This window comes from Nocardia sp. CDC159 (assembly GCF_023740735.1).
In the GTDB taxonomy this organism is placed as follows: Bacteria; Actinomycetota; Actinomycetes; order Mycobacteriales; family Mycobacteriaceae; genus Nocardia; species Nocardia pulmonis.
Map to the genome: position 1 here is coordinate 1 of NZ_JAMRXH010000018.1, position 111,109 is coordinate 111,109.

Annotated in this window: 116 protein-coding genes and 1 pseudogene (1 of these 117 cut by a window edge); 57 read left to right on the forward strand and 60 right to left on the reverse strand. The window is 68.8% G+C overall.

Translation table 11 applies throughout. From position 1 onward, the window contains the following. Positions 1-77: 77 nt before the first annotated feature. Positions 78-674, reverse strand: coding sequence for a hypothetical protein (locus NDR87_RS30025; RefSeq protein ID WP_251917133.1), 597 nt, complete (start codon positions 672-674; stop codon positions 78-80). 110 nt (positions 675-784) lie between these two features. Beyond that, positions 785-1,039, reverse strand: coding sequence for a hypothetical protein (locus NDR87_RS30030; protein ID WP_251917136.1), 255 nt, complete (start codon positions 1,037-1,039; stop codon positions 785-787). 93 nt (positions 1,040-1,132) lie between these two features. Between NDR87_RS30030 and NDR87_RS30035 the strand changes: the two genes are divergently transcribed. Next, the gene (locus NDR87_RS30035) at positions 1,133-1,981 is read left to right on the forward strand and encodes a hypothetical protein (protein ID WP_251917138.1); all 849 of its coding nucleotides are present in this window, start codon (positions 1,133-1,135) and stop codon (positions 1,979-1,981) included. A gap of 51 nt (positions 1,982-2,032) precedes the next feature. Here the strand turns inward: NDR87_RS30035 and NDR87_RS30040 are convergent, their stop codons facing one another. From NDR87_RS30040 to NDR87_RS30125, 19 genes are all read right to left on the reverse strand, one after another. Then, positions 2,033-2,365 carry a hypothetical protein gene (locus NDR87_RS30040; protein ID WP_251917140.1) on the reverse strand — a complete coding sequence of 111 codons (333 nt, stop codon included), beginning with the start codon at positions 2,363-2,365 and terminating at the stop codon, positions 2,033-2,035. After that, complete coding sequence (locus NDR87_RS30045; protein WP_251917141.1) at positions 2,362-2,649, reverse strand: hypothetical protein; 288 nt, start codon at positions 2,647-2,649, stop codon at positions 2,362-2,364. The genes NDR87_RS30040 and NDR87_RS30045 overlap by 4 nt, the downstream gene beginning before the upstream one ends. Positions 2,650-2,780: 131 nt before the next feature. Next, a complete protein-coding gene (locus tag NDR87_RS30050) occupies positions 2,781-3,290 on the reverse strand; it encodes a hypothetical protein (RefSeq protein WP_251917143.1) in 510 nt (169 codons plus the stop codon). After that, positions 3,287-3,640, reverse strand: coding sequence for a hypothetical protein (locus NDR87_RS30055; RefSeq protein ID WP_251917145.1), 354 nt, complete (start codon positions 3,638-3,640; stop codon positions 3,287-3,289). The genes NDR87_RS30050 and NDR87_RS30055 overlap by 4 nt, the downstream gene beginning before the upstream one ends. A 237-nt stretch (positions 3,641-3,877) precedes the next feature. Then, positions 3,878-4,732, reverse strand: coding sequence for a DUF2303 family protein (locus tag NDR87_RS30060; RefSeq protein WP_251917146.1), 855 nt, complete (start codon positions 4,730-4,732; stop codon positions 3,878-3,880). Next, entirely contained in the window at positions 4,729-5,076 is a 348-nt protein-coding gene (locus tag NDR87_RS30065) for a hypothetical protein (RefSeq protein WP_251917148.1), read from the reverse strand. Before NDR87_RS30065 ends, NDR87_RS30060 begins: the two co-directional genes overlap by 4 nt. A gap of 103 nt (positions 5,077-5,179) precedes the next feature. After that, positions 5,180-5,494 (reverse strand): hypothetical protein, encoded by a 315-nt coding sequence (locus NDR87_RS30070; protein WP_251917150.1) that lies wholly within the window; start codon positions 5,492-5,494, stop codon positions 5,180-5,182. Next, the gene (locus tag NDR87_RS30075; RefSeq protein ID WP_251917152.1) at positions 5,487-5,846 is read right to left on the reverse strand and encodes a hypothetical protein; all 360 of its coding nucleotides are present in this window, start codon (positions 5,844-5,846) and stop codon (positions 5,487-5,489) included. Before NDR87_RS30075 ends, NDR87_RS30070 begins: the two co-directional genes overlap by 8 nt. 76 nt (positions 5,847-5,922) lie before the next feature. Further along, positions 5,923-6,126: a hypothetical protein gene (locus tag NDR87_RS30080; RefSeq protein WP_251917153.1), complete on the reverse strand. Its 204-nt coding sequence runs from the start codon at positions 6,124-6,126 to the stop codon at positions 5,923-5,925. Positions 6,127-6,211: 85 nt separating this feature from the next. After that, positions 6,212-6,976 carry a hypothetical protein gene (locus NDR87_RS30085; RefSeq protein ID WP_251917155.1) on the reverse strand — a complete coding sequence of 255 codons (765 nt, stop codon included), beginning with the start codon at positions 6,974-6,976 and terminating at the stop codon, positions 6,212-6,214. After that, the gene (locus tag NDR87_RS30090) at positions 6,976-7,473 is read right to left on the reverse strand and encodes a hypothetical protein (protein ID WP_251917157.1); all 498 of its coding nucleotides are present in this window, start codon (positions 7,471-7,473) and stop codon (positions 6,976-6,978) included. The genes NDR87_RS30085 and NDR87_RS30090 overlap by 1 nt, the downstream gene beginning before the upstream one ends. A 41-nt stretch (positions 7,474-7,514) precedes the next feature. Continuing rightward, positions 7,515-7,829 carry a hypothetical protein gene (locus NDR87_RS30095; protein ID WP_251917158.1) on the reverse strand — a complete coding sequence of 105 codons (315 nt, stop codon included), beginning with the start codon at positions 7,827-7,829 and terminating at the stop codon, positions 7,515-7,517. Then, entirely contained in the window at positions 7,826-8,827 is a 1,002-nt protein-coding gene (locus NDR87_RS30100; RefSeq protein ID WP_251917160.1) for a helix-turn-helix domain-containing protein, read from the reverse strand. The genes NDR87_RS30095 and NDR87_RS30100 overlap by 4 nt, the downstream gene beginning before the upstream one ends. Positions 8,828-8,957: 130 nt before the next feature. Further along, complete coding sequence (locus NDR87_RS30105) at positions 8,958-9,947, reverse strand: AAA family ATPase (protein ID WP_251917162.1); 990 nt, start codon at positions 9,945-9,947, stop codon at positions 8,958-8,960. Then, on the reverse strand, positions 9,947-10,483 hold the full coding sequence (locus NDR87_RS30110; protein WP_251917164.1) for a hypothetical protein: 537 nt from the start codon (positions 10,481-10,483) through the stop codon (positions 9,947-9,949). Before NDR87_RS30110 ends, NDR87_RS30105 begins: the two co-directional genes overlap by 1 nt. After that, positions 10,480-10,689 (reverse strand): hypothetical protein, encoded by a 210-nt coding sequence (locus NDR87_RS30115; RefSeq protein WP_251917166.1) that lies wholly within the window; start codon positions 10,687-10,689, stop codon positions 10,480-10,482. Before NDR87_RS30115 ends, NDR87_RS30110 begins: the two co-directional genes overlap by 4 nt. A 224-nt stretch (positions 10,690-10,913) precedes the next feature. Beyond that, the gene (locus NDR87_RS30120) at positions 10,914-11,165 is read right to left on the reverse strand and encodes a hypothetical protein (RefSeq protein ID WP_251917167.1); all 252 of its coding nucleotides are present in this window, start codon (positions 11,163-11,165) and stop codon (positions 10,914-10,916) included. 9 nt (positions 11,166-11,174) lie between these two features. Continuing rightward, on the reverse strand, positions 11,175-11,381 hold the full coding sequence (locus NDR87_RS37945) for a helix-turn-helix domain-containing protein (protein WP_372494338.1): 207 nt from the start codon (positions 11,379-11,381) through the stop codon (positions 11,175-11,177). Then, the gene (locus tag NDR87_RS30125; RefSeq protein WP_308212171.1) at positions 11,378-11,671 is read right to left on the reverse strand and encodes a helix-turn-helix transcriptional regulator; all 294 of its coding nucleotides are present in this window, start codon (positions 11,669-11,671) and stop codon (positions 11,378-11,380) included. The genes NDR87_RS37945 and NDR87_RS30125 overlap by 4 nt, the downstream gene beginning before the upstream one ends. 187 nt (positions 11,672-11,858) lie before the next feature. On the opposite strand from NDR87_RS30125, the gene NDR87_RS30130 reads away from it, so the two are divergent. Genes NDR87_RS30130 through NDR87_RS30140 form a run of 3 tightly spaced genes read left to right on the forward strand, consistent with a single transcriptional unit; the run spans position 11,859 to position 13,864 of the window. Continuing rightward, entirely contained in the window at positions 11,859-12,209 is a 351-nt protein-coding gene (locus tag NDR87_RS30130) for a hypothetical protein (protein ID WP_251917169.1), read from the forward strand. After that, complete coding sequence (xerC, locus tag NDR87_RS30135; RefSeq protein ID WP_251917171.1) at positions 12,206-13,414, forward strand: tyrosine recombinase XerC; 1,209 nt, start codon at positions 12,206-12,208, stop codon at positions 13,412-13,414. The genes NDR87_RS30130 and xerC overlap by 4 nt, the downstream gene beginning before the upstream one ends. A gap of 54 nt (positions 13,415-13,468) precedes the next feature. Beyond that, complete coding sequence (locus tag NDR87_RS30140) at positions 13,469-13,864, forward strand: cytidine deaminase (RefSeq protein ID WP_251917174.1); 396 nt, start codon at positions 13,469-13,471, stop codon at positions 13,862-13,864. A gap of 136 nt (positions 13,865-14,000) precedes the next feature. Here NDR87_RS30140 and NDR87_RS30145 read toward each other — a convergent pair whose 3' ends face one another. Continuing rightward, positions 14,001-14,225, reverse strand: a complete 225-nt coding sequence (locus tag NDR87_RS30145) for a hypothetical protein (protein WP_251917176.1) — start codon at positions 14,223-14,225, stop codon at positions 14,001-14,003. 209 nt (positions 14,226-14,434) lie between these two features. Between NDR87_RS30145 and NDR87_RS30150 the strand changes: the two genes are divergently transcribed. Together NDR87_RS30150 and NDR87_RS30155 are read left to right on the forward strand one after the other, a co-directional pair. Beyond that, on the forward strand, positions 14,435-15,718 hold the full coding sequence (locus NDR87_RS30150) for a thymidine phosphorylase (RefSeq protein ID WP_251917341.1): 1,284 nt from the start codon (positions 14,435-14,437) through the stop codon (positions 15,716-15,718). A gap of 456 nt (positions 15,719-16,174) precedes the next feature. Beyond that, positions 16,175-17,266 (forward strand): adenosine deaminase, encoded by a 1,092-nt coding sequence (locus NDR87_RS30155; protein WP_251917178.1) that lies wholly within the window; start codon positions 16,175-16,177, stop codon positions 17,264-17,266. A gap of 80 nt (positions 17,267-17,346) precedes the next feature. On the opposite strand, the gene NDR87_RS30160 is transcribed toward NDR87_RS30155, so the two are convergent. The 5 genes from NDR87_RS30160 to NDR87_RS30180 are packed head-to-tail and all read right to left on the reverse strand — an operon-like array spanning position 17,347 to position 20,768. Continuing rightward, on the reverse strand, positions 17,347-18,597 hold the full coding sequence (locus NDR87_RS30160) for a primosomal protein (protein ID WP_251917179.1): 1,251 nt from the start codon (positions 18,595-18,597) through the stop codon (positions 17,347-17,349). A gap of 33 nt (positions 18,598-18,630) precedes the next feature. After that, positions 18,631-18,963: a YbaB/EbfC family nucleoid-associated protein gene (locus NDR87_RS30165; RefSeq protein WP_251917181.1), complete on the reverse strand. Its 333-nt coding sequence runs from the start codon at positions 18,961-18,963 to the stop codon at positions 18,631-18,633. A 4-nt stretch (positions 18,964-18,967) separates the two neighbouring features. Beyond that, positions 18,968-19,312, reverse strand: a complete 345-nt coding sequence (locus tag NDR87_RS30170) for a hypothetical protein (RefSeq protein ID WP_251917182.1) — start codon at positions 19,310-19,312, stop codon at positions 18,968-18,970. Then, positions 19,309-20,451: a C40 family peptidase gene (locus NDR87_RS30175; protein ID WP_372494339.1), complete on the reverse strand. Its 1,143-nt coding sequence runs from the start codon at positions 20,449-20,451 to the stop codon at positions 19,309-19,311. Before NDR87_RS30175 ends, NDR87_RS30170 begins: the two co-directional genes overlap by 4 nt. After that, positions 20,448-20,768, reverse strand: a complete 321-nt coding sequence (locus NDR87_RS30180) for a type VII secretion target (protein WP_251917184.1) — start codon at positions 20,766-20,768, stop codon at positions 20,448-20,450. Before NDR87_RS30180 ends, NDR87_RS30175 begins: the two co-directional genes overlap by 4 nt. Positions 20,769-20,922: 154 nt before the next feature. Here NDR87_RS30180 and upp point away from each other — a divergent pair, with 154 nt between their 5' ends. Further along, positions 20,923-21,546 carry a uracil phosphoribosyltransferase gene (gene upp, locus NDR87_RS30185; protein WP_251917185.1) on the forward strand — a complete coding sequence of 208 codons (624 nt, stop codon included), beginning with the start codon at positions 20,923-20,925 and terminating at the stop codon, positions 21,544-21,546. On the opposite strand, the gene NDR87_RS30190 is transcribed toward upp, so the two are convergent. Both NDR87_RS30190 and NDR87_RS30195 read right to left on the reverse strand, forming a co-directional pair. Next, complete coding sequence (locus tag NDR87_RS30190) at positions 21,543-23,135, reverse strand: phospho-sugar mutase (protein WP_251917343.1); 1,593 nt, start codon at positions 23,133-23,135, stop codon at positions 21,543-21,545. The two genes, upp and NDR87_RS30190, sit on opposite strands and share 4 nt — an antisense overlap. Before the next feature lie 103 nt (positions 23,136-23,238). Continuing rightward, positions 23,239-24,018 carry a purine-nucleoside phosphorylase gene (locus NDR87_RS30195; RefSeq protein WP_251917187.1) on the reverse strand — a complete coding sequence of 260 codons (780 nt, stop codon included), beginning with the start codon at positions 24,016-24,018 and terminating at the stop codon, positions 23,239-23,241. Positions 24,019-24,147: 129 nt separating this feature from the next. Between NDR87_RS30195 and NDR87_RS30200 the strand changes: the two genes are divergently transcribed. The 4 genes from NDR87_RS30200 (at position 24,148) to NDR87_RS30215 (ending at position 28,332) form a co-directional block, all read left to right on the forward strand. Further along, the gene (locus NDR87_RS30200) at positions 24,148-25,056 is read left to right on the forward strand and encodes a ribonuclease Z (protein ID WP_251917189.1); all 909 of its coding nucleotides are present in this window, start codon (positions 24,148-24,150) and stop codon (positions 25,054-25,056) included. A gap of 22 nt (positions 25,057-25,078) precedes the next feature. Beyond that, complete coding sequence (locus NDR87_RS30205) at positions 25,079-25,780, forward strand: enoyl-CoA hydratase-related protein (protein WP_251917191.1); 702 nt, start codon at positions 25,079-25,081, stop codon at positions 25,778-25,780. A 45-nt stretch (positions 25,781-25,825) separates the two neighbouring features. Beyond that, complete coding sequence (locus NDR87_RS30210) at positions 25,826-27,079, forward strand: M20 family metallopeptidase (RefSeq protein WP_286014232.1); 1,254 nt, start codon at positions 25,826-25,828, stop codon at positions 27,077-27,079. Between the two features lie 86 nt (positions 27,080-27,165). Then, entirely contained in the window at positions 27,166-28,332 is a 1,167-nt protein-coding gene (locus NDR87_RS30215; protein WP_251917345.1) for a M20 family metallopeptidase, read from the forward strand. A gap of 38 nt (positions 28,333-28,370) precedes the next feature. Here the strand turns inward: NDR87_RS30215 and NDR87_RS30220 are convergent, their stop codons facing one another. Next, positions 28,371-28,853, reverse strand: coding sequence for a gamma-glutamylcyclotransferase (locus NDR87_RS30220; protein WP_251917194.1), 483 nt, complete (start codon positions 28,851-28,853; stop codon positions 28,371-28,373). Between the two features lie 215 nt (positions 28,854-29,068). Between NDR87_RS30220 and NDR87_RS30225 the strand changes: the two genes are divergently transcribed. The 4 genes from NDR87_RS30225 (at position 29,069) to NDR87_RS30240 (ending at position 34,477) form a co-directional block, all read left to right on the forward strand. Next, the gene (locus tag NDR87_RS30225; protein ID WP_251917196.1) at positions 29,069-30,472 is read left to right on the forward strand and encodes an NAD(P)H-quinone dehydrogenase; all 1,404 of its coding nucleotides are present in this window, start codon (positions 29,069-29,071) and stop codon (positions 30,470-30,472) included. Positions 30,473-30,809: 337 nt separating this feature from the next. After that, the gene (locus NDR87_RS30230) at positions 30,810-31,928 is read left to right on the forward strand and encodes a hypothetical protein (protein ID WP_251917198.1); all 1,119 of its coding nucleotides are present in this window, start codon (positions 30,810-30,812) and stop codon (positions 31,926-31,928) included. 73 nt (positions 31,929-32,001) lie between these two features. Then, complete coding sequence (locus tag NDR87_RS30235) at positions 32,002-33,219, forward strand: hypothetical protein (protein WP_251917200.1); 1,218 nt, start codon at positions 32,002-32,004, stop codon at positions 33,217-33,219. A gap of 85 nt (positions 33,220-33,304) precedes the next feature. After that, a complete protein-coding gene (locus NDR87_RS30240) occupies positions 33,305-34,477 on the forward strand; it encodes a PLP-dependent aminotransferase family protein (RefSeq protein WP_251917202.1) in 1,173 nt (390 codons plus the stop codon). Here NDR87_RS30240 and glpK read toward each other — a convergent pair. Further along, positions 34,474-35,973: a glycerol kinase GlpK gene (gene glpK / locus NDR87_RS30245; RefSeq protein WP_251917204.1), complete on the reverse strand. Its 1,500-nt coding sequence runs from the start codon at positions 35,971-35,973 to the stop codon at positions 34,474-34,476. The two genes, NDR87_RS30240 and glpK, sit on opposite strands and share 4 nt — an antisense overlap. A gap of 168 nt (positions 35,974-36,141) precedes the next feature. Between glpK and glpD the strand changes: the two genes are divergently transcribed. Next, positions 36,142-37,896: a glycerol-3-phosphate dehydrogenase gene (gene glpD / locus NDR87_RS30250; protein WP_251917205.1), complete on the forward strand. Its 1,755-nt coding sequence runs from the start codon at positions 36,142-36,144 to the stop codon at positions 37,894-37,896. Between the two features lie 171 nt (positions 37,897-38,067). On the opposite strand, the gene NDR87_RS30255 is transcribed toward glpD, so the two are convergent. From NDR87_RS30255 to NDR87_RS30280, 6 genes and pseudogenes are all read right to left on the reverse strand, one after another. After that, positions 38,068-38,676 (reverse strand): TetR family transcriptional regulator, encoded by a 609-nt coding sequence (locus NDR87_RS30255; protein WP_286014237.1) that lies wholly within the window; start codon positions 38,674-38,676, stop codon positions 38,068-38,070. A 23-nt stretch (positions 38,677-38,699) separates the two neighbouring features. Continuing rightward, a pseudogene (gene hpnE, locus NDR87_RS30260) lies at positions 38,700-40,091 on the reverse strand (hydroxysqualene dehydroxylase HpnE); the annotation flags it as partial. Between the two features lie 53 nt (positions 40,092-40,144). Next, the gene (locus NDR87_RS30265; RefSeq protein WP_251917212.1) at positions 40,145-40,321 is read right to left on the reverse strand and encodes a hypothetical protein; all 177 of its coding nucleotides are present in this window, start codon (positions 40,319-40,321) and stop codon (positions 40,145-40,147) included. Between the two features lie 125 nt (positions 40,322-40,446). Further along, positions 40,447-41,211, reverse strand: a complete 765-nt coding sequence (locus NDR87_RS30270) for a DNA-formamidopyrimidine glycosylase family protein (protein ID WP_251917214.1) — start codon at positions 41,209-41,211, stop codon at positions 40,447-40,449. Position 41,212: 1 nt separating this feature from the next. After that, positions 41,213-41,620 carry a VOC family protein gene (locus NDR87_RS30275; RefSeq protein WP_251917215.1) on the reverse strand — a complete coding sequence of 136 codons (408 nt, stop codon included), beginning with the start codon at positions 41,618-41,620 and terminating at the stop codon, positions 41,213-41,215. Further along, complete coding sequence (locus NDR87_RS30280; RefSeq protein WP_251917216.1) at positions 41,617-46,488, reverse strand: DEAD/DEAH box helicase; 4,872 nt, start codon at positions 46,486-46,488, stop codon at positions 41,617-41,619. The genes NDR87_RS30275 and NDR87_RS30280 overlap by 4 nt, the downstream gene beginning before the upstream one ends. A gap of 95 nt (positions 46,489-46,583) precedes the next feature. On the opposite strand from NDR87_RS30280, the gene NDR87_RS30285 reads away from it, so the two are divergent. Then, positions 46,584-47,129, forward strand: a complete 546-nt coding sequence (locus NDR87_RS30285) for a histidine phosphatase family protein (protein WP_251917217.1) — start codon at positions 46,584-46,586, stop codon at positions 47,127-47,129. Here the strand turns inward: NDR87_RS30285 and NDR87_RS30290 are convergent. Then, the gene (locus NDR87_RS30290) at positions 47,119-47,715 is read right to left on the reverse strand and encodes a TetR/AcrR family transcriptional regulator (RefSeq protein ID WP_251917218.1); all 597 of its coding nucleotides are present in this window, start codon (positions 47,713-47,715) and stop codon (positions 47,119-47,121) included. The genes NDR87_RS30285 and NDR87_RS30290 overlap by 11 nt on opposite strands. Positions 47,716-47,783: 68 nt before the next feature. Here NDR87_RS30290 and NDR87_RS30295 point away from each other — a divergent pair, with 68 nt between their 5' ends. Next, on the forward strand, positions 47,784-48,746 hold the full coding sequence (locus NDR87_RS30295; protein ID WP_251917220.1) for a patatin-like phospholipase family protein: 963 nt from the start codon (positions 47,784-47,786) through the stop codon (positions 48,744-48,746). Beyond that, the gene (locus NDR87_RS30300; protein ID WP_251917222.1) at positions 48,743-49,588 is read left to right on the forward strand and encodes an SDR family NAD(P)-dependent oxidoreductase; all 846 of its coding nucleotides are present in this window, start codon (positions 48,743-48,745) and stop codon (positions 49,586-49,588) included. Before NDR87_RS30295 ends, NDR87_RS30300 begins: the two co-directional genes overlap by 4 nt. 160 nt (positions 49,589-49,748) lie before the next feature. Here the strand turns inward: NDR87_RS30300 and NDR87_RS30305 are convergent, their stop codons facing one another. Further along, positions 49,749-51,278 carry an aldehyde dehydrogenase family protein gene (locus NDR87_RS30305; RefSeq protein WP_251917224.1) on the reverse strand — a complete coding sequence of 510 codons (1,530 nt, stop codon included), beginning with the start codon at positions 51,276-51,278 and terminating at the stop codon, positions 49,749-49,751. An 87-nt stretch (positions 51,279-51,365) separates the two neighbouring features. On the opposite strand from NDR87_RS30305, the gene NDR87_RS30310 reads away from it, so the two are divergent. The 5 genes from NDR87_RS30310 to NDR87_RS30330 all read left to right on the forward strand — a co-directional run bounded on the left by NDR87_RS30310 (position 51,366) and on the right by NDR87_RS30330 (position 56,648). Further along, positions 51,366-51,818: an Lrp/AsnC family transcriptional regulator gene (locus tag NDR87_RS30310; protein WP_251917226.1), complete on the forward strand. Its 453-nt coding sequence runs from the start codon at positions 51,366-51,368 to the stop codon at positions 51,816-51,818. A 67-nt stretch (positions 51,819-51,885) separates the two neighbouring features. Continuing rightward, positions 51,886-53,223 (forward strand): L-lysine 6-transaminase, encoded by a 1,338-nt coding sequence (gene lat / locus NDR87_RS30315; protein ID WP_251917227.1) that lies wholly within the window; start codon positions 51,886-51,888, stop codon positions 53,221-53,223. 575 nt (positions 53,224-53,798) lie between these two features. Then, positions 53,799-55,439 (forward strand): acyl-CoA carboxylase subunit beta, encoded by a 1,641-nt coding sequence (locus NDR87_RS30320; RefSeq protein ID WP_251917229.1) that lies wholly within the window; start codon positions 53,799-53,801, stop codon positions 55,437-55,439. Positions 55,440-55,660: 221 nt separating this feature from the next. Further along, positions 55,661-55,978 (forward strand): acyl-CoA carboxylase subunit epsilon, encoded by a 318-nt coding sequence (locus NDR87_RS30325; RefSeq protein WP_251917231.1) that lies wholly within the window; start codon positions 55,661-55,663, stop codon positions 55,976-55,978. A gap of 1 nt (position 55,979) precedes the next feature. Beyond that, entirely contained in the window at positions 55,980-56,648 is a 669-nt protein-coding gene (locus NDR87_RS30330) for a Maf family nucleotide pyrophosphatase (protein ID WP_251917233.1), read from the forward strand. Here the strand turns inward: NDR87_RS30330 and NDR87_RS30335 are convergent. After that, positions 56,559-57,356, reverse strand: coding sequence for a metalloregulator ArsR/SmtB family transcription factor (locus NDR87_RS30335; protein ID WP_251917235.1), 798 nt, complete (start codon positions 57,354-57,356; stop codon positions 56,559-56,561). The two genes, NDR87_RS30330 and NDR87_RS30335, sit on opposite strands and share 90 nt — an antisense overlap. A 148-nt stretch (positions 57,357-57,504) precedes the next feature. Here NDR87_RS30335 and NDR87_RS30340 point away from each other — a divergent pair, with 148 nt between their 5' ends. Next, positions 57,505-58,431 (forward strand): sulfurtransferase, encoded by a 927-nt coding sequence (locus NDR87_RS30340; RefSeq protein WP_251917237.1) that lies wholly within the window; start codon positions 57,505-57,507, stop codon positions 58,429-58,431. Between the two features lie 144 nt (positions 58,432-58,575). Then, complete coding sequence (locus tag NDR87_RS30345; RefSeq protein WP_251917239.1) at positions 58,576-60,375, forward strand: acetyl/propionyl/methylcrotonyl-CoA carboxylase subunit alpha; 1,800 nt, start codon at positions 58,576-58,578, stop codon at positions 60,373-60,375. Between the two features lie 52 nt (positions 60,376-60,427). Here the strand turns inward: NDR87_RS30345 and NDR87_RS30350 are convergent, their stop codons facing one another. After that, positions 60,428-61,849 carry a serine/threonine-protein kinase gene (locus NDR87_RS30350; protein ID WP_251917240.1) on the reverse strand — a complete coding sequence of 474 codons (1,422 nt, stop codon included), beginning with the start codon at positions 61,847-61,849 and terminating at the stop codon, positions 60,428-60,430. Positions 61,850-61,909: 60 nt separating this feature from the next. On the opposite strand from NDR87_RS30350, the gene NDR87_RS30355 reads away from it, so the two are divergent. The 3 genes from NDR87_RS30355 to NDR87_RS30365 all read left to right on the forward strand — a co-directional run bounded on the left by NDR87_RS30355 (position 61,910) and on the right by NDR87_RS30365 (position 63,752). Next, positions 61,910-62,317: a DUF1707 domain-containing protein gene (locus NDR87_RS30355; RefSeq protein ID WP_251917241.1), complete on the forward strand. Its 408-nt coding sequence runs from the start codon at positions 61,910-61,912 to the stop codon at positions 62,315-62,317. Next, positions 62,317-62,655 (forward strand): hypothetical protein, encoded by a 339-nt coding sequence (locus NDR87_RS30360; protein WP_251917242.1) that lies wholly within the window; start codon positions 62,317-62,319, stop codon positions 62,653-62,655. The genes NDR87_RS30355 and NDR87_RS30360 overlap by 1 nt, the downstream gene beginning before the upstream one ends. Positions 62,656-62,951: 296 nt before the next feature. Continuing rightward, entirely contained in the window at positions 62,952-63,752 is an 801-nt protein-coding gene (locus NDR87_RS30365) for a biotin--[acetyl-CoA-carboxylase] ligase (protein WP_251917243.1), read from the forward strand. 3 nt (positions 63,753-63,755) lie between these two features. Here NDR87_RS30365 and NDR87_RS30370 read toward each other — a convergent pair whose 3' ends face one another. Beyond that, positions 63,756-64,706, reverse strand: coding sequence for an acyl-ACP desaturase (locus tag NDR87_RS30370; RefSeq protein WP_251917245.1), 951 nt, complete (start codon positions 64,704-64,706; stop codon positions 63,756-63,758). Positions 64,707-64,857: 151 nt separating this feature from the next. Here NDR87_RS30370 and NDR87_RS30375 point away from each other — a divergent pair, with 151 nt between their 5' ends. The 3 genes from NDR87_RS30375 to NDR87_RS30385 are packed head-to-tail and all read left to right on the forward strand — an operon-like array spanning position 64,858 to position 67,451. After that, on the forward strand, positions 64,858-65,394 hold the full coding sequence (locus NDR87_RS30375; protein WP_251917247.1) for a PH domain-containing protein: 537 nt from the start codon (positions 64,858-64,860) through the stop codon (positions 65,392-65,394). A 52-nt stretch (positions 65,395-65,446) separates the two neighbouring features. Beyond that, positions 65,447-66,124 carry a response regulator transcription factor gene (locus NDR87_RS30380; RefSeq protein ID WP_251917248.1) on the forward strand — a complete coding sequence of 226 codons (678 nt, stop codon included), beginning with the start codon at positions 65,447-65,449 and terminating at the stop codon, positions 66,122-66,124. 7 nt (positions 66,125-66,131) lie between these two features. Then, positions 66,132-67,451: a sensor histidine kinase KdpD gene (locus NDR87_RS30385; RefSeq protein ID WP_251917250.1), complete on the forward strand. Its 1,320-nt coding sequence runs from the start codon at positions 66,132-66,134 to the stop codon at positions 67,449-67,451. A gap of 8 nt (positions 67,452-67,459) precedes the next feature. Here NDR87_RS30385 and NDR87_RS30390 read toward each other — a convergent pair whose 3' ends face one another. Further along, on the reverse strand, positions 67,460-68,005 hold the full coding sequence (locus NDR87_RS30390; protein ID WP_251917252.1) for a GtrA family protein: 546 nt from the start codon (positions 68,003-68,005) through the stop codon (positions 67,460-67,462). A gap of 112 nt (positions 68,006-68,117) precedes the next feature. Here NDR87_RS30390 and NDR87_RS30395 point away from each other — a divergent pair, with 112 nt between their 5' ends. The 5 genes from NDR87_RS30395 to NDR87_RS30415 all read left to right on the forward strand — a co-directional run bounded on the left by NDR87_RS30395 (position 68,118) and on the right by NDR87_RS30415 (position 72,278). Then, positions 68,118-69,290 carry a 5-(carboxyamino)imidazole ribonucleotide synthase gene (locus NDR87_RS30395; protein ID WP_251917346.1) on the forward strand — a complete coding sequence of 391 codons (1,173 nt, stop codon included), beginning with the start codon at positions 68,118-68,120 and terminating at the stop codon, positions 69,288-69,290. Continuing rightward, positions 69,283-69,792, forward strand: coding sequence for a 5-(carboxyamino)imidazole ribonucleotide mutase (gene purE, locus NDR87_RS30400; RefSeq protein WP_251917253.1), 510 nt, complete (start codon positions 69,283-69,285; stop codon positions 69,790-69,792). Before NDR87_RS30395 ends, purE begins: the two co-directional genes overlap by 8 nt. 29 nt (positions 69,793-69,821) lie before the next feature. Next, a complete protein-coding gene (locus NDR87_RS30405; RefSeq protein WP_251917254.1) occupies positions 69,822-70,466 on the forward strand; it encodes a TetR family transcriptional regulator in 645 nt (214 codons plus the stop codon). Positions 70,467-70,638: 172 nt separating this feature from the next. After that, positions 70,639-71,796, forward strand: a complete 1,158-nt coding sequence (locus NDR87_RS30410; protein WP_251917256.1) for an acyl-CoA dehydrogenase — start codon at positions 70,639-70,641, stop codon at positions 71,794-71,796. 173 nt (positions 71,797-71,969) lie between these two features. After that, positions 71,970-72,278 carry a hypothetical protein gene (locus NDR87_RS30415; protein WP_251917257.1) on the forward strand — a complete coding sequence of 103 codons (309 nt, stop codon included), beginning with the start codon at positions 71,970-71,972 and terminating at the stop codon, positions 72,276-72,278. Here the strand turns inward: NDR87_RS30415 and NDR87_RS30420 are convergent. Beyond that, on the reverse strand, positions 72,275-72,565 hold the full coding sequence (locus NDR87_RS30420; RefSeq protein WP_251917259.1) for a GNAT family N-acetyltransferase: 291 nt from the start codon (positions 72,563-72,565) through the stop codon (positions 72,275-72,277). The genes NDR87_RS30415 and NDR87_RS30420 overlap by 4 nt on opposite strands. A gap of 38 nt (positions 72,566-72,603) precedes the next feature. Then, a complete protein-coding gene (locus NDR87_RS30425) occupies positions 72,604-73,962 on the reverse strand; it encodes an FAD-binding oxidoreductase (RefSeq protein WP_251917261.1) in 1,359 nt (452 codons plus the stop codon). Between the two features lie 58 nt (positions 73,963-74,020). Here NDR87_RS30425 and NDR87_RS30430 point away from each other — a divergent pair, with 58 nt between their 5' ends. Beyond that, complete coding sequence (locus tag NDR87_RS30430; RefSeq protein ID WP_251917263.1) at positions 74,021-74,341, forward strand: co-chaperone GroES; 321 nt, start codon at positions 74,021-74,023, stop codon at positions 74,339-74,341. A gap of 45 nt (positions 74,342-74,386) precedes the next feature. Here the strand turns inward: NDR87_RS30430 and NDR87_RS30435 are convergent, their stop codons facing one another. The 3 genes from NDR87_RS30435 to NDR87_RS30445 are packed head-to-tail and all read right to left on the reverse strand — an operon-like array spanning position 74,387 to position 76,307. Further along, a complete protein-coding gene (locus NDR87_RS30435; RefSeq protein ID WP_251917265.1) occupies positions 74,387-75,034 on the reverse strand; it encodes a Type 1 glutamine amidotransferase-like domain-containing protein in 648 nt (215 codons plus the stop codon). Positions 75,035-75,039: 5 nt separating this feature from the next. Then, positions 75,040-75,861 carry a maleylpyruvate isomerase family mycothiol-dependent enzyme gene (locus NDR87_RS30440; RefSeq protein WP_251917267.1) on the reverse strand — a complete coding sequence of 274 codons (822 nt, stop codon included), beginning with the start codon at positions 75,859-75,861 and terminating at the stop codon, positions 75,040-75,042. Continuing rightward, positions 75,858-76,307, reverse strand: coding sequence for an HIT domain-containing protein (locus NDR87_RS30445; protein WP_251917269.1), 450 nt, complete (start codon positions 76,305-76,307; stop codon positions 75,858-75,860). Before NDR87_RS30445 ends, NDR87_RS30440 begins: the two co-directional genes overlap by 4 nt. A gap of 145 nt (positions 76,308-76,452) precedes the next feature. Between NDR87_RS30445 and NDR87_RS30450 the strand changes: the two genes are divergently transcribed. From NDR87_RS30450 to NDR87_RS30460, 3 genes are read left to right on the forward strand one after another with little or no spacing between them, the layout of a single operon-like run. Next, the gene (locus NDR87_RS30450; protein WP_251917271.1) at positions 76,453-77,577 is read left to right on the forward strand and encodes a Re/Si-specific NAD(P)(+) transhydrogenase subunit alpha; all 1,125 of its coding nucleotides are present in this window, start codon (positions 76,453-76,455) and stop codon (positions 77,575-77,577) included. Next, the gene (locus tag NDR87_RS30455) at positions 77,577-77,891 is read left to right on the forward strand and encodes an NAD(P) transhydrogenase subunit alpha (RefSeq protein WP_251917272.1); all 315 of its coding nucleotides are present in this window, start codon (positions 77,577-77,579) and stop codon (positions 77,889-77,891) included. The genes NDR87_RS30450 and NDR87_RS30455 overlap by 1 nt, the downstream gene beginning before the upstream one ends. 2 nt (positions 77,892-77,893) lie before the next feature. After that, positions 77,894-79,303, forward strand: a complete 1,410-nt coding sequence (locus NDR87_RS30460) for an NAD(P)(+) transhydrogenase (Re/Si-specific) subunit beta (RefSeq protein WP_251917274.1) — start codon at positions 77,894-77,896, stop codon at positions 79,301-79,303. Between the two features lies 1 nt (position 79,304). Here the strand turns inward: NDR87_RS30460 and NDR87_RS30465 are convergent, their stop codons facing one another. Then, positions 79,305-80,438 (reverse strand): lactonase family protein, encoded by a 1,134-nt coding sequence (locus NDR87_RS30465; RefSeq protein ID WP_251917275.1) that lies wholly within the window; start codon positions 80,436-80,438, stop codon positions 79,305-79,307. A gap of 180 nt (positions 80,439-80,618) precedes the next feature. On the opposite strand from NDR87_RS30465, the gene NDR87_RS30470 reads away from it, so the two are divergent. Then, positions 80,619-80,924, forward strand: a complete 306-nt coding sequence (locus tag NDR87_RS30470; protein ID WP_251917276.1) for a hypothetical protein — start codon at positions 80,619-80,621, stop codon at positions 80,922-80,924. Between the two features lie 3 nt (positions 80,925-80,927). Here the strand turns inward: NDR87_RS30470 and NDR87_RS30475 are convergent, their stop codons facing one another. Together NDR87_RS30475 and NDR87_RS30480 are read right to left on the reverse strand one after the other, a co-directional pair. After that, on the reverse strand, positions 80,928-81,440 hold the full coding sequence (locus tag NDR87_RS30475; protein ID WP_251917277.1) for a MarR family winged helix-turn-helix transcriptional regulator: 513 nt from the start codon (positions 81,438-81,440) through the stop codon (positions 80,928-80,930). Between the two features lie 56 nt (positions 81,441-81,496). Beyond that, positions 81,497-82,990: an MFS transporter gene (locus tag NDR87_RS30480; protein ID WP_251917278.1), complete on the reverse strand. Its 1,494-nt coding sequence runs from the start codon at positions 82,988-82,990 to the stop codon at positions 81,497-81,499. 199 nt (positions 82,991-83,189) lie between these two features. Between NDR87_RS30480 and NDR87_RS30485 the strand changes: the two genes are divergently transcribed. Next, on the forward strand, positions 83,190-84,182 hold the full coding sequence (locus tag NDR87_RS30485; RefSeq protein WP_251917279.1) for an AraC family transcriptional regulator: 993 nt from the start codon (positions 83,190-83,192) through the stop codon (positions 84,180-84,182). A 51-nt stretch (positions 84,183-84,233) separates the two neighbouring features. Further along, a complete protein-coding gene (locus NDR87_RS30490) occupies positions 84,234-84,638 on the forward strand; it encodes a thioesterase family protein (RefSeq protein WP_251917347.1) in 405 nt (134 codons plus the stop codon). Here the strand turns inward: NDR87_RS30490 and NDR87_RS30495 are convergent. From NDR87_RS30495 to pdhA, 3 genes are read right to left on the reverse strand one after another with little or no spacing between them, the layout of a single operon-like run. Then, positions 84,616-85,992 carry a dihydrolipoamide acetyltransferase family protein gene (locus NDR87_RS30495; RefSeq protein WP_251917280.1) on the reverse strand — a complete coding sequence of 459 codons (1,377 nt, stop codon included), beginning with the start codon at positions 85,990-85,992 and terminating at the stop codon, positions 84,616-84,618. The genes NDR87_RS30490 and NDR87_RS30495 overlap by 23 nt on opposite strands. 25 nt (positions 85,993-86,017) lie before the next feature. Then, positions 86,018-86,998, reverse strand: a complete 981-nt coding sequence (locus tag NDR87_RS30500) for an alpha-ketoacid dehydrogenase subunit beta (protein ID WP_251917281.1) — start codon at positions 86,996-86,998, stop codon at positions 86,018-86,020. Continuing rightward, positions 86,998-88,074: a pyruvate dehydrogenase (acetyl-transferring) E1 component subunit alpha gene (gene pdhA, locus NDR87_RS30505; RefSeq protein WP_251917282.1), complete on the reverse strand. Its 1,077-nt coding sequence runs from the start codon at positions 88,072-88,074 to the stop codon at positions 86,998-87,000. The genes NDR87_RS30500 and pdhA overlap by 1 nt, the downstream gene beginning before the upstream one ends. Positions 88,075-88,241: 167 nt before the next feature. On the opposite strand from pdhA, the gene NDR87_RS30510 reads away from it, so the two are divergent. From NDR87_RS30510 to NDR87_RS30520, 3 genes are all read left to right on the forward strand, one after another. Next, positions 88,242-88,796 carry an Lrp/AsnC family transcriptional regulator gene (locus NDR87_RS30510; protein ID WP_251917283.1) on the forward strand — a complete coding sequence of 185 codons (555 nt, stop codon included), beginning with the start codon at positions 88,242-88,244 and terminating at the stop codon, positions 88,794-88,796. A gap of 94 nt (positions 88,797-88,890) precedes the next feature. After that, a complete protein-coding gene (locus tag NDR87_RS30515) occupies positions 88,891-90,093 on the forward strand; it encodes a benzoate/H(+) symporter BenE family transporter (RefSeq protein ID WP_251917348.1) in 1,203 nt (400 codons plus the stop codon). A gap of 80 nt (positions 90,094-90,173) precedes the next feature. Continuing rightward, on the forward strand, positions 90,174-90,983 hold the full coding sequence (locus tag NDR87_RS30520) for a sulfurtransferase (protein ID WP_251917349.1): 810 nt from the start codon (positions 90,174-90,176) through the stop codon (positions 90,981-90,983). 27 nt (positions 90,984-91,010) lie between these two features. Here NDR87_RS30520 and NDR87_RS30525 read toward each other — a convergent pair whose 3' ends face one another. The 3 genes from NDR87_RS30525 to NDR87_RS30535 all read right to left on the reverse strand — a co-directional run bounded on the left by NDR87_RS30525 (position 91,011) and on the right by NDR87_RS30535 (position 93,309). Then, positions 91,011-92,105 (reverse strand): endonuclease/exonuclease/phosphatase family protein, encoded by a 1,095-nt coding sequence (locus NDR87_RS30525; protein ID WP_251917284.1) that lies wholly within the window; start codon positions 92,103-92,105, stop codon positions 91,011-91,013. 112 nt (positions 92,106-92,217) lie between these two features. Next, complete coding sequence (locus tag NDR87_RS30530) at positions 92,218-92,913, reverse strand: HNH endonuclease family protein (RefSeq protein WP_251917285.1); 696 nt, start codon at positions 92,911-92,913, stop codon at positions 92,218-92,220. A gap of 33 nt (positions 92,914-92,946) precedes the next feature. After that, complete coding sequence (locus NDR87_RS30535) at positions 92,947-93,309, reverse strand: hypothetical protein (RefSeq protein WP_251917286.1); 363 nt, start codon at positions 93,307-93,309, stop codon at positions 92,947-92,949. A 104-nt stretch (positions 93,310-93,413) separates the two neighbouring features. Here NDR87_RS30535 and NDR87_RS30540 point away from each other — a divergent pair, with 104 nt between their 5' ends. The 3 genes from NDR87_RS30540 (at position 93,414) to NDR87_RS30550 (ending at position 98,053) form a co-directional block, all read left to right on the forward strand. Further along, positions 93,414-96,224, forward strand: a complete 2,811-nt coding sequence (locus tag NDR87_RS30540; RefSeq protein WP_251917287.1) for a DEAD/DEAH box helicase — start codon at positions 93,414-93,416, stop codon at positions 96,222-96,224. After that, positions 96,221-96,988: an SWIM zinc finger family protein gene (locus tag NDR87_RS30545; RefSeq protein ID WP_251917288.1), complete on the forward strand. Its 768-nt coding sequence runs from the start codon at positions 96,221-96,223 to the stop codon at positions 96,986-96,988. Before NDR87_RS30540 ends, NDR87_RS30545 begins: the two co-directional genes overlap by 4 nt. Before the next feature lie 291 nt (positions 96,989-97,279). Continuing rightward, positions 97,280-98,053: a helical backbone metal receptor gene (locus NDR87_RS30550; RefSeq protein WP_251917289.1), complete on the forward strand. Its 774-nt coding sequence runs from the start codon at positions 97,280-97,282 to the stop codon at positions 98,051-98,053. Here NDR87_RS30550 and NDR87_RS30555 read toward each other — a convergent pair. The 3 genes from NDR87_RS30555 to icmF all read right to left on the reverse strand — a co-directional run bounded on the left by NDR87_RS30555 (position 98,026) and on the right by icmF (position 103,713). Continuing rightward, a complete protein-coding gene (locus NDR87_RS30555; protein ID WP_251917290.1) occupies positions 98,026-99,534 on the reverse strand; it encodes an NAD(P)/FAD-dependent oxidoreductase in 1,509 nt (502 codons plus the stop codon). The two genes, NDR87_RS30550 and NDR87_RS30555, sit on opposite strands and share 28 nt — an antisense overlap. Before the next feature lie 20 nt (positions 99,535-99,554). After that, on the reverse strand, positions 99,555-100,379 hold the full coding sequence (locus NDR87_RS30560) for an SDR family oxidoreductase (RefSeq protein ID WP_251917291.1): 825 nt from the start codon (positions 100,377-100,379) through the stop codon (positions 99,555-99,557). A gap of 115 nt (positions 100,380-100,494) precedes the next feature. Beyond that, complete coding sequence (icmF, locus tag NDR87_RS30565; protein WP_251917292.1) at positions 100,495-103,713, reverse strand: fused isobutyryl-CoA mutase/GTPase IcmF; 3,219 nt, start codon at positions 103,711-103,713, stop codon at positions 100,495-100,497. 305 nt (positions 103,714-104,018) lie between these two features. Between icmF and NDR87_RS30570 the strand changes: the two genes are divergently transcribed. From NDR87_RS30570 to NDR87_RS30600, 7 genes are all read left to right on the forward strand, one after another. Next, positions 104,019-105,071: a hypothetical protein gene (locus NDR87_RS30570; RefSeq protein ID WP_251917293.1), complete on the forward strand. Its 1,053-nt coding sequence runs from the start codon at positions 104,019-104,021 to the stop codon at positions 105,069-105,071. After that, positions 105,071-106,072 carry a hypothetical protein gene (locus tag NDR87_RS30575; protein ID WP_251917294.1) on the forward strand — a complete coding sequence of 334 codons (1,002 nt, stop codon included), beginning with the start codon at positions 105,071-105,073 and terminating at the stop codon, positions 106,070-106,072. Before NDR87_RS30570 ends, NDR87_RS30575 begins: the two co-directional genes overlap by 1 nt. Further along, positions 106,069-106,875, forward strand: coding sequence for a hypothetical protein (locus NDR87_RS30580; RefSeq protein ID WP_251917295.1), 807 nt, complete (start codon positions 106,069-106,071; stop codon positions 106,873-106,875). Before NDR87_RS30575 ends, NDR87_RS30580 begins: the two co-directional genes overlap by 4 nt. A 22-nt stretch (positions 106,876-106,897) precedes the next feature. After that, positions 106,898-107,788: a hypothetical protein gene (locus tag NDR87_RS30585; RefSeq protein WP_251917296.1), complete on the forward strand. Its 891-nt coding sequence runs from the start codon at positions 106,898-106,900 to the stop codon at positions 107,786-107,788. Positions 107,789-107,919: 131 nt separating this feature from the next. Then, positions 107,920-109,419 carry a CoA-acylating methylmalonate-semialdehyde dehydrogenase gene (locus tag NDR87_RS30590; RefSeq protein WP_251917297.1) on the forward strand — a complete coding sequence of 500 codons (1,500 nt, stop codon included), beginning with the start codon at positions 107,920-107,922 and terminating at the stop codon, positions 109,417-109,419. Between the two features lie 3 nt (positions 109,420-109,422). After that, on the forward strand, positions 109,423-110,565 hold the full coding sequence (locus NDR87_RS30595) for an acyl-CoA dehydrogenase family protein (RefSeq protein WP_251917298.1): 1,143 nt from the start codon (positions 109,423-109,425) through the stop codon (positions 110,563-110,565). Continuing rightward, positions 110,562-111,109, forward strand: partial view of an enoyl-CoA hydratase/isomerase family protein gene (locus NDR87_RS30600; protein WP_251917299.1) — the 5' portion only. 529 nt of this gene lie beyond the right edge of the window; 548 of the gene's 1,077 nt are visible here — the first part of the coding sequence; it begins with the start codon at positions 110,562-110,564; its stop codon lies beyond the right edge, outside the window. Before NDR87_RS30595 ends, NDR87_RS30600 begins: the two co-directional genes overlap by 4 nt.

The window sequence follows — 111,109 nt, forward strand, 5'->3', positions numbered from 1 at the left end:
TGTGGACGGCCGCGGCTATCTTCGTACTGGATCGACCGCATCGTTCGAACTCCTCGAATGACTCTGGCCTTGCTCGGTCAGGGCTCGATCTCCTCACCATCGGCCAGCAGTCGCACCGTGAAACCGAGCGCGGCGGCGGTTCCGCCGATGTTGCGAAGGACGTCCAGCAAGGGCGGCAAGTCCTCGGTTTGGTTGGTGGCTGCCGTGATCTCCAAGGTGATGTTTGTGCCGTTCGCGCGGTTGCTCATGGCCGCGCGGGCAGCGTCCTCATCTTCCCAGCGCCGCACCGATTCGGCGGTTGCCCAATACCGCCCGCGTGGGTTGGAACCGAGTACGTTTCGCCACACGTGTCGTGCATGGAATTCGGGGCGGCTGCGGTCGCTGGTCGGCGGGTGCCGGTCCAGCCATTCGCGGCCGGTGCCGACGATGAGGACGCCGGTTTCGGCGAGGCGGTCCAACGAGCGGCGGAGCTGATAGAAGGACACGATACGGCCCCACAGGTCCGTATCGGATTCCTGCACAGGCAGTTTCGGCGGCTGGATGTCGTGTTGTCCGGCGGCACGGATGGCAATTTCCAGAATCGAGCGCGGATGATCGCCAAGTAGCCCCGTGCCCGTGTCCGAGGGGTGCAGTGCCCGGATGATGTCGTCGTCGGACGGGACGAACTTGCTCATGCGCGCTGAATGCATTAGTCCAGTCTCTTTCTCATGCAATGGGTTCGGCGGGAATCTGGCGTCTCCTGGTCCGTGTGACCCCTCCATTATGTCTTACGTGCTGGACTGAATCAAGCGGTTTCAACAGGATTGCGCTCCGAAGTTCGCGACCACCTCCCAGCCCGGATGTCATACAGCCGTGCCCGCGAATAGCCCGTCTTCTCGCTCAGCTCGGCCACAAGCTTCTCGACTGTCCCCCGCTTGGCTGCCTTGAGTTTCCGCTGAATGAAGGCATATACGGCGTTGCGTGCCTCTTCCTCCATGGCCACGGTACCGGCATGGGTACGTAGCAGGAGGATGAGCTGCGCTTCGTCGTCTGGATTCATGCACGAATCATACCCGATAAGTCCAACGCGCTTGACTTTGTCGACCGCGTTGGACATAATAGATACATCAGCAGGACAGGCAAGGAGCCCGAGATGACCGCCACCGCCCCCAGCTTCTCCACCACCAATGAACGTGTCGTTCGGCGCGGAAGCAAGGAGTACGCGCACGTCCGAGCCAACACGATCGCCGCGACGTATTACGCCGACAGGCGCTCCGCGGGTACCTCAGCGAACCTCGCTCATATGTGGGAGAGCTTCGACGAACTCCGATTTGCCGGGTTCAACATGTATTTCAGTTCCGATGGTCGGTATCGACTCGTCGGCCACTCGTCCAGCTTTCTGCTCACCGTCGCCGAGCTTCAGATGTCTACTGCCGCCAAGCCCCGCCGCACCGCAAGGAAATTCGCAATGACCGCCCCGCTGACCCTGGACGATCTGCATGTAGGTGCTGTCATCCGCACCCGTACCGGCAAGTTCGATGGCGTAGTAACCATGCTCTGTCCGGCCAGCCCGCCCGAGGTGCTGGCGGCCTTCGACGCGGGCGAGCACCGCGGCCCGGTCCGTCGTCGCGATTTCGTCGAGTACCGGACGCTGAGAAACGGCAAGCCGTTCGGGCCGATCCGGACCGCCGCGCCAGGCACATTGACCCTGATCCGTTCCGCCGAGTCCGCCGCCGAACACATCCGCGCCGAGCTCGGGGCGGCTACCTCCCAGCGTCCCCCGCTCGACGCCCACACGATTCCCGGCCACTCCGTCTGCGAGGCGCACGCTATGGGCGGGCTGTGCCCGTCCTGCCAAGCACGGTGGGACGCCGAGGAGATGCAAGCCGAATTGGATGCCCTCTCGCCTGCCGAGCGGACCGCTCGCCGCTGGCGGAACGCGCAAATGCGGATAAGCGAGCGCAGGGCAGACGCCAACCCCGCCAACAACCCCCCGTTCTAGTCGTTTGCGTCGCGCCGAGACTCCAACTCGACCCAAGCGTTTGAGCGGGGGTTATTTCCCCTGGTAGTCCGTGCAGGCAGGCCACCAGCTGCGCATGTCCGGCCCCCACGAACCACGCGAGTTCGTTACCCGGGCTTGCTCGCACTTCAGGAACGTCGAATTGCCCGCGCCGGTGCGGTAGAGGTAGCGGCAGTGGCGGCAGCGCAGGCCGGGGCCGTCGCGGTCGCGAGCCGCATCGGGGTGCAGCGGTAGGCGAGTGCCGGGATTGAGCCCCGCGGCGATGAGGTCAGCTTGCCGGAGTGTCTTCTGTGCGTCTTTCCCCAGGCCCTCGAAACGGTTCGGTACCGGTTCGAGGGCGGGAAACAGTCCCGGTTCGTCGGTCATCGGTTCCAGGCCCGGTGCCGGGCTGTCGCCACGTGCGCGGGATCGGTACGGTAGCAGCGCCATTCACGATCCGTCACCACCCACTCATCGTTGACGAGTCGGAACCGTATCGGTTTGGTCGACCCGATGAATCCGCCCTTGTTGTAGTAGGTGTGGGGCCGCCCCGTGATGGTTTCGGCGATGCGGCGGGCGCGTTTCACGGCGCGGCGGTGGCGGCGGCGGCCCGCGCGGTCGTTCATCGCCGGGAAGTTCAGGATGTTCCGGCGGCGCTGGCCGCGGCTCATGGCCACACCTGACAGGACAGGGTGGGGGCGTGGTAGATCGGCAATTCCAGGGTGGCGATCGGGTAGTGCAGCAGTCCCAGCGCCACGAGCAGGGTCCGGATGTCCATGCGGTTCTCCTCGGGGAGGGGGTGTTATTTCTGGCGGTGGACCATGAGGCTGTGCCCTGGCCCGGTGGTGAATTCGATGGTGGATGTGGCTGGCCAGTCCCAGGTGCGTGCCACCAAGCCGCGCAGCTGCTCCAGGTGCAGTGGGCCGGGGATGCCTGCGACGCCGCGGGTGGAGTCGGTGGGGTGGTCGGTGGGGTGTAGCAGCGCGGCCACGGCGGCGTCGACTTCGGAGCGGGTGGCGGTGTGGGGCAGGGGTGGGGACTGGCGGCCCCCTGCCCAGACGGTGAAAGTGCCGCCGGTCGCTGTCGGGGTTCGGCGGCGGCGGGTGTGGATGCCGTAGACGTTGGCGCTGCCGTAGGCGGCGGCGGACGCGAGGAACCACCATTGCCTGCTGTGGATCGCGTAGGCGATCCACAGCAGTTGCACGGCCAGCCCGATGCCGGGTCCGAGCAGCGATGTTGGGTGCCGGTAGACCAGGAACAGGCCGGTGACGCCGATAGCGGTCAGCGTGAACGACCACCACAGGCTGATCATCGCCGTCGTCTTCCGGTTCCGGGGTCGTCGAGGAACGCCTGTGTCAGCGCGGCGACGACAACTTTCACTTCGCTGGCCATCAGGGCGCGGTCGCCGCCGGAGGGGTGGACGTGCACGCGGACCATCCCGGAGGGGGATACCGTGGTGTCGGCCTCGTTGTGCAGGGTGTCCCGCACAATCTGCGTCCAGGTGGTGATGATCCCGGTTTGTGTGGTGGGGTCGAATTGCTCCCAGGCCGACTCCCATCCGGCCCGGCTGGTCACGTCGTCCAGGATTTTGGACACGATGCGCGACGCGGGGGACGGGTCGCGGTGCAGCGCGTCCAGTAGGTCGTGGATGTCGCTGGTCATGGCGCATCTTTGCGGTTCAGGGACGCGGTGAGTATGACGCCGACGATGTGGAGGGCTTGGCGTTCGGAAAACCCTTCTCCCACCAGGGCGATATATGCGTCACGGCAGGCGCGGGCGAGTTTGCGGGAGTCGGCGGACGGCTCTTGGCGGGGTGGGGTGGTGGAGGGGTTCATGGCAGAGGGGTCTTTCGTGCACGGCCCTGGCCCCGGCAGCCGCCGGGGCCAGGGGTGGGGGTGGTCAGGGCATGGGGTCGATCGCGGCCGGGGCGGGACCGGTCACCACGAGGTGTCCAGCGTCCGCGTCGAGGCTCGTTTCGATCTGGTCGGTGAGGTTGCCGAATTCGGTGTCGATCACGTCGTGCAGGCCGATCAGTTTGTAGCCCAGGCGCAGCCCGTTCGCGGCGATGCGGTAGCGCAGGGCCGCGTTCAGGGCCACCCGGTCACCGCCGCGCCAGATCGGGATGTACAGCATGAACGTCGCGGGGACTTCGATGTCGGCGGCGCGACCGGCCTTGGCGGTGACGGTTTCCAGGTAGCGGAAGCGGACCGCGCCGCTGCTGAGCCGCGCGCCGCTCTCAAATTGGACTTCCTTCGTGGCCTCGAACGTCTGGGCCAGTTCGAGCATGTCGGCGGCGGCGGGGTCGACGATATCGGGCACGCCAGCTTCGATCAGTTCGGCGAAATCGGTCTGCCCCATGAGCTTGTCGTGGTTGTCGGTCCACCGTGTCCACGGCTCGGAATGCTGGAGTTGCAGCACGATCCGGTGGTCGCGCCATCCTTCGAAATTCACCACTGCGGTGACCCGTGCGCGTTGATCGTCAGCGAAAATCACCGATCCGTGATGGCGGGGCTGGCGCAGCAGGCGAAGGAAGCTCTGCGCGCTGGTGACGGTGCTGGTGCCGCGCGGGCGTTGCGGCTGGTGCTGGTACGCCTCATACGAAGCGGCCTCAATGTTCGCGTCATCGGGGACAACGTTGACGTGCAGCTCGAACGGGGACGGCTGGATCGTCTGCCCGTAGCGCCGTGATTCACGGGCCAGCTCCGCCACGGCGTGCGCCTCGGTGGTGGCAGAGGTGGGGTTGTCGGCGGTCACGCGTTTTCGGCCTTTCGGGAGATGACATGGACATTGGTGCCAGGAAGTTCGAGCTGTGTCGGGTCGCGCCGCGACGGGTTGCCGTGGGAGTCGACGAACCACAGCGACGAGTCCCGTTCGACCGCAGGCAGTTTCACGGCCACGCGGTCATCGATCAGCAGCATGTCGGTCTTGGGGTGGCGACTGACATGGATTGTGAGGGAGACACTTCCGGACTTGCCGGTGTCCCGCACCGCGGCGATCAGGTCGTGCAGGGCTTGGCTGACCTCGGAATGCACGACGCCTTTACGTAGCTCGGCAAGGAAATCGGCGAAGGGGCGGATGTAGACCTCATCACTGCTCATGGTTTGGCGTCTCCTGGTGGTGGGGGTGCGGGGTGGGCGGCGGGGTTGCGTCCCGGTCCGTGCGCGGACGGACGCATAGTCGACGGGGGCGGTGCAACCGCCGTCACGTCGCGTTCTTGGTGAGGTGCCAATACCCGCACCGGCATTTCTCGGCATGGACGGGCAGACGGCGGCGGCGGTCGGTCTGCCAGTGGGCACCCATCGACTTTTCCGCGTTGACTTGGGTGCGGAATCGTCGCGCACCGGGGCGTGGGCAGGACAGGGGTTGCGCCGCCATTTTCTCGATGTGCCGGTTGATCTCGGCGCGGGCGTTTTTCAGTTTGCGCCTACCGGCGGACTCGCGTCCGCACGCACACATCGCGATCCAGCCGCCCTCGCGTATCTGGCGCGCCCCGGCGTACTCGTGGCGGTCATTCATCGTTGACCCAAGGCCCGACCGCGCGGAGCTTGACCTGTACGGCGCTGACCCGGCCCTGCCGCCGCTGGGCGGCGCGGAGCCCGTCTGCTGTGTGGCAGGCGGTGCCCCGGTCGGGGGCCGGGTCGATGCGGGTGTCACCGTGAATGTCGGTCCAGCTGACGCCGTATTGGACGTGTACAGCGAGATCGGCGGTGCGGTCCAGCGCGGCCAGCATCAGGCGGGCGATGGTCTCGATATCACGGGTGTGCAGTGGATGACCGTTGACCATGTCCACCACCCCGTCACCCCACCCCGCCACGAAATCGAGGAGGCGGCGAGCAGCAGCGGTTGCATGGTCAATCGCTGTGTCCATGTCCGGTTCCTTCCGGGGTGGGTGACGGTTCGATCCGTCCAGCTGGATGTCACGCTACCTTGTGACGTGTGTACGGTCAATGAGTGTCGGCCAACGTGTGGGGCCGGGCGGTGTCGAGCAGGTAGTCACGAATCCAGTTCGCCAGCTCCTGCATCAGGTCGGCGTCCCCTATCGGGTACGGGCCAACCAGGATGTTGTCCGAGGTGTCGACCACGGCGACCCGATGATAGGAGTCCTGTACGACATGGATATCCAGGGGCCAGCCGGTCAGTTTCGGCATGTCGGTTCCTTCCGCTTCGGTGACGGTTCAATCCGTCCGACAAATTCGTATGCTACACCTTTGAATGTGTATAGTCAATGACTGGTTACGCGGTGTGTTTCCGCAGCTCAGCCAGATAGCGCAATACCTGCCGCTCCGATATCCCCACTCGCTCGGCAATCTGCCGCGCCGTCAGGTCGCGGCGCATCTGTTCCTTGACCCGTTCACGCCGGTCACGCGCCACCGTGCGCGCCGTTATCTGGGCCGGGCCGCTCGGCTGCACCACCACACGGGGGTCGTCGATATCGAGGCCATCCCAGTCCAGCGGCGCGGGCCAGCCGCGGTCTTGAGCCTCGCGGCGCGCGAGCTTGGCGCGACCGCGCGTGCCCGGCGTCCCGGACAGCCGTTCGTAGGCATCACGGACTGCCACCCAGGTATCCCAGGGGATCAGGGTGCGCAATCGGCCCGGCCGCGTGAGCTGGGACAGATTGCTTTGCGTCAGACCGGTCTGTTCTGACAGCGCTACCCAGGTCCAGCCGATCCGGTACAAGGCGCGCAGGCGGCGGATCGCGCCCAAGGCGAGGACGAGGCCCTGGCGCTCGTTGGGATGGTAGGTCACGGCCATGATCGCGGTAGCCTGCCGGATACGCACCGTTGCCCACCGCCCATGGCGTATGTCGACTACACAGTCGGCGGTACATCCGGCGTCACGGGCGATCGACGCGCACGGCAACCCGAGCGCATTCAATGACGCGATGTGGTCCCGAATCGGTTCGAACGGGACGTAGCCCGGTGCGCCGCCGTAGCGGGTGCGCAGCTCATACCGCGCGAGCTTGCGGCCCCGCGGCGTGAATCGGCTGCGAGTAGACATCACGCCCCTTCCTCGAACAGCGGCAATGTCGCGTCGGCGGGCTGTCGTCGCGGGCGGCGGCGGGCCGGGCGCAGCACCACGATTTGTGGGGGACAGGGGGCACCGCAGCGGCGGCGCATCTCGGCCAGCTGCTCGATCAGCGTGGCGCGGGTGTCTTTCAGCCGCTCCACCTCGCGCACCAGATCGGTGATCGCGGCCGGGGAGATCCGGGCGGCGCGGGCGCGGCTCTCGGCCGCCGCTTGCGCGCGCTGCGCCTCGAGCAGCCGCGTTGTGAGCACCCCCACCGGCTCCGACCGCGCCATCTGGACGGTACGCCGCGAGCAGTGCAACCAGGCGGCGATGGTGTCGGTGGTGTGCCCGGCCGCGGTGAGATGCGCGATGAGCCAGGGTTTCTCGTCGGGATGGAGCTTGTGGTAGCGGACGCGCCCGGCGATGGCCGATTCGATCAGCATTTCGTCGGGCTCCCACCGGGGGTGGTGCAGGGGTACGACGGTCACGGGTGTCACCTCCATGAGCGGGATCTGATCGTCATCGCGGGTCACGGGCGGCCCCGGCGCGGCTCGGACGGGTCGGGGCCGCGCTGGTAGTAGCCGGGCTCTGCCTCCTCGCGGCGGCGGCCCTCCCGGATCATCCGGGCGGCCTCGGTGACGCTGTCGGGCTTGACCGGCCGGAGCTGGTGGGGGTCGTGGCGGCAGCGGATCGCCCACCCGTACCGGTCATCGGGATCGATCACCCACCCGTACTCGTCGCAGTACGGGCAGCTACGCGACCCGTGGGGGCCGTACACCTGCTCTTTGGGTCCCAGATAGGTGCCGGGCGGGGGAGGCGGATACCGGCGCTGTGGGTCGCTCACGTGGTCACCCCAGGGATCGGTGCCGGATTGGGGACCGGCAGATCGGCCGGTCGTTGGCGGGTCCAGCGGGCGCGCCCGAAGCGGCGAGGTTTCGCGGCGAGAGCGGCACGAAACGCGGCGACAGCGGCTGCCCGCGCCGCGTCGTGGCGGTGGTCGCAGCTGCCGCCGTCAGGGCGGCGGCCCTCGTCGTCGCAGTCCTCGCAACCAGCTGCCGCGGCCAGACGCCGCTGCCGCGCCGCCGCAGCGGCCTGGGCCGCCTGCGCCCGCACCGCCTCCTGCCGCGCCGCCGCGTCGGCGGCGGCCCGCTCCTCCTCCCGAGCCGCGGCGGTGAGCCGATACCAGCGGCACGCCCCGCACGGCTGTGGTGTGCCCAGAGGGTGGGCGGGGCAGGTGGTGGGCAACGGCGACCCCACGCCGTCCGGGAGCTGCGTGCCCGACGTGCACGGTCCTCTTGTTCCCCCTGGATCTTGATAGCTCTCGATCAACCCCCCGCCCCCCTCGTCACCAGTGACGAGGGGGCTACCGGTTTTCGCGCCGGTCACCGGGGAGGCCGTGGTCGTCGCGGGCACCGGGGGCGCGGCCGGTGCGCCCGTGCCACCGGTCACCATTTCTGACGAGCCCCCCTCGTCATTTGTGACGAGGGGGGTACCGGCATCCGCGCTGTTCAGCAAGTCCGCGAGGGGCTGCCACAACAGCAGATAATCGTTGCTGGATTGGCCGCCGTCTGTACGCCACCGCGGGCGGCAGACCAACGCGCCCAGGCGGCGCAGCTCCCGCAACGCCCGATCGACCGCCGACAGCGACATGCCGATCATTTCCGCCAACGTCTTGCGCTTCGGGAACCCCTGGCGTGACTTGGCGTTCATGCAGCGCGCGATTGCACCCCACACTTTCATTGCCGTACCGCTGATTCCGGCCTCGATGAGCCAGTGCGGCACCTGAGCGAACCGCACGCCCCGCGGGCGCACGGCCGCGAAGTCCCACAGAGCATCGGGCAAGAAGCCTGGTGACGGTTCAGTCCGTCGATCGGTCATGATTGTTCTCTCTCGCCGGTCGGAACGGCCCCGAGCCACACTGCTAGGGGCCGCCTGTATTCAGTTGTCGGTCAAGACCTCACGGGGTTGCGGTTCAGCGGGCACTGGTCAGCTCCTGCTGCTCAGTGGCACGCACGCGCTCGACAGCGGTCAGAAGGATGTCGCGGACCGTAAGGCCCTCGTCGGTGGTGATATCGAGATAGTCGGCGTCGCGGGCCAGTGCCCACGCGGCGTTGATCTCGTCGCGGGTGTTGGCGGCCTTCGCCTGGGTGGCCACCTCCGACAGCTCAGGTCGCGTCGACAGAGGACGGGCCTGTGTCCCGTCCCCGCAGCCAAGCAGATCGAACACCAGCCACTCCAGGCTGAACTCCGGCAGCGGTTGGGGCTGGTCGACACCGGGCCGCACCCGATGGTTGACCGACCACAGACCCACGATGGTGGGCGGGGTGTCCCGCGTCATCCGCACCCAGGCCGTGGCCTGGTAGGAGATGGATTTCTGAGCCTCGACCCGATATTCCTTCTCGCCCTGGATCGGGTTACCGCCCGCGTCGATCACCGCCACCTCTTTGCCGCGGGCGGTCATCACCACCGGCCCGGGGAACGTCATCAGCAACCGCATCAGCTGTTCGTGGCGGTCGTTGGCGTCGTTCCACAGATTCGTGGATGGCCGGATCTCGAAGTTCGGGTCATCGGCTAGCTTGCGCTGCGCCCAGCGGGACGACCGGGCACGCTGGTGCACCCAGTCCTTCAGCAGCGCCCACAAAGCCGTCATCGAATCGATGACCAGCAGTACCGGCTTCTCCCCGGCAGCGAGCGCCTGACGCGCCTCGGCATGGGCCTCGGTGACCTGACCAAGGATGTCGTGCCACGTGCCGTCATGCATGATCACGTCGTAGTCCGCGCCGGGGATCGCGGCGTACTCGTCGGCGATGCCTTCGCCCAGATCCAGCCACAGTGACCGGCCGATCCGCTCGCTGGCGGTGAATTCGGCTGCTGCCCAGGACTTCCCGGATTTCTCAGCACCCTCGAGCAGGATCAGCGGCCACGACGGCGCGCCGGTGGGCTTGCGCGTGCGCAGTGGCATCACAACTCCAGCGCGAGCGCGGGCGGGGCGGCGGCCAGCAGCTCCTGAATCACCTGCCGCACGGCGGGTTTCACGGTCACCGATAGGGTGGCGGTGCCGGGCTTTCGTACGGTGCCGGGCACGTCTTGGTGCCGGGCGGTGCGCAGCGCGGCCGTGATCACGGCCGCCGGAATCGTCACCTCCTCAGTGACCAGGTGCGGGGCGTGTTCGACCAGGACGGCGGCGACTTCGGCGCTGTCGCCGAACACCAGGTGCCGCTCCAGCTGGTCGTGGTAGCGCTCACGCACCCACGCTTCGAAGGCTTCGGGGTCGATCACGCGTGCGACGGGGTCCGGGTCGGATTTGGTCACTGAGCCGAGTACGACACCGGTCCGGGGATCGTGACCGGCCAGCCGCGAGCCCCGCGAGATGTACTGCGACAGAGCGGATTTCGCGGCAGATTTCCGCTTCTCGATCTCGGTCAGCAGCTCGTGATAGACCACGGCCCGCACTACGAGCATCGCCGGATCGTCTTGGTGCGCAACAGGGCTGGTCATGCCACACCCCGCCGGTTACGGGCCTCGTATCCGTCCGGGTCCTTCATGTACATGCGGACCTCGCGATCCAGGTATCGAACCCGCGACGCGGCCTGCGATCCCAATTTCTGGAATCGCGGCCCCCGGCGCTCGCACCGCCACTTCGCCAGCGTCATCGGATGGATGCCCATAAGGGCGGCAGCCTCCCGGTTGGTCAGCCACTTCATTGCCTGTTCCCTTCTCGACAAGGGAAACGGGGTAGCCGAACCGGTGGTAGGCAGATGCCTTGGTGTCAAGCGCCCTACCAGGGCGGTGGTGTTGCGCCCAGGTAGGCGCGTTGATAGCCTGACATCACCGGTGCGGCCGATCTTCCCGTCTTCCGCGTCGGTTTTTTGGTTACGTGATGGGGCTGGTGGAGTGGTGTCCGCCAGTCCCTCACAACTATAATGGATTATAGTTCGTCCGCAAGGCCGCTCTCTCCGCCTCCGGCTCTCTCTGCCTCCCTCTTCTCCAGCTCGTCCCGCCGAATCTTGTAGATCATCGGTTCCGACAGTTGCGCAGCCTGGGCTATCGTGGCCCGGCTGATGTTGGCTTCCACGGCCGCGAGGATGAGCCTGTCTCTTTCCTTGTTCAGTTCTTCCCGCTGTCTCACCACGGCGGCGATCTGATCCAGGATCTGCTGCTGCCCCTGCGTCATCCCCATGGGGGGAGACTACCGGCCCGTCGTCTGGGAACGCGCTGCCTTGGTGTGGGTGCGCTCATAGGAGCGGACCGTGTCCGCTGAGATCCGAATCCGGTTACCGATCCGCATGTGTGCGATCTCTCCCCGTGCGGCCATGCGCTGAACTTCCCGCGCGGTGATCCGCCAGGCCCTCGCCACTTCGGCGGCGGTGAGCCATTGCGTTGTGGCCGTTGTCATTTCGGCACCTCGGGCGCACGACCGAAATCGGAGGTGAACAGCACGCTCACGGGGGTGTGCAGCGCCGCGGCGATCCGGCGCGCGCTGCGCTCGGCGCAGGTGTCGCGGCGGCCGGACAGCAAATGGTCGATGAAAGAGTGGTGAACCCCCCCGCGGTTCGCCAATTGTCTTGTCGATAGCCCGTTTTGGTGCATCAAAGCTCTCAACGTGTCCGCCGATCTCAGCCGCATTGGGCTGTCCACCCCCTCACTTCCTGGTGTCCCGATCCAGTCGCCGCTATTAGAGGGCATCCTTCCGGCCAATTCAACGACATTCCGGGTGAATCGTCAACTATCAGTATGGATACGGCAAACGACTGGTAGGCGCTTTATAACCGTTGATAATCCGCGCTATGGTGGCCGCTAGCAGGTAGGTGCCGTAAAGCGGCGCATGACCGGTTGGTAGGCACCAACCAGCACTAAAGATAGGAGGGGTCCGATGACGCTTGATCAGCTGATTCGCATGGCGAAGGGCGGACGCTCCTATGCAGCGCTCTCCAGAGACACGGGAGGCACGCTGGGGGCGGCCCGCTGGCAGCAGCTTGCGACGAAGCCGCTGAGGGGATTTCCCGACCCTTCATCTATCGCCTCGATCGCGCAAGCGTTACGCGTGCCCGAACGCACCGTGGTCCTCGCCATCGCGGAATCGCTTGGGTTACAGGTGGACCCGCAGCCCGCGCTGGTCGACTTGATACCCGACCGGGCGCGGGACCTACCCCCGGCCTGCATCGCGGCCGTGCTCAGCACGGTGGACGCCATGCTGGCGATGCAGGAGGCGCGCGCCGAATGAGCAACAAGGGCGACGGATGGATACAGACCAAGGTCCGCACCTACCCATCCGGGCGTAAAACCACGACATACATAGCGCGTATAACTCCTCCCGGGCAGAAGGAAATCACGAAATCTTTCCAAAAGAAAGGACGCGTGAATGAGCCTGGGACAGCGGCACATTGGCTCTCGGTGCAGCAGGAGGAAATTCGTAAACGACGATGGGTCAATCCATCGGATCGGCATTGGACGGTTGCGGAATGGGCGGTTACTTGGTTGAAATCTCTCACCGGGATCGACCCCGAGACCCGCAGCTTGTACCGACGCGTCGTAGATCTCGACATCATACCGTCCGGTCTGGGTGACGAACCGCTTGAGGAGATCGACAACATCCGTATGGGCGTATGGATGAACGAACTGGCCGAACGGAAATGGTCCAAACGGAAACTGTCAGCGTCGACAATGCAGGGCCGCCGGACCGTCCTGGCAATGATGTTCGCCGCCGCGATGGACGCGGGCGCATACCGCGGCGGCTCCAACCCCATGCGCCGGGTCCGCGCCCCAGGGGCAGAAGACCTCGAGGTCGAACCGATCGACCCCGGCGAGCTGCCCACCCCCGAGCAGGTCTGGCAGCTCTACGACGCCGCCGCCGTCTGCCCGCACCTACGCGAGCAAATCTTGGTGACCGCCGGGACCGGACTGCGCCCGGGCGAGCTGCTGGGTCTGCAACGCAAGAACATCCGCGACCATGAGATCCACGTGGTGCGACAGCGCAAATTCAAGAATCCGGACGTGGTGTTCGGTAAGCCCAAGACCCGCAAGGCCCGCCGCCGCGTGCCCTTCGGCGACGAGGTGGCCGCCGCGATCAATCGCCACATCGACGCGGCCCCCTACGAGATCGGCCCGGATGATCAGATCTTCCGGTTCGGCGACGACGGGGCCGATTGGCGGCGCTCCACCTGGGCCGACCACTGGAACCGCACCAGACGCGCGGCCGGACTGCCCACGCTGAAGTTCTACCTGCTGCGCCACTACTACGCCTCGGTCCTCATCAACGGCGGGGCGTCGCCGAAATTGGTGATGGAGCGGATGGGGCACAGCTCATCGAAATACACCCTCGAGCGGTACGCGCGGCTGTGGCACGACAGCGAGGAAGTGACCCGAGCGCTGAGCGACGCCGGTCTCAAACGGGACGGTAACGGGACGATAGGCCCCGAGGGGCGATGACTACCGGCGGCGGTATCGGGTACGGTATGGCCCGCGTGAGGGAAAGGTCAGGAGATGACGATCGACTGGAATATGCTGCGCGAGAAAGCATTCGAAGCCATGGGCAGGGCGTACGCCCCCTACTCGCGGTTCCCGGTGGGGGCCGCCGGACTGACCGACCGCGGCGTGTTCACCGGATGCAATGTGGAAAATGTCTCATACGGATTGGGCCTCTGCGCCGAATGTGTACTCGTCGGTAACTTGATCGCCTCGGGCGGTGGGCGTTTGCTGGCGGTTGTCGCGTGCGACTCGCGCGGCGAGACCCTGATGCCGTGTGGGCGGTGTCGGCAGGTGCTTTATGAGCACGGAGGTGCGGCTTTGCTGGTAGACCATGGGGATGGGCCGCGGCCGCTCGGCGATTTGCTACCCAGTGCCTTCGGGCCGGATGATCTCGCGGCCGGGCAGCAATAGGTGTGAACTTCGGCACCAAATTCCGGTGTCGGCGACTTTCGAGGCGTCGGCGGCATGTGTGGCTGTGCTGGCCGCCGACGCCTCGGGGCTCCAATCTCCCAGTGCTACAACGCTTTACAGCTACCACTCGTAGTCATCAGGAGTAGTCCTCCTCGGGGGCGGCTTCGATCTCGGCCTCGGTGGGCGGGCTGGCGACGGGCAGGCTGATCGGAGGAATGTCGAGCCGCTCCATGATCAGGGCCATGCCAGCGCCGAGATTGTTCAGACCGTCGAAGAGCCGGTTGTTGGCGAGTTTCAAGCCTTTGACGTCGCGGCACAGCTCGAGGATCGAGGTGCCGTGAGACATCTCGACATCGGTCATCCGACCTTCGAGCTTGGTTACGCGGTGGTTGAGCTCTGTATACGACATGCATCCCCCTTCTTTGTTTCCGAGTGGCAGCGAGGTTACCTCGGCTCACGGCCCGTTACCGCGTGTCGACCGGAGGCGCGCGTGAAGATCGACAAGCGCATCCCATGTGGGATCCCACCGTGGTCCGGCGGGCGATCTGACAGGCTGGGGGGATGGTGAGTGTGCATTCTGCGGTGTCGGTGATCACGACCAAGCGGGACGGGGGTGAGCTCGGCGACGATCAGATCGATTGGGTGGTCGATGCTTTCACCCGGGGTGAGGTCGCCGACTATCAGATGTCGGCGTTGGCCATGGCGATTCTGTGCCGGGGGATGAATCGGCGGGAGATCGCGCGGTGGACTCGGGCGATGATCGAGTCGGGGCGGCGGATGGATTTCACCGATCTGCCGCGGCCGACGGTGGACAAGCATTCGACCGGAGGTGTGGGGGACAAGATCACGCTGCCGCTGGCGCCCCTGGTCGCGGCGTGTGGGGCGGCGGTGCCGCAGCTGTCGGGGCGGGGGCTGGGGCATACCGGGGGGACGCTGGACAAGCTGGAGTCGATTCCGGGGTGGAAGGCCGACGTGTCGGTGCCGCGGATGCGGGAGATGCTGGCGGATCCGGCGATCGGGGCGGTGATCTGCGCGGCGGGGGCGGATCTGGCTCCGGCGGACAAGCGGCTGTACGCGCTGCGCGATGTGACCGGGACCGTGGAGTCGATTCCGCTGATCGCCAGCTCGATCATGAGCAAGAAGATCGCCGAGGGCACGGCGGCGCTGGTGCTCGACGTCAAGGTCGGGGCCGGGGCGTTCATGAAGGATATCGACGATGCCCGCGAATTGGCGCGCACCATGGTCGAATTGGGCACCGACGCCGGGGTGCGCACGGTCGCGCTGCTGACCGGGATGGATACCCCGCTCGGCCGCACGGCGGGCAATGCGCTGGAGGTCGCCGAATCGGTGGAGGTGCTGGCCGGTGGCGGGCCCGCCGATGTGGTGGAGCTCACCGTCGCGCTGGCGGGGGAGATGTTGGCGCAGGTCGGAATTCACGATGTCGATCCAGCGGCGGCGCTGGCCGACGGGCGGGCGATGGATCACTGGCGGGCCATGATCGCCGCGCAGGGCGGGGATCCGGACGCGCCGCTGCCGCGGGCCAAACATGTCGAGGTCGTCAAGGCCGAGCAGAGCGGCACGCTGACGCGGTTGGACGCCATGGGCGTCGGCCTGGCCGCCTGGCGGCTCGGGGCGGGCCGGGCCAAGCAGGGAGATCCGGTGCAGTTCGGCGCGGGTGTCGAAATGCATGCCAAGCCAGGTGATTCGGTGACCGCCGGGCAACCGCTGCTGACGTTGCACACCAATACGCCCGAGGCCATTCCCGCGGCGCTGGAGGCGCTGCGCGGGGCGTATGTGATCGGGGCCGAGTCGGGGGTTGTCGCACCGGTGGTGCTGGAGCGTATTGCTTTGTAAGCGGGATGTAGGACACGCAGCGCCGCGAACCAGGGTTGCCGTATCGGAGGTCAGCGGCTACGCCAAGGGAGCGTCAAGGAGGCGCAAAATTCCGGTTGGGTGTTAAGGCTCAGCTTAAGGGGCCGTTGCGGTTCCGTGATCTTGGGGTCTAGCGTTCGGTCCGCGGGAAACCTGACGAAGGAGATTTTCCACATGGAATGGCTCGACATCCTGAACACCGGATCGTCCATCTTCTCGAACGCGACCTCCGGGGTTAAGAACCTGATCGACATCCTGCACGCGCTCGGCCTGGCCTAGTTCGAGACGTGCCCCGGGCGAGGGCGGCTCCGGTCATCGGGGCCGCCCTCGTTCATATCCGGGAACCATCCGGCGACACGCAGGTGTCGACATGCTGGCGAGAGTATGGGCACAGCGAAGTTTGCTGCGGAACCCGCCGGATGCGGATAGCGTCGGTACATGACTGGACCGATGCCTTTGACACTCGCCTCGATCCGCCAAGCCCCGAAGGCCGTGCTGCACGACCATCTCGACGGAGGTCTGCGGCCCGCGACCGTCCTGGAGCTGGCCGCGCAGTGCAGATACGACAACCTGCCGGCACACGATGCCGAATCGTTGGGGCACTGGTTCCGCGATGCCGCCGACAGTGGCTCGCTCGAGCGCTATCTGGAAACCTTCGAACACACCGTCGCGGTGATGCAGACCCCGGAGGGGCTGCGCCGAGTGGCCCGCGAATGTGCGCAGGATTTGGCCGCCGACGGCGTGGTGTACGCCGAGGTGCGCTTCGCCCCCGAACAGCATCTGGAACGCGGGCTCACCCTCGACGAGGTGGTCGAGCACACGCTGGCCGGATTCCGCGAGGGTGAGGAGCTTGCCGCGGCGGCGGGCACGCCGATCACGGTGACCTGTCTGCTCACCGCCATGCGGCATGCGGCCCGCTCGCTCGAAATCGCGGAATTGACAGTGCGTTTCCGGGATCGGGGGGTGGCCGGATTCGATATCGCCGGTGCCGAGGCGGGCTACCCGCCCACCCGGCATCTGGACGCCTTCGAGTACATGCGGGCCAACCACGGGTTCTTCACCATTCACGCCGGAGAGGCCTTCGGGCTGCCCTCGATTCACGAGGCGCTGGCGTTCTGCGGCTGCGATCGGCTCGGACACGGCGTGCGGATCACCGACGACATCTTCGATTCCGATAGCGAGCCGCGGCTGGGGCTGGTGGCGAATTACGTGCGCGACAAGCGAATTCCGCTCGAGTTGTGCCCGTCGTCGAATGTGCAGACCGGTGCGGTGCCGTCGCTGGACAAGCATCCGTTCGATCTGCTGGCGCGGCTGCGATTCCGGGTCACGGTCAACACCGACAACCGGCTGATGAGCGATACCAGCATGAGCCGCGAAATGCTCAAGCTGGTCGAGACTTTCGGCTACGGGTGGAGCGACCTGGAGCGCTTCACCATCAACGCCATGAAGTCGGCGTTCATTCCGTTCCCGGACCGGCTGCGGCTGATCGACGAGGTGATCAAGCCTGGTTATGCGGTGCTGATCGGGTGACGAGGTCCCGTCATTCCGGCCTGGGGGCCGGAATGACGGGAAGTCGAGTGGGCTCGGCTGGGCGCGATAAAGGTTGTAGCTCAGCCCTTTTCGAGACGGCTCTCGAAGGCGTGCTCGAGTGCCCGCCAGGCCTCCGCCTCCGCGGTGAACGGCGGGCTGGGGGCCATCCGGCTGGGGTCGGGCTCGAGCAGATAGGAGACGTACCAGCCGAGCGGGGTGGATTTGGCCAGGGCCTGCTCGACCGTGTCGTCGCCCGCGTAATCGGCTGCGTCGGTGAACAATTCGACGGCCAGGTCGAGCTGTTCGATATCGACGGCCTTGGGGCCCTCGGCCAGATCGTCGGCCAAGCCGGGCAAGACGTAGACGTTCTCGTCCTCGACCTCGATCTCCAGCGAGCCGTCCACGGCGGCGGTCTGCACATCGCCGTAGGTGCTCACCCGGGCCAGATCGTGTTCGTGGTCGTCGGCCAGGTAGCGGGCCAGGGCGCGCTCGGAGCCGAACACCGTGATGGTGCCCTCGCTGCCCAGGAAGACCGGCTCGTCGTCGAGGTAACAGCGCAGCGTGTAGTAGGTGTCCGCGGTGGTGACGATCTTGATCGGGTCGATGCCGACCTCGTGCCAGAACGTCAACTCCTCGTCGGCTTCCTCGTCGTCCTCGTCCTCGTCGAGATCCACCGGCTCGATCTCGTCGTCGGTATCGGCCGCGTCCTCGGCGTCGACGATGTTCTCCTCGGCCGCAAGCAGTTCCGCCTCCGCGACGGCCACCGCGTCGGCGTCCACCTCGGGGGTCTGCACCACCGAGTCGATGGCGTCGACGACGCGGTCCCAGTCCTTGGCGATGGCGGCGCCGATCTGGTCCCACAGTTCCTCGCCCTCGCGCCCGTAGAAGGCGCTCACCCCGGCGGGAAGGGCGCCTAACACGGGATGGGATCCGAAGAACTTCGTCACCACCTCGAGCTCGCAGACCTCGCCGATGGTGCGGACCATGTCGAGCGTCTCCTCCAGCTCGCTCACGGTCTCCGGATCCGGATCGCCCGCGGCCAGCTCGGGCACGCCGACCAGATCGAAGGCATACTGCTCCTCCGGTTCCAGTTCGGCCGCGCCCAGACCCACGACGACCTTCCAGGACGGATGGTCGACGAGGTCGTTGTCGGTGTTGGTACGGATGAACGCTGCCATCTCGGCGACCGACTCGAAACCGTAGAGGGCGTCCTCGTGTCCGAGGAATGCCTCCCACTCGTCGTCACCGTCCCGCCAACGCGGAGCCCACAGTGTGACGAGGTCGCCGTCGGTCAGGCCGAGCTCGATCGGGACGATGTCTCCAGAAGCCATGACGGGAAGCCTATCGAGCCTCGGCGTTCGGCACTATTCGGCCCGCCCCGCAACGTTTCCCGGATGCCGCGCCACGAACGTGGAGTTGAGCTCCGAGACCACCTTGGAGCGTTGTTCGCCGGCGTCCTGCGCCGCCTGCTGGCAGGCCCAGATGATGGCCTGACCCACCTCGGCGGGCGGTCGGGAGGTGACCGCCTCCGACAGCGACAGCGCCACCAGCGCGCCGTTGCTGTCGACCTCGACACTCACCGAGCCGTCGTCGGTGGTGTGGCGGCCGCGGACCTGCTTCAGACCGTAGAGCGCGGCCTCGAGCGCCTCCAGCTTTTGGGTCGCCGCCGCGACCAACGCGTCCATCTCTGCACTCATAGCCTTACACCGGCCTCATCCAGCTCGTGGGTCCCGTGTCCTCGTCGTCCATGCGATCCAGCTCGTCCACCGCGGCCTGGCGGGTGGGCAGGTCGAGCTTGTCCAGGATCTCGGCGGGCATGCCGGATTCGGCCAGCAGCTCCCGGCGACGCGCCTTGGCGACGATGGTGGAGCGCTTGGTCAGGCGCAGGATCTCCGCGGCCAAAGCCTGTGCGCCGTAACGGTATTCGCTGCGCTCGAATTTGATCTCGACCGGCATGCCCTGATCGGTGGCCCGCACGCTGATGGTGCCCGCGCGATTGGTGCTGGCGGCCACCGTGACATTCGGTATCTGCTGCGGCTGGCTCATGAGGTGGGCCTGTAGAAGCCGTGGAACGCCATCCCTATGTTCTCCGTTCGAATCGAACCGATCTGAACCGGATCACCGGCCTCGACCATTTGTCCGTTGCCGATGACCATCGCGACGTGGCCGTCCCAGATGGCCAGATCGCCGGGCGCGAGATCGCCGGGGCTGACCGGGGTGGCGCCCGCGCTCTGGTCGGCGGCCAGCCGCGGCAGATCGACCCCGGCCTCGCCGTAGGCCCATTTGGTGAGGCCGCTGCAGTCCAGACCCGCGCCCGGGGTGTTGCCGCCCCAGACGTAGGGGGTGCCGACCGCGCTGATCGCGGATTTCACCGCGGTGGCGGCCTTCTCGTTGGGCGCCTCCACCTGACTGCCGTCGGGCAGGGTGATCATGACGCCGCCGTGCCGGCCGGGCTTCTCGCCGCCGGTGGTGTTACCCGGCGTCGGGGTGGTGGCGCCGCCGCTGGTGTTCGGGCGCGACGGCATGGCCATCGAGGCCTTGCTGACCAGGCCGTTCATCATCGAGCCGCCGCTGGAGAGGACGCCGCTGACCAGTGATCCGGCCTGCTGCGCGCCGTTGGCCAGGGGTGCGGCCAGGGCCGCGGGGGCGACGTTCGCGGGCGGGGGTGTGGGCGGCGGGGGCGTCAGCTCGGTCATCGACGCGGTGTGGGTGTCGAGTTCGGAGCGGACGCGGCCGACCACGTTCAGGGCCTGGCCGAGATGGTCGATCGCCGAACTCACCACGGCCGCCAGGCCGGGTGCGGTGCCGACGGCCGGGCCCAGGGCGGTGACCGAATTCACGAACGACTGCAGGATCGCGTCGAGTTCCTGCTGACCGGTCCGCACCGCGGCCGCGGCCTGGGCGACCACATCGGCGATGTCGTTGCCGCGATCGGACAGCGACGCGGCCGAGGTCTGCACCTTCAGCGCCTTGTCCATGGCGGCGTCGCCGCCGCGCCCGTCCCAGGCACTCGTCAACGCGTTGATACTCGAGCTGCCCGCCTGATGAATTCCGTCAAGGGAACTCGACGCCAGGCGCAGTGCATCGGCCGCGCCGCCGCCGGGCAGTACGCCGCTGCCGAAGCTGGACAGCAGATCGATGAGCGGCTGGGCGAGGGCGGTGAGGTCGACCACCGGCGCGGTCACGGCAGGTCTCCCTCGGCGGCCCGCACGCCCGCGGCGCCCGCGGCGTCGGTCGCGGTGTAGCTGCCCGCGGCGCTGGTGACCGCGGCGCCGACAGTGCCGAGCACCGCGGACAATTCGCCGATAGCGGCCACGTGACCGGCGTGGGCGGCGGCGTAGGCGGCCACGAAATCGCCACCCACGAGGCCGAAGATCGGACCCAGCAGAACCGGATTCGCGCCCGCGGCCCCGGCCGCGGCGGCGGCCATCTCACCGGCAAGTCCGTCGGCTGTCGCACCGTAGGCGGCGACGCCCTCGGTGTCGACCGAGATCTTGTGCATCAACATCCCCCATCGTGCTGGTCTCGTGGCAGATTACGTCATTCGAGTACTTCGACGCAGTCGCCGCGGGCACGGTTCCGCATTCCGTGCCATGAATTTGCCGCGGACCAGACCTTCGAGTCACTGCCTTGCGCTCGAACCTTATCGTTCCCTCATGCGCACGCACATCGTGGACCATCCGCTTGCCGCCGCCCTGCTGACCACCATGCGGGATGCCCGCACCCCGAATCCGGCCTTCCGCGCGGCCCTGCGCGACCTCACCGGCATCCTGATCTACGAGGCGCTGCGCGAGGCGGAGGTGACCACCTTCCAGGTCGCCACCCCCGTGGCCGCCGCCGAGGGCACGCGGCTGGCGCGGCCGCCGCTGCTGGTGCCGGTGCTGCGGGCCGGACTGGGCATGGTGGACGCGGCGAGTCGGCTGATTCCGGAATCGCGCGTGGGCTTCGTCGGCATCGCCCGCGACGAGCAGACCCATCAGCCGGTGCCGTACCTGGAGTCGCTGCCGGAGGATCTGTCGGGGCTGCCGGTGTTCGTGCTGGATCCGATGCTGGCCACGGGCGGGTCCATGCGGCACACGCTGGATCTACTGGCGGCCCGGCAGGCCACCGATATCACCGCGGTGTGCGTGGTGGCGGCGCCGGAGGGGGTTGCGGCGCTGACGGATTCGGGGTTGCCGGTGCGGCTGGTGACGGCGGCGGTGGACGCGGGTCTCAACGCCGATGCCTACATCGTGCCGGGGCTGGGCGATGCGGGCGATCGGCAGTTCGGACCGCGCTAGAGCTTCTCGCAGAAGGCGCGCAGTTCGGCGAGACGTTGGGTGGCGGCCAGTTTCGCGTCCGGTAGGGCCGCTCGGGACGGTGCGGGCTCGACCACCTCGAGGTAGCACTTGAGTTTGGGTTCGGTGCCGGACGGGCGGATGACGATGCGCTGGGCCGCGCCCTCGAAGATCAGTGCGTCCGTGCGCATCCGGCCGCGGGCCTGTGCGAGGTCCGTGCAGGTGACCGGCGCACCGGCGATGGTGGTGGGCGGGGTGTCACGCAGCCGAGCGACCACCTCGGCCGCCGCGGTCTGATCGGCCAGCCGCAGCGACACCTGATCGCCCGCGTGCAGGCCGAATTCGAGGGCGTAGTCGTCGAGGACGTCGTGCAGGCCGCGGCCCCGGCCGCGCAGCCGGGCGACCAGATCGGCGGCGGCCACGGCGGCGGAGATGCCGTCCTTGTCGCGCACCGCGGCTGGGTCGACGCAGTGGCCGATGGCCTCCTCGTAGGCGTAGACCAGGCCCTCGCCCGCGCGGGCCAGCCATTTGAAGCCGGTCAGCGTCTCCGCGTAGCGCGCGCCGCGCGCGGCGGCCAGCTTGCCCAGCAGGCGTGAGGACACGATCGTGGTGGCCACCAGCGCGTCCGTGGGCGCGGTGCGCAGCACGTAATCGGCCAGCAGCACACCGGTTTCGTCGCCGCGCAGCATGCGCCAGCCCTCGGGACCGGGCACGCCGATCGCGCAGCGGTCGGCGTCGGGATCCAGCGCGATGGCCAGATCCGCGTGCACCCGCCGCGCCAGCGCGAGCAGTTTGTCGCTGGCGCCGGGCTCCTCCGGATTGGGGAAGGCGACGGTCGGGAAGTCCGGGTCGGGGGCGAACTGGTCGACCACCACGTGCACATCGGTGAAACCCGCCGCGTGCAGCGCGGTCACGGCGGATTCGCCGCCGACACCGTGCATCGGCGTCAGCGCGATGCGAAGGGTCTTGCGCGGCAGGGCCTCCCGGGTATCGGGCTCCGCCGACGGCGTTTCCACCGGATCCGGGCCGCCGACCAGCCCCGGCAGCGCGGCCACCCGGGCCAGATAGCGCCGCACGATCTCCTCGCCCAGCTCCGTCACCGACGCGTCGGCGGCCAGGCCCAGCACCGCCGGGTCGGGTGCGGTGGGCACCGGATCGGCGCGCGAGATCGGTTCGGCCGCCGCCTCGATGCACTGTTCGATCTCGGCATCGGCGGGCGGGATCAGCTGCGAACCGCCATCGAGGTAGACCTTGTAGCCGTTGTCGGCGGGCGGATTGTGCGAGGCCGTGATCTGCACCCCGGCCACCGCGCCGAGCTCGCGCACCGCGAAGGCGACGATCGGCGTGGGCAGCGGTCGCGGCAGCGTCAGCACCGAGAAACCGGCCGCCGCGAACACTTCCGCGGTGGCGGTGGCGAATTCGGCCGAGCCGTGCCGGGCGTCGCGGCCGACGATCACCAAACCCCCACCCAGGCAACGCTTCCGCAGCCAGTCGGCCAGTCCCGCGGTCGCCCGGGTCACCGTGGCGACGTTCATCCCGTCGGGGCCGTCCTGCAGCGGCCCTCGCAGACCGGCGGTGCCGAAGCGCAACATCAGCGGCCCTTCCCTTCCCGCGCACGCGGCGCGAAACATCTCCAGCGGCAACGACATCCACGGGCCGCACCGCGCGCGATCCGGGGGTGCGGCGCGTCTCGTGCTACAGGCGTTCCAGCACGCCGCGCAACAGCTTGCCCAGTCGCGGTGCGGCGGCATGGCCCTCGGCGAGCACCTCGGCATGCGACAGGTGCGCGCCGGTGACGCCCGCGGCGAGGTTGGTGACCAGCGAGATGCCGAGGACCCGCGCCCCGGCCGCGCGGCAGGCGATGGCCTCGAGCACGGTCGACATGCCGACCAGATCCGCGCCCAGCGTGCCGAGCATGCGGATCTCGGCGGGGGTCTCGTACTGCGGACCGGTCAGGCCCGCGTAGACGCCCTCGGCCAGGCCCGGGTCGACTTCCTTTGCGACCTTGCGCAATTCGGGGTCCCAGGCGTCGACCAGGTCGACGAAGGTGGCGCCGGCCAGTGGGGTGCGGCCGGTCAGATTGAGGTGATCGCTGATCAGCACCGGATCGCCCACGCGCAGTCCGGAGCGGATGCCGCCCGCGGCATTGGTCAGCAGCACGATCTCGGCGCCGGCCGCGATCGCCGAGCGCACGCCGTGCACGACCTGCGCGGGCTCGTAGCCCTCGTAGAGGTGCTGGCGACCCATCATCAGCAGTACCGGTGCGTCGTTGACCTGCACCGAGTGCACCGTGCCCTGATGGCCCTGCGCCGTCGGCGCGCCGAAGCCGGGCAGGTCGGCCATCGGGATCGACGCCGAGGGGTTGCCAATCTCGGCGGCCGCCTCCTGCCAGCCCGATCCGAGCACCACCGCGATCCGGTGGCGCGACACTCCCGTATGTTCGGCGATCGCCTCGGCGGCCTGTTCGGCAGACATGTGGCTCACGATAGTCCCGCCGCCGCCGGGTCGCTCGACGCAGGTGTCGGGGGCGTCCGGTCATGACTCCTACTCGCCGCCGTGGGATTCGAGCAGCGCCGGATGCCCTGATCGGGGCAGGATGGGGCCGTGCGTGAACTCGTCGTGCTGGGGACGGCCAGCCAGGTGCCGACTCGGCAGCGGAACCACAATGGGTATCTGCTGCGCTGGGACCGCGAGGGGCTGCTGTTCGATCCGGGGGAGGGGACGCAGCGGCAGATGCAGTTCGCGGGGGTGTCGGCGACCGGCATCACGCGAATCTGCTTGACGCACTTCCATGGTGATCACTGCCTGGGGCTGCCCGGGGTGCTGGCCCGGTTGCATCTGGATCAGGTGCCGCATCCGGTGGACGTCTGCTATCCGGGGTCGGGGCAGGCGTTCTTCGAGCGGCTGCGCGATGTGGTGCCGTGGTTTCCGGGGCTGCGCGAGCGGCCGATCGCGGGCGCCGGGGCCGTGGACCTGCCCGATGCGCCGTTCACGCTCGAGACCGTGCGGTTGTCGCATCGGATCGACACCTTCGGCTATCGGCTGACCGAACCGGACGGTCGGCGGATGCTGCCGGATCGGCTGGCCGCCTTCGGCATCGCCGGGCCGGATATCGGGCGCTTGCAGCGGGAGGGTTCGCTGCGGCTGCCCGATGGGCGGGTGGTGGATCTGGCGGAGGTGTCGGCCGTGCGACGCGGCCAGCGGTTCGCCTTCGTGATGGATACCCGGATGTGTTCGGGCGTGGAGGAATTGGCGCAGGACGCGGACATGCTCGTGATCGAGGCGACCTTCCTCGACGCCGACGCCGCCCTCGCGCACGAGTTCGGGCATTTGACCGCCGCCGAGGCCGCGAAGGTGGCCGCGGCCGCCGGGGTGCGCACGCTGGTGCTCACGCACTTCTCGCAGCGCTACGGTGAGCTGGACGGCCATCGCGCGGAGGCCGCGAAGTACTTCGACGGCGAGCTCGTGGTGGCCGAGGATCTGCAGCGCGTACCGCTCCCTACTCGTCGGTAACTTCGTCGTATATCCTCAGCGCATGCCGTATTTGGAACGTGACGGGGACGTGTTCGTGCTCTACCTCGGTAACGAGGGGCAGACGGACAACGAGAACCGCTTCCATCCCGACTGGATCGACGCCTTCCACGGGTTGCTGGACGAGGTCGAGGCGTCGGAGGGTCCGGCGGCCCTGGTTACCGTGGCGACCGGCAAGTTCTACAGCAACGGCCTGGACACCGACTGGCTGTTCGCCAACTTCGATCGCAACTGCTGGTATCTGGACCGGGTGCATTCGCTCTACACCCGGCTGCTGACCTTCCCGATGGCCACCGTCGCCGCGGTGAACGGGCACGCCTTCGGTGCGGGTGCGATGCTGGCCACCTCGCACGACTTCCGGGTGATGCGCGCCGACCGCGGCTTCTGGTGCCTGCCCGAGGTGCATCTGGGCATGCCGTTCACGGTCGCGATGAACGCGCTGGTCACCGGGCGGCTGGCCAATCAGGTCGCGGTGGAGGCGATGACCACCGGTCGTCGCTACAGCGCCGATGACGCCATCGCGGCGGGCATCGTCGACGCCAAGGCCGACGCCGACAAGGTGCTCGCGACGGCGATCGAGCGGGCCGCCGGATTGGCCGGAAACCGCAAGCCGAACCTGCCGGTGATCAAGAAGGCCCTGCACGGACGCACTCTCGAGGGTCTGGCCGTCGAGACCACGCCGGAGAATCTGAAGTTCGCGCCCTGATAACCCGATAGGCGGTACGGCGGCCACAGTGCAACACTGTGTGCCATGCCACGCAACGGCGAGGACCGGGTTCGGGAGCAGTCGGGTGCGCGGGCGGATGAGGTCGCGCCCGCGGACCCGGCGGTGACCGCTGCCGCCGACGCCGCAATCGGCAGGGCCACCGGCGAGTTGATCGCGCTGTCGCATGCGATCCACGCCGAGCCCGAACTCGCCTTCGCCGAAACCCGCAGTGTGGCAAAGACACTGGCGCCCCTGCGAGATCGCGGCTTCGAAATCGAGCGGCCCGTGGCCGATCTGGACACCGCCTTCGTCGCGACCTATGGCAGCGGCGACCTCGTGGTGGGAATCTGCGCCGAGTACGACGCGTTGCCCGAGATCGGTCATGCCTGCGGGCACAACATCATCGCCGCGTCGGCGGTGGGCGCCGCGCTGGGCTTGGCCGAGGTGGCCGATGTGTGCGGAATCACGGTCAAGGTTTTCGGCACACCGGCCGAGGAGAGCGGCGGTGGCAAGGTGCTGATGCTCGAGCGCGGCGTATTCGACGGTCTGGCGATGGCGATGATGGTCCATCCGGGGCCCTACGACATCGTCGGCGCCCGCTCGCTCGCCCTGGCCGATCTGTCGGTCGTCTTCCGCGGCCGCGAGGCGCATGCCAGCGCCGCGCCCGAACAGGGGCGAAACGCCGGTGATGCGGTGACCGTCGCGCAGGTTGCTCTAGGCTTGCTGCGTCAACATCTCCGCCCCGGGCAGCAACTCCACGGTATAGTCAGTTCGGGCGGCGTAGCCCCCAACATAGTGCCCGGACATGCGGAACTGCTGTACTACCTACGGGCAGTCGACTCCGCATCCCTCGACGATCTGATGCGACGGGCATCGGCCTGTTTCGAGGCGGGAGCACTGGCGACCGGATGCACCCACGAAATCCGGACGCTCGCGCCCACATATACCGAGCTCACGCCCGATCCGGGGCTACTGTGGGCTTATCGCGAGCAGATCGTCGGAATGGGGCGCGTACCGCTCGCGCCGGAGTTGGAGGCGGCCCGGCCACTCGGGAGCACCGATATGGGCAACGTCACCAACGTCATTCCGGGCATCCACCCGGTTATCGGCATCGACGCCGGGGGCGCGGTGACACATCAGCCGGAGTTCGCGGCGGCCTGTGTGACGCCCTCGGCGGATACGGCCCTGATAGATGGGGCTACGGCTTTGGCGCGTACCGCGATACAGATAGCGGGCGATCAATTTCATAGGGCCAGGTTGTTGGAGCGCGGCATTCAGCGACAGGAGGAGATTCGGTGAGCACAAGCGGGGGTTCCGCCGCTGGCGTGGCGGACCCGGAGGAGGCGGCGACTTCGGAGGGCTCCGGAGGCTACGCGGCGGCCGACATCGTCGACACGGGCCGGAAGGCCGTCGACGCGTGGCTGCGCGAGCACTCGGAGGATCTGATCGGGTGGCGGCGGCACATTCACGCCAACCCCGAACTCTCCCGGACCGAATTCGCCACGACCGAGTTCATCGAGAGCTGGCTGGTCAAGGCCGGTCTCGAGCCGCGGAAGCTGCCCACCGGAACCGGCCTCATCTGCGATATCGGCCCCGACGGGCCGCGCATCGGCCTGCGCGCCGATATGGATGCGCTGCCGCTGCAGGAGTACACCGGCCTGCCGTTCGCCTCCGCCGTGCCCGGCGTGTCGCACGCCTGCGGGCACGATGCCCACACCGCGGTGCTGCTGGGCACGGCCATGGCACTGGCGGAGGTGCCCGAGTTGCCGGTCGGTGTGCGGCTGGTGTTCCAGCACGCCGAGGAGGTCATGCCGGGCGGCGCGATCGATATGGTCGCGGCCGGGGCGATGGAAGGTGTGTCGCGGATGTTCGCGCTGCACTGCGATCCCCGGCTCGAGGTCGGCCGGGTCGGCGTGCGGGTCGGGGCCATCACCTCGGCCGCCGACACCGTGGAGCTGGTGCTGGACTCGCCCGGCGGGCACACCTCGCGACCGCATCTGACCAGCGATCTGGTCTACGCGATCGGCACGGTGATCACGGGTCTGCCCGGCATGCTCAGCCGCCGCATCGATCCGCGTACCAGCACTGTCATGGTCTGGGGCGCGGTGTCGGCGGGCAAGGCGCCCAATGCGATTCCGCAGACCGGCATGCTGACCGGTACCGTGCGCACCGGCGATCACGCCACCTGGTCGCTGCTCGAGCCGATGGTGCGCGAGATCGTCGACGGGCTGCTCGCGCCGACCGGTGTGCGATACCAGCTGAACTACAAGCGCGGCGTGCCGCCGGTGGTCAACGAGGAGCAGGCCACCCGGATGTTCGAGAACGCGATCCGCACCCTGGGTCCGGACGCGCTGGCCGACACCCCGCAGTCGGGCGGCGGCGAGGACTTCTCCTGGTATCTGGAGGAGGTGCCGGGGGCGATGGCGCGGTTGGGCGTGTGGTCGGGCACCGGACCGCAGCTGGATCTGCATCAGCCGACGTTCGATATCGACGAGCGGGCGCTCGCGGTCGGCGTGCGGGTGATGACGAATCTGGTGCTGCAGCGGCACTGAGTCCAATGAAAGGCCCCCGGTCACGGGGGCCTTTTCGGTTACATCAGGCCGAACGTTCCCGGCCCCACGTTGCGACTGTTACGGGTGCGCAGGGCATGGGTGTATTCCGCTGGAGCCCCGGCCTTTTCGGCGGCATCGGCGATCACGCCCAGATAGCGCGCCGAGGGCAGGCCGCCCTCGTAGGCGTCCAGTACGTAGAGCCAGGCCAGCACCGGTTCGGTGCCCGTCCCCGGATTCGGGGTGACGCGTAGCCGAATCTTCTTGTGGATGCCGAAGTCCGACCCCTCCCAGCGGTCCAGACTCATCTCGTCCTCTGCCGAGACGTCGTAGAGCACCACGAACACGCGCTCGCCGGGTTCCTCGACCACGGTGGCCAGCGGGCCCTCCCAGCCGATGTCGTCGCCGGCGAAGGTCAGGCGCCAACCCTCCAGCCAGCCGGTCCCGTACACGGGAGAGTGCGGACAGCGCTTGAGCATCTGCTCGGGATCCATATTGGACCCATAGGCGGCGTATATCGGCACTCAGCAAGGGTATCGAATGGTGACGCGATAGATCCCCATCCCACTGTGTTCGGTTGTATCGCCCGCCGGGACGCGGGTTCGCGGCGGCCCGGGACGCGTACCCGCCGGATTTGCCGTCGGTAAGCGGTGATGCGGTCGAACCGGCGCGGAGCTGGACCGATAACGTTGAGAAGTACCGGAGATCCCGGTTGCACAGTTCGACAGCGGAGGGACACATGACCCGCATTGCGATCATCGGGGGCGGCCCCGCCGGCTATGAAGCGGCGTTGGTGGCGGCCCAGCACGGAGCGACGGTCACGGTGATCGATCGCGACGGCATCGGTGGAGCATGCGTGCTGTGGGACTGCGTCCCGTCCAAGACCTTCATCGCGTCCACCGGTGTGCGCACCGATCTGCGCCGCGCCCGCGACCTGGGCATCACGCTGCATCCGGCGCAGGCGAAGGTGCGGTTGTCGGAGGTCAACTCCCGGGTCAAGATGCTGGCGCAGGCGCAGTCCTCCGATATTCGGTCCAAACTGCAGGCCGCCGGGGTCGCCGTGCTCAACGGGCACGGCGAGCTGATCGACCAGATTCCGGGCCTGGCCACCCATCTGGTGCGGGCGACGCTGGGCGACGGCACCGAGCGGGTACTCGAGGCCGATGTCGTGCTGATCTCGACCGGCGCCAGCCCGCGGGTGCTGCCCGGCGCGGAGCCCGACGGCGAGCGGATCCTGAACTGGCGTCAGCTCTACGACCTCAAGGAGCTGCCGGAGACGCTGGTGGTGGTCGGTTCCGGTGTCACCGGCGCCGAATTCGTCTCGGCCTATACCGAGATGGGCGTCAAGGTGAAGGTCGTCTCCAGCCGCGACCGCATCATGCCCGGTGAGGATGCCGACGCCGCCCTGGTGCTCGAGGACGCCCTGACCGAGCGCGGCGTGGAACTGGTCAAGCAGGCCCGCGCCGACGCGGTCGAGCGCACGGCCGAGGGCATCGTGGTCAAGCTGGCCGACGGCCGCGCGGTGACCGGTTCGCATGTGCTGATGACGGTCGGCTCGACGCCCAACACCCAGAACCTCGGCCTGGAGCGGATCGGGATCCAGCTCGACAAGGGTGGTTACCTGCGCGTGGACCGGGTGTCGCGGACCCCGGTGCCGGGCATCTACGCGGCCGGTGACTGTACCGGCGTGCTGCCGCTGGCCTCGGTGGCCGCCATGCAGGGCCGGATCGCGATGTATCACGCGCTGGGCGAGGGTGTGCAGCCGATCCGCCTCAAGACCGTCGCCTCCGCGGTGTTCACCCGGCCCGAGATCGCGACCGTCGGGGTGAGCCAGACCGCGATCGATAACGGCGAGGTGCCCGCCCGCACGGTCATGCTGCCGCTGAACACCAATCCGCGGGCCAAGATGTCGGGCCTGCGCCGCGGCTTCGTGAAGATCTTCTGCCGCCCGGCCACCGGCGTGGTGATCGGCGGCGTGGTGGTCGCGCCGATCGCCTCCGAGCTGATCCTGCCCATCGCGATGGCGGTGCAGAACAATCTGACGGTCAACGATCTGGCGCAGACCTTCTCGGTGTATCCGTCGCTGTCCGGATCGATCACCGAGGCGGCCCGCCAGCTCATGCGCCACGACGACCTGGGCTGATATCGCCCCTGGTATCGCGGGCTTGACAATGCGAGAGGTCCTGTGTGGGTTGGTGTTTACGTCCGTGTTGCCTGAATGTTGTACGTGTGGTTCACTTCCCGCAGAGATGCGTGTGATGGTCGGTTGGTAGATTTCACGTGTGCGGGGGGAGAGTGTCTTTCCCGAACCGGAAATCCGCGAACGGCCCCCGGGCCGAGGGCAAGGTGCGGACCGGGCATCCGATGAGGGACAACAGCAGAGCGGGCGGCTCCACCACCACCCAGACGACGGCCGCCGCTCTCGGGAAAGGGATTGACGAGCAGTGAAACATCGTAAGCCGAGTCGGGTGCAGCGAGCGATGGCCACGACGTCGTTGCCTCTGGCCACCGCGGCCGCCGTCGCGACCATCCTGTCCGCACCGGCCAACGCCGTTCCCGGAGATCAGGCGCCGGTGCCGACCACACCGGCCTCGCCCCAGGACGCCGCGCCGTCGGATCAGAACACCCAGCAGCAGAACAACGGCCAGCAGGCCACCCCGCAGCAGGGGAACACCCAGCAGAGCAATCCGCAGCAGGGCGACTGCGTACCCACGCCGGAGCGGCCGTGCGCCCCGCAGCAGGGCCCGACCACGCCGTCGCAGCCCGGCGTCACCCCGCAGCAGCCGGGTGTGACGACCCCGCAGTCGCCGAATCCCTCGACGCCGCAGCAGCCGGGTGTGACCACGCCGCAGCAGCCGGGCACCACCAACCCCGACAGCCCGCAGATGGCCGGTCCGCAGCAGCCGGGTGTGACCGCGCCGCGCGTCGCGCCGCTGCCGGTGCCGGGGCAGAACAACCAGACCCCCCCGCCGCAGGCGGCCCCGGAGCAGAACAACCAGCAGGAGCTGAAGCCGGGTCAGCAGCCGGAGCAGGGCACCGCGCCCACCCGGCCGCAGCAGCCGCAGAGTGGCGGCAACAGCGACAACCTGACCGGCAACCAGGGCACCCAGCAGCAGGAGCCGCGCTGGAATTCGCCACGCCTGCAGCAGGCCCCGGCCGCGCCGGTCGTTCCGATGACCGGTCCGCGCACCGAGATCGGCGCCAATGTCGACGGCGGTGCGGTGCTGCCCGGCTTCGTGGCCAACACCCGCCACTTCAGCAACCTCGACGGCTACGTCGGGACCATCGGTTATCGCACGCCGACCGGGTCCGGTGACGCGGGTGCGTCGCTGGAGTTCGTGGAGCCCAACAAGATCAAGGTCACCTACTACACGCACGTTCCCGATCGCGAGGACGTCAAGGGTGAGACCTATGTCGACACCACCCAGGCCAATGCGGCCAAGGCGGCGGTGGAGGGCTGGATCCGGCAGCAGCCCGGTGGCGCCGCGGCGCTGGAGGCGGCCGCCCGAATTGGTAGGCTTCCGGAGGGCGAGATCGCTCCGGCACAGCTGAATGTCGCTGGCGTCACCACGCAGTGGGGTGGCGACGTTCAGTACTGACACAGACTGAGTTAGCAACGCGTGGGGCGGTCGGTGACCGCCCCACGCGTGTGTCATGGGGAAGGGACGGGTGATGGGCTCCGCAGACGACGGCAAGCGTGACGAATCCGAGCGGCCGGATCCGCAGCCGCAGGATCAGGCCGGGTCGGCGTTCGGCCCGCCCGTCTCCGAATTCGGCCCGCCGCTCACGGAATTCGGGCCTCCGCTGAAGGATTTCGGCCCGCCCACCGCGGGCGGTCCGGTCGGCTGGAAACCGGCCGACGCGCCGGAGCGTCCGACCCTCGGCTGGCAGCCCGCCGATGCTCCGGCCGCGCCGGTCCCGCCACCGCAGTACCGGACGCCCGATCCGGGCGTGCCCGGCCCGCCCCGTGCGCCGGAGCCGCCGTATCGCGCGCCGGACGTGGGTGCACCCGGCCCGGCTCGTGCGCCGGAATCGCCGTACCGCGCACCGGATTCGAGCGTGCCCGGCTCGGCTCATGCCCCGACTTCGCAGTATCGGGCTCCGGACGCGAGCACACCCGGTCCGGCTCGTGCGCCGGAATCGCCCTACCGCGCACCGGATTCGACCCCCGCCCCCGCGGAGGGGCGTGGCCCGGGAACCGATACGTGGTGGAAGTCCGCGCCGGAGGGTTATCCGCCCACGCCACCGAAATCCGCGCAGGCCCCGGCGCGCTCATCCGGATCCCTGTGGGACGACGACGAATTGGCGAAGAAGCTGGTCGCCGCGCGGCCCACGCCCACCGAGCCGGAGCCCTCACCCGAGGAGCCGGAACGCAAGACCGGCCTGCTGGTCGGTGGCCTCGCGGCCGCGCTCGCGGTGATCGTCGCGGTGGTGCTGGTGATCGTGTTCGTCAACCGGGGACGGGACGAGGACGATCCGCAACCGGGGCCGACCGCGGCCCCGCCGACGACCTCGGCCACGAACTGCCCGGCCAGCAGCAGCGGCAATGTCACCATCGGCAACGGCCCGGGGAACACCGACAGCGGAGCCGGGGCGATCCTGGGCTTCCAGCATGCCTACTACGTCGATCGCAGCGGGGAGAAGGTGCGCAGCTTCGTCGCCCCGGATTCGGATCGGGTACCGGCCGCGGACAGCCTGCAGCAGGTGATCGACACGAACATTCCGCAGGGCACCCGATTCTGCCTGCGCACCGAGCAACTCGCGGCGGACCGGTACACCGTCGAGCTGTCCGAGTTCCGTCCGGACGGCACCAGGACGCTGTACCGGCAGCTGGTGACCACGGTGAACCAAGGGGGGCGGAACCTGGTGTGGGGTATCGTGCCGCTCTGATGAATCTCAGATAATGAGATAATGATTTCAGATTCTGGTCAGCCTGTGCGACATTGGGTCCATCGCCCACCCCTGGAGGTGCCCCATGTCGCCCCACACGCCACCGCTGTCCCGCCGCCTGGACGGCCTGCAGAGCTCGGCGATCCGTGACCTGCTGAAGCTGACGGCCCGGCCGGACATCATCGGCCTCGCGGGTGGGCTGCCCGATGAGCAGCTCATGCCGCGCGACCGGATCGCCGCGGCCGCCGAGTCGGCGCTGGCCGATCGTTCCCGGCTGCAGTACACCGAGTCGGCGGGCTGGGGTCCGCTGCGCGAGGTGCTGGCGGCGCGCGAGTCCGCCCGGCTCGGGCGGGCGGTGCCGATCGAGGAGATCTTCGTCACTCACGGCTCGCAGCAGGCGCTGTCGCTGCTGGCCGAGGTGCTGCTGGATCCGGGCGCGCTCGTCGTGGTCGAGGATCCGGCGTATGTCGGTGCCCTGCAGGTGTTCCGGGCCGCGGGAGCGCGGGTGGTGGCGGTTCCGCTGGACGGCGAGGGCATGCGAATCGACGCGCTGACCGAGTTGTTGGCGCGCGGGGAACGTCCCGCGCTGGTCCACACCGTCAGCAACTTCCACAATCCGCGCGGGGTGACCATGAGCCCGTCGCGCCGCCGCGAACTGGCGAATCTGGCGCAGCGATACGGCTTCTGGGTGATCGAGGACGATCCCTACGGTGAGCTCTGGTTCGACCGGCCGTCGCCGGAACCCGTGGCGACCTACTCGCCCAACGTGATTCGGCTCTCCAGCGCCTCGAAGATCCTCGCCCCGACACTGCGGACGGGATGGATGATCGCGCCGAATGTCGTGTGCCGGGCCGTGGAATTGCTGAAACAGGGCGCCGACCTGTGCGGTTCCGCATTGACCCAGCAGATCGCCACCGAACTGCTGGCCGACGACCAGTGGCTGACCGGCCACGTCGACAAGGTGCGCCGCAGCTACGGCGAGCGGGCCGAAGCGCTGGTCGGCGCGCTGCGCGCCCGCCTCGGCGATCGGGTGGTGAGCACCGAGGCGACGGGCGGAATGTTCGTGTGGGTGGACTTCACCGACGGCACCGACACCGTCGAGTTGCTGCCGCGTGCCGTGGAACACGGCGTCGCCTTCGTGCCCGGCTCGGCCTTCGCGGTCTCCGCCGCGTATCGCAACTCGATGCGCCTGTGCTTCACCACCTCGGATGCGCCGACGCTGCACGAGGCGGTCGATCGCCTGGTGCGGGCGGTCTAATCCACCCAGTCGTAGGTGCGCTCGACCGCCTTGTTCCACTCGGTGTAGAGCTGGTCGCGTTCCTCGGCGGACATGGTGGGTTCCCACCTCTCGTCCTCGGCCCAGTTGGCGCGGATCTCCTCGGTGTCGGACCAGAAGTCGACGGCCAGACCCGCGGCGTAGGCGGCGCCGAGGGCGGTGGTTTCGGTGACGACCGGGCGGACCACGGGGACGTCGAGGATGTCGGATTGGAACTGCATGAGCAGTTCGTTGCCGACCATGCCGCCGTCCACCTTGAGGGTGGTCAGTTCGAGATCGAGCTTTTCCGATTCGGCGTCGGCGCGCATGGCGTCGGCCACCTCGCGGGTCTGGAATGCGGTGGCCTCCAGGACGGCTCGGGCGATGTGGCCCTTGTTCACGAAGCGGGTGAGCCCGGCGATGACGCCGCGCGCGTCGGGGCGCCAGCGGGGTGCGAACAGGCCCGAGAAGGCGGGCACGAAGTAGGCGCCGCCGTTGTCGTCAACCGAGCGGGCCAGCTCCTCGATCTCGTCGGCCGAGGAAATGATGCCGAGATTGTCGCGCAGCCACTGCACCAGCGAGCCGGTCACCGCGATCGAGCCCTCCAGGGCATACACCGCGTCCTGGTCGCCGATGCGGTAGCAGACCGTGGTGAGCAGGCCGTACTTGCTCACCACGGGCGTGGTGCCGGTGTTGAGCAGCATGAAATTGCCGGTGCCGTAGGTGTTCTTGGCCTCGCCGGGCTTCAGGCAGGCCTGCCCGAAGGTGGCGGCCTGCTGGTCACCGAGGATGCCCGCGACCGAGACCCCGGCCAGCGGACCCGAGGAGATTTCCGCGTACACCTCCGAGGAGCTGCGGATCTCCGGCAGTACCGACTCCGGGATGCCGAAATCCGCGCAGATCTGCGAATCCCATTGCAGCTCACGCAGATCCATCAGCATGGTGCGCGAGGCATTGGTGACGTCGGTGATGTGTTCGCCGGTCAGATTCCACAGGATCCAGCTGTCGATGGTGCCGAAGCACAGCTCCCCGGCCTCGGCGCGCTCGCGCGCGCCGTCCACGTTGTCCAGGATCCAGCGCAGTTTGGGACCGGCGAAGTAGGTGCTCAGCGGCAGCCCGGTGCGCTCGGCGTAGCGGTTGGGGCCCTCGGAGCCGGCCAGTTCCCGGCACAGCGCCGCGGTCCGGGTGTCCTGCCAGACGATGGCGTTGTACACCGGCTCGCCGGTGGAACGGTCCCACACCACCGTCGTCTCGCGCTGATTGGTGATGCCGACCGCGGCGATGTCCTCGGCGCTCAGATCGTTCTGCTCGAGCACCTCACCGATCACGGATTCGGTATTGCGCCAGATGGTTTCGGCATCGTGCTCGACCCAGCCGCGCTGCGGGAACAGCTGCTCGTGCTCGCGCTGGGCGACGCCGACGACACGGCCGGAGTGGTCGAAGACGATGCACCGGCTCGAGGTCGTGCCCTGATCGATGGCGGCCACATAGCGTCGCATTCGTGCAGGCTACTAAACGGGCGCGGCGGCGCGCATCACCTCGCCGTGGAGTTCGGCGTGGACTAGTGTTGATCTCGGTTACCCTCGGGTAACGTCGACCGGGGACGGAGCTTTCACCGACGAGGCGGGCCCACGCCGCAGGATGCGGGGCCGCGGAGGAGTGAGGCGATGACGAAGCATGCGGATCCGCGGGTGCAGTCGCCCGGCGCATTGGGCCCTGAGCAGCGGGCGGCGGCCTGGGAGCGGCTGGGCAAGGATCATTTCGACGTGGTGGTGATCGGCGGCGGCGTGGTGGGCGCCGGGATCGCCCTGGACGCGGCCACCCGCGGGCTCGAGGTCGCGCTGGTGGAGGCGCGCGACCTCGCCTCGGGCACGTCGAGCCGGTCGTCGAAGATGTTCCACGGCGGCCTGCGCTACCTCGAACAGCTGGAGTTCGGCCTGGTGCAGGAGGCGCTGCGCGAGCGCGAGCTGAGCCTGACCTCGCTGGCCCCACATCTGGTGCAGCCGTTGCGCTTTCTGTATCCGCTGACCCATCGGGCGTGGGAGCGGCCCTATGTCGCGGCGGGCCTGTTCCTCTACGACACCATGGGCGGGAAGAAGTCCGTCCCGGGGCAGCATCATCTGACCCGATCGGGCGCGCTGCGACTGTTCCCGGGCCTGCGCCGCGACGCGCTGATCGGCGGGCTCACCTACTACGACACGGTCGTCGACGACGCCCGGCACACCATGACCCTGGCCCGCACCGCCGCCCACTACGGCGCGGTGGTTCGCACCTCCACCCAGGTGGTCGGATTCCTGCGGGAGGCCGATCGGGTGGTGGGCGTGAAGGTGCGCGACAGCGAGGACGGCCGCACCACCGAGGTGCGCGGGCATGTGGTGATCAACGCCACCGGCGTATGGACCGACGAGATCCAGGCGCTGTCGCATCTGCGCGGCCGCTTCCATGTGCGGGCCTCGAAGGGGGTGCACATCGTGGTCCCCCGCGATCGCATCGCCAGCGATACCGGACTGATCCTGCGCACGGCGACCTCGGTGCTGTTCGTCATCCCGTGGAAGAGCAACAACCACTGGCTCATCGGCACCACCGACACCGACTGGAACCTCGACCTCGCCCATCCGGCCGCGACCAAGGCCGATATCGACTACCTGCTGGAGCAGGTGAACCGCGTGCTGGTCACCCCGCTCACCCACGACGACATCCAGGGCGTGTACGCGGGGCTGCGGCCGCTGCTGGCGGGGGAGAGCGACGAGACGTCCAAGCTGTCGCGCGAACACGCCGTCGCGCGGATCGCGCCCGGCCTGGTGGCGATCGCGGGCGGCAAGTACACCACCTACCGGGTGATGGCCTACGACGCGGTCGACGCCGCGGCGCAGGACATTCCGCAGCGGGTGTCGCCGTCGATCACCGAGAAGGTGCCGCTGCTGGGGGCCGACGGCTATTTCGCCCTGCTCAACCAGACCCCGCATCTGGCGCAGACCTACGGCGTGCACCCGTACCGGATCGAGCATCTGCTCAACCGCTACGGCTCCATGGTCACCGATGTGCTCGACCTCGCGGCGGGCAAACCCGATCTGCTGCAACCGATTACGGAGGCCCCGAGCTATCTGAAGGTGGAGGCGGTCTACGCGGCCGCGGCCGAGGGCGCGCTACACCTCGACGACATCCTGGCCCGCCGCACCCGCATCTCCATCGAGTACTCCCACCGCGGCGTCGAATGCGCCGAGGAGGTGGCCCGACTCGTCGCACCGGTGCTCGGCTGGGAGGACGCCGATGTCAAGCGCGAGGTGGACACCTACAACGCCCGCGTCGACGCCGAGATCCGCTCGCAGACCCAGCCGGATGACGTCTCCGCCGATGCCTTGCGCGCCGCCGCGCCGGAGCCCCGGCCGGAGATTCTGGAGCCGGTCCCGATCGAGGGGTGAGCGCGCCTCGGGGGCGATCAGTTCCGGAGGACGCCCAGGGGCGTGGGTGTCCTCGGCGGCCGCCTCGCCTGCGTGTGCGGGGGTAGATGCCGAGGCCGAGCAGGGGTGGCGCTGAGGGACTTTCGAGTCCCGTGTCGCGACGAGTGCGAATGTTCGCGCCGCAAAAGGGAATCAATCGGTCTGTGCACGCGCCGGGGCCGCGCGCTCGGTCTGCACCGCCCAGGTGACCAGTGCGTGCAGATAGTGCAGGACCAGGTCGTCGGGATGGCGATCGGGATCGTCGAGATGCAGGCGGGCCAGTTCCTCCATGGCGGCCAACAGGATTCGCTCGGTCGGGCCGTCCGGGTCGACGGTGACGCCCGCGAGCCGGGACAGGTGGCGGGCGCCGACCCGGCGCGCGTAGGCGCGGCCGATCTCGATGCGTTCGCGCAACTCCGGTGGCGCGCCGTCGGGCGGGCGGAGGATGATGCGCCAACTTGCCGGGGCCGCATGCAGATATGCGAGGATGCCGCGGCCGATGTCGACCGGGTCGGTGGCGATATCGGCCGGGTCGGTGTCCGGCCGGTCGACCGACCGCAGGCCCGCGAAGGCGATGGCCGACTCCCGGTCCAGCAGCGCCGTGATCAGGCCGGGCAGATCGGTGAACTGCTGATAGACGACCGTGCGGGTGACCTGTGCCGAGCGGGCGACGCGATCGATGGTGACGGCGGCGAAGCCCTCGGACGCGACGATATCGCGGGCGAGGTCCAGCAGCTGTTCCCGCCGCTGGGCGCCGGACATGCGGCGTCGGGTCGGCTGGGCTGTCACGCCACCGACGGTAGCTCGAGCAGCAACTCGACCGCCCGGGCCGCGCTCTGCACGGCGCTCTCCATCGTGGCCGACCAGTCGGTGGCGGTCCAATCGCCCGCGAGGACGAGGCCGGGCACCGAGGTGCGCTGGTCCGGGCGCAGCCCGTGCGTCCCGACTACCTGGGAGAAGGTGGCTCGCGGCATCTTGACCACCTGTGCCGCAACGACCTTCGCCGCTCGCGCGGCCGGATAGTAACGGCGCAGCAGGGCCATCTGCTCGGCCACGATCTCCTCGTTGGGCTTGTGGATCTGGTCGTAGGCGCCGCTGGTGGTAAGGCAGTAGAGCCAGGCGTGGTCGGTGCGGCGGGCGTGCATGCGCTGGCGGTCGAAGACCTCGTCGATGACGCCGGTGCCGCCGATGAGCGCCTCGAAGGCATGGGCGGTGCCCAGCGGGCGGTCCAGGTACAGATTGGTGCTGACGATCGGGGTGTGGCCCAATTTGTCCGCCGCGGCGTAGATTTCGCCGTGTTCGGGCAGATCGTCGAGCAGACCGGCGATATGGGAGTTCGGGACGGCGCACACCACGGCGTCGGCGGGCAGCTCGCTGCCGTCGGCCAGGGTCACGCCGGTGACCGCACCGTCGCGAATGGTGATGCGGCGCGCCACGGTTCGATAGCGCACCTCGACCCCGCGGCGTTCGAACAGCCGCAGGGCGCCGGTGACGTAGAGGGTGTCCAGGTCGACGGTCGGATAGCCGATGGTGACGGGGATGCGGTGCCGCAGGCCCAGGCGCAGACCGGTTGCCATCACATCGGCGAAGATCTTCGCGGATTCGCGCTGCACCGGTTCGGCAGCGATGCCCAGGGCGAGCCAGTCCCACAGCGCCTCGCGGGCGGTGGCGGGCATGCCGACGCGCTGGAACCACTGTTCGGTGGTGAGGTCGGCCAGGTCCGCGGGCTGCCGCAGGCACTGCCACCCCAGGCGCAGCGTGGCGCGGGCGGCGCGCAGGCGGTCGGCGATGCTCGCGTCCGGATGCAGGCCCAGGAAGGTCCTGATCGCCGCCGGACCCGTCGTCGACATGGTGACCGAGCGGCCGTCGGGCCAGCGCAACGTCGCGCGGTGCGGATAGGCGACGAAGTCGCGGGTGCCGATGGTCTCGAGATAGCGGAACAGATGGTGGTAGCCGCTGGCGATGACGTGCTGGCCGTTGTCGGGGATGTCGTGCACGGCGTCGGCGCGCATGGCATGGGTGCGGCCGCCGAGCCGGGCGCGGCGCTCCAGCAGGGTGACCCGCTTACCCGCCTCGGCCAGCCAGACCGCCGCGGCGAGCCCGGCCAAACCGCCTCCGATGACGACGTATCGGCGTGGATCCTGGCCCATGACGGCCTCCTCGCAGTAACTTACAACTCGTAAGTTATGCGGAACGCGGTTCGGCCGTCAAGGGTTTCGCGGGATCGCGATCAGTGCGCGGCGGTGTGGTGGGTCGGCGTCGGTGCGCTCGGATGCGAGCGCTCGGCCGGATGCTGATGCAGCAGCAGATAGACGAAAAAGATCGTCACCGCGAGCGAGGCCAGGGCGATAAGCACCTGCACGGCAATGTCGAAGACGCGGCGTCGAGCCGTCGGCACCGTCGTCATCTGCCTGCTCCTATGTCGGTCACCGCGGTGGGTCGACGGTAGTGTCGGGTTTCGATCAGCGAGCGTTAGCAATTGAGCGGCAAATTACACCGGTGGCAGGTCGCCCGGGTGGTGACGCGCCGAAGTCAGCCGGGAACGGGCTGACAGCGAGGGCAGAAGTAGATGCTGCGGTCGGCGCGTTCGGCGACCTCGTCCGTGGCCATGCGGACGACCATGCGATTACCGCAGCGGCGGCAGGGTTGATCGGCGCGGCCGTAGGCGAGGGTGCGGCGCGGCGGGCGTTCGACCGCCTCGGTGAGAATCCGGTGCGCCGTATCGACCATCGTGCGCAGGTCGCCCACCGCGCCCACCGGCGTCTCCGGGTGCACGCGGTGCAGATAGCAGACCTCGCTGCGATAGATGTTGCCGATGCCCGCCAGGTTGCGCTGATCGAGCAGTGCCAGGCCGATCGGCCGATCGGGTTGTTCGCGCAGTCGGCGCACGGCCTCGTCCGGATCCCAGTTCGGGCCGAGCAGATCGGGGCCGAGGTGATCGGTGGCGGTGTGCTCGTCGGCGCGGCGCAGCACTTCCACCAGGCCGAGGGAGAAGCCGACGGCCTCGGCGTCGGCGGTGGCCAGGATGAGGCGCGCCGTGAAACCGGGCCTGGTCCACTTCTGGCCGGGTTGGTAGGTCCGCCAGACGCCCTCCATCTTCAGATGGGTGTGGATGCTCACGGCCGGGGTGCGCACGAACAGATGTTTGCCGTAACTGCCGACGCTTTCGACCGGCTGACCGCGCAGATCCAGGGTGGCGTAGCGGGGAACCCGGAAATCGCTGCGGGTCAGCGTCTTTCCGTCGAGCGCCCGCCGGAGCCGGGCCGCCGCGAGGAAGACGGTGTCGCCCTCGGGCATCTCAGCTCCCGGCCCCGGATTCGGTGGGGTGGAACTGCTCGAACATCAGCTCGTAGCCGTCCGGATCCAGGCCGTAGAAGATCCGGGCCCACGGGGAGTCCTCGGGTTCGAGGGTGACGGTCAGACCCTCGGCTCGCCACAGCCGGTAGGTCCGATCCAAATCCTCGACCGGGACGGCGAGGACCACCCCGCTGCCCAGGGGACCGCCGCCGGTGGCCGTGACCGCGCGCCGGTCGTTGTGATAGCCGTGGGCGAACCGGTCCGCGAGAATCAGCCAGGTGTCGCCGAAGGCGAGATAGCGCAGGTTCGGTTGTTCGTCGCCCGGAAGGAGGTCGAAACCCACCCGGCGATACAGGGCGGTCGAACGCTCCAGATCCGTCACGCGCAGGCTGATCTTCAACTGCCTCATGGCTTGCTCCGCAAGCGGAAGCCACGCGGTGTGGCGGCGAACCCCGCCGCGGTGAGGAAGCTGGCGAAGGTGTTGCCGTGCACGGATTCGCCGTCGACGCGGTCGATGACCAGGGAGTCGACGCGGCGGCTGTGGACCAGGGCGGCCAGGGCCGCGGCGGCCTCGGTGCGGGCCTGCGGATCCTCGGTGAAGGTGAGCAGGGTCTTGCCGCCACGTTCCAGGTAGAGGGCCAGTTCGCCGTGCACCAGCACCACCAGTGCGCCCGCCTTGCGCCCGGGACGGTGGCCCGCGCCCTCGGCGGCGGCCTTGGGCCAGGGCAGGGCCGCGCCGTACGGGTTGGCCGGATCGCACGCGGCGAGTGCGAGCGCCTCGGCGGGGACGCGCTCGGAGCGTTCGGTGTCGTAGGAGCGCAGCCGGTCGACCACATCGGTCGTGGAGAACTGCGCACCGCCCAGGGAATCCACGAAGTAGCCGCGTCGGCAGCGCCCGCGATCCTCGAATTCGGTGAGCACCCGGTACATCAGCGCGAATCCGCCCGGCACGCCCTCGCTCTGCACCGCCCCGCGGGTGAGCACGCCGTAGCGCTCCAGCAGTACATCGGCCGTGGCGTGCGCCCGAATCGTATTGTCGGCCACCCGCTCCGGCAGCAGCGACCAGCGTCCGGCCACAGTCGGCGGGCCGGTGCGGGTCGGCAGATTCGCTCGGGGCAGATACATCCGCCCGCGCGGCGTCCGGCGCGGCGTGCGATGCGCGGTCGTACTGCGCGTGCTGCCCGACAGCATCGCCCGCACGGGCGCGAAGGTGTCCCCGGCGACATATCCGGCCCACACCAGCTCCCACAGCGCGGCCGCGACCGCCGTATCGTCGAGCAGTCCGGTGGCATCGGAGAGTTGCCGGAAGAAGTACGCGCCGGCGGTGGAGGGCACCACCTTCGCGCGTCCGGTCGTCGCATCCGGTTGCGGCTGCGCGTCATCCGCGGCGTCGGACGGCGGGCCTTCCGGAATGAGGGTGGCCCCCATGGCCAGCAGCAACCGGGACTGGATCTCGGTGAGGTCGATCTCGTCCGGTGGGGGCAGGGTGAGGCCGAGCTGATCGGCGGGGTGCAGGGCGATCCAGCCATCCTTGGCGGTGATGGAGCCGTGGCCGGACCAGACCACCTCGCCGGTGGCCATGAGTTCGTCGAGCATGGCCGGGGAGTAGTCCCGCACCCGGGACGGGAGCACCAGCGATTCCCAGGCCGAGGCCGGAATCGGCACGCCCGCAAGTTGTTCCACGACCGCCGCGACGCCGTCGACGCCGCGCAGCTCGCCGGTGCCGACGTGCTGCCAGGCGGGCAGGAAGCGGGCGAAGGCCGCGGTCGGAACCGGTTCGACCTCCTTGCGCGCCGCGGCCAGCGAGCGGCGGCGCAGGCGGCGCAGGACCTGGGCGTCGCACCATTCGGCCCCCGCCGAGCCGGGCGTGAATTCGCCCTCCACGACGCGTTTCTCGGCGGCCAAGCGGTGCAGGGCGGTGGCGGCGACGGCCGGGCCGATGCCGAAGCGGCGGGCCACCGCGTCGAGGGTGAACGGTCCGTGCGTGCGGGCGTAGCGGCCGACCAGATCGCCGAGCGGATCGGACACGGGTTCGATGAAGGCGGTGGGGGTGCCGATGGGCAGCGGCACGCCGAGCGCATCGCGCAGCCGGGCGGCGTCTTCCACGGCGACCCACCAGCGCGATCCGGCGAACGAAACCTCCAGGGCCCGACGAGATCTCGACAGTTCCTCGAACCAGGGCGCGGGATCGTCGGCGCAGCGCAGCGCGGCCTCGTCGCGGGTGAGCGGACCGAGCAGCCGCAGCAGATCGGCCAGCCCCTCCAGATCGCGCGCCTGGCGTTCGGGAGTGAGCCGCTGCAACTCCCGCTCGGTCTGCTCGATGACGGCCGCGTCCAGCAGCTCGCGCAGCTCCACCCGGCCGAGCAGTTCGGCGAGCAGGCCGGAGTCCAGCGACAGCGCGGCCGCGCGACGCTCGGCGAGCGGGCTGTCGCCCTCGTACATGAACTGCCCGATGTAGTCGAACAGCAGCGCGTTGGCGAACGGTGAGGGCGCGGCCGTCTCCACCGCCACCAATCGCAGCCTGCGCCGCCCGATATCGCCGAGCAGCCGCCGCAGCGCGGGCAGGTCGTAGACGTCCTGCAGACATTCGCGCACGGTTTCGAGCAGGATCGGGAAGTCGGGGAATTTCCTTGCTACGTCGAGTAATTGGGCCGCGCGCTGACGCTGCTGCCACAGCGGCGCGCGGCGGCCCGGATCGCGGCGTGGCAGCAGCAGCGCGCGGGCGGCGCATTCGCGGAACCGCGAGGCGAACAGCGCCGAGGCGCCGACCTGCTCGGTGACGATGTCGTCGATCTCTTCGGAGTCGAAGACGAACAGCTCCGGGCCGGGCGGATCGTCGGTGGTGTCGGGCAGTCGCACCACGATGCCGTCGTCGGAGGCGGTCGGCGCGGCGTCCACCCCGAACCGCTCCCGCAGCCGCGCCCCGATCGCGAGCGCCCATGGCGCGTGCACCGGCAGCCCGTAGGGCGAATGCAAGACCAGCCGCCAGTCGCCGAGTTCGTCGCGGAACCGCTCCACCAGCAGGGTGCGATCCGTCGGCAGCTGTCCGGTCGCCTGCTGCTGCTCGCGCAGCAGCGCCACCAGATTCGCCGTCGCGAAATCGTCCAGCCCGGCGGAGTGCACCACTCGCTCCAGCTCGCCGAGTTCGGCGTCGGCCCCGCGCTTGCCGCCACCCGCGGGTTTCTTGGCTGGGACGAGGGTCTTTTCCGCCGCTGCGTCGCGCACGGGCGAGCTGTCGGGTTCCTCCTGCGCCGACCTCGATCTCTTGCGCCTAGCGGCGGAGTCCTGCTGTGCGGGATTCTCGATGTCGATCTCGTGCGGCCGGGCGTCGACGCCGTCCACCGCGGAGTATGCGCCGGAACCGGTTTCGGGTTCCGGATGCGGAGCCCCCGCGGCGTGGACGAGTGCGTCCAGCCGGGTCGCCGACGCCCGCTCGACCGCCTGTCCGGCGGTGCGAATGAATTCGCCCAGCGCCGCGCCCAATTCGGCCGGGCGACCCAGGGAATCGCCGTGCCAGAACGGCAGTCGGCCGGGCAGGCCGAAGGCGGGGGAGACCAGGACGCGGTCGTGGGTGATCTCCTCGATGCGCCAGCTGGTCGCGCCCAGCGCGAAGACATCGCCGACGCGGGATTCGTAGACCATCTCCTCGTCGAGTTCGCCCACGCGGGAGGCCTTCTCGCCGACCATGAACACCGGGAACAGGCCCCGGTCCGGAATCGCGCCGCCGGAGGTGACGGCGAGGCGCTGCGCGCCGGGGCGACCGGTCAGCGTGCCCGCGTCGCGGTCCCAGACCACACGCGGGCGCAGTTCGGCGAATTCGTCGGAGGGGTAGCGGCCCGCCAGCAGGTCCAGCACCGACTCGTAGGCCGAGCGGGGCAGCGTGGCGTAACTGCCGGTGCCGCGGACCGTTTCGAACCAGGTGTCGACATCGATTGGTTCCAGGGCGCAGGCCGCGACCGTCTGCTGGGCGAGGATGTCGAGGGGATGGGCGGGGACCGCGAGTTCCTCGATCTGCCCGGCCGTCATCCGCATGGACGCCACCGCGCAGTGGATCACATCGGTGCGGTGCTTGGGGAAGATCACCCCGCGCGACACCTCGCCCACCTGGTGCCCGGCGCGGCCGACGCGCTGCAGTCCGCTGGCGACCGAGGGCGGCGCCTCGACCTGGACCACCAGATCGACCGCGCCCATATCGATTCCGAGTTCGAGGCTGCTGGTCGCGACCACACAGCGCAACCGGCCGCTCTTGAGGTCATCCTCGATGAGCGCGCGCTGCTCCTTGCTCACCGAACCGTGATGGGCGCGGGCGAGCAGCTGTTCGGCGCCGTGGACGACCTCGGTGGACGGGCCGAGCTGGGCGGGTGGGGCGTGCTCGGTCTCGACCGGCTCGCCCAGTCGGGCGGTGTAGGCCTCGTTCAACCGGGCCGTCAGCCGCTCGGCCAGGCGGCGCGAATTCGCGAAGACGATCGAGGAGCGGTGGGCCAGCACCAGGTCGACGATCGCCTCGTCGACATGCGGCCAGATCGAGCCCGGCTGGTCGTCGGACTCGCCCGGTTCGGTCATATCGGCCACCGGAACCCGCACCGACAGGTCGAAGGTCTTGGGTGCGGGCGGGGCGACGATGGTGATCGGGGCCGCGCCCACCAGGAACCGGCCCACCTCCTCCGGCGGCCGCACGGTCGCCGACAGGCCGATCCGCTGCGCCGGGCGGGCGGTCAGCAGGTCCAGGCGGGCGAGCGAAAGCGCCAGGTGGGCACCGCGTTTGGAGCCCGCGATGGCGTGCACCTCGTCGACGATCACGGTGTGCACCTCGGCGAGCGACTCGCGCGCCGCCGAGGTGAGCATCAGAAACAGCGATTCGGGCGTGGTGATGAGGATGTCGGGCGGGGTGCGCTGCATGGCCCGTCGCGCGGTCGCGCTGGTATCGCCCGAGCGCACGCCGACGGTGATCTCCGGCGGCGACAGACCCAGTCGCCTGGCGGTCTGGGTGACACCGACCAGCGGTGCCCGCAGATTGCGCTCGACGTCGACCGCCAGCGCCTTGAGCGGGGAGATGTAGAGCACCGACGTGCGCCGCGGCCCGTTCACCGGCTCCCGGGTGGCCAGCCGGTCGATGGCCCACAGAAATGCCGACAGCGTCTTACCCGAACCCGTCGGCGCGACGACCAGCGTGTGCTCACCGGCGGAGATGGCCCGCCACGCCCCCAGCTGAGCGGCCGTCGGCGCCTCGAACGCGCCGTCGAACCACTCCTGAGTGGGGCGGGAGAACTGGTCCATGGCAACAGTCTGCCTCGGGGGACCGACAAGAACGGTCACAGCGTTGGCTGGGCAATCGCGACCCGCGGCGCGACCGCGCGCCGTACGCTTCCAACGTGCAGAAGGTCCTCCGACTCGACCTGGTCAGTCACGGTATGACCGAAGCGATGCGCAAAGCCAGATTCCCGGTGGACGAACCGCTGACCGAGGCGGGCCGCCGAGCCGTCGCCGCATCCGGCCGATTACCCGCGGCCCGCGTTCTGACCGCGCCGGAACGACGGGCCGTGGAGACCGCCGCGCTGCTGGGACTGCTCGGCGAGCAGGACGACCGGCTGCGCGACCTGGACGCGGGGGCGTGGCGGGGTGGGGAGTTGATGTCGGTGCCGCAGGACGAGCTCTACGCCTGGCTGACCGATCCGAAGTTTCGCGGTCACGGCGGCGAGACGGTGGTGGATGTGGTGGAGCGGACCCGCGAGTGGCTCGACGATATGGCGGCGCAGGGGGTGCCCACGATCGCGGTCACCCATCCGGCGGTGATCCGCGCGGCGCTGCTGATCACCCTCGACGCCCCGTCGAAATCGTTCTGGCGCATCGATATTCCGCCGGTGAGCATCACCCGCCTGCACTATCGCGGCGAATGGACGCTGCACTTCAGGTCGTAGTCGAGCGCAGCAGCGTCCGGATCGCGTCGCTGATCAACCGCGCCGACAGCGACGGGTCGATCGCGCGCTGAATGCCCAGGCCCAGGCCCGCGCTCAACACCAGGGTCGCGGCGTCCTCGGCGGGGAGCGGCAGCCGCACTCCGAGATCGTCGGCCAGGCCCTGCAACTGCGCGGCGACCATGCCGCGGACGAGGCCGAGGCTGGACACCAATTCGCGCTGCAGCTGGGGATCCTCCCGGGCGACGATGGCGAATTCGAATTCCAGCATGGTCCAGCCGACATCGCCGAGGGTGCGCTCGGCCCAGCCCTCCAGCCGCGCGAGGCGCTGCTCGAGCGTGCCCGCGGCCTGCAACAGCTCGCTGGCCTCGCCGAACTTCGTCTCGTGGATATGCGAGAGCACCTCGAGACACAGCGCCGATTTGGTGCGGAAGTTGGAGTAGACCGCGCCCTTGGAATATCCGGCCTCCTCGGCGACGCGCTCCAGGCTGGTGCGGGCGTAGCCCTCGGACAGGAACAGCTCGCGCGCGGTATCGAGCAGCTCCGCGCGGGTGCGAGCCTGACTTTCGGAGCGGGTCAGTCGGGGCATGGGAGAATTCTAAGTACTGCCGGAATTCGGATACCGGCGGTATTCGAATCCTGATAGTGTGCGAAACCATGAGTAACGGCAATGGGGCCAGGCGGCGCGGGCTGGCGATCGGGTGCGGGGGCACGGTCGGCGCGGCGTGGATCGTCGCGGCGCTGGCCGCGGTGCGCGATGTGCTGGAGTGGGATCCGCGCGAGGCCGATGTGCTGATCGGCACCTCCGCGGGCGCCGAGCTGGTGACCATGCTCGGCAGCGGGGTCGGCGTGGACGAGCTGATCGCCATGCAGCGCGGCGAGGTGACCGATCCGGTGCTGGCGCGACATGTGCGCGACGCGCCGGGCCGCTTCCCGCCGTTGCCCCGGCCGCGGCTCGGCGCGCCGCGACAAGCCCTGCGCACCTTGACGTCCGGCGGGGCCGGGAATCGGCAGCGGTTGCTCACCGCGGGCAGCGGGCTGCTGCCCGAGGGCAGCGGTGATGCGCGGTGGCTGCAGCGGCTGGCCGATGGGCTGGCGCCGGGTCGCGAGTGGGTGCGGCATCCGGCGACCTGGCTGGTGGCCATGGACTATGCCACCGGGGCGCGGGTGGCCTTCGGTTCGCCGGATGCGCCCGCGGCGAATCTCGGTGCGGCGCTGCGGGCCTCGTGGGCCATTCCGGGGTGGTTCCCGCCGGTGGCGATCGGGGGTCGGCGCTATGTGGACGGCGGGGCGGCCTCGACCGCCTCGGTGGATCTGCTGAAGTCGGCGCGCCTGGACGAGCTGGTGGTGCTGGCGCCGATGGCCTCGACGGGGCGGCTGCGACCCACCGGGCCGGGGCATTTCCTGGAGCGGCAGTTGCGCATTCGGATGAGTGCTCAGCTCGACGGCGAGATCGCGCAGCTGCGCGCCACGGGCGCCAAGGTGCTGCGCATCGACGCGACCGCGGCCGATCTCGCGGTCATGGGGCCGAACTTCATGGACGGCCGTCGCCGTTCGGACACCTTCGAACACAGCCTGCGCGGTACCCGCCGCGCGGTGGAGCAGGGAGCCTTCGCATGAGCATCCTCGGAAACGGTTATCCGGCCATCGATCTCGCCGGGGCCCGGGTGTTGATCACCGGTGGCGGGCGGGGGATCGGGCAGGCCACGGCGGAGCTGTTCGCGCGCAGAGGTTCCGAGGTCGCCATAGCCGATGTCGACATCGCCGCGGCGCAGGCGGTGGCGGGGGCGCTGCGGGGCCGCGCCTTCGAATTGGATGTGCGCGCCCGGGATCAGTGGGACAAGGTGGTCGCCGATCTGGGGCGCGTCGACATCCTGATCAACAATGCGGGTGTGATGCCCGCCGGGCCGTTCCTGGTCGAGCCGGATGCGGTGGGGCACACCACGATCGATGTGAACGTGTGGGGCTTGATCCACGGCATGCGCGCGGTGGTGCCCGACATGATCGAGCGCGGCCGCGGCCACGTGGTCAACGTAGCCTCGCTCGCGGGCAAGGTACCGATCCCCGGCCTGGCGGTCTACAACGCGAGCAAGTTCGCCGCGGTGGGCCTGTCGGCCGCGACCCGACTGGAATTCGCGGAACACGGTGTGAGTGTGAGCTGCGTGATGCCCGCCGCGGTGCGCACTCGGCTCGCGGCCGGGTTTTCTCTCGGCGTCGGCGTGCCGATGGTCGAGCCGGGAGATGTCGCGGCCGCCATCGTGAAGACCTGCCGCACCCGCCGGGCCGAGGTCGCCGTCCCCGGCTATCTGGGTGCTGTCGACGTGGCCCTGGCCGCCGCCCCCGAACCGGCCGTTCGAATCGTCCGCCGTCTCTTCAACGGCGAGAGCGCCCTCCACCCCACCGACGAAAAGGCGCGCGCCGCATACGAATCCCAGATCCGCGCCATCACCACCGACGACTGACCCACCCCCCAGCCGCACCCTTTCCCGCCTCCCGCACCCGCTCCAGCCGCCCGTAGGTGCGAAGTGCGGGAAAGGGTGCGGCCTTCGTGTACCGCTTCGGGGGCGGAGTCTTTCGCGTTCCCGTCCTCGGGCGTCCCAGCGCCCGAGGACGGGACTCGCCTCAGCCGAACTGGATGCCTTGCGCCAGCGGCAGTTCCGTGGAGTAGTTCACGGTGTTGGTGGCGCGGCGCATATAGGACTTCCAGGAGTCCGAGCCGGATTCGCGGCCGCCGCCGGTTTGTTTTTCGCCGCCGAAGGCGCCGCCGATTTCGGCACCGGAGGTGCCGATGTTGACGTTGGCTATGCCGCAGTCGGAGCCGTCGGCGGCGAGAAAGCGTTCGGCCTCGCGCTGGTTGGTGGTGAAGATGGCCGAGGAGAGGCCCTGGGGGACGTCGTTGTGGAGGGTGATGGCCTCGTCGAGGTCGGTGTAGGTGAGGACGTAGAGGATGGGGGCGAAGGTTTCCTCGCGGACGATCTCGGTCTGGGCGGGCATGCGCACGAGGGCGGGGCGGACGTAGAAGGCATCGGATCCGGCGACCTCGACTCGCTCACCGCCGCAGATCAATTCGCCGCCGTCGGCGACGGCGCGGGCGAGGGCGTCCTGCATCGCGGTGTAGGCGCGCTCGTTGATCAGCGGGCCGACCAGGACGCCGTCGTCGAGCGGATTGCCCACGGCCAGTTGGCGATACGCCTTCTCGATGCGTTCGACCAGCGCGTCGGCCACCTCCGTGTGCGCGATCAGGCGACGCAGCGTGGTGCAGCGCTGTCCGGCGGTACCGGCGGCCGCGAAGACCACGCCGCGGGTCGCCAATTCCAGATCGGCGGACGGGGTCACGATCGCGGCGTTGTTCCCGCCCAGCTCCAGCAGGCAGCGCCCGAACCGCGCGGCCACCCGCGGCGCGACCGTCTGTCCCATGCGCACCGATCCGGTCGCGCTGACCAGCGCCACCCGCTCGTCGTCCACCAATCGCGCGCCCACGTCGGCCGCGCCCTGCACGAGCTGATGGATCTCCGGATCGGCGCCCACCTCGATGGCGGCCCGGCGCAGCAGGGTGTGACAGGCCAGCGCGGTCAGCGGCGTGGTCTCCGAGGGCTTCCACACCACGGTGTCACCGCAGACCAGCGCCAGCGCGGTATTCCACGACCACACCGCGACCGGGAAGTTGAACGCCGACAGCACCCCGACGACGCCGAGCGGGTGCCAGGTCTCCATCAGCCGGTGGCCCGGGCGCTCGGAGGGCATGGTGTAGCCGTAGAGCTGACGCGACATCCCGACCGCGAACTCGCAGATGTCGATCATCTCCTGCACCTCGCCGCGGGCCTCGGCGCCGATCTTGCCCGCCTCGAGGGTCACCAGTTCGCCCAGCCGGTCGAGGTTTTCGGTCAGCAGCTGGCCCAGCCGTCGCACCACGGCGGCGCGCTGCGGCGCGGGCACCGTGCGCCACGCACGAAAGGCGTTGGCGGCCTTGGCGATCGCGTCGTCGACCTGCTCGGCCGAACTCGGCGCCAGGGTGGCCAGCTCACCGCCGGTGATCGGCGTGCGCGCGGGCAGCGGCCCGGGGGTGGGCAGCTCGGCCCCGAGCTCGCGCAGCAGTTGCTCGGCGCGGGCGCGCAGTTCGACGGTCAGCGGTGCGGTCGGTGCGGATGTCATCCATTTCTCCATGTGAGGCGGTCATCTTCGGAAAGCCCCGAGCCATGTTCCGGCCACGGGTTGGATTCGCTGGGTTAGCCTTCGCTGATGGCGGATGCACCGGCGAAAGCTGCTTTGGACGATATCGATCGACTCTTGATTCGGGAGCTGATGGCCGATGGTCGTGCCACGTTGTCGAATCTCGCGGAGAAGGCCAACCTGTCGGTGTCCGCGGTGCAGTCGAGGGTCCGGCGGCTCGAGGCGCGCGGGGTGATCCGCGGCTACACCGCGAAGGTCGACCCGGAGGCGCTGGGACAACTGCTCTCGGCATTCGTCGCGATCACTCCTCTCGACCCGTCCCAACCCGATGATGCCCCCGCGGTCCTGCAGCACATTCCCGGCATCGAGGAGTGTCACTCGGTGGCCGGTGACGAGAGCTACATGCTGCTCGTCCGAGTGGCCTCGCCGAGACACCTCGAGCAGCTGTTGCAGGAGATCAGGGCGACCGCCAACGTACGGACACGAAGCACCATCATTCTCCAGACATTCTACGACAGGTGAGCTCAGATCGTTACTTTTTACGGTGTTTGCGTAGCGAAGTCGTAAATGTTTGCGTAGCCTGGTTAACGTGACCCTCGAACTGGAGCGCCCGGGGGTAGTTGCAGACGCGACGCTGGTCACCCCCTCCCGCGTACATGAAATCCTGTCAGCGAACATCCTTGCCGACGGTTTCGATCTAGTGCTGGACCTGCGCCGATCGCGCGGCCGGCGACTGGTCGACCACCGCGACGGCACGGCATACCTGGACATGTTCGGGTTCTTCGCCTCCTCGGCACTGGGTATGAACCACCCGGCGCTGGCCGAGGACGAAGGGTTCCGGTCCGAACTGGCCACGGCCGCGATCAACAAGCCCAGTAACTCCGACGTCTACACCGTCGAGATGGCTCGCTTCGTCGACACCTTCGCCCGGGTGCTCGGCGATCCGGCGCTGCCGCACCTGTTCTTCATCGACGGCGGCGCGCTCGCGGTGGAGAACGCCCTCAAGGCGGCGTTCGACTGGAAGAGCCGCCACAACGAAATGCACGGCCGCCCAACCGAACTCGGAACCAAGGTGCTGCATCTGACCGGGGCGTTCCACGGCCGCAGCGGCTATACGCTCTCGCTCACCAACACCGATCCGGTCAAGGTCGCGCGCTTCCCGAAGTTCGACTGGCCGCGCATCGACACCCCCTATCTGGCCGACGGTGTCGACATCGAGGCGGCCGAGGCGCGGGCGTTGGCGCAGGCGCGGGCGGCCTTCGTCGAAAATCCGCACGACATCGCGTGTTTCATCGCCGAGACGATTCAGGGCGAGGGCGGCGACCGGCATATGCGCCCGCAGTTCCTGCGGGCCATGCGCGAGCTGTGCCACGAGCACGACGCGCTGTTCATCCTCGACGAGGTGCAGACCGGCGCGGGCATCACCGGCACCACCTGGGCCTACCAGCAGTTCGACGTGCAGCCCGACATCGTGGCCTTCGGTAAGAAGACCCAGGTCTGCGGCATCATGGCGGGCGGGCGCATCGACGAGGTGCCCGACAACGTCTTCGCGGTGAGCTCGCGGCTGAACTCCACCTGGGGCGGCAACCTGACCGATATGGTCCGGGCCCGCCGGATCCTCGAGGTGTTCGAGAGTGACGGGGTGATCGAGCGCACGGCCGAACTCGGCAAACATCTGCTGCGGCGGCTCGAGGAGCTGGCCGCGCGCCATGCGGAGGTCAGCGAGCCGCGCGGGCGCGGGCTCATGTGCGCGATCACGCTGGAGTCGGCCGAACTGCGCGATGCGGTCGTCACCGAGCTGCGCGAGCGCGAGCATGTGCTGATCCTCGGGACCGGCGAGCGCGGGCTGCGGTTCCGACCGCCGCTCACCGTCACCGCCGAGGAGCTGGACGAGGCGGTCGACGCCCTCGACCGCGTGCTCAGCTGAGAGTGGTTCGCGGTAGCGGACATTCGTAGACGCCTGGTCCGCTTCCGATGATGTGACGCGGGTTCCGGTTCGCCGCCGAACCGGAACCCGCGATCGTTCACAGCGATCGATGGTGACCTGCCGGGCGGTCATCACCACGCTGGCATGCCGCAGGATGTGAAGCTCGCAGCGGACGGCTCGACCTTCTTCGTCGCCGATGATGGCCGACGGCGTCTACACCGTGACGCGAAGCCGTCACCCGCGATTCCCGGCGGCGGTCCGGACATGGGTAACATCTGCGCCGACGGCCGGATTTTCTGGGGTGGCCGGACGATGCGACGGCGAGGTTTACGCAATCGACATCGTGGATTGGAAGCTGTTGGCGCGCATACCGGTTGGCGGGGGTCCGCACGGGTGGACGGTGTGGCCGCAACCGGGTCGCTACTCCACCGGCCACACCGGCGTGATGCGCTGAAATCGCTGCTGCTCCAGGGGTTTCACCAGGGCTTTTCTACTGGCGGGTAGTCAATAAGGGTACTGACCGGTAGCCGGTGCTGGAATTCTCAGCCGGTCCGGTACTGGTTAGACTCGCCGGCATGACGAGTGTCCAGCAGCAGCCGCAGCCGGGTTCGGCGGGCGCCCCCGACATCCACACCACCGCAGGGAAGCTGGCCGATCTGCGTAACCGCATCGAAGAGGCCAAGCACCCGATGGGTGAGGCCGCGGTCGACAAGGTCCACGCCAAGGGCAAGCTGACCGCGCGGGAACGGATCCTGGCACTGCTGGACGAGGGTTCGTTCGTGGAGCTGGACGCGCTGGCGCGGCATCGCAGCGTCAACTTCGGCCTGGAGAACAACCGGCCGCTCGGCGACGGCGTGGTGACCGGGTACGGCACCATCGACGGCCGCGACGTGTGCATCTTCTCCCAGGACGCCACCGTGTTCGGCGGCAGCCTCGGCGAGGTGTACGGCGAGAAGATCGTCAAGGTCATGGATCTGGCGCTCAAGACCGGCCGGCCGCTGATCGGCATCAACGACGGCGCGGGCGCGCGCATCCAGGAGGGCGTGGTCTCCCTCGGCCTCTACGGCGAGATCTTCCACCGCAATATCCAGGCCTCCGGCGTGATCCCGCAGATCTCGCTGATCATGGGCGCGGCCGCGGGCGGGCACGTGTACTCCCCGGCGCTGACCGACTTCGTCGTCATGGTCGATCAGACCGCGCAGATGTTCATCACCGGTCCCGACGTCATCAAGACGGTCACCGGTGAGGAGGTCACCATGGAGGAGTTGGGCGGCGCCCACACCCACATGGTGAAGTCGGGGACCGCGCACTACGTCGCCTCCGGCGAGCAGGACGCGCTGGACTGGGTCAAGGACCTGCTGAGCTATCTGCCCAGCAACAACCGCGCCGAGCCGCCGCGCTATCCGGCGTCGGATCCGATCGAGGGCGCGATCGAGGAGTCGCTGACCGAGGAGGATCTCGAGCTCGACTCGATCATCCCGGACTCGCCGAATCAGCCGTACGACATGCACGAGGTGATCCGTCGCCTGCTCGACGACGACGAATTCCTCGAGGTGCAGGCCGAGCGCGCGATGAACATCATCGTCGGCTTCGGGCGCATCGACGGCCGCAGCGTCGGCATCGTGGCCAACCAGCCGACCCAGTTCGCGGGCTGCCTGGACATCGACGCCTCGGAGAAGGCCGCGCGGTTCGTGCGGACCTGCGACGCCTTCAACATCCCGATCATCACGCTGGTCGACGTGCCGGGCTTCCTGCCGGGCACGAGCCAGGAATACAACGGCATCATCCGCCGCGGCGCGAAGCTGCTCTACGCCTACGGCGAGGCGACGGTCGGCAAGATCACGATCATCACGCGCAAGGCCTACGGCGGCGCCTACGACGTGATGGGCTCCAAGCATATGGGCGCCGATGTGAATTTGGCCTGGCCGACCGCGCAGATCGCGGTCATGGGCGCGTCCGGTGCGGTCGGCTTCGTCTACCGCAAGCAGCTGGCCCAGGCCGCGGCCGAGGGCGCCGACGTCGACGCGTTGCGGCTGGAACTGCAGAACGAGTACGAGGACACCCTGGTCAATCCGTATGTGGCGGCCGAGCGCGGCTATGTGGACGCGGTCATCCCGCCGTCGCATACTCGTGGCCAGATCGTGTCGGCACTGCGATTGCTCGAGCGCAAAATGGTCACCCTTCCCCCGAAGAAGCACGGCAACATTCCGTTGTGATCCGACGATATGCGCGGGTGGCGGGGTGCAACGCACTGTGAGATGTCCGACACAAAAAGTCACGGCGCGCGTAATGAGCCCATCCGAGTGAAGATGGTAAGTAGGGACGCTCATGATCGAGCGCCGCAACGAATACCGTTTGCGGCTCCCGGAATCCTTCCGGGGACCGTGAGCGCCGAGCCCTTTCCGGGATCGGCACATGGACAGGAGGAGCTGGCGCTGTGACGGCTGTGGCTGATGAAGAAGTATTGCGCGCTGCCGAGCTGGATCTGTCGGTCGACGACCTCGTCGCGATGGAACCGCTGGTCGCCGATACCGAATCGCATGCGGGTCCCGTCATCCGGATCCTGAAGGGCGCACCGACCGACGACGAGATCGCCGCTCTGGTGTGTGTGCTGGCGGCCGCCGCCGCGAGCACCGCCGGGACGTCCGCCCCGAAGGGGCCGGCCGATCTGTGGGGACGGCCCACGTTCATGCACCGCGGCACCACGCCGTTCTCGCCCTACGCCTTCCCGTATCTGTCGCACCTGCGCGACTGACGTGACGGGATTCGTACTCGCCTCGGCCTCACCCGCGCGGCGGCAGGTGCTGCGCGCGGCCGGGGTGGATCCGTTCGTCCGGATCTCCGATGTGGACGAGGACGCGGTGGCCGCGGCCCTGCCGGACGGGACCTCGCCGGAGGGCGTGGTGGTCGCGCTGGCCGCGGCCAAGGCCGAATCGGTGGCCGCCGCGCTGATCTCCGAACATGCCGATGTCACCGCGGACTGCGTGGTGGTCGGCTGCGATTCGATGCTGCTGGTCGACGGCGAGCTGCAGGGTAAGCCGCTCACGGTCGAGGTGGCGCGGGCGCGCTGGGCCGCGATGGCCGGGCGCAGCGCCGAACTGCTCACCGGACACTGCGTGCTGCGGCTGCGCGACGGGCAGATCGTGAAGGTCGCCCACGACTGCGGCGGCACCACGGTCCACTTCGGCAAGCCCGAACCGGAGGAGCTGGACGCCTATCTCGCCACCGGCGAGCCGCTGCGGGTCGCGGGCGCGTTCACCCTGGACGGCCGCGGCGGCTGGTTCGTCGACGGGCTGTCGGGCGATCCGTCGAGTGTGATCGGGATCGGCCTACCGCTACTGCGTCGACTGCTGGGCGACGTGGGCGTCTCCATTGCGCAGCTGTGGGTCGGCGGTGCGCAGCTGGGGAGCGACCCGGCCTCCTGACGGCGTCGCGATCCGCGGTTCGCCCGGCTCGGGCGGCGCGTCCGGCATGGCCGAGGCATCGGGTACCAGCATGCTCTGCAGCGCCTCCAGCCGCGCCACGCACAGTTCGGGCTCCACGAACGGATGCAGGCGCACGTTCACCGCGTCCCGGCCGCCGTTGCGATCGATCACCTCGCGCATCAGGCCGAGGTGGACGCCGCACACCACCTCCGAATGGGTGCGGGCGAGCTCGCGCAGCGGGCAGGCGGTCAGCCGGATCATGACCTGCTCGTCGGTCTCGGAGGCGGCGTCGCGCTCGGGGGCGAAGCCCAGCTCGGACATCATCGTCATGGTGACGTCCTTGGCGTCGTCGAGCGAGGTGATCGGCTGCTCGACCGCCTCGAGTTTGGCGCCCCAGGCCCGGCCCGCCGATATGGCCGCGTCCGAGCGGCGGCGCGGATCGGTGCCGAGCTGATCGGCCAGCACCTGGGCCAGATCCTGATAGCCGACCGATCGCTGCACGGCGGTGTATCCGATCCGCGGGCGGCCTCGACCGCGCGGCGGCTGCTGGAACTGGCGCACCAGCGATTCCCGCGTCAGCACGTCGAGGTGAAAACGCACGGTGGTCACGTGCTGCCCGGTGACCCTGGCGAGCTCCTGGGCATCGAGAGGCTCGCTGGCGCCACGTAGGATCGCGAGCAGGCGCCGTCGTGGCCAAGAATCAGACATAGCTCACCCCTCCTCCCAGGAGACTTTATCGGATGGGGGTGCGACTTATTCGCTCTTCACCCGATTCGTGATGTGAAACCGGTTGCTGTTCGGTTCCCCACCTACGATCGGTGTGGAACCGCTGACTCACAGTGAAGGACCGACCATCGTGCCCGTCGCCCCGGACCCTCATCAATCCTTCGGCGCTCACGCATATCCTCACCGACTAGTAACCACAGAGTGGCTGTCGGCAAACATCGGCGCGCCGGGGCTCAAGATCGTCGAGGCCGACGAGGACATCCTGCTGTACGACATCGGGCACGTCCCCGGGGCCATCAAGATCGACTGGCGGGCCGAGCTTACCGACCCGAGCACCCGAGACGTGGTCGACAGCGCGCGGTTTTCCGAATTGATGCGAGCCAAGGGTATCGGTCGCGACGACACCGTGGTGCTGTACGGCGACAAGGGCAACGGCACGGCGGCCGCCGCGCTGTGGGTTTTCGACCTGTTCGGCCATCCTGACGTGCGGCTGCTCGACGGCGGGCGCGATGCGTGGATCTCCGAGGAACGCGACACCACCTTCGAGGTGCCGGATATGGGCCTGGGCGAATATCCGATCGTGGAGCGCGACGATCGCGGCGCGCGCGCGTACCTGGACGAGGTGCGCGCGCTGCTGGACGCCGAGAGCGGCGCGGCGCTGCTGGATGTGCGTGCGGCCGAGGAATATTCGGGGGAATTGGACCGAATTCTGGACCGCCCGGAAGAACAGTCGCTGCGTGCCGGGCACATTCCGACCGCGGTCAACATTCCGTGGAACCAGGCGCTCACCGGCGACGGCCGGTTCCGTTCCCGGGCGGAATTGGATCGGATCTACGCGCGGTTTCGCGAGGCCACCGAAACCGTCGTCTACTGCCGCATCGGCGAGCGTTCGGCGCATACCTGGTTCGTGCTGACCGCGCTGCTCGGCCTGGAGAATGTGCGCAATTACGACGGTTCGTGGACCGAATGGGGCAATGCCGTGCGCACTCCCATCGTCAAGGGCGCTGAACCCGGTGCGGTGCCGGGCCATTCGCGTTCGGCGGCCGGTACCGCGTAAAGTACGGTCCGCGAACTCGGGGGAAGTGTTGTTCGTATCACTTGCCGGGACTACTGTTCAGTAGCCCCTAGCCCACTGCGGAGCCTGTTGGCAGACTGCCTACACTCGCTCCAGACGAAAGTTGTCCACAGCACAGGAGGCTCAGTGCCCAGCCACGCCAGCGCGCAGATCACGAAGGTTCTGATTGCGAATCGGGGCGAGATCGCGGTGCGGGTGATCCGGGCCGCCAAGGATGCCGGTATCGCCAGTGTCGCGGTGTATGCCGAGCCGGATGCGGATGCCCCGTTCGTGAAGCTCGCCGATGAGGCGTTCGCGCTCGGCGGCCAGACCTCGGCCGAGTCCTACCTGGTGTTCGACAAGATTCTCGATGCCGCGCGGAAGTCGGGTGCGGATGCGATTCACCCCGGCTACGGCTTCCTGTCGGAGAACGCCGATTTCGCGCAGGCGGTGCTCGACGCGGGATTGATCTGGATCGGTCCGTCGCCGCAGTCGATTCGGGATCTGGGCGACAAGGTGACCGCGCGGCATATCGCCGAGCGGGCCCAGGCGCCGATGGCGGCGGGCACGAAGGATCCGGTCAAGGACGCGTCCGAGGTGGTGGCGTTCGCCGAGAAATACGGTGTACCGGTGGCGATCAAGGCCGCGTTCGGTGGCGGTGGCCGCGGGATGAAGGTCGCGCACACCATCGCCGAGATTCCGGAGCTGTTCGACTCGGCGACGCGGGAGGCGACTGCGGCGTTCGGGCGGGGCGAATGCTTCGTGGAGCAGTACCTGGACAAGGCGCGCCACGTCGAGGCGCAGGTGCTGGCCGATCAGCACGGCAATGTGATCGTGGCCGGCACCCGCGACTGCTCGCTGCAGCGGCGATTCCAGAAGCTGGTCGAGGAGGCCCCGGCCCCGTTCCTGTCCGATGAGGTGCGCGCGAAGATCCACGAGTCGGCCAAGCGGATCTGCCGCGAGGCCGGGTACTACGGCGCGGGCACCGTCGAATACCTCGTCCAGGGCGAGACCGTATCGTTCCTGGAGGTGAACACCCGCCTGCAGGTGGAGCATCCGGTGACCGAGGAGACCTCCGGCATCGACCTGGTGCGCTGGCAGTTCCGCATCGCCAACGGCGAGGAGCTGACCATCACCGAGGATCCGACCCCGCGCGGGCATTCGATCGAGTTCCGTATCAACGGCGAGGACGCGGGCCGCAACTTCCTGCCCGCCCCCGGTCCGGTCACCGTGTACAAGGAGCCGACCGGCCCGGGTGTGCGGGTGGATTCCGGTGTGGTCGAGGGCAGCGTGATCGGCGGGCAGTTCGACTCGATGCTGGCCAAGCTGATCGTGACCGGTGAGACCCGCACCCAGGCCCTGGAGCGGGCCCGGCGCGCGCTGGCCGAGTACGAGATCGAGGGTCTGGCCACCGTGCTGCCGTTCCACCGGCACATCGTGACCAATCCGGCGTTCATCGGGGACGGCACCAAGTTCGACGTCTACACTAAGTGGATCGAGAACGACTGGGACAACCCGATCGAGCCCTACACCGGCGGACAGCCGATCGCCGACGCCGACGAGGCGCCGCGGCAGAAGGTCGTGGTCGAGGTCGGCGGGCGTCGTCTCGAGGTGTCGCTGCCGGGTCAGTTCAGCGTGGGCGCGGCCCCCGCCGGAGGCGGTAACGGTGCCGGTGTGGCTCGCAAGAAGCCCAAGCCGCGCACCCGTGGCGGCGCGGCGGCGGGTGCGGCCTCCGGTGATGCGGTGACCGCGCCGATGCAGGGCACCGTGGTCAAGGTCGCGGTCGAGGAGGGGCAGAGTGTCGAGGCGGGTGATCTGATCGTGGTGCTCGAGGCCATGAAGATGGAGAACCCGGTCAACGCGCACAAGGCCGGTGTGGTGACCGGACTGGCCGTGCAGGCCGGTGCCGCCATCACCCAGGGCACCGTCCTCGCCGAAATCAAATAGACCGCAACGTCTTTCGAGGCCCGTTCGCTCCGCTGGAGCGGGCGGGCCTTCGTCATTCGTCCTGCTTGTCCTTTTCTTTGTCTTTGTCCTGCCCGCGGCCGGAATTGCCGTGGCCGTTCGGGTTTCCGGGTCCGCTGTTGTCGTTCCTGCTCGAGATGCCGGGGATCTGGAACGGTGGGGTGCCGAAACCCGGGGGGACGGGGATGGTCAGGGGCGGGGGTGCGACGGCCGTGGTGTGCTGCTGCGGCGGGGGAGCCGGGGCGGGGGTGGTGGCTGAGGCGACGGTGGCCGAGGGTGCCGCCGGCACGGTCGTGGGGGTGCGGCCGTCGCGGGTGAGCAGCGCCGTGACGACGGCGATGGCGGTGAAGACCACCACCGCCGCGCCCGCCAGGGCCGCGATTTTGACGGCGGCGCGGGTTCGGGGTGGCGCTGCGATGGGCGGGCGTTCGGGCGTCGTCGATACGCGGGCGGCGCCGGGATGAGGTACCGATCCGGCCCGCGGGGCGGATGCGGCCGCTGGCGGGCCGGGAGGCATGGGCAGCACGCGGGTGGGGCTGAACGCCGAAGCCATCGCGTCGCTTCGTGATTCGCCGCTCGGCTGCCGCTCCAGCACGGGGGTGCTCGCGTGCGATGCCGCCAACACGGGTGGCGTGCGCGAGACGGGGTGGGACATCCCGATCGCCGAACGGGCGGCAGCGGCCAGCGCGCCCGCGCTCTGCGGGCGATCATCGGCATTCTTGGCCATGCCCCGGGCGATCACCTCGTCCAGGGCTGCGGACACGGCCGGTTCGGTGGCCGAGGCACGCGGTGGGTCCTGGTGCAGGTGCGCGTGGAGCTGCTGAACGGGGTCGGTATCACCGAAGGGCCGACGCGCGGTGAGGCATTCGTAGAGCACGCAGGCCAGCGAGTAGATGTCGGAGCGGAAGTCGCCGTGGCCGGCGAAGCGCTCGGGCGCCATGTACGCCAGCGTGCCGACCGTGAAGCCCGTTGCGGTGATGGTGGTTTGGTCGGCGGCGCGGGCGATGCCGAAGTCGATGAGATAGGCGAAGCCGCCGGGGTGCACGATGATGTTGGCCGGCTTCACATCCCGATGGACCAGCCCGGCCGCATGCGCCGCGTCGAGTGCCTCGGCGATCTGGGAGATGAGGTCGACGGCCTCCGATACGCCCATCGGCCCACCGCGCAGCCGCGCCGCCACATCGTGGCCGGGCACGTGCGCCATCGCGAGGTACAGCCGCCCGTCCTGCTCGCCGAAGTCGTGGATCGGCACGATGTGTGGATCGGCCAGGCCCGCCCCAACCCGGGCCTCCCGCTCGAATCGGCGGCGATAGTCCGGATCCTCGGCGGCGCCGACGGACAGGATCTTCAGCGCCACCGCCTGTCCGGTGCGCTCGTCGTGCGCGCGCCACACCTCGCCCACCGAACCGCGTCCGATGAGGCCGTCGAGCCGATACCTGCCGAACCACCGTGCCACCACCCGACACTAAACCGGACACCTGCGGCGCGACCACCACATGCTCGCTAGGCTCGATACATGCCTGATTCACCCGACATCCGCATCGGCGATACCGAGCGTGAAGAGGCCATGCGGCGGCTGTCGGATCATTTCGCCGCCGGTCGGCTCTCGGTCGCCGAATTCGACGAGCGCAGTGCGGTGGTCGCGGCCGCGGTCACTCGCGGTGATCTGGCGCAGGTATTCGGTGATCTGCCCAAACCGGTGTCCGAGGCCCCGGTCCCGGCGCGCAAGCGCGGCGACAAGCCGGATCTGCAGGGGCCGGTGATGGGCCTGGTGGTGATCGGGGCGCTGGTGCTGTTCTTCACCACCGGCACCTGGCTGTGGTTCCTGATGATTCCGGCTTTCGCCATCGTGCTGGGTGCGATCGGCGACCGCGGTCGCGATCAGCGCCGCCGTGAGCGTCGGCAGCGGCGGCGGGAGGCCTGATGGAACCGGTCGAGATCAATGCGGGTAGTTGGTATCTGCGCGCGTTGCGCGCCGACGAACGCATCGACGATCGGCCCGCGCTGGCTGCCGGGGGAATCGACGATCCGGACTATGTGACGCGTCGCACTCGCGAATGGGCCGAGGCGAGCAGATATTCCTGGGCGGTCTGCGAGCCCACGACCGCGGAAATGGTCGCCGAGGTCGTGGTGACGCCGAATTCCGATGGCACCGCCGATATTTCGGGCTGGGCGCGGGACGGATACGGCGCAGCGCTGGAATCCGGGCGGACCGTCGTGCGGCGCTTCGTCGCGGGTGCGCTGGGCCTGCAGCCGGTCTGAAATTCCGTTGTCTATTAACATTTTTCGCCGAATGCGTCAATCGATTTGATTTCGACCGGAAAATAAATCGCTGTCGCTCGCGCACGTCCCGGCGCTACCGTATGAACCTGCGAGTGCGACGGGAGGCGCAAATGTGGGAATGGAGTAGGACCGTCGCGGAAAGAGCCGCGGCGGCTGCGATCAGCAATTGGTGGCCCCGGGAATCCGAGCCGACCGTGGTCGACCCGGAGCTCGCGATGGTCGCGGGCATGCGTGCGCTGTCGCTCGTGCGCTGAGCCGGGTAGTAACCTGCGGTGGTGCACAGGCCACCCTTGGATGCCCAACGGCTGCGGCGCGCCGTCGCGGAGTCACCGGATCTGTCGTTCTTCACCCGTATCGATGTAGTGGAGTCGACCGGATCCACCAACGCCGATTTGATCAGGCACGCCGGCGATCCGGATTCGGATCGCCGGGTGCTGATCGCGGAGGCGCAGCAGCGGGGTCGCGGTCGACACGATCGCCCCTGGGTGAGTCCGCCTCGGGCGCAGCTGTCGATGTCGATCCTGGTGCGACCGCGCGGAATCGAGCCCGGGGCGCTGGGCTGGCTGCCGCTGCTCACCGGCGTGGCGGTTGTCGACGGCGTCCGGGCCGCCACCGGTCTGGACGCGAATCTCAAGTGGCCCAACGATGTTCTGATCGACGGCCGTAAGGTCGCGGGCATCCTCGCCGAGGTTGCCGCGGGTGGCGAGGCCCCGGCCGTGGTGATCGGCGTCGGTCTCAATGTGAGCCTCACCGCGGACGAACTGCCGGTGCCGCACGCCACCTCGCTGGCCCTGGCCGGTGCGCCGGAGCTCGATCGGACCGAACTCGCGCTGGCCCTGCTGCGCGAGTTCGCCCGGTACTTCACCGCCTGGAGCGCCGCCGGGTGGGATGTCACCCGGCTGGCCGAGGAGTATCGGAAGCGTTGCGGCACAATCGGTTCCGAGGTGCGTGCCGAACTGCCCGGCGGCGAGGTGCTCACCGGGATCGCCGAGGACGTGGACGCGCACGGTCGGTTGCGGATCGGCGGTCGCTCGGTCACGGCCGGGGACGTGACGCATCTGCGCGCCGGATACTGATCCCTACAGCGAGGCCATCTCGCGGGCGGCCTCGCGGGCCAGCATGCGGTCGCGCTGCTCCTCGAACTTCACGACGTCCTGGGCGAGCTTGTCCATATAGGTCGCGAGCCGTTCGCGGGCCTGCTCGCCGGTGGGGCCGAAGTCGTTGCGCTCGAAGATGTTCCAGTTCTTGAGCACCGGGGCGACCACCTCCTCCATGTGCTGGCGCAGATCGTAGATGCCGTGCTTGGCCATCATCACGCCGTTGCGCCGGAAGTTGGGCATGCCGTAACCGGGCATGGTGAAGTTGGTGACGATCTCGACGATGGCCGCGATCGCCTGATCCGGCACCAGATCCAGGGCCGCGCCGCACATGGTGCGGTAGAAGATCATGTGCAGGTTCTCGTCGGCGGCGATGCGCTGCAGCATGCGATCGGCGATCGGATCGTGGCAGACCTTGCCGGTGTTGCGGTGGCTGACCCGGGTGGCCAGTTCCTGGAAGGTCACATACGCCACCGAGTGCAGGAAGCCGCCCCAGCCCTCCGGATGGCGCACGCCGTTGGTCATATGGATCATGCGGGCCTGCTCGAGGGCGACCGGATCGACGCCGCGAGTCACCACGAGATAGTCGCGCATGACGATGCCGTGCCGGTTCTCCTCAGCGGTCCAGCGACCGACCCAGGTGCCCCAGGCGCCCTCCTGGGAGAAGTTCTCGGCGATCTCGCGATGATAGGAGGGCAGATTGTCCTCGGTCAGCAGGTTGGTGATCATCGAGACCTTGGCGACCTCGTTCAACCTGGATTGCGACGGGTCCCAGTCCACGCCGCCCAGCGCCGCGAAATTGCGGCCCTCGTCCCAGGGCACGTAGTCGTGCGGATGCCAGTCCTTGGCCATCGACAGGTGCCGGTTCAGATTCTGCTCCGCCACCGGCTCGAGTTCGGTGAGGATTTGCAGCTGGGTCAGTTCCTTGGTCACGCACGCCTCCGCTCGAAACAAATCAACGTGGAAATGCTTGGTCGGACTTCGGTGTTGCGGGTGCTGCCGGAAAGCCGTGACGATACGCCCGACCTGGCACATGGGCGTTCGCTGCGGCCATTCTCGCATCCCCAGGCGGTAGGGTTCGCATATGGGCTATCCGGAGGAGCTGCTCGCGCCCGACGAGCAGTTGCTGCTGCATCGTCATCCGCACTGGAAGATGTTGTTCTGGCCGGCGGTCGTGTTCATCGTCGCGAGCGCGCTCGCGGGTTTCGCCGGGGGGATGTCCTGGCAGCGGCTCGACGGCAGCGCGCGCAACGCCGCTCTGATCGCCATCGCGGTGGTGTGGGTGGCGCTGGTGCTGTGGCGCTGCGCCGCACCGGTGATCCGCTGGAATTCAACCCATTTCATCGTCACCGATCGGCGCGTGCTGGTCCGCGAGGGCGTGCTCACCCATACCGGGATCGATATCCCGATGAACCGCATCTCCAGCGTCCAGTTCCGCCACGGCCTGTTCGACCGCCTGCTCGGCACCGGCACCCTCATCATCGACGCCGCCTCCGGCGATCCGCTGGAGTACGACGACATCCCCCAGGTGCAGAAGGTGCATGCCCTGCTGTACCACGAGGTCTTCGACAACCAGCCGTACGAACCCCGACGCGCCCCCGACGCGCACGGCAATCGGTGACCTGAGCCCCAATCGAACACAGACATAACGAACAACTGCGTAATCTTGGAGCGTGACCGCCGTATTGCTGGCCGAGGACGACGAGGCCATCGCCGCCCCGCTGTCGAGGGCACTGGGGCGTGAGGGCTATTCGGTGACCGTGGAGAGCTTCGGCCCCGCGGTGCTGCAACGCGCGCTCGAGGGCGAGCACGATCTGCTGATCCTCGATCTCGGGCTGCCCGGCATGGACGGGCTGGAGGTGTGCCGCCAGGTGCGGGCGCGCGGGGCCGATCTGGCGGTGCTGATGCTGACCGCGCGCACCGACGAGGTCGACTTCGTGGTGGGCCTGGACGCGGGCGCCGACGATTATGTGGGCAAACCCTTCCGGCTGGCCGAGCTGCTCGCCCGGGTGCGAGCGCTGTTGCGGCGCAGCGGAATCGGCGACGACGCGGTGGAGATCGGCGGCATCCGGCTGGAACCGCAGGCGCGGCGGGTGCTGGTCAACGGGCACGAGGTGAATCTGGCCAACAAGGAGTACGAGCTGCTCAAGGTCCTGATCGACCGGGCCGGGCAGGTCGTGCCGCGCGAGACGATCCTGCGCGAGGTGTGGGGCGACGCGGATCTGCGCGGCTCCAAGACCCTCGATATGCACATGTCCTGGCTGCGGCGGAAGATAAGCGACGAAGGCCCGGTGGCCGAGCGTCGCATCGTGACCGTGCGCGGCGTCGGCTTCCGGTTCAACACCGACTGAGGAGCTCATGCGCCGACGGATTCTGCTGTCGATGCTGGCCGCGCTCACCTTCACCACGGTGGTGCTCGGTATCCCGCTGGCCTATACCGCCTGGCAGTGGGTGGCCGACATCACCCGCAACGATCTGCGCGCCCGGCTGGATCGGATGTCGGTGGAGATCGTGTCGCAGGAGCGCGAGGACGGTCTGGTGCACGGCACCCTGGACCTGCGCTCGGTGCGTCCGCTGATTCCCCCGTCCGGGCGGCTCACCATCATCTATCCCACGCCCGAGGATGCCGCGCTGCGGGTCGACGCGGGCGTATCGCACGTCAGCGATCCGGTGATCGAATCGCTGGCCATGGGCACCTCGGGCTCGCTGCGACTGGAGGTGCCGTCCGCGCCCATGCATTCCATGCAGCGCCAGGCCGTGGGCGCGGTCGCGCTGGTGGCCCTGGCCTCGCTGGCCGCGGGCGCGGCGGTCGCGGTGGTGACGGCCCGCCGGGTCGCCGATCCGCTGCGCGATGTGGCCGCCCGCGCGGCGCGGCTGGCCACCGGCGACTTCCGGCTGGACTCCACCCGGCACGGCATCACCGAACTCGACCGCGTCTCCGATGTGCTGGATTCGGCGGCCGTCGAGATCGCCGGGCGGCTGCAGCGCGAGCACGCGTTGGTCGCCGACGTCTCCCATCAGCTGCGCAGCCGCCTGACCGCGGTGCGGTTACGCCTGGACGAGCTGTCCGCACACTCCGATCCCGCCGTCGTGCACGAGGCGGAGGAGGCGATGGCCCAGGTCGACCGGCTGACCGTGGCCATCGACGAGCTGGTCCGCGCCTCCCGCGACGAGAACACCGCCGACCGCGATCCGGTGCCCGTGGTCGACGAGCTGCGCGGCGTGGTCACCGAATGGCGGCATCCGTTCGCCGAGGCCGGACGCCGGTTGATCCTGTCCGGCGATCCCCTGCTGCGCGCCCCGGTCAGTGGCTCGCGGCTGCGCGAGGCGGTGGCGGTGCTGGTCGACAATGCCCTGATGCACGGCGGCGGCGACTGCACGATCTCGGTGCGCACGGTCTACGGCGGACCGGATCGCGAGCCGCTGGTGGCGGTGGAGGTGGCCGACGAGGGGGAGGGGGTCAGCGACGAACTGGCCCCGCACATCTTCGATCGCGGCTTCTCCGGCGCGGGGTCCACGGGTGTGGGCCTGGCCCTGGCCCGGGCGCTGATCGAGGCCGACGGCGGGCGGCTGGAGTTACAGCGGCGGCGACCGGCGCTGTTCGCGGTGTTCCTGGGCAACCCGTCGCCGAACCGGTCGTCGAGCCTGAGCGCGGCCATCGCGGACGAGCCGCGTTAGCCGGTCACCTAGCTGTGGCCGAGCTGTTCTTCCTCTTCGTACAGCTCCTCGAATTCCTCGACAAGAGAATCGATTTCGTCGGGAAAGACCCAGCGGCGCATGGCCCAGAATCGGAATACCATCTGCAGGATGTTGCCGATGATGAACGCGCTGAAGAAGTCGGCGATGTTCTCGGCCGCCAGGCTGACATCGGGTACGTGCAGATGGAAGACATAGCGCGACACCCACAGCGGCACATTGGACAAAACCACGCCGACGGCGCTGACGACGAAGAACAGCAGCGCCTCGTGATGGCGTTCGCGTCCGCCGCGGCCCTTGAACGACCATTCCCGGTTCAGGATGTAGGACGCGATTACCGCGATCACGCCGGAAATGATCTTGGCGGTGATCGGCTTGGGGGACAAAACGGTCAATTTCAGGAGGTAGAAGATGCCGCTGTCGATGACGAACGTGGTGGCGCCCACAATCGCGAACTTGATCAGTTCGCGATGGCGATATGCGAGGTCCCGCAGCGTTCTGGGCAGGACGTTGACCACGTCGTCGACAAATGACACGGGGCGAGTCTACGTCCCTCGTTAACCGGGCAACCAACCCGCTTGCGCCCACGACGCGGCGGGCATGACAACATAGTGGCCCGTGACCACCCGTTTCTTCGATTCGTCGGGTATGCCCACCGTCACCATGATCGGCGGCGGACAGCTGGCTCGGATGACCCACCAGGCCGCCGTCGCATTGGGCCAGCGGCTGCGGGTGCTCGCCGAACGCCCCGATGATCCGGCGGCCCAGGTGACGCCGGAGGTCGTGCTCGGCTCGCACACCGATCTGGCCGCCCTGCGCAAGGCCGCCGTCGGATCGCATGCGCTGACCTTCGACCACGAGCATGTCCCGACCGAACACCTCGAGACGCTGATGGCCGAGGGCGTGAACGTGCAGCCGCCGCCGCGGGCGCTGGTGTTCGCCCAGGACAAGCTGGCCATGCGCCGCAAGCTGGCCGAGCTCGGCGTGCCGGTGCCGCCGTTCACCGCCGTCGAATCGGCCGCCGACGCCCTCGCCTTCGGTGACGAATACGGCTGGCCGTTCGTGCTCAAGGCGGTGCGCGGCGGCTACGACGGGCGCGGGGTCTGGATGATCGACGATCGCGACGAGGCCGAGCGCATCGTCGGTGAGCAGCTTTCGCACGGCGTGGTGCTGCTCGCCGAACAGCGGGTGGACCTGAAGCGGGAGCTCTCGGCCATGGTGGCGCGCTCGCCGTTCGGGCAGGCCGCGGCCTGGCCGGTGGTGGAGACCGTGCAGCGGGAGGGGCAGTGCGCGGTCGTCATCGCGCCCGCCCCGGAGCTGCCCGAGGCCCGGGCCGCAGAGGCGACCGAGTTGGCCCTGCGGCTGGCCCAGGAGCTCGGGGTGACCGGCGCGATGGCCGTGGAGCTGTTCGAGACCCACGACGGCCGCCTGCTCGTCAACGAGCTGGCCATGCGCCCGCACAACTCCGGCCACTGGGGGATGGACGGCGCGGTCACCGGTCAGTTCGAACAGCATCTGCGGGCCGTGCTGGACTACCCGCTCGGCGACACCACGCCGCTGGCCCCGGTGACGGTGATGGCCAATATCCTCGGCGCGCCCGACGCGCCCGAGATGTCGATGGACGAGCGGCTGCACCACCTGTTCGCCCGCATGCCGCACGCGCGGGTGCACCTGTACGGCAAGGGCGAGCGCCCGAAGCGCAAGATCGGGCACATCAACATCCTCGGCGACGACGTGGCCGAGGTCCGCGAACAGGCGGAGCGGGCGGCGCACTGGATGTCGCACGCGGTTTGGACCGACGGATGGGATCCGCATGAATGACAACGTGACTGCGCAGGTCGGCCTGATCATGGGCAGCGACTCCGACTGGCCGACCATGGAGGCCGCCGCGGAAGCGTTGGCGGAGTTCGGAATCCGCTTCGAGGTCGGCGTCGTCTCCGCCCACCGCACCCCCCAGCGCATGCTCGACTACGCCCGCGGGGCCGCGGCCCGCGGCATCAAGGTCATCATCGCGGGGGCGGGCGGCGCGGCTCATCTGCCCGGAATGGTCGCCTCCGCAACGCCTTTGCCGGTCATCGGCGTCCCCGTCCCCCTGAAATACCTCGACGGCATGGACTCGCTGCTGTCCATCGTCCAGATGCCCGCGGGCGTCCCGGTGGCCACCGTCTCCATCGGCGGCGCCCGCAACGCGGGCCTGCTGGCCGTCCGCATCCTGGCCGCCACCGACCCCGAATTGCGTTCGCGCATGGAACAATTCCAGGCCGACCTGGAGAAGCTGGTCCTGGAAAAGGACGACGCCCTGCGTAATCGACTGCTCGGGTGAGCGCCTCGGTGCCCGATTACGGTGAAACCATGGACGAGGCCTCCCGGTTCAAACTGACCGTGGTGGATCACGCCCTGCGCCTGTTCGCCGAGAAGGGCTACGAGGCGACGACCGTGGACGAGATCGCCGAGGCGGCCGGGATATCGCGGCGGACCTTCTTCCGGCAGTTCCGGTCGAAGGAGGATGTGGTCTTCGCCGATCACGAAGCGCAGTTGGCGCAGGCGCAGGCGTATCTCGAGGGGGCGCAGGGGGATCCGTGGGACGCCGTGTGTGCGGCCGTGACGGAGGTATTCGAAAGGTTCACGCAGACAAGGGAGTTGGCCGCTCGTCGGTATCGGGTGGTACGGCAGGTTCCCGCGCTGCGGGATCGGGAGATCGTGACGGTTTTTCGGTACGAGCGGTTGTTCACCGACTATTTGCGGTCGCGGGTGGACGGGGTGGCGGATCTGGCGTTGATCCAGTTCACCGCGGCGGTGACGGCGACGCACAACTATCTGTTGCGGCGGATGGTGCGGGGGCAGTCGGAGGCGGGTGCGGCGGATCTGCGGGCGGCGCTGGCGGCGATTCCGCGGGGCGGGCAGGGCGCGAGCGATCTGGTCGTCGCGGTGTTTCCGCGGGATATGCCGCCGCGGCAGGTCGCCGACCTGCTCGCGCATCGGCTGGGTAATCTGTGAGCGGCACCACGCCGGCGCTGATGACACTCAGTGCCAGGTGAAATGGCGAACATAGGCGCATGTGGTCGCGATGTCGCGGCGTATACTCGATATTGAATGGCACTGAGTGCCGATATGCCGGAGGATTGCGAAACGCCGCGATCCCGGACCCCGACGACCAGGAGTGGAACCCATGGCGGGCAACCCCGATTTCGACCTGTTCAAACTGGACGACATCCATCACGAACTGCGCGAGGCCATCCGGGGCCTGGCCGAGAAGGAGATCGCCCCGCACGCCAAGGACGTCGACGGGCAGGCCCGCTTCCCGCAGGAGGCGCTCAACGCGCTCAACGCCGCGGGCTTCAACGCCGTGCACGTGCCCGAGGCCTACGGCGGCCAGGGCGCCGACTCGGTGGCGACCTGCATCGTGATCGAGGAGGTGGCCCGCGTCTGCGGTTCGTCCTCGCTCATCCCGGCGGTCAACAAGCTCGGCACCATGGGCCTGATTCTGCAGGGCTCCGAGGAGCTCAAGCAGAAGGTGCTGCCCGATATCGTCGAGGGCAAGATGGCCTCCTACTGTCTGTCCGAGCGCGAGGCCGGTTCCGACGCCGCCAGCATGCGCACCCGCGCCCGCCGCGACGGCGACGACTGGGTCATCAACGGCTCCAAGTGCTGGATCACCAACGGCGGCCAGTCCACCTGGTACACCGTGATGGCCGTGACCGATCCGGAGAAGGGTGCCAACGGCATCTCCGCGTTCATGGTGCACTCCGACGACGAGGGCTTCGTCGTCGGCCCGCTCGAGCACAAGCTGGGCATCAAGGGTTCGCCCACCGCCGAGCTCTACTTCGAGAACTGCCGCATCCCCGGCGACCGCATCATCGGCGCGGAGGGCACCGGCTTCAAGACCGCGCTGGCGACCCTCGACCACACCCGCCCCACCATCGGCGCGCAGGCCGTCGGCCTGGCCCAGGGCGCGCTGGACGCCGCGATCGCCTACACCAAGGACCGCAAGCAGTTCGGCAAGGCCATCGCCGACTTCCAGAACACCCAGTTCATGCTCGCCGATATGGCGATGAAGGTGGAGGCCGCGCGCCTGATGGTCTACACCTCCGCCGCCCGCGCCGAGCGCGGCGAGAAGAACCTCGGCTTCATCTCCGCCGCCGCCAAATGCTTCGCCTCGGATGTGGCGATGGAGGTCACCACGAACGCCGTGCAGCTGTTCGGCGGTGCGGGGTACACCACCGACTTCCCGGTGGAGCGAATGATGCGCGATGCCAAGATCACCCAGATCTACGAGGGCACCAACCAGATCCAGCGTCTGGTCATGTCGCGCGCCCTGCTCCGCTGAGGTAGCGATCGATTCGAAACCGAAACCCCGGTAGGGGTCTTGCCGTGTCGAAAGGCGAGATCACCACCGGGGTTTCGTGCTCTTTCGAGACCTGTTCTTGCATTTGCACATTCAGTCGCAATCTGGCGAATTCAGGACTATGCGTACGGGCGTGAGCGGCGCACTATTGAAGCATGGCCGGAGTCGAGATCACCGACAGGTTCGTCCGGCGCACGTTGGACAACGGACGGATCGAAGAGGTGTTGTGGCAGGAGCTTTCGGAGGTTCGGATCATCACCACTGCCGACGGTCCGTTCGCCGATGATGTGTTCTTCGTATTGATCGGTGCGAGGGGAAACGGTTGTGTGGTTCCGCATTCCGCGGCCGATACCGGCTTCCTCGCGCGTCTGCAGAAACTGCCGGGTTTCGACAACGAGAAGGTGATCGAGGCGATGGGAACCATCCAGGACCGTCAGTTCCTGGTGTGGCGGCGGCGCAATTAGGCGACCAGGCTCGCGTATTCGCGGTGCTCGTCGATGAACTTCTCGACGTACCAGCAGGTGGGTACGACGGAGAAGCCGGCCGCGCGGGTATCGCGCAGGCCGAATTCCACCACCTGCGCCGCGACGCCGCGGCCGCGGAACTCGGGGAAGGTCAGGGTGTGCTGGAAATCGCGGACCTTGCGGTCTCCGACCACGCGATCGCTGTAGTCGGCGTACCCGGCCAGGGTGTCGTCGAGATAGATCTCGTATCGGGTGGCCTCGACGTTGTGCTCGAGCCTGGTCGTCATGTTCGGTGCAACTCCTGCCCGTCGATGGGATGTACGGATTACAACACCGCTCCGGGGTTGAGTATGCCGTGTGGATCGAGCGCATCCTTGATACGGCGCGTCAGGGCCATCACATCGGGCCCGAGCTGATCGGGCAGCCACGCCTTCTTCAGTCGGCCGACTCCGTGCTCGCCGGTGATCGTGCCGCCGAGCGCGATCGCCAGATCCATGATCTCCCCGAACGCCTGATGGGCCCGGGCGGTCTCGTCCGGATCGTTCGGGTCGTGCACGATCAGCGGATGGGTGTTGCCGTCGCCCGCGTGCGCGATCACCGAGACCAGCACCTCGCGGCGGCGGGCGATCTCGGCCACGCCGGTGACGAGCTCACCCAGGCGCGGCAGCGGGACGCCGACATCCTCGAGCAGCAGCGGGCCCTTGCGCTCCACGGCCGGGATGGCGAAACGCCGTGCCGCGGTGAATGCCTCGCCCTCCGCCGGATCCTCGGTGGCGAAAACCTCGGTGGCCCCGGCCTTCTCGCAGGCGCTCACCATGAGCTCGGCCTCGCGCGCGGCATATTCCCCCGGCGCGTCGGAGCGGGCGACGAGCAGGGCGGCGGCGTCGCGGTCCAGGCCCATGCGCAGTTCGTCCTCGACGGCGTTGATCGCGATCGAGTCCATGAACTCGAGCATCGAGGGCCGCAGCCTGCCGGTGATCTCCAGGATCGCCTCGGTCGCTGCGGTGAGGGTGGAAAATGTTGCCACGACGGTGCTCTGGGGTGGCTGGGCGGGGAGCAGGCGCAGGGTGAGCTCGGTGATCACGCCGAGGGTGCCCTCGCTGCCGACGAACAGCTTGGTCAGCGACAGCCCCGCCGAATCCTTCAGCCGCGGGCCGCCCAGGCGCACCACGGTCCCGTCGGCCAGCACGACCTCCATGCCGAGCACGTAATCGGTTGTGACGCCGTATTTCACGCAGCACAGTCCGCCCGCGTTGGTGGCGGCGTTACCGCCGATCGAGCAGATCTCGAACGAGGACGGATCGGGCGGGTACCACAGTCCCTGTTCGGCGACCGCCCGCTTGACCTCCGCGTTCAGCAGACCGGGCTGCACGACGGCGGTGCGGGTGACCGGATCGACGGTGATCTCGCGCATCCGCTCGGTGCTCAGCAGCAGCGCATCGTCCTGCGCGGTCGCGCCGCCGGACAGCCCCGTGCCCGCGCCGCGCGGCACCACCGGGACGCGATGCTCGTGCGCCCACCGCAGCACCGTCGCGACCTGCTCGGTGGTGGCGGGCCGGACCAGCGCCAGCGGGGTCCCGGCGTCCGGGTCCAGGGCGCGATCCTGGCGGTATCCGGCGAGGATGTCCGGATCGGTGACCAGCGTCCCATCGGGCAGCAGGGCGGCAAGGGTGTTCACGTCCACGGTTCGAACCTACGTCGTCGCGGGGCGGGGATGGGGCGCGGGACTAGACTGCGGCCTTGTGTCCGATGCCAAGCTAGAGATTCAGATGTTGCACGACCGGGTGATGGTGCGGGTGAGTCAGGAACCCGGTGAGCGACGCAGCAGCGGGGGCATTCTCATTCCGGCCACCGCGCAGGTGGCCAAGCGCCTGTCCTGGGGCGAGGTGTGCGGGGTCGGCTCGCATGTGCGCAGCGTGAGCGTGGGGGATCGGGTGCTGTTCAGCGCCGAGGATCAGTTCGAGGTCGAGGTGCAGGGGCAGGGGTATCTGGTATTGCGCGAGCGGGATCTGCACGCGGTGGCCAGCGAGCGGATCGAGCACGGGACCGGGTTGTATCTGTAGCGGGGCCCGGGGCAGGCCGAGATCGCCGACGGCCCGGACCGCCCGCTACCGACTGAGCAGCGCCTCGGTGCGATCGCCGTCGACGATCACGGCGTCGGCGTCGGTGAGCGCCCAGTGCGCGATGCCCGCCTCGCGATAGCGCTCCGCCAGGCGGGTGCAGCCGCCGTCGGGATCGGTCTCGGGCGAACGCACATGGGGAACGATGCGGCGATCGACCAAACCCAGTCCGTCCCAGCGTGGTTGGACGCCGCAGACGGGCTCGACCTCGGCCGGATCGTCGACCTCCTCGATACCGTGCAGATCCGGGGTGAGCACGCAGGCGCCCGCGCTGTATCCGGCATAGACCAGGACGTCCTCGGCCAGCAGCGCGGGCAGGACGAGATCGGCCCCGCTGCGGGCGAACTGGGCGCGCAGCACGAATGTGTTCCCGCCGCGCACCCAGATCAGGGGATACCGGCGCAGCGTTCGTTCCAATTCCGCCGCCCGCCCGGCATATTCGCGCAGATCGAGGACGTCGGGCCGAAATCCCGCGTGCCGCAGCGGAGTCAGATCGCTGGTGACGGCCCCCTGCCAGATCGTGGGCCAGGCATCGCACGCGTTGGGGACGATCGCGACCGGCCCCGGCTCGCCGACCAGGGCCGCGAACCGGTCGTAATGCGCCCCGAATCGGTAGCTGGACAGGAACAGTCGCATGGCGCTCAGATGGTGAAGGCGAGGTTGTCGACCAGCCGCTGTCCCAGCTCCCGGTCGCCGGACAACTCGATCCGCTCGGCCTGCTCACCCGCCGTCGTGCGCCCACCGCACAGCCGCGCGAACAGTCCCGAATCCAGCCGGATCACGACGTCGGCCGGACGATCCGGTGTCGCAACGAGTTCGGCGCGCCCGTCCACCCGCACATGCAGCGTGCGCGACACGGGCCCGGTCAGCTCGAGCGTGATGCGCGAACCATCGGGCGCCTGCCCGCGCTTGACCAGTGTCCGCCCGAGGAACGGCTCGATCTCGTCGACGGCCGCCTCCGCTCGCCGCCCGCCCTCGTCCACCCGGATCGCGAGCGCGTCGGCGATATCCAGTTCGTGCATCCAGCAGTCGAACAGCCGCACCCGCATGAACCGGCCGTAGCTCACCAGCCCGATCGGAGATTGGATCTCGGCGTGCCAGGCGTCGTCGTCGATAGCGGCCAGGGCCGCGCGGCGGCGGCCGGTGACCTCGATGAAGCGCTCCAGCAGCCGGGCGCCCGGCAGCGGCCGCAGCGACTCCAACCAGGTCTCGTTGAGCGCCCCGGTCTCGTTGCGGACGTGGGCGAGCGCGCGCGGATCGGTGTCCACCCGCGGCAGCGGCTCGCCCAGCAGCATGGACTCGGTGCCGACCACATGCGCCAGCACATCGAACACCGTCCACCCCGGCAGTGGAGACGATGTGCGCCAACGGCTTTCGTCCAACCCCGCGACCAGTTGCGCCAGCGCGTCCCACTGCTCGGACAGGGCGGCGGTGATCTCGGCCCGGTCGGGCGTCTCGGTCATGCGCGGGTCTCCTTCTCCTCGGTCGCGAGCCGATCCAGTCCGGTGCGGATGGCCGCGGCCGTGCTCTCGGTGTCGTGCGGCCGCCGCAGCAGGAAGCCCTTGGCGAAGGTGAGTCGATCGCCGTGCTGCCGGGGGACGACGTGCAGGTGGACGTGATGCACGGTCTGGAACGCGGCCTTGCCGTCGTTGACGACGAGGTTGGCCCCGTCGGCGCCCAGATCGCTGCGCCGCACGGCCTTGGCCAGGCGGTGGCCCAGGGTGAACAGGCGCGCGCCGAGCGCCGGATCGAGGTCGTCCAGATCCGTCGCGTGTTGTTTGGGGATGACCAGGGTGTGGCCGCGGGTGATGGGCCGGATGTCGAGGAACGCGCACAGCGTGTCGTCCTCGTAAACCCTCGTCGACGGCGCGGTACCCGCAACGATGCGGCAAAAGATGCAGCCACTCACCACGCAGACGATACGGGCCGTCGGGCGGAATTTCACCGCCCGATGTGATGTTGATCTCGGCTAGGCTCAGCCCCGACCAGGTATTCTCTCCCAAACCTACTAGCAAGTAAGTTCCTCGCTCGCCGCTCAGTTAGGAAGTTGACCAGTGGAGGCAACGCAAAGCGCAGACGCGGACGCGCCGCGCGGGACGCGTGTCGGAGTCGTTCGAGAAACCAATGCCGACGAGCGACGCGTCGCGCTGGTGCCCAAGATCATCCCGAGCCTGACCCGGCAGGGCGTGCAGGTGATCGTCGAGGCCGGAGCCGGGGCCGGGGCGCTGATTCCGGACGCGGCCTATACCGAGGCCGGTGCCACGATCGGCGATCCGTGGTCGGCGGAGGTGGTCGTGAAGGTCGCACCGCCCAATGACGCCGAGGTGGCCAGGCTGAGCTCCGGCCAGACCCTGATCGGCTTCCTCGCCCCGCGCAATGCCGACAACAAGATCGACGCGCTACGGGCCGCGGGCGTGCAGGCCTTTGCGGTGGAGGCGATTCCGCGCATCTCGCGCGCCCAGGTGATGGATGCGCTGTCCTCGCAGGCGAATGTGGCCGGATACAAGGCGGTGCTGCTGGCGGCCTCGGAGGCCACCCGCTTCTTCCCCATGCTGACCACCGCGGCGGGCACGGTGAAGCCCGCGACCGTGCTGGTGCTGGGCGTGGGCGTGGCGGGCCTGCAGGCGCTGGCGACCGCCAAGCGGCTGGGCGCCCGCACCACCGGCTACGACGTGCGGCCCGAGGTGGCCGATCAGGTCCGCTCGGTGGGCGCGCAGTGGCTCGATCTGGGCATCGACGCCGCCGGTGAGGGCGGTTACGCCCGCGAGCTCACCGATGAGGAGAAGGCAAGGCAGCAGCAGGCTTTGGAGGACGCCATCAAGGGCTTCGACGTGGTGATCACCACCGCGCTGGTGCCCGGGCGGCCCGCGCCGCGGCTGGTGACCGCCGCCGCGGTGCAGGGCATGAAGCCGGGCAGCGTGATCGTGGACCTGGCCGGTGAGACCGGCGGCAACTGCGAGCTCACCGAACCCGGCAAAACCGTTGTCAAGCACGACGTCACGATCGCCTCACCGCTGAACCTGCCCGCGACCATGCCCGAGCACGCCAGCGAGCTGTACTCGAAGAACATTGCGGCACTGCTCGAATTGATGCTGACCGACGGCCGCCTCGAACCCGATTTCGAGGATCAGGTGCTGGCCGATTCCTGCGTGACCCGCGAGAAGAAGGTGGATGGCTGATGTACACCGAACTGCTGGCGAACATCGCGATCCTGGTGCTGTCCGGGTTCGTCGGCTTCGCCGTCATCTCGAAGGTCCCCAACACCCTGCACACGCCGCTGATGTCGGGCACCAACGCCATTCACGGCATCGTGGTGCTGGGCGCGCTGGTGGTGCTCGGCCGGATCGAGCATCCGTCGGTGGTCACCCAGATCATCCTGTTCGTCGCGGTGGTATTCGGAACGCTCAATGTCATCGGCGGTTTCGTGGTGACCGACCGGATGCTGGGCATGTTCAAGGGCAAGAAGCCCGGCGCGGAGAAGGCGGGTAAGTAGCCATGGACAATCTCGTCAACATCCTCTACATCCTCGCCTTCGCGCTGTTCATCTACGGCCTGATGGGCCTGACCGGCCCGAAGACGGCGGTGCGCGGCAACTGGATCGCCGCGGTCGGCATGGGCATCGCGGTGGTGGCGACACTGATCGCCATCCGCGACACCGACAACTGGATCATCATCGTCGCGGGGCTGGTCGTCGGTGTGGCGCTGGGCGTTCCGCCCGCGCGGTTCACCAAGATGACCGCCATGCCGCAGCTGGTGGCCGCGTTCAACGGCGTCGGCGGCGGCACCGTCGCGCTGATCTCGCTGTCGGAATTCCTGAATACCCAAGGGTTCTCGCGGATGCACGAGCAGCCCACCGTGCACATCGTGATCGCCTCGCTGTTCGCCGCGATCATCGGCTCCATCTCGTTCTGGGGTTCGCTGATCGCCTTCGGCAAGCTGCAGGAGATCCTGCCGGGTCGCCCGATCGGGATCGGAAAACTGCAGCAGCCGTTGAATATCCTGCTGCTGATCGGCGCGGTCGCCGCGGCCGTGGTGATCGGCCTGGGCGCGGCGAAGGACGGTGTGCCGACCTGGTGGATGGTGCTGGTGCTGGTGCTGGCGGCGGTGCTCGGTCTGATGGTCGTGCTGCCGATCGGCGGCGCGGATATGCCGGTGGTCATCTCGCTGCTCAACGCGCTGACCGGATTGTCCGCCGCGGCAGCGGGTCTGGCGCTGAACAACACCGCCATGATCGTGGCGGGCATGATCGTCGGCGCGTCCGGCACCATCCTGACCAATCTGATGGCCAAGGCCATGAACCGGTCGATCCCGGCCATCGTGGCGGGCGGATTCGGCGGCGGCGGCGCGGTCGCCTCCGGCAGCGGCGAGCAGAAGCAGGCCAAGGCCACCTCGGCCGCGGACGCCGCGATCCAGATGGCCTATGCCAACCAGGTCATCGTGGTGCCCGGTTACGGTATGGCCGTCGCGCAGGCGCAGCACGCGGTCAAGGAGATGGCGACGCTGCTCGAGGCCAAGGGCGTCGAGGTCAAATACGCCATTCATCCGGTCGCGGGCCGCATGCCCGGCCATATGAACGTGCTGCTGGCCGAGGCCGAGGTGCCCTACGACTCGCTCAAGGAGATGGACGAGATCAACGGCGAATTCGCCCGCACCGACGTGGCCCTGGTCATCGGTGCGAACGATGTCACCAATCCGGCCGCCCGCGAGGATTCGTCGAGCCCGATCTACGGCATGCCGGTGCTGAACGTCGATCAGGCCAGGTCGGTGATCGTGCTGAAGCGCTCGATGAATTCCGGCTTCGCCGGTATCGACAATCCGCTGTTCTACGCCGACCACACCAGCATGCTGTTCGGTGATGCGAAGAAGTCGGTCAGCGCGGTCACCGAGGAATTGAAGGCCCTGTAGCTCAGGCGAACAGCACGGTGGTCGGGGTGCCAATCTCCAGCGCCCCGGCCACGCCCTGTGGCAGCCCCGTGATCGGATCGATCGTCAGCCAGGTCACCGCATTCGACTTCTGATTGGCCGCGTACAGCCTGCGGCCGCTCGGGTCGAGGGTGAGGTCGCGCGGGAACACGCCACCGCATGGTGTGGAGGCCAGCGGGATCAGCATGTCGCCGAGGATCGCGAAGGTGGCAATGGCGTCGCGGCCGCGGTTGGCCAGATACAGGAATCGGCCGTCGCGGGAGACGACCGGCGCCGACGGATAGTTGCGCGGGCCGCCGCCCCGCATATCCGCCGGAATGGACTGCCCCGCAACGAGTTCGCCGGTATCGGCGCGCCAGCGGCAGACCGTCACCGTGGAACCGAGCTCGTTCGCCACGTACACCCGCTGCCCGTCGGGATGGAACCGCAGATGCCGGGGACCGCTGCCCGGCGTCATCGCGACCCGGGCGCGCTGGTTCAACTTGCCTTCGGCGAGCCGGTAGACGTAGATCGCGTCGGCACCCAGATCGACCGCCAGGAACCAGCGGCCGGACGGATCGAACAGCACCTGATGCGCGTGCGGACCCTCCTGCCGCTCCGGATCCGGCCCGGTGCCGCTGTGGCGGACCACATCGGTCACCCCACCCAGCCGCCCGTCGCCGGACAGCGCCACCACGCTCACACTGCCCGACCCGTAGTTCGCGGTGAGTACGGCGCGGCCGTCCGGGGCGACGCACAGGTGGGTGGGGCCGTTCCCCTGCACCGCAACGGAATTCAATACTCGTGACGAGCGCAGGTCCACGGCGGTGACCGATCCCGGTCCGGAGCCCTCGTTCACCGCGTACAGCCGCCCACCGTCGGGTGAGATCGCCAGGAACGACGGATCGGCGACCTCGACGACCTCGTCCACGACCAGCCGTCCGGTCGCGGAATCCACTGTGGCGGCGGCGATTCCGCGGCCGCCGGCGCCATCGGAGGTGTAGCAGCCGAGGTAGGCGCGAGTACCGGCGGCCGCCCGCGCCGTGGCGGGCTGGGTCGTTGCGGTCGTGACGCCTACTGCCGCAACGGTTCCCAGTGTCACGAGAAATTGCCGTCGATCCAGTCCACCGGAGGCCACCGGTCTCTCCTTCCGCCGAATTACGCTCGCGCCAGAATGACCTACATCACACGACTTTCGCAATAGGTGCAATTCGCATTGCGCATATCGCAATCGAAGCCGACTGGTTGTCCTGTTCCTCAATAGCACGAAAAGGGAAAGGATCGGCGCGGACGCGCACGGACGTATACGCTTTTGTGTGTGACGCTTCGGGAACGGTTCGATCTCCCTGCGCGGGACGGGGATTCGCTCGTCTACGGCACTCCGCTCGAAACGGCCGACGGGGCGACCGTCATCACGGTCGCGCGGCCCGGTGGCTGGCTGCGACCGGGGCCGCGGCCGCTGGGTATCTTCGTCGTCCACGGCGAAAAGGTCAGCTGGACACCGGCATTCGATACGGAGCGGATCGCGTTCCTGGGCGTGCTGACCGGCCTGCTGGCGGCGGTCATCCCCACCCTGGCCTTGTTGCGCCGCCCGCCGTGGCCCGATCTGCGGATCTCACGCTGACCGCTACGGCTTGTACGGGGGCCGCAGTTCGCGAGTCGCCTCGAAATCGTCGACCATGCGGTTGTTCAGAACCGCCAGCCGGTGCAGATCGTCCTCGGTCCAGCCCGACAGCGCGTCCCGAATGGACCGCCGGATGACCGCCCGGATCGCCTCGACCGCGCCGTAACCGGCCGGTGTCAGGCTCGCGCGCTGGGCGCGCCGATCCAGCGGATCGGGCACCCGGACGACCAGACCCGCCTGCTCCAGCCGCTGCACCTGCCGGGTCACATGCGGCGCCTCGACATCGAGCAGGCAGGCCAGCTCACCCAGCCGCAGCGGCTGCCCCGCATCGGCCAGCAAACGCAGTAGCGGAACATTGGCGCGATCCACGTTCACCCCGGCCGCAGTGGCGGTCCGGCCGTGTCGACGAGCCCGGGTGAGCAGGTGCGCCAATCGCGCGATGGCCTGCTCCAACTCCACGATCGGCTCGGCGTCGCTATCGATTCCGGGCGCGGAGGCGGCGTCGGAGGGCGGCATGCCGACATTGTACGGCCCCGCTTACTTGCGCTACTTAATCAAGCAAGGGTCGCACGCTAGCTGGTAGCCCCGCGGACGATGGGTGCGAACCAGGCGCACACCAGCACCAGGACGAGGGGGAAGATCAGGGCCTGGGTGAGGGAGAACGGTTTGGACAGCCAGCCGATCACCGATGGTCCGGCCAGGAAGCCCAGGTAGCCGAGACCGAATACGCGGGACATGTCGGTGGCCGCGGTGGCGGTGCCGAGATTGCCCGCGGCGGTGAAGATCTGGGGGATGCCGCCGGACAGGCCGATGCCCATCAGTGCCCAGCCGATCACGGCCAACGGGACCCAGGGCGATGCGATGATCAGGATCAGTCCGACCGCCGCGAGCAGCGCGCCCCAGCGCACCACCGCCACGGGTCCGAACCGTCCGCTCACTCGGTCGGAGCCGAACCGTCCGATCGTCATGGTCGTGGAGAATGCCGCGAACGCCAGTGCGGCGGTCGCCTCGCTGGCCCCCAGTTCGTCGCGCACCTGCAGGGTGCTCCAGTCGTTGGCCACCCCCTCGGTCATGAGGAAGGCGAAGGCGATGGCGGCCAGTGCGAAGACTCTGCGGTGCGCGGTCTTTCGGGCGGGCTCGGCGTCCTGCCTCGTCGAATTGCCGGGCAGTGCGCGCCGGTCGGCCCCCGGGTCGGGGCGGCCGCCTTCGGTCACCGGACGGTCGGTGGTGTGGGGCGCTTCGTGCGCTGCGCGTCGGTGGGCCGGGTGATGCCGACCGTCGGGTCGCTCACCCGATGTGTCGATGCGCGCTTCGGGTGCGGCGTTGTCGGCGCGCCGGTCCAGTTCGGCGTGTTCGTGATCGATCGAAGCTCGCTCGGGCGAATCGTCGGCGAAAGCCGTGCGCGCGGCCTTGTTACGCGCCGTCGCGGCGGCCGAGAGGTCGGGACCGTCGGCGGGAGTGGGCGGGAATGCCGGCGCGGCGGGGGATCTTCCGGTGCGGGGCAGCATCCGGGGGACGCACAGCGCGACCGTCGCGACGCCGAAGACGGCCGCGAGGGTCATGGTGAGGCGTGGCTCCCAGCCGAGGTGTAGGGCCGCCGCACCGGCCAGCGAACCAACGAGGCCGCCGCAGGAGAACAGCGCGTGGAAGGCGCCCATGATCGGGCGGGGATATTCGCGCTCGACCTGGACGGCCTGGGTGTTCATGGAGACGTCCAGGGCGCCGTTGCCGAAACCGAACACCATGAGGGCAGCCGCCAGCGCCAGCGGGCCAGACGCCAGACCCGGGCCGATCACGGCCAGCGAGAGCCATCCCGCTGCCGCGGCGACCAGGGCCCGACTGCCGAAACGGTCGGCCAATGGACCCGCGGCCTGCATGCCGAGGATGGCACTGCCTGCCATCAGCAGGATCAGCATGCCCAGGGCGGCATTGGACACCCCGGTTCGTTCGGTCACCGCGGGGATGTGCACCACCCAGATGGCACTCAGGAACCCGTTGAGACCGAACACCGCGAAGACCGCGGCGCGAGCGATCCGGATTGGAGGAGCAAGCGTCGAAGCAGCCATTGGTTCGACGGTACCGGCCTCGCGCACCGGTGCCCCTCGTTCCCCCCGTCGGCCGCGGCATCGTCGGCGTGGCCGGTCGAGAATCCGAATCCATGTAGTTCCAACCGTTTTCGTCTTCGATTCTATTCCTCGGCACCGACAAGTTCCGGCCCCCGAATTCAGGGTTGAGAACATCGGGGGCATCTGCGAGGGTCAGGAGGTGGATCCGCTCGAGAGCCTGCTGGAGGGACCGCGGGCGCGCGGCGCGTTCGTCATGCGATCGCTGCTGGATCCACCGTGGTCGCTGCGGGTCCGCGACGAGGCGCCGCTGACCGTGGTGGCCGTCGTGCGCGGCGGCGGCTGGCTCGTGCCGCATCCGGGCACGGGCGCCGGTGCGGAAGAGTTGTGCCGGGTCGGCTTCCCGGGCACCGGGACGGCCGCGCCGCGGCCGCTGCACGAGGGCGATGTGGCGATCATCCGCGGTCCCGACCACTACACCATCGCCGACGATCCGGCCACCGAACCGCAGGTGTACGTGAATCCCGGCAATGTCACCACCACGCCCGCGGGCGAGGAGCTCTGCGAGACCTGGAGTCTGGGCGTGCGGGGCTGGGGACCCAATCCGGACGCCGCGACCATGCTCGTCACCGGAACCTACGAACAGCAGAGCGCGGCCAGCCGCCGCCTGCTGCGGGCGCTGCCGCCGATCATCGTGCTGCGTCGGGCGGAATTGGATTCGCCGATATTGGATCTGCTGGTCGAGGAGAGCGCCCGCGACCGGCCCGCCCAGGGCGCCATGCTGGACCGGCTGCTCGACCTGCTGCTGATCGCGACGCTGCGGGCCTGGTTCGCCCGCGGTGACGCGCCCGCCTGGTACCACGCCTATGCGGACCCGTTGGTGGGCAAGGCGTTACGACTGCTGCAGAACAATCCGGCGCACGGCTGGACGGTGGCGACGCTGGCCGCCGAAGTGGGCGTATCGCGGGCGGCGCTGGCCCGCCGCTTCACCGATCTGGTCGGTGAACCGCCGATGTCGTTCCTCACCGACTGGCGGCTCGCGCTGGCGGCGGATCTGCTGCAGGATTCCGATGCGACCGTGGAGACCATCGCGCGCCGGGTCGGTTACGGCAGCGCGTTCGCCCTGAGCACCGCCTTCAAACGGCACTACGGCATCAGCCCGCGCGAGCACCGGACGGGTTCGATATCCGCCTGAACTAGTGTCGGTCGGGTGACCACGCCGCAGGACTACCCAGTGCTCTGGCCCATGCCGACCCGCTGGGCGGACAACGATCACTACGGGCACGTCAACAACGTGACCTACTACAGCTACTTCGACACCGCGGTCAACGGCTGGCTGATCGACGCCACGGGCACCGATATCCGCGAGTTGCCCGCGATCGGCGTCGTCGCCCAGACCTCGTGCAAGTTCCTGGGCTCGTTGAGCTTTCCCGACCGGCTGCGGGTGGGCCTGCGCATCGCCCGGCTCGGCCGCTCCAGCATCAGCTACGAGCTGGCCATCTTCCGGGAGGACGGCGATGTGCTGGAGCTGGCAGCGACCGGGACCTTCGTGCACGTCTACGTCGACGATGTGACCCGCAAGCCGGTCGAGATCCCGGCCGTCATCCGCGCCGCCGCCGAGACAGTGGTCAAACTCGACCCAACAGCGTGAGCGGATCCTCCAGCAGCGACGAGACGGTCGCCAGGAACCGCGCCGCCAGTTCGCCGTCGATCATGCGGTGGTCGAAGCTCAACCCCAGTTCGGTGACCCAGCGCACGGCCAGTTCGTCGCGATAGACCCAGGGCCGCTTGCGGATCGACCCCAGGCACAGGATCGCGGCCTCACCCGGATTCACCAGCGGCACACCCATGTCCACGCCGAAGACGCCGACATTGCTGATGGTGAACGTGCCGCCGCGCAGATCGGCCGGGGTGGCCGTGCCCGCCCGGCACACGTCGGCCAGCCAGCCGATCTCCCGGCACAGCTCGCGCAGGCTCAGCGACTGCGCCTCTTTGATATTCGGCACCAGCAGTCCCCGATCGGTGGCGACGGCGATGCCCAGATTCACGTAGTGCTTGGTGACGATCTCCTTGTTGTCCTCGTCCCAGAAGGTGTTGATGCCGGGGAACTCCGCCATCGCGGCGAGCGTCGCCTTGGCCACCAGCGCCAGCGGCGTGAGCGACAGTCCGGTGAAGGATTCCGTGGCCCGCAGATGGTCGAGCAGCTCCATCGATGCGGTGAAATCGGTGGTGACGAACGCGCTCGCCTGGGGGATGGTGCGGGCGCTGGTGACCATCGCGGCGGCGCTGCGCTTGCGCACCCCGCTGACCGGGGTCCGGCTCTCCCGGGTGGTCGGGGCCGGGCGGATGATTCCGGCGTCGGGTCGCATCATCGGCACCGGCGGCGACGACGGCCGCGGCGCGTCGTCGGAATCCTCCTCGGGCCGAATGCGATTGGGCGGCTGCGATACCGGCACCGCGTGCCGCACATCCTCGACGGTCACCGCACCGGCTGGACCCGACCCGGCGACGAAGGCGATATTGATGCCGAGCTCGCGGGCCAGTTTGCGCGCGGCCGGAGTGGCGGGCGGGCGGCCCGGAATCTCCGGGTAGCCCTGCGGATCCGGCTGCGGGGCACGTAAATCTCGTTGCTGGACAGTGTTTCCGGCGGACAATCGAGCGCGTCGCGAGCCGGATTCCTCGCCGGGGCCGTAGCCGACCAGCACCGACTGCCGCTGCGCGGGCTGCGCGGCGGCCGAGTCGTCGGACCGCACGCGGATCAGCGGTGCGCCGACCGCCACGGTGTCACCCGGCTCGGCGAGCAGTTCGACCACCTCCCCGGCGAACGGGCACGGCAGCGCCACCTGGGCCTTGGCGGTCTCCACCTCGGCGATGTTCTGGTTCAACTCCACGGTGTCGCCCACCGCCACCGACCAGGAGACCAGGTCGGCCTCGGTCAGGCCCTCCCCGAGATCGGGCAGGCGGAATTCGAGCACATTGCGGTCCGGTTCAACCGAGTCTTCCACGGGCACCTCTGTCTGAACGAGCGGATCAGGCGGCAAGCGTTCGGTCGACCGCGTCCAGGATGCGGTCGGGGTCGGGCAGGTGGTGCCGTTCGAGCTTAGCCGGGGGATAGGGGATGTCGAAGCCACCGACCCGCAGGACCGGCGCCTCCAGGTGGTAGAAGCAGCGTTCGGTGATTCGGGCGGCGATCTCCGCGCCCAGACCGGCGAAGACCGGGGCCTCGTGGGTGACGATCAGTCGTCCCGTCCGGCGCACCGACTCCTCGACGGTGTCGAAGTCGATCGGGGACAGGCTGCGCAGATCGATCACCTCGAGCGAGCGGCCCTCACTGTCGGCGATCTCGGCCGCGGTGAGCGCGGTGCGGACCATGCCGCCGTAGGCCACGACCGTGGCGTCGGCGCCGGGGCGCAGCACGCGGGCCCGGTCGAGCGGGAACGGATCGTCGTCCAGGGCGGCGAAGTCGACCTCGGCCTTGTCCCAGTAGCGGCGCTTGGGCTCGAAGAAGATCACCGGATCGTCGGCCGAAATCGACTGGCGGATCATGAGATACGCATCGGCCGGATTGCTCGGCGAGACCACCCGCAAGCCCGCGGTATGTGCGAAATAGGCCTCCGGTGACTCGGAATGATGTTCCACCGAACCGATGCCGCCGCCGAAGGGGATGCGAATCGTGATGGGAGCGGTCACCTTTCCGCGGGTGCGGTAGTGGATCTTGGCCACCTGCGAGACGATCTGATCGAAGGCCGGATACACGAAACCGTCGAACTGGATCTCGCACACCGGCCGGTACCCGCGCAGCGCCATGCCGAAAGCCGTTCCGACGATGCCGGATTCGGCGAGTGGGGTATCGATGACGCGGTTGTTGCCGAAGTCCTTCTGCAGCGTGTCGGTGACCCGGAAGACGCCGCCGAGGCGGCCGATGTCCTCACCCATGAGCACGACCTTCGGATCGTCCTCGAGGGCGCGGCGCAGTCCGGTGTTGATGGCATTGGCGAAGCTGGTGATCATCACCGGGCTCCTTCCAGATAGGCCGCGTAGATGCGACGCTCCTCGGCGACCAGCGGGTGCGGGGCGGAGTAGACGTGGTCGAACAGTTCCATCGGATCCGGATCGGGCATCTCGATGGTCGCGGTGCGCACGGCGGCGCCGATCGCGTCCGATCGGTCGCGCACGCGCTGATCGAACTCATTGTCCCACAAGTCTTCTCGTTCCAGCAGCCGACGAACGCGCGCGATCGGATCGCGGCGCTGCCACAGTTCGAGTTCGGCGGCGGTGCGATAGCGAGTGGGATCGTCGGCGGTGGTGTGCGGGCCCATCCGGTAGGTGATGGCCTCGACGAACGACGGGCCGCCGCCGGAGCGGGCGCGGGCCACCGCCTGCCGGGTCACGGCCAGCACGCCGAGCACATCGTTGCCGTCGACCTGCACCCCCGGAATGCCGTAGCCGTAGGCGCGGCGCACGATCGGCGTCGGGCTCTGCACCCGGACCGGTTCGCTGATCGCCCACTGGTTGTTCTGGCAGAAGAACACCACCGGCGCGCTCCACGAGGCCGCGAAACCGAGCGCCTCGGCGATATCGCCCTGGCTGGTGGCGCCGTCGCCGAAGTAGGTGAGCACCGCGATCTCCGCACCGTCCAGATGAGCGGCGTAGGCATAGCCGGTGGCGTGCAGCCCCTGGGCACCGACCACGATCGCCGGATTGGTCATGTTGATATCGGCCGGATCCCAGCAGGAATGCGACACCCCGCGCCACAGCCGGGTGATGGTCGCGGGATCGACGCCGCGGCAGTAGGCGACCGCGGCCTCGCGATAGGAGCAGAAGATGTAGTCGTCGGCGTGCAGGGCGTGCGCGGAACCGACCTGGGCGGCCTCCTGGCCGAGCAGCGGTGGCCACAGGCCCAGCTGGCCCTGGCGTTGCAGGGCGGTTGCCTCGGTGTCGATGCGGCGGCCCACGACCATGTCCTCGTAGAGCTGCCGTAGTTGCTCGGGGCCCACATCCGAGACCAGGGCCGCGTGTTCGCGGTCGAACACCCGCCGTCCATCGGGTTGGACCAACTGGACCGGATAGGTGGCTTTGTCGGCCATCGCCATCGCCTCCTGTTTCATCGCACTGCCGGGATCGCCGGGACTCGCGACGCGATATTGTGCTGTATCTCACAGGATCCACGATTGGGCTAGTTGCGCAAGTAGCCGCACCGCAACTGGGCAGAATGCTCGTTGTCCCCGACGTGATTGCTGTCATACTGCGTTACATGTCCAGTGGAGAACCCGTCGGAACCGCGGTCGACGCGACGGATGCGCGGCTATTGCTCGAATTGGTGGCCAACCCCCGGGCCACCGGGGTGGAACTGGCCACCCGGCTGGGACTTTCGCGCAATACCGTGCAGGCCCGGCTGGCCCGCTGGGAGGCGGGCGGGGTGCTGGCCAGCTTCGAGCGCCGGGTCGATCCGCGCGCGCTGGGCTATCCGCTGGCGGCATTCGTCGCGGTCGTCGTCGATCAACACAAGCTCGATTCGGTGGTCGACGAACTGGCCGAGGTTCCCGAGGTCACCGAGGTGTGCGGCATGACCGGTTCGACCGATCTGACCGTCCGGGTGGTCGCCCGCGACGCCGACGATCTGTACCGCATCGCGGGTCAGATCCTGAAGATCCCGGGTGTCGAGCGCACCAATATGGCCTTGGTCATGCGCCAGCTGGTGGGGCCGCGCACGGCCCCGCTGCTGCGCCGACTATCCGGGCTCACCAGCCGTCCCGATCCCGCGCGGCCGGTGCGTCCGGCCGGAATCCCGCAGCCCCGCCCGCGCTGAGTTCCCGGTCGCGCCGGGCGATTTCAGTCCAGTTTCGAGCGATTGGCTGGTGACCGGGGACGGGCGCGTTGGTGACGATGGCCCGATGAGCAGCATGGCGGACGTCGAAACGAAGGTTGCCGAGGAGCAGCGGGCGGGGGTGTGGCAGCCCATCGGCGCGGGTGTCGTCGCGGCACTGGTCGGGTTCACCAGCTCGTTCGCGGTGGTGTTGACGGGGTTGACGAAGGTGGGTGCGTCACCGGCGCAGGCGGCGTCGGGTCTGCTGGCGTTGTGTGTGACCCAGGCCGTGGGAATGCTGGTGTTGAGCAGGCGGTTTCGGATGCCGATCGCATTCGCCTGGTCGACGCCGGGCGCGGCGCTGCTGGCGAGCACCGGGGCGGTGGCGGGCGGGTGGCCCGCCGCGGTCGGCGCGTTCGTGGTGACCGGTGCGCTGATCGTGCTGACCGGATGCTGGGAGCGGCTCGGACGCCTGATCGCGGCGATTCCGGTGGAGATCGCGCAGGCCATGCTGGCGGGGGTGTTGCTGCCGCTGTGCCTGGCGCCGCTGCGCGCGGTCGTGGTGAGCCCGGCCGTGGTCGTTCCGGTGCTGGTGGTCTGGCTGGTGTTGCAGCGCTTCGCCCCGCGGTGGTCGGTGCTGGCGGCCTTCGTGGTCGCGGTCGTCGGCGCGCTGATCGATATCGCCGTCACCCATCGCGGGCTGGATTGGGCGGCGATGGTGCCGCGGGTGGAATTGACCGTGCCGCACTGGAGTTGGCAGGCGATCATCGGCATCGCGGTGCCGCTGTACATCGTGACCATGGCCGCGCAGAACATCCCGGGCACCGCGGTGATGGCCTCCTTCGGCTATCGGGTGCCGTGGCGGGCGGCGATGGCGGCGACCGGAATCGGCACCATGGTCGGCGCGCCCGCGGGCGGGCACGCGATCAACCTGGCCGCGATCAGCGCCGCCCTGTCGGCCGCGCCCTCGGCGCATCCGGATCCGCGGCGGCGCTGGATCGCCGTGTTCACGGTGGGCTGCAGCTATCTGGTGATCGCCCTCGCCTCGGGCGCGGTCGTGGCGCTGGTGGCCGCGGCGCCGCCGGGGGTGCTGGAAACCGTTGCCGGACTTGCCCTGATCGCGACGTTCGCCGCCGCCCTGCACGCGGCCCTCGGCGCGGCGGAACATCGCGTCGCGGGCGCGGTCACCCTGCTGGTGTCGGCCTCCGGGATCGCCGTGCTCGGAATCGGCGCGGCGTTCTGGGCGCTGGCCGCGGGGCTGCTGGTGCGCTGGGTGCTGGGTGGCCCTTCGCGGTCGTAGTCGTCACCGGCTGTCGTAGGGTGAAGGTGTTCGGCGTCACAGGTAGGTATCCGACGAAGGAGCTGGGCTTGACCGCGGTACTGATCTCGGCTGATGAGCTTCGGAAGATGTTGTCCGACAACACCTCCCGCGTGCACCTGCTGGATGTGCGCTGGGCGCTGGGCGACCCGGACGGTCCGCAGCACTATCTGGACGGCCACATACCCGGCGCGATCTTCGTCGATCTGGAGACCGAATTAGCGGCCCCGCCCTCGCCCGCCCGCGGCCGCCACCCGCTGCCCGAACCGGCCCACCTGCAAAAATGCGCCCGCAGCTGGGGCCTGCGCATCGGTGAGCCCGTGGTGGTCTACGACGCCACCGGTGGGATGGCCGCGGCCCGCGCCTGGTGGCTGCTGCGGTGGGCGGGCGTGCCCGATGTCCGCATTCTCGACGGCGGGCTGCCCGCCTGGGAACGCGCGGGCGGCGAACTGGCCCGTGGTGACGAACCCGACCCCGAACCCGGCGACGTCGTCCTCGGCTCCGGCAACATGCCGACCGTCGACGCCGACGCCGCGGCCACCTGGACGGGCCTGCTCCTCGACGCCCGCGCCGGTGAGCGCTATCGCGGCGAGACGGAACCGGTGGACCCGCGCGCGGGCCACATCCCCGGCGCGATCAGCGCCCCCACCTCCGAAAACCTCACGCCCGAGGGCACTTTCAAATCCCCCGAGGAACTTCGCGCCCGCTTCACGGCCCTCGGCGACGGCCCGATCGCCGTCTACTGCGGCTCCGGCGTGACCGCCGCCCACCAGGTGGCGGCGCTGGCGGCGGCGGGTTTCGAGGCCAGCCTGTATCCGGGATCGTGGTCGCAGTGGTCCAACGATCCGCATCGCCCGGTGGCCACGGTCTGACCGGACGCGATTCGGTCGGGCTCGCGGCTACCCGGTGGTCGGGGATACGAACATGCGATAGGTGGCCAGGACGGCCTTGTGGTCGGAGACCCAGCGCTGCGGGGTCGCGATGAAGTTGTCCTGGGTGGTCTCGTCGGCTCGTTTGTTGCGGACGATCGAGCCGCGCGGTCCGACCAGCCCGGCCGAGGTCAGGATCAGTGGGGCGCCGGGGCTGGTGAAGATGTAGTCGATGCGGTCGCGCTCGTCGGCCTCCGGGGCCCAGGTCAGCTTGCCGACCGGGGCCTCGGGGTTGCTTGCGGGCCAGGTGAATCCGGGATGGGTGACCGGGTTCGGGTAGCAGAAGCGGTAGGCGTCCACGAAACCCGCCCCCTGCAGCCGCCGAGTGCTCTCCCAGGGCAGCACCACGCCGTTGTGGTCGAACAGCCGGGCCGTCGCCGAGGTCCAGTCCAGGGTGGAGGGCTCGTTGAAATCGCCGCCGAGGATCACCGCGCGCCCGGCGGCCATTTCGGCCCGGGCGTCGTCGAGGAATTTCGTGATCGTGTCGGGTCGGCCCGACGCGAGGTTCACCCGCTGGACCACCGCGGGATCGGTGACCGGCCCACCGGGTAGTTTGCCCCACCCGTACTGTGCGAATTCGTCGCCCGTGCTGCCGGGGGCGTAACCACGCGGCAGATAGGTGGCATACCAGCGGTACTCCAGATGTGCCGAGTAGACCGAGAACGGCTGGCCGTGCACCGACAATCGCGCTCGCGTCATATAGGTGAAGTTGGTGCTGGACTCCATCGGGAACACCGACAGCACGCCGGTGTCGGCGGAGGATGCGCTCGCATATTTGCGACCCCGACGACGCAGGGCCTCGGCAATCCGATCGGTCGCACCGCGGAATGCCTCGGTGAGAAGGACGATCGAGGCATCGGTTGCGACGATCAGATCGGCGACCAGATCGATCCCGCCGGAGATGTTGTCGCCCGCCTGCCAGATATTGATCGTCAAGACCCGTATCTCCCGATCGGCGGGCGCGGCCCGCGTAATGGCGGGCGAAAGGGAGGACGCGGCGGCGAACGAGCCTGCCAGGGCGCCGATTCCAGCAATGACGTGCCGCCGGGTGATACGGCCGGACATACACACTCCCATCGATCGAAGGTCAAAGGCGCGACGATCCTGGGCGAGTGGTGCAATGCGGTGGTGGCCCGCACGGTGCCACGAGCTTTCGCCGACGTGAATTGTTCGTCACTCAGGGGCAGCGGGCGGCGACGCGGCGCAGTGCCTCGTGATCGGCGCGAGTGACCGGAAGGTCGTATCGCGTTGCCGCCGTGAGGTATTTGCCCGCGTAGAAACAGTGGTAGGAGTGCGCCGGGGGCAACCAGTCCGATGGGGTGCTGTCGCCCTTGTCCTCGTTGACCGCACCGGCCACGGCCAACAGGTTGAAATCGATGTCGTTGGCGAATCGGATGCGTTGGGGCAAAGGCCAATTCGACGCGCCCATGGCCCAGGCCGCGGCCAGCGAATAGATGTGGTCGATCTGGACCGAGCGGGGTTCGGAGCGGTCGAATTCGATGCGCTTGCCGGTATAGGGGTCGTGGAGTATCCCCGTCACGACGACGCAGTCACGGGTGCCGGGGCGGAAGCGGACCTCGCGTAATTGCTTGGCCAGCACGTTGTTTCGGGTATCACAGCCGTCGTGCCCGCCGGGACCGTCATTGTCGTCGGTCCAGGCGGGGCCGAATACGCAGCCCTCCCCGGCGCCGCAGCCGCGCTCGTAACCGCGCAGCGGTGGGCGCGCGTCGATCACGCGCACGGCCGCGAGCAACTCCTCGACCTGGGCCCGCGACGGACTGCCCGGTGCGGGTGGCCCGCCGTAGGTCGAACACGAGGCGAGCAAGACGGCGGCGAACGCACCCAGTACCCGAACGAGATTCCCCCGGCGCATGGATCAGATGTACACGCAGGTACCGACAGATCGCTACAGCCAGGCGCGGGCCAGCAGATCGTCGGCGGGCAGTGCGGTCGCGGCGGGCGGGAAGCGGGTCGCCGCGATGGACTCCACCCGCGCCCCGTCGTGCCCGATCACCCACGAGCCGCCGCGATCCTCGCATTCGGCGATCTTGGCGAAGGTGGTGAGCAGGAAGGTGATGGCATCGCGCGGGTCGATGGTGCGGGCCAACCGCTGCGATTCACCGGGGCGCGAGAGGTCCAGCCAGACTCCGGACTGGCCGTCCAGGCGCATGCCGACGATCTTCGTGGTATCCACGAAGGTGAATTTTCGACGCTCCCACGGCGTCGTCGGCGTGAAACTCTGCTCGAGGACCTGGAGCAGGATCGTCATCTGCACTGCCCTCCTGTTCGTCGGCAGTGACCTGCGGATATTCCAGTATGTTCCGTGGCGGGGCAGAAAGAAAGAGTGTCGGTGGGGGCTGATTGGATGGACCAATGCTGCACGGGTTGTGGACGCCGGGTTCCGGTCTGCTGCTGTGGCGAGGTCCCGGCACCGAGGACGAGCTCGCGACCCCGCCCGTGCCGCTGGGCGCGATCGTGCAGACGGCCCGCTTTCGGCATCGGGCCCGGGTCCTGGTCACCGGCCCGGATGGCCCGGTCGATGCCGAGGTGCCCGCACACGCGCTCGCGCCCGATATGGCCGCGCAGGTGCTGCTGCAAACGCTGCCTCCCGCGTCCGTCGCGGCGGATCTGCGCTATCTGGGCCATGTCGCCCGGGGTATCGAGCGCTGGGTGCGGGCGGGCCGGATCGTGCCCGATCTGACCCGCGAGGACGGCGACTGGTGGGTGCGCTGGCGGCTGGTCGGCGGGCAGCGGCAGCGCGCGTGGCTGGCCGAGCTGGCCGTGGCCATGCCACCGGCCCTGCGGGTCTCCGGCCGCCCGGCCGCGATCCTCGAGGATCTGGTCGTCGAGCTGACCGATCCCATCACCCGTCTGCACGCGCCGCGCCCGCGGTCGGCGCATCCGCTGCTGGCCGCCCTGATCGCCGACGCGCCCCTGGAAACCGGATCGCACCGGGTGGCCACCGCACTCGAGCAGTGGCGCACGAGCCTCACCGTCGGTGAGCCGGAACTGGTGTTGCGCCTGCTCGAACCCGACGACGAGGCCGAGGACGACGACAGCATCGCCGCGCTCTGGCGGCTCGAGGTCTGCCTGCGCGCGGAAGGCGAAGCGCCGCAACCTGTTACGTTGAGCGGTGATCCGGCGCTGGTGCGGATGGCCGGGGAGAAGGTGACCGCGGCGGTCCAGGCCTATCCGATGCTGCGCGAATTGCCGCGTGATCCGCGAGGAATGGATTTTCTCCTGCCGACCGCGGTGGTGCAGGATCTGGTCGCGCACGGCGCACATGTGCTGCGGGCGGCCGGGGTGCAACTGCTGCTGCCGCGGGCCTGGCGGATCGTCGCCCCGAGTATGCGCGTGCACGTGCAGAGTCCCGCCGCCACCGAGACCGCGGTCGGGCTCAACGGCCTGGTGTCCTACCGCTGGGAGCTGGCCCTGGGCGATATGGTGCTCACGCCCGCCGAGATGTCGCGGCTGGTCCAGGCGAAGTCCGACCTGGTCCGGCTGCGCGGGCAGTGGGTGCAGGCCGATCACCGTATGCTCGCCGCCGCCGCGGCCTACCTCTGCGGCCGCACCGAGGAGACGGTCGGCACGCTGACCCAATTCCTCGGCGAGGTCGGCGCCGCGGGCATCGAGCGGGTGCCGATCGAACAGGTCAGCGCGACCGGTTGGGCCGCAGAGCTTTTCGAGTCCACCAAAGCCGCCCGCGAGGTGGACCCCCCGATCGGCCTGAAGGCCCAGCTGCGCCCCTACCAGCTGCGCGGCCTGTCCTGGCTGGCGACCATGAACCGCCTCAACTGCGGCGCGATCCTGGCCGACGACATGGGTCTCGGCAAGACGATCCAGGTGCTGGCGCTACTGGCCCACGAGCGGGAGAACCCGGTCGATCCCTCGGTTTCCCCGACGCTGCTCGTATGCCCCATGTCGGTCGTGGGCAACTGGCAGCGGGAGGCCGAGCGGTTCGTGCCCGATCTGCGGGTACTCGTGCATCACGGGGCCAACCGCCGCCGCGGCGCGGAACTCGATGCGGCCGTGTCGGATTCGGATCTGATGATCACCACCTACGCGCTGCTGGCCCGGGATGTGGAGGAGTTGAAGCGGCAGCGCTGGGAGCGGGTGGTGCTCGACGAGGCCCAGCACATCAAGAACGCGGGTACCCGGCAGGCGCGGGCGGCGCGCACGGTTGCGGCCCGGCATCGCCTGGCGCTCACCGGCACTCCAGTGGAGAACCGGTTGGAGGAGCTGCGTTCCATTCTCGATTTCGCCGCGCCGAAGCTATTGGGCAAGGCCTCGGAGTTCCACTCCCGCTTCGCCGTGCCGATCGAGCGCGAACGCGACGAGAACGCCGTGAGCCGCCTGCGCGCGATCACCGCGCCGTTCGTGCTGCGCCGGGTCAAGACCGATCCCGCGGTGATCTCCGATCTTCCGGACAAGATCGAGATGACGGTGCGTGCCAATCTCACCGTGGAACAGGCGGCGCTGTACCAGGCGGTGGTCGACGATATGGTCGCCAAGCTGAAGGGCTCGGAGGGTATGGCCCGCAAGGGTGCGGTGCTCGGCGCGCTGACCCGGCTCAAGCAGGTGTGCAATCACCCCGCGCACTTCCTCGGTGACGGGTCGGCGGTGCTGAAGCGGGGGCAGCATCGCTCCGGCAAGCTGGCGCTGGTCGAGGATGTGCTGGAGTCGGTGGTCGCCGATGGGGAGAAGGCGTTGCTGTTCACGCAGTTCCGGGAGTTCGGGGAGCTGATCGCGCCGTATCTGAGCGAGCGGTTCGGCACACCGATTCCGTTCCTGCACGGCGGGGTGTCCAAGTCCGGGCGCGACGCGATGGTGGAGCGGTTCCAGCGGGAGGATGGGCCGCCGCTGATGTTGTTGTCGCTCAAGGCCGGTGGCACCGGGCTCAATCTCACCGCTGCCAATCACGTTGTGCACCTGGACCGCTGGTGGAATCCGGCGGTGGAGAATCAGGCGACCGACCGGGCCTTCCGGATCGGCCAGCGCCGCGATGTGCAGGTCCGCAAGCTGGTGTGCGTGGACACCATCGAGGAGCGCATCGACGACATGATCGGTGGCAAACAGGAATTGGCGAATCTGACCGTGGGCACCGGCGAGAGCTGGATCACCGAGCTGAGTTCGGAGGAGCTGCGCGAGCTGTTCGCGCTCGGGCCGGAGGCGGTGGGGGAGTGAGCCCATCCGAGGACTACAGCAAGTACGGCAAACGGCTGCCGGTGCGGGGCGGGGTGGAGCCGCGCAGTCGGCGGGGTTCGTTCGCGCGGACGTGGTGGGGGCGATCGTTCATCGATGCGGTCGAACAGGTCGCCGATCCGGGGCGTTTGGCGCGCGGCCGGTCCTACGCCCGTTCCGGCCAGGTGGTGACCTATCACCTCGAGCCCGGTGCGGTGACCGCGGAGGTGCAGGGCAGTCAGCCGCGCCCGTTCACCGCGGTGCTGACGCTGCGTAAGCTGCGCGACGAACGCCTGGACGAGCTGATCGACCAGGTCCGTGGCACCCCCGGCATGCTCGCGCAGCTGGCCTCCGGCGCGCTGCCGAAGGAACTGGGCCCGCTGCTGCTGCCCACCACCGCCGCCGAACTCGACTTCGCCTGCACCTGTCCCGATTCCGGCTGGCCCTGCAAACACGTCGCCGCGGTCTGCTACATCATCGCCGAACGCCTCGACGAACAGCCCTCCGCCATGCTCGTCCTGCGCGGCCTCGACCTGGACACCCTCATCGGCGGCGTCCAAGCCGACAACGGCCCCACCCTCCCCGACGACCTCTACGGCGAAACCACCCCCCTCCCAGCCCTCCCCACCCCCGACTTCCGCCCCGCCCTCGAAGACCTCGACCCCAATCCCCTCCGCCAGGCCCTCCGCATGACCGCCGAAGACGAAAAAACCGCCGAGGCAGGCCTGCGCGACCTCCGCACCCTCTACCACGGCCTGCGCGAGTAACCACCCGCTCGTCCACCGCCCCGTCCGACCGGTGCGGGTCCAACCCTCGATCCGCCGCCCCCTCCGATCCGCCCCACTCGGTCCGCCGCCCTCCTCGGTCCGCCGCCCTCCTCGGTCCGCCGTCTTCCTCGGTCCGCCGTCCTCTTCGGTCCGCCGTCTTCCTCGGTCCGCCGCCACCCCCAATATCCCCCGCCCACTCAACTCCCTCTCGTCCGCGCGCGCTCCCCAATTTCCCCGCCTCGTTCTCCGCGGCGAAGCCGGGAGAACGAGGCGGGGATCTATCGTGAACCCATGCCCAGCGACCTGGCCGACGATCTAGGCGCACCCGTGCCACTGACCCGCCCGATTCGCCGCGTCGTCTCCCTCGTCCCCTCGCTGACCGAGGCGATCGCGGCCACCTGCCCCGAACTGCTGATCGCCGCCACCGAATGGTGTACGCATCCGGGTGATCTGGAGGTGGAGCGGGTGCGGGGGACGAAGAACCCGGATGTGCGGCGGATTGTGGGGCTCGACGCGGATCTGGTGGTGTGCAATCAGGAGGAGAATCGGCGGATCGATGTGGATCGACTGCGGGGGGCGGGGGTTTCGGTGTGGGTCACCAGGATTCGGACACTCGACGAGGCCTTCTACTCGCTGGCAAGGCTTTTCGGGGCGGCGCTCGAGGTGGGGCGGCCGGGGTGGCTCGACGAGGCGGAGCGGGTGTGGCGGCCGCCGCCTCCGGAACCCCTGCGGGCGGCCGTGATTCCGATCTGGCGCAGGCCCTGGATGGTGGTGGGGCGGGATACGTTCACTGCGGATCTGGCGGGGCGCCTGGGCCTGCGACTCGTGCACGCCGACCGGCCCGAGCGCTATCCGAGGGTGTCCGATGCGGAGCTCGTCGACGGTGTGGAGCTGGCGGTGCTGCCGGACGAACCGTACGTATTCACGGCCGCGGACGGTCCGGACGCCTTCGCCGGAATCCCGGTCGCGCTGGTATCGGGCCGCAGCCTCACCTGGTACGGCCCGTCACTGGTCGCGGCGCGCCGCGAGCTGTCCGATCAGCTGGCCCGCGCCTTCGTCCCCTGAGCCCGGGTGAACCGGTAGTCGTCCAGGTCGAAATGCCCCGCGCGCCAGGTCGCCTCGACCGTGCTGGTCGGCCGGAGCGGCACGTCGCCGTGCTCGTCGAAGTAGTAGCTGTTGGCCAGCGTGCAGCTGTCCTGCCAGAACACCTGTCCGCCACGGCGTTTCAGCATCTCTCGGAAGAAGCGTTCGTTCGCCTCCACGGTCACCTCGACCCGGGTCGCCGCGCGCCGCCGGGCGTGCCGCAGCAGCCGCAGGATGTGCCGGGTCTGCATCTCGATGAGGGTGAAGTACGACGAGCCGTTGTACCCGTAGGGACCGATGATGCTGAAGAAGTTCGGGAATCCGGGCAGGCTCACCCCCTCGTAGGCCTGCAACCGGTGCTCGCTCCACCACTTCTCGATATCGAGCCCGCCCACCCCGCGCAGCGTGAAGGTGGGCATATTGCCCGCCTCCATCACCTTGAATCCGGTGGCCAGGATGAGCACGTCCACCTCGTACTCGGTCCCGGTTCGGGTGCGCACGCCGCGCGGGACGATTTCGGCGAGGGGATCGGTCTCCAGGACGACATTGTCGCGGTTGAAGGTGGGCAGATAGTCGTTGGAGAAGCCGGGACGCTTACAGCCCAATGCGTATCGCGGCGTGAGCTTTTCGCGGATCTCCGGATCGTGCACCTGCCGTCGCAGATGCGCCAGCCCGCTGCGCTCGGCCAGCTTGGCCACCGGCAGCACCGAGTAGTAGTGCGCCGACAGCGGAAAGGCGAGTTCCACGAACGCCTGGCTGGCCAGCCGCGAAACCGCCTGCGCGCCTGGGACATATCGCAAGGCCAACCGCAGCGGCGTCGGCAGCGGCCGGTCCAGCCGCGGCAGACACCAGATCGGCGTGCGCTGAAAGACCACCAGCCGCGCCACCTCCGGCGCGATAGCCGGAATCACCTGCACCGCCGAGGCCCCCGTGCCGATGATCGCCACCCGCTTACCGCGCAGCTGCTGCTCGTGATCCCAGCGCGCGGTATGCATGGTGACCCCGGCGAAGGAGTCCACACCCGGAATGTCGGGCAATTTCGGCCGGGTGAGCACCCCGGTAGCGGCGACCACGAAGCGGGCGGTCAACTCGTCGCCGTCCGCGGTGCGCAGTCGCCAAAGATCGGCGTCGGCATCGAACTCCGCGCTCACGACGGTGGTGCGAAAACGAATGTGCGGCCGCAGTGCGTACTTGTCGGCGCAGTACTCCGCGTACGCCTTGAGCTCCTGCCCGGCCGCGTAGACCCGCGACCACTCCGCACTCTTCTCGAACGAGTACTGATAGCTGAACGACGGAATATCCACCGCGATACCGGGATAGGTGTTCCAATGCCAGGTCCCGCCGACTCCGTCGGCCTCGTCGACGATCAGGAAGTCGTCGAATCCCGCCTCCAGCAATTTGATTCCCACTCCGATACCGGAGAACCCGGCACCGACGACGATGATGTCGTGTTGCGCGGACATAGGTGACCTCCCTGGAAGATTCAGCGCACCAGCCGTTCCACCAACCCGGCCATCCGGGTGTAGGGAACCGGAAGCAGCCGCTTGGACTGCCAGATGAACTTCGCCTCGAGCTGTGGCACCACATACAGCGCGCCGCGGTCGACGGCATCGAGGATGGTGCGCGCGATGTGGTCGGGGGACCGGCCGGTTCGGGCCACGGCATGACCGACCCGGGCGGTGGTCTCGTCCGGAAACGCGACGTCGTCGAGGATTCCGGTCCGCACCGCGGTCGGACACACCACCGTCACCGACACCCCCGTGCCCGACAGTTCGGCGGCCAACGTCTCCGACAGCGCCAGCACCCCGGCCTTGCTGACGTTGTAGGCGGCCATCCGCGGCGCGGCCCCGAAGGCGGCCGCCGAGGCGAGGTTGACGATCGCGCCGCGTCCCGCCGCCCGCAGCCGTGGCGTGAAGACATGGCAGCCGTGCACGACGCCCCACAGATTCACCTCGAGCACCCGCTGCCATTCCGGCAGCGGAGCGTCGCCGATCACCCTCCCGCCCCGCGCGATTCCGGCGTTGTTGATCACGATGTCGGGCGTCCGGTCGAAGAACCGCTCCGCGGTATCGGCCAGCGCGGCGACCTGCTCGCTCGCGCGCACATCGCAGACCACGTCGAGCGCCGTGGCCCCGATCGCCGCCGCAGTCTCCCGGGCCCGCTCCGCATCGATATCGGCGCACACCACCCGACCGCCCCGGCCGCTCAATTCCATCGCGAGCGAGCGGCCGATCCCGCTCCCGGCTCCGGTGACGACCGCATCGGCGCGATCGGTCCGTCGCTGGCCACCGAATGGATTGAGCCGCATCTGAACTCCCGTAGCCGTGCGATATCCCGGCCGAAGGACCATCCAAGTGATGTCGCCCGCCTGCATCGGCCGCGCCTGCCCACCATTAGGCGCGCGCGGCGAGGCGGTGTCAACCTCAGACGTTGCGGCGGTACTGGCCTCCGACGGTGAAGAACGTGTCGGTGATCTGCTGCAGGGTGCAGACGCGGGCGGCGTCCATCAACACCTCGAAGACGTTTTCGTCGGTGCGCGCGGCGGATTCGAGGCGGGCCAGCGCGGCGTGCGCCGCGTCGCGGTGGCGGTCGCGGAATTCGCGGGTGCGCCGCAGCTGGGACTGCTTCTCCGATTCGGTGGCCCGGGCCAATTCGAGTTCGCGGTGCGGTTCGCCGTGCGGATTGCGGAAGGTGTTCACGCCGATGATCGGCAGGCTGCCATCGTGTTTGCGCTGTTCGTAGCGCATGGACTCGTCCTGGATGCGGCCGCGCTGATAGCCGGTCTCCATGGCGCCGAGGACGCCGCCGCGTTCGGAGATGCGCTCGAATTCGACCAGCACCGCCTCCTCCACCAGATCGGTGAGCTCGTCGATGATGAAGCTGCCCTGCAGCGGATTCTCGTTCATCGCCAGGCCCCATTCCTTGTTGATGATCAATTGGATGGCCAAAGCTCGGCGCACCGAATCCTCGGTGGGTGTGGTGACGGCCTCGTCGTAGGCGTTGGTGTGCAGGCTGTTGCAGTTGTCGTAGATCGCGATCAGCGCCTGCAGCGTGGTGCGAATGTCGTTGAAGCTCATCTCCTGGGCGTGCAGCGAGCGGCCCGAGGTCTGGATGTGGTACTTGAGCTTCTGGGAGCGCTCGTTGGCGCCGTAGCGGTCGCGCATGGCGATCGCCCAGATGCGTCGCGCCACGCGGCCGATCACCGAATACTCCGGATCCATGCCATTGGAGAAGAAGAACGACAGATTCGGCGCGAAGTCGTCGATACGCATACCGCGCGCGAGATAGGCCTCCACATAGGTGAATCCGTTGGCCAGCGTGAACGCCAGCTGGCTGATCGGATTCGCCCCGGCCTCGGCGATGTGATACCCGGAGATGGACACGGAGTAGAAGTTACGAACCCCGTTGCGCACGAACCATTCCTGAATGTCGGCCATCATACGCAGGCTGAACTCGGTGGAGAAGATACAGGTGTTCTGGCCCTGATCCTCCTTGAGGATGTCGGCCTGCACGGTCCCGCGCACGGTGGCCAGCGTCCGCTCCCGGATCCGCGCCCCCTCCTCGGCGCTCGGCTCGCGGCCCTCGGCTTCGCGGAATCGTTGCAGCGCCTGGTCGATGGCCGTATTGAGGAAGTACGCCAGAATCGTCGGCGCGGGACCGTTGATGGTCATCGACACCGAGGTGGTCGGCGCGGTCAGGTCGAAGCCGTCGTAGAGCGCCTTCATATCGTCGAGCGTCGCGATGGAGACGCCCGAGGTGCCGACCTTGCCATAGATATCGGGCCGCTCGGCCGGATCGTGTCCGTAGAGCGTGACCGAATCGAAGGCCGTGGAGAGCCGTTTGGCCTCGGAATGCTCCGAGAGCACCTTGAACCGCCGATTGGTGCGGAACGGATCACCCTCCCCGGCGAACATCCGCGCCGGATCCTCGTTGTCCCGCTTGAACGCGAACACCCCGGCGGTGAACGGAAATCGGCCGGGCAGATTCTCGGCCCGCAGAAAGCGCAGCAGCTCACCGTGATCGGTGTACCGGGGCAGGGCCACCCGGGGAATCGAGCTGTCCGACAGCGAGGTTCGCCGCAGCGCGGTACGAATCTCGCGATCGCGCACGCGCACGACCTGCTCCTCACCGCGGTAGGACTCGGCCAGGGCGGGCCACTGCGCGAGCAGCGCGGCGTTCTCGGGGGTGAGCTCCCCGCGGGACCGTTCCAGCAGTTCCGCGACGGCCGCATCCTCGGGCAGTTCCGCGAGCACCTGCTCGAAGCGCTGAACCCGTTGCGCCACGAGGACTTGGCGGGCGGTATCGGCATGATAGGCACGCACGGTATCGGCGATCTCGGCCAGATACCGCACCCGCGCGGGCGGAATGAGCTGGGCGAAGCGGGTGGACACCTTGGTGTTCACCCGCGGCAGCACACCGGGTTCCAGGATCAGTCCGTGCTCGCTCAGCAATCCGGTCAGATGCTGATACAGCGCCGTCACGCCGTCGTCGTTGAAGGTCGCCGCGCTGGTGCCGAAGACCGGCATATCCTCCGGCGCGGAGCCGAACGCCTCGCGATTGCGGACCAGCTGTCGCGAGACATCGCGCAGCGCGTCGGCGGCCCCGCGCCGCTCGAACTTGTTGATGGCCACCACATCCGCGTAATCCAGCATGTCGATCTTCTCGAGCTGGGAGGCCGCGCCGAATTCCGGTGTCATCACGTACATGGACACGTCCACGTGGTCGACGATCGCCGCATCGCCCTGGCCGATGCCGGGCGTCTCCAGGATGACCAGGTCGTAACCGGCCGCCTTGCAGGCGAGGATCATCGCGTCGATATTCGTCGGCAGTTCGTGCGCGCCCCGGGTGGCCAGCGAGCGGAAGTAGATGTGGTCGGCGTCCAGAGAGTTCATCCGGATGCGGTCGCCCAGCAGCGCGCCGCCGCCGCGCCTGCGGGTCGGATCGACCGCGAGGATCGCCACCCCTAGCTTGTCCTGCTGATCCGAGCGCAGCCGTCGCACGAGTTCGTCGGTGAGCGAGGACTTTCCGGAACCGCCGGTGCCCGTGATGCCCAGCACCGGCACCGACCGCGCGCCCGCCGCGGTGGTCAGCGCCGCCAGATCCGCCTCGGGCAGGGCATCCTGCTGCAGGCAGGTTATGGTGCGCGCCAATGCCTTTCGCTCACCGGCCAGCACCGCCTCCACGGGTGCGGGTTCGAGGGCGAGATCCACATCGCACGCCTGAATCAGCGTGTTGATCATGCCGGGCAGCCCGAGTCGCTGCCCATCCTCGGGGGAGAAGATGGTCACCCCGGACGCGGCCAGCCGCTCGATCTCCTCGGCCACGATCACGCCACCGCCGCCGCCGAAGATCCGCACATGTTCCGCGCCGGCCGCGCGCAGCGCCGCGGCCAGATATTCGAAGTATTCGACGTGCCCGCCCTGATACGAGCTCACCGCCACGCCCTGCACGTCCTCGGCGAGTACGGCGTCGACCACCTCGCTGACCGCCCGATTGTGGCCGAGGTGGATCACCTCCGCGCCCTGCGACTGCAGGATGCGCCGCATGATGTTGATCGCGGCGTCGTGCCCGTCGAACAGGGCCGCCGAGGTCACGAACCGGACGGGATGGACGGGTGTGTGCAGGGCGGGGCGGTCGGCCATGGGAAGTCCTCCGACGTGTCCTTTGGGCGCCCAATACTAGGACGTCAAAGCAATTCTAGAGTGAGTCGTATCACAATTCCAGTTGATCTCCGGCGGCGTCCCCGGTATGGGCGGCGCACGGAATGAGCTGCGCCAGTGCCGGTTTGTGCCCGGGCACGGGAGGGGCGAAGTTCAGCGCCGCTGAAAATTCGCCAGGGCCGGATTCCGCTCACCGTGACTACAACTCGCGACATCCGGGAGTGCCGGGGTTGCGATCGATTCGTCCGGTGACATCCCTACTGTCCGCACGAATCGAGGACGACCCCATGCGACGAACCATTGCCCGGCTCGCCGTCGCGGCCGCCGCGATCGGCGTCTCGGCGCTTGCCGCACCCATCGCCCAGGCCGATCCGGCACCGCTGAACGGCCTGTTCACGCTGGCTCCCGGGGTATGCGCGAACGGCTCGGTCACCGGCAGCTTCTTCCGGATGATCCTGCCGACCGGCGATGCGGGCGGGCCTTATCTGCAGAACAGCGACTCCCGGTGCAGCGATCAGACCGTCACTCCGCTCTCGGCGGGCACCGATGGCGGCCTGGTCAGCGGCGGCTATCAGCCGCAGCCCGAGGCGGCATTCGACGCCACGGGCAATGCGCGGTCCGGCCGGGTCACCACGCCGGTGCGCTTCTACGGGGTGGACTTCGCCACCGCCACCAATCCGACCGATCCGCAGACCGGGCAGGGCACCGGGCTGCCGCAGATCTTCGCCGACGGCGGGGAGCTGTCGGGCGACCTGAGCAGCCTGGGGGTCACCTGGAACAACCAGGTGTTCAACCAGGGCGCGCCCAAGCCGGGCGGCGGGCTGCCGGGTAAGACCAGTCCGGTGCGCGGCAGTATCGACGGCGCGGGCAATTTCGTGCTCGAGTGGACCAGTCAGATCGTCGGCGGTCCGTTCAACAACTTCACCGGGCTGTGGCATCTGGCCGGACAGTATCGCGGCGGCGGACGCGCGCCCGCGGCGGCACCGGTCGCCCCGAGCGGCGGCGCTCCCGCGCAACCGGCCGCCCCGATCACGAATCCGGGCGCGCCCCAGGCGAATCCGGCCCCCGGCGCGCCCGCGCAGAATGGCCCGACCCCCGGCGCGCCCGCACCGAATCCCGCGGTTCCCGCAGCGCCGGGCGCCCCGGCTCCGGGTGCGCCCGCGCAGGCGGGTGTGTCCGCCGCCGTGCATCCCGCACCCACCCTCGCGACCCGAACCATCGATCTGCCGCGCAAGCAGCAGGCCCCGGCCTGGGTGGTGCCCGCGCTGCTGCTGCTCGCGCTGGTGGCGGCCGCGGTCTTCTTCAAGGCCGACGCCATCGCCGGGCGAAGGCAGCCCTGATGGTGACCGATCGGCTGTCCGGACTCCCGGCGTACTCGGAGTTCGTCGCTCATGTCGAGACCGCCCCACCGGCCCGTCCGAGGTGGCCGTTCGCGGTGATCGTCGCGGTGGGCCTGGCACTGATCCTCGCGCCGATCATCACCGGCATGTTCCCGCGCGCGGCGCGGGGTGAGGCCATGATCGATGCCTTCGGGCCGTATGTGAGCCGCTCGAGTATCGACGGCTACCGCGACGATCTCCGGGTGCTCGACGGCGCTCGGGCGAATGTGCTGGCCCTGCGGTCCCAGGGGCTGGAGCAGGGTCGCTACGACCGGGTGGACTCCTTCGTGCGCGACTATCCCGGCATTCGCTCCGACATCTCGTCGATGCTCGACGCGATCGACGCCAACCGGGACAACTATCGGCGGCTGGCGGATCTGCCGCCGATCGGTGCGCTGCCGTGGTTGCTCGCACTGGCGGGCGTGATCCTCACCGGCGCGGGCGTTTTCGGCTTCCGGCGGGCGGCGGCCGGTGGGCGCGGTGTGGTGTGGCGCTCGATCGCCGCGCTGGCGGCGCTCGGCCTGATCGCGATATCGCTTGCGGGCGGGCTGTTTTCGGCGGCCTCGGCCGGGCGGCCGCTCATCGAGGGATTCCGGCCGATCCTCACCCATGACGAGGTGCGCGAGGTGCAGGGCTACTTCGTCACGCTGGTCGCGGCCGACGGCGATCTGAACAGCCGCTACACCGGTGCGATCCGGGCAGCGCATCCCGATGCCGACCTGGCCGGAATCGCGGCGCTCGAGGCCCGGTGGCAGCCGATGACCTCCCGATTCGCCGCGCTCATCGGAACCATGAACGACAACATCGACAACTTCGACGCGGTGGCGGCGCTGGACGAGGCGACGAAACCGCTGAGATTCACCGCATTTCGCGGACTCGGATGGTTCTACCTGGCGCCCGGGGTGGTCGTGTTCGCGGCCGCCGCGGCCGGGCTGCGCGAGCCGGGGAAGGAGCGGCAATGAGGCGAATGCTCGCCGTCGTCCTGGCCGGCGCGGTGCTGGCGCTGACCGGATGTTCGTCCTCGGGCGACTCCGCACCCGCGTCCGCCGCGCAGCCCCTGGTCGGATTGTTCCGATTCACCCCGGGTTCGGCGCAGGGCGATCAGGTGTCGGGCACCTGGTTCCGCATGGTGCAGCCGGGCGGTACGCCGGACAAGGGGCCGTACATGCCCAACGGCGATTCGCCGGTACAGAACGGCTCGACCACCCTGCTCGAACCCGGCACGGCCGGGGGACTGCGCACCGGGGGCTTTCAAAGCGAGCCGAATCCCGGTTTCGCCCAGGGTAATTCGCTCGCGTCCTCGATCACCAAGCCGACCAGGTTCTTCGCCGTGGAATTCGGCATCTCCACCAATCCGGTGGATCCGCAGACCGGGCGCAAGGTGCCGCCGCCGACGGTGGTGAACAACGGCGGCAAGCTCACCGCCGACCTGTCCGCCTGGGCGGCGTCGTGGAACGACCAGGAATTCAACCAGGGCGCGCCCAAACCGCCGGAGAAGGACGGTCCTCAGGTCGCCGGTACCGAACAGGTGCAGCGGGTCTGGGACTGGGTCGCGCAGAAGTGGTTCGACCAGCCGAAATCCGATGCGCCACAGGGCCCCGCGGCCACCGGCAGCTACGACCCGCAGACCCGCCGCTTCACCCTGCAGTGGACCAGCCTGATCGTCGGCGGTCCGTTCAACGGCTTCACCGGCGTGTGGCATCTCGAAGGGGTCTTCGAACCCGCCGCCGCCGTCCCCGATTCGCCTGCCCCCGCACCGAAATAGAGCATCGAAGGAGTACCGCCCGATGTCGCCTCGCACCACCAGGCCCGGCCTGGCCACCGCCATCCGGGTGGTCGCCGCCGTGACCGTCGTCGGCAGCGCCGTCGCGGTGACGGCCCTGACCGTCCGGCAACACGACCAGGTCACCTCGGTCGTGGTGACCGAAGAGGTGCCGATCGCGCCCGCGGCGCCGCGTCCGGCCACCCCCGCCCCGGCGGCCCCGGCCGCTCCCGCCGCGCCACCCGCGCACGCCGCCCCGGCAGGTCCTCGACCCGCCGCCGCGGTCCCGCTCGGCACGGGCGGCCCCGCGCTGTCGGTGGCGATCCATCCCGGGTCGCCCGGTCCCGCCCCGGACCGGTCCACGCCATTGAATACGCAGTCCCCGGGCACACCGGATGCGGTGCCGCTGGCCGACAGCCCCTTCACCGCACCCACGGCAAACACTCAGCCCGCCTGCCCGCTGGGCTGGCCCGCGCCGCAGCAACAGGGTGGTCTCGCCTCCCTGATCGGCCTGGCTCCGCTGGCCGGTCCCTTCTCCTCGGAGGCCTTCGCCCTGGGCTCGGTCTATCAGCCGGTGCTGCGGTTGGCCGGGCCGGTGCTGGCCGAGATCGCTCCGGTCATCGCCCGGTACCAGCCCACCATCGACCCGATCATCACCCAGGTTCAGGGTGTGGAAGCCGTTGTGCTGCAAGCGATCCTGCCCTACTACGGCCCGTACCGCGGCCAGCTGATCGCCGCCGAGGGTGAGCTGGCCCGCCAGCTGGCGCCGATCCTCGATCGCGTCTACAACAGCGAGGCGGCCGCCTGCTTCGTGGCCTGGCAGGGGCAGCTCATCGAGCGGGCGAAGGGTGGCCCGGTCCGGGTGCCCTCGCTGGCGCATCCGGGCGCGATCGTGGAGCTGCGGCCCGAGTCCTGATCCTCACGCGACGGAAAGTGGCGTAGCGCACATCCGCGGCAACGCCTGGATTACTTGGATATCCAACTATAGGATGCCCGTAGATCTGGCGTTCGCTACGCCGACCCGTCGACCGCGAGGACAGCACTGGCATGGTTCGTGAACTCACACATTTCATCGGCGGACAGCACGTCACCGGCGCATCGGGCAATTTCGGTGACGTCTACGACCCGAGCACCGGCCGGGTGCAGGCGCGGGTGCCGCTGGCCGCCGTCGCCGAGGTGGAGGCCGCGATCGCGAATGCGGCCGAGGCGCAGGCCGATTGGGCCGCCTGGAATCCGCAGCGGCGCGCGCGGGTGCTCATGAAGTTCCTGTCCCTGGTGCAGGACGAAATGGATTCCCTTGCGGCGCTGCTGTCTTCGGAGCACGGCAAGACCATCGCCGACGCCAAGGGCGATATCCAGCGCGGGCTCGAGGTCATCGAATTCGCCACCGGCATCCCGCATCTGCTCAAGGGCGAATACACCGAGAGCGCGGGCACGGGTATCGACGTGTACTCCATGCGTCAGCCGCTCGGTGTCGTCGCGGGCATCACGCCCTTCAACTTCCCGGCCATGATCCCGCTGTGGAAGGCGGGCCCGGCGCTGGCGTGCGGAAACGCGTTCGTGCTCAAGCCTTCCGAGCGCGACCCCTCGGTGCCGCTGCGACTGGCGGAACTGTTCCTCGCGGCCGGACTGCCCGCGGGCGTGTTCAACGTGGTCAACGGCGACAAGGTGGCAGTGGACACGCTGCTGCGCGACGAGCGCGTCAAGGCGATCGGATTCGTGGGTTCCACTCCGATCGCGCAGTACATCTACGAGACCGCGACCGCGCACGGCAAGCGCGCGCAGTGTTTCGGCGGGGCCAAGAACCACGCGATCGTCATGCCGGACGCCGATCTCGACGATGTCGCCGATCAGCTGATCGGCGCGGGTTACGGCTCGGCCGGTGAGCGTTGTATGGCCATCTCGGTCGCGGTTCCGGTCGGCGAGGAGACCGCGGAACGGTTGCGCGCCAAGCTGGTCGAGCGCGTGCACAAGCTCAATGTCGGCCGCTCCGACGATCCGGGCGCGGACTTCGGCCCGCTGGTCGGCCGTGACGGTGTGGACCGGGTGAACGACTACATCCAGATCGGCGTGGACGAGGGCGCGGAGCTGGTGGTCGACGGCCGCGGCCTGCGGGTCGAGGGGTCCGAGGACGGCTTCTTCGTCGGCGCCACGCTGTTCGACCGGGTCACTCCCGAGATGCGGATCTACCGGGAGGAGATCTTCGGGCCGGTGCTGTCCATCGTGCGCGCGAAGGACTACGAGGAGGCGCTGCGGCTGCCCAATGAGCACGAATACGGCAACGGCGTGGCCATCTTCACCCGCGACGGCGATACCGCCCGCGACTTCGCCGCCCGGGTGCAGGTCGGCATGGTCGGCATCAATGTGCCGATCCCGGTGCCGATCGCGTACCACACCTTCGGCGGCTGGAAGCGGTCCGGCTTCGGCGATCTCAATCAGCACGGCCCGGATTCGATCCGCTTCTACACCAAGACCAAGACGGTGACGCAGCGTTGGCCCAAGGGGCTGAAGGAATCCAACGCCTTCGTCATCCCGACGATGGACTGAGCCGTGTTCGTACTCGACGACGACGAGAAGGCGATCACCGAGACCGCCCGCGCCTTCGCCGACGAAATGCTCGCGCCCAACGCACTGGAATGGGATGAGCAGAAACACTTTCCGGTCGATGTGGTGCGCAAGGCCGGGTCGCTCGGGATGGGCGGCATCTATGTCGGTGAGGACGTGGGCGGCTCGGGGCTGCGGCGGCTGGACGCCGTGCGCATCTTCGAACAACTGGCCACCGGCTGCCCCGCCATCGCCGCCTACATCTCGATCCACAACATGGTGGCGTGGATGATCGACAGCTACGGCACCGATGCCCAGCGGCATCGGTGGCTGCCGGCGCTGACGTCGATGGACCGGCTCGGCAGCTACGCGCTGACCGAGCCCGGAGTGGGATCGGATGCGGCGGCGTTGCGCACCAGGGCCGTTCGCGACGGCGACGATTATCTGCTCACCGGAGTCAAGCAGTTCATCTCCGGTGCGGGCAGCACGGACGTATACGTCGTGATGGCCCGCACCGGCGACGCCGGGGCGCGTGGCATCTCGGCGTTCATCGTCGCGGCCGACGCTCCCGGAATCTCCTTCGGCGCCAACGAGAAGAAGATGGGCTGGAACGCCCAGCCCACCCGGCAGGTCATCCTCGACGAGGTCCGGGTGCCCGCCGAGGACCGGCTCGGCGTGGAGGGCAACGGCTTTCGCATCGCCATGAATGGGCTCAACGGCGGTCGGCTCAATATCGCCGCCTGCTCGCTGGGCGGGGCGCAGTCGGCGCTGGACAAGACGGTGGCATATATGGCCCAGCGCACGGCATTCGGGGCGCGGCTGCTGGACAATCCGGCGCTGCAGTTCGAACTGGCCGATATGCGCACCTCGGTCGAGGCGGCCCGCACGCTGCTGTGGCGCGCCGCCGCCGCACTGGACGCCGATGCCGCCGACAAGGTGGAGCTCTGTGCCATGGCCAAGCGTTTCACCACCGACGCCGGATTCGAGGTCGCCAACAAGGCCCTGCAATTGCACGGCGGTTACGGCTATCTGGCCGAGTACGGAGTGGAGAAGATCGTCCGGGATCTGCGCGTGCACCAGATCCTCGAGGGCACCAACGAGATCATGCGGGTGGTTGTGGCCCGCTCGGTGATTGGAGGAGCGGCATGAGCGACACGAGCGATGAGGTGCTCATCGAGAAGCGGGACGGGCTGGGCCTGATCACGCTCAATCGGCCCAAGGCCATCAATGCGCTGAATCATCCGATGGCGCTGGCCATTCTGGCCGCGCTGCGACAGTGGGCGGCCGACGACGAGGTGCGCGCGGTCGTGCTCACCGGGGCGGGCGAGCGCGGGCTGTGCGCGGGCGGCGACATCGTCGCCATCTACAACGACGCGAAGGACAGTGCGGGCGGGGCGGATTCGCCGTCGGGCCGGTTCTGGCGCGACGAATACATCCTCAACGCCTATATCGCCCGGTACCCGAAGCCCTACATCGTGGTGATGGACGGCATCGTCATGGGCGGCGGCGTGGGGCTGTCCGGGCACGGCAGCCATCGCATCGTCACCGAACGCTCCAAGATCGGGATGCCCGAGACCGGTATCGGATTCATACCCGATGTGGGCGGCACCTATCTGCTCGCGCGCACGCCGGGCGAGCTCGGTACGCATGTCGCGCTCACCACGGCTCGGATGGGCGCGGGGGACGCGATCGC

Coding starts and splice junctions, on each gene's coding strand:
- NDR87_RS30025 (WP_251917133.1), bottom strand. CDS start 674: ATGAGCAAGTTCGTCCCGTCCGACGACGACATCATCCGGGCACTGCAC.
- NDR87_RS30030 (WP_251917136.1), bottom strand. CDS start 1,039: ATGAATCCAGACGACGAAGCGCAGCTCATCCTCCTGCTACGTACCCAT.
- NDR87_RS30035 (WP_251917138.1), top strand. CDS start 1,133: ATGACCGCCACCGCCCCCAGCTTCTCCACCACCAATGAACGTGTCGTT.
- NDR87_RS30040 (WP_251917140.1), bottom strand. CDS start 2,365: ATGACCGACGAACCGGGACTGTTTCCCGCCCTCGAACCGGTACCGAAC.
- NDR87_RS30045 (WP_251917141.1), bottom strand. CDS start 2,649: ATGAGCCGCGGCCAGCGCCGCCGGAACATCCTGAACTTCCCGGCGATG.
- NDR87_RS30050 (WP_251917143.1), bottom strand. CDS start 3,290: ATGATCAGCCTGTGGTGGTCGTTCACGCTGACCGCTATCGGCGTCACC.
- NDR87_RS30055 (WP_251917145.1), bottom strand. CDS start 3,640: ATGACCAGCGACATCCACGACCTACTGGACGCGCTGCACCGCGACCCG.
- NDR87_RS30065 (WP_251917148.1), bottom strand. CDS start 5,076: ATGAGCAGTGATGAGGTCTACATCCGCCCCTTCGCCGATTTCCTTGCC.
- NDR87_RS30070 (WP_251917150.1), bottom strand. CDS start 5,494: ATGAATGACCGCCACGAGTACGCCGGGGCGCGCCAGATACGCGAGGGC.
- NDR87_RS30075 (WP_251917152.1), bottom strand. CDS start 5,846: ATGGACACAGCGATTGACCATGCAACCGCTGCTGCTCGCCGCCTCCTC.
- NDR87_RS30080 (WP_251917153.1), bottom strand. CDS start 6,126: ATGCCGAAACTGACCGGCTGGCCCCTGGATATCCATGTCGTACAGGAC.
- NDR87_RS30085 (WP_251917155.1), bottom strand. CDS start 6,976: ATGTCTACTCGCAGCCGATTCACGCCGCGGGGCCGCAAGCTCGCGCGG.
- NDR87_RS30105 (WP_251917162.1), bottom strand. CDS start 9,947: ATGCCACTGCGCACGCGCAAGCCCACCGGCGCGCCGTCGTGGCCGCTG.
- NDR87_RS30110 (WP_251917164.1), bottom strand. CDS start 10,483: ATGACCAGCCCTGTTGCGCACCAAGACGATCCGGCGATGCTCGTAGTG.
- NDR87_RS30115 (WP_251917166.1), bottom strand. CDS start 10,689: ATGAAGTGGCTGACCAACCGGGAGGCTGCCGCCCTTATGGGCATCCAT.
- NDR87_RS30120 (WP_251917167.1), bottom strand. CDS start 11,165: ATGGGGATGACGCAGGGGCAGCAGCAGATCCTGGATCAGATCGCCGCC.
- NDR87_RS37945 (WP_372494338.1), bottom strand. CDS start 11,381: ATGACAACGGCCACAACGCAATGGCTCACCGCCGCCGAAGTGGCGAGG.
- NDR87_RS30125 (WP_308212171.1), bottom strand. CDS start 11,671: ATGCCCTCTAATAGCGGCGACTGGATCGGGACACCAGGAAGTGAGGGG.
- NDR87_RS30130 (WP_251917169.1), top strand. CDS start 11,859: ATGACGCTTGATCAGCTGATTCGCATGGCGAAGGGCGGACGCTCCTAT.
- xerC (WP_251917171.1), top strand. CDS start 12,206: ATGAGCAACAAGGGCGACGGATGGATACAGACCAAGGTCCGCACCTAC.
- NDR87_RS30140 (WP_251917174.1), top strand. CDS start 13,469: ATGACGATCGACTGGAATATGCTGCGCGAGAAAGCATTCGAAGCCATG.
- NDR87_RS30145 (WP_251917176.1), bottom strand. CDS start 14,225: ATGACCGATGTCGAGATGTCTCACGGCACCTCGATCCTCGAGCTGTGC.
- NDR87_RS30155 (WP_251917178.1), top strand. CDS start 16,175: ATGACTGGACCGATGCCTTTGACACTCGCCTCGATCCGCCAAGCCCCG.
- NDR87_RS30160 (WP_251917179.1), bottom strand. CDS start 18,597: ATGGCTTCTGGAGACATCGTCCCGATCGAGCTCGGCCTGACCGACGGC.
- NDR87_RS30165 (WP_251917181.1), bottom strand. CDS start 18,963: ATGAGTGCAGAGATGGACGCGTTGGTCGCGGCGGCGACCCAAAAGCTG.
- NDR87_RS30170 (WP_251917182.1), bottom strand. CDS start 19,312: ATGAGCCAGCCGCAGCAGATACCGAATGTCACGGTGGCCGCCAGCACC.
- NDR87_RS30180 (WP_251917184.1), bottom strand. CDS start 20,768: ATGCACAAGATCTCGGTCGACACCGAGGGCGTCGCCGCCTACGGTGCG.
- upp (WP_251917185.1), top strand. CDS start 20,923: ATGCGCACGCACATCGTGGACCATCCGCTTGCCGCCGCCCTGCTGACC.
- NDR87_RS30190 (WP_251917343.1), bottom strand. CDS start 23,135: ATGTTGCGCTTCGGCACCGCCGGTCTGCGAGGGCCGCTGCAGGACGGC.
- NDR87_RS30195 (WP_251917187.1), bottom strand. CDS start 24,018: ATGTCTGCCGAACAGGCCGCCGAGGCGATCGCCGAACATACGGGAGTG.
- NDR87_RS30205 (WP_251917191.1), top strand. CDS start 25,079: ATGCCGTATTTGGAACGTGACGGGGACGTGTTCGTGCTCTACCTCGGT.
- NDR87_RS30210 (WP_286014232.1), top strand. CDS start 25,826: ATGCCACGCAACGGCGAGGACCGGGTTCGGGAGCAGTCGGGTGCGCGG.
- NDR87_RS30225 (WP_251917196.1), top strand. CDS start 29,069: ATGACCCGCATTGCGATCATCGGGGGCGGCCCCGCCGGCTATGAAGCG.
- NDR87_RS30230 (WP_251917198.1), top strand. CDS start 30,810: ATGGCCACGACGTCGTTGCCTCTGGCCACCGCGGCCGCCGTCGCGACC.
- NDR87_RS30235 (WP_251917200.1), top strand. CDS start 32,002: ATGGGCTCCGCAGACGACGGCAAGCGTGACGAATCCGAGCGGCCGGAT.
- NDR87_RS30240 (WP_251917202.1), top strand. CDS start 33,305: ATGTCGCCCCACACGCCACCGCTGTCCCGCCGCCTGGACGGCCTGCAG.
- glpK (WP_251917204.1), bottom strand. CDS start 35,973: ATGCGACGCTATGTGGCCGCCATCGATCAGGGCACGACCTCGAGCCGG.
- glpD (WP_251917205.1), top strand. CDS start 36,142: ATGACGAAGCATGCGGATCCGCGGGTGCAGTCGCCCGGCGCATTGGGC.
- NDR87_RS30255 (WP_286014237.1), bottom strand. CDS start 38,676: ATGTCCGGCGCCCAGCGGCGGGAACAGCTGCTGGACCTCGCCCGCGAT.
- NDR87_RS30265 (WP_251917212.1), bottom strand. CDS start 40,321: ATGACGACGGTGCCGACGGCTCGACGCCGCGTCTTCGACATTGCCGTG.
- NDR87_RS30270 (WP_251917214.1), bottom strand. CDS start 41,211: ATGCCCGAGGGCGACACCGTCTTCCTCGCGGCGGCCCGGCTCCGGCGG.
- NDR87_RS30275 (WP_251917215.1), bottom strand. CDS start 41,620: ATGAGGCAGTTGAAGATCAGCCTGCGCGTGACGGATCTGGAGCGTTCG.
- NDR87_RS30280 (WP_251917216.1), bottom strand. CDS start 46,488: ATGGACCAGTTCTCCCGCCCCACTCAGGAGTGGTTCGACGGCGCGTTC.
- NDR87_RS30290 (WP_251917218.1), bottom strand. CDS start 47,715: ATGCCCCGACTGACCCGCTCCGAAAGTCAGGCTCGCACCCGCGCGGAG.
- NDR87_RS30295 (WP_251917220.1), top strand. CDS start 47,784: ATGAGTAACGGCAATGGGGCCAGGCGGCGCGGGCTGGCGATCGGGTGC.
- NDR87_RS30300 (WP_251917222.1), top strand. CDS start 48,743: ATGAGCATCCTCGGAAACGGTTATCCGGCCATCGATCTCGCCGGGGCC.
- NDR87_RS30305 (WP_251917224.1), bottom strand. CDS start 51,278: ATGACATCCGCACCGACCGCACCGCTGACCGTCGAACTGCGCGCCCGC.
- NDR87_RS30310 (WP_251917226.1), top strand. CDS start 51,366: ATGGCGGATGCACCGGCGAAAGCTGCTTTGGACGATATCGATCGACTC.
- NDR87_RS30320 (WP_251917229.1), top strand. CDS start 53,799: ATGACGAGTGTCCAGCAGCAGCCGCAGCCGGGTTCGGCGGGCGCCCCC.
- NDR87_RS30335 (WP_251917235.1), bottom strand. CDS start 57,356: ATGTCTGATTCTTGGCCACGACGGCGCCTGCTCGCGATCCTACGTGGC.
- NDR87_RS30355 (WP_251917241.1), top strand. CDS start 61,910: ATGCCTGATTCACCCGACATCCGCATCGGCGATACCGAGCGTGAAGAG.
- NDR87_RS30360 (WP_251917242.1), top strand. CDS start 62,317: ATGGAACCGGTCGAGATCAATGCGGGTAGTTGGTATCTGCGCGCGTTG.
- NDR87_RS30375 (WP_251917247.1), top strand. CDS start 64,858: ATGGGCTATCCGGAGGAGCTGCTCGCGCCCGACGAGCAGTTGCTGCTG.
- NDR87_RS30385 (WP_251917250.1), top strand. CDS start 66,132: ATGCGCCGACGGATTCTGCTGTCGATGCTGGCCGCGCTCACCTTCACC.
- NDR87_RS30395 (WP_251917346.1), top strand. CDS start 68,118: ATGCCCACCGTCACCATGATCGGCGGCGGACAGCTGGCTCGGATGACC.
- purE (WP_251917253.1), top strand. CDS start 69,283: ATGAATGACAACGTGACTGCGCAGGTCGGCCTGATCATGGGCAGCGAC.
- NDR87_RS30405 (WP_251917254.1), top strand. CDS start 69,822: ATGGACGAGGCCTCCCGGTTCAAACTGACCGTGGTGGATCACGCCCTG.
- NDR87_RS30410 (WP_251917256.1), top strand. CDS start 70,639: ATGGCGGGCAACCCCGATTTCGACCTGTTCAAACTGGACGACATCCAT.
- NDR87_RS30415 (WP_251917257.1), top strand. CDS start 71,970: ATGGCCGGAGTCGAGATCACCGACAGGTTCGTCCGGCGCACGTTGGAC.
- NDR87_RS30420 (WP_251917259.1), bottom strand. CDS start 72,565: ATGACGACCAGGCTCGAGCACAACGTCGAGGCCACCCGATACGAGATC.
- NDR87_RS30435 (WP_251917265.1), bottom strand. CDS start 75,034: ATGCGACTGTTCCTGTCCAGCTACCGATTCGGGGCGCATTACGACCGG.
- NDR87_RS30440 (WP_251917267.1), bottom strand. CDS start 75,861: ATGACCGAGACGCCCGACCGGGCCGAGATCACCGCCGCCCTGTCCGAG.
- NDR87_RS30455 (WP_251917272.1), top strand. CDS start 77,577: ATGTACACCGAACTGCTGGCGAACATCGCGATCCTGGTGCTGTCCGGG.
- NDR87_RS30460 (WP_251917274.1), top strand. CDS start 77,894: ATGGACAATCTCGTCAACATCCTCTACATCCTCGCCTTCGCGCTGTTC.
- NDR87_RS30475 (WP_251917277.1), bottom strand. CDS start 81,440: ATGCCGCCCTCCGACGCCGCCTCCGCGCCCGGAATCGATAGCGACGCC.
- NDR87_RS30480 (WP_251917278.1), bottom strand. CDS start 82,990: ATGGCTGCTTCGACGCTTGCTCCTCCAATCCGGATCGCTCGCGCCGCG.
- NDR87_RS30490 (WP_251917347.1), top strand. CDS start 84,234: ATGCCGACCCGCTGGGCGGACAACGATCACTACGGGCACGTCAACAAC.
- NDR87_RS30500 (WP_251917281.1), bottom strand. CDS start 86,998: ATGATCACCAGCTTCGCCAATGCCATCAACACCGGACTGCGCCGCGCC.
- pdhA (WP_251917282.1), bottom strand. CDS start 88,074: ATGGCCGACAAAGCCACCTATCCGGTCCAGTTGGTCCAACCCGATGGA.
- NDR87_RS30510 (WP_251917283.1), top strand. CDS start 88,242: ATGTCCAGTGGAGAACCCGTCGGAACCGCGGTCGACGCGACGGATGCG.
- NDR87_RS30515 (WP_251917348.1), top strand. CDS start 88,891: ATGGCGGACGTCGAAACGAAGGTTGCCGAGGAGCAGCGGGCGGGGGTG.
- NDR87_RS30525 (WP_251917284.1), bottom strand. CDS start 92,105: ATGTCCGGCCGTATCACCCGGCGGCACGTCATTGCTGGAATCGGCGCC.
- NDR87_RS30530 (WP_251917285.1), bottom strand. CDS start 92,913: ATGCGCCGGGGGAATCTCGTTCGGGTACTGGGTGCGTTCGCCGCCGTC.
- NDR87_RS30535 (WP_251917286.1), bottom strand. CDS start 93,309: ATGACGATCCTGCTCCAGGTCCTCGAGCAGAGTTTCACGCCGACGACG.
- NDR87_RS30540 (WP_251917287.1), top strand. CDS start 93,414: ATGCTGCACGGGTTGTGGACGCCGGGTTCCGGTCTGCTGCTGTGGCGA.
- NDR87_RS30550 (WP_251917289.1), top strand. CDS start 97,280: ATGCCCAGCGACCTGGCCGACGATCTAGGCGCACCCGTGCCACTGACC.
- NDR87_RS30555 (WP_251917290.1), bottom strand. CDS start 99,534: ATGTCCGCGCAACACGACATCATCGTCGTCGGTGCCGGGTTCTCCGGT.
- NDR87_RS30560 (WP_251917291.1), bottom strand. CDS start 100,379: ATGCGGCTCAATCCATTCGGTGGCCAGCGACGGACCGATCGCGCCGAT.
- icmF (WP_251917292.1), bottom strand. CDS start 103,713: ATGGCCGACCGCCCCGCCCTGCACACACCCGTCCATCCCGTCCGGTTC.
- NDR87_RS30570 (WP_251917293.1), top strand. CDS start 104,019: ATGCGACGAACCATTGCCCGGCTCGCCGTCGCGGCCGCCGCGATCGGC.
- NDR87_RS30575 (WP_251917294.1), top strand. CDS start 105,071: ATGGTGACCGATCGGCTGTCCGGACTCCCGGCGTACTCGGAGTTCGTC.
- NDR87_RS30580 (WP_251917295.1), top strand. CDS start 106,069: ATGAGGCGAATGCTCGCCGTCGTCCTGGCCGGCGCGGTGCTGGCGCTG.
- NDR87_RS30585 (WP_251917296.1), top strand. CDS start 106,898: ATGTCGCCTCGCACCACCAGGCCCGGCCTGGCCACCGCCATCCGGGTG.
- NDR87_RS30590 (WP_251917297.1), top strand. CDS start 107,920: ATGGTTCGTGAACTCACACATTTCATCGGCGGACAGCACGTCACCGGC.